The organism is Kitasatospora purpeofusca (genome assembly GCF_034043715.1).
GTDB lineage: Bacteria > Actinomycetota > Actinomycetes > Streptomycetales > Streptomycetaceae > Kitasatospora > Kitasatospora purpeofusca_A.
The window spans coordinates 1-112,449 of sequence record NZ_JAXCLC010000001.1 but is presented as its reverse complement, the minus strand read 5'-3'; the positions used below and the strand labels follow the sequence as shown (position 1 = coordinate 112,449).

At 72.5% G+C, this 112,449-nt stretch carries 104 protein-coding genes and 1 pseudogene (1 of these 105 only partly in view); 39 read left to right on the top strand and 66 right to left on the bottom strand.

Annotated elements, in window-relative coordinates:
• Both SM793_RS00525 and SM793_RS00520 read left to right on the top strand, forming a co-directional pair.
• A protein-coding gene (locus SM793_RS00525) for a helix-turn-helix transcriptional regulator (protein WP_320435936.1) crosses the window boundary here: on the top strand, positions 1–442 show its 3' portion. It extends 422 nt beyond the left edge of the window; the window shows 442 of its 864 coding nt (coding positions 423–864); its start codon lies beyond the left edge, outside the window; its stop codon occupies positions 440–442.
• A complete protein-coding gene (locus tag SM793_RS00520; RefSeq protein ID WP_320435935.1) occupies positions 439–648 on the top strand; it encodes a DUF397 domain-containing protein in 210 nt (69 codons plus the stop codon). Before SM793_RS00525 ends, SM793_RS00520 begins: the two co-directional genes overlap by 4 nt.
• A gap of 165 nt (positions 649–813) precedes the next feature.
• Here the strand turns inward: SM793_RS00520 and SM793_RS00515 are convergent, their stop codons facing one another.
• Together SM793_RS00515 and SM793_RS00510 are read right to left on the bottom strand one after the other, a co-directional pair.
• Entirely contained in the window at positions 814–1,929 is a 1,116-nt protein-coding gene (locus SM793_RS00515; protein WP_320435934.1) for an ADP-ribosylglycohydrolase family protein, read from the bottom strand.
• Positions 1,930–2,215: 286 nt separating this feature from the next.
• Entirely contained in the window at positions 2,216–4,804 is a 2,589-nt protein-coding gene (locus tag SM793_RS00510; protein ID WP_320435933.1) for a bifunctional FO biosynthesis protein CofGH, read from the bottom strand.
• Between the two features lie 188 nt (positions 4,805–4,992).
• Here SM793_RS00510 and SM793_RS00505 point away from each other — a divergent pair, with 188 nt between their 5' ends.
• Genes SM793_RS00505 through SM793_RS00495 form a run of 3 tightly spaced genes read left to right on the top strand, consistent with a single transcriptional unit; the run spans position 4,993 to position 8,217 of the window.
• Positions 4,993–6,264, top strand: a complete 1,272-nt coding sequence (locus tag SM793_RS00505; RefSeq protein ID WP_320435932.1) for a DUF2092 domain-containing protein — start codon at positions 4,993–4,995, stop codon at positions 6,262–6,264.
• Between the two features lie 59 nt (positions 6,265–6,323).
• A complete protein-coding gene (locus SM793_RS00500; RefSeq protein ID WP_413815843.1) occupies positions 6,324–7,304 on the top strand; it encodes an ABC transporter ATP-binding protein in 981 nt (326 codons plus the stop codon).
• Positions 7,291–8,217: an ABC transporter permease gene (locus tag SM793_RS00495; RefSeq protein ID WP_320435930.1), complete on the top strand. Its 927-nt coding sequence runs from the start codon at positions 7,291–7,293 to the stop codon at positions 8,215–8,217. The genes SM793_RS00500 and SM793_RS00495 overlap by 14 nt, the downstream gene beginning before the upstream one ends.
• On the opposite strand, the gene rarD is transcribed toward SM793_RS00495, so the two are convergent.
• Positions 8,207–9,241: an EamA family transporter RarD gene (rarD, locus tag SM793_RS00490; RefSeq protein ID WP_320435929.1), complete on the bottom strand. Its 1,035-nt coding sequence runs from the start codon at positions 9,239–9,241 to the stop codon at positions 8,207–8,209. The two genes, SM793_RS00495 and rarD, sit on opposite strands and share 11 nt — an antisense overlap.
• Positions 9,242–9,397: 156 nt before the next feature.
• A complete protein-coding gene (locus SM793_RS00485) occupies positions 9,398–10,246 on the bottom strand; it encodes an SDR family oxidoreductase (RefSeq protein ID WP_320435928.1) in 849 nt (282 codons plus the stop codon).
• A 179-nt stretch (positions 10,247–10,425) separates the two neighbouring features.
• Here SM793_RS00485 and SM793_RS00480 point away from each other — a divergent pair, with 179 nt between their 5' ends.
• Positions 10,426–10,827 carry a winged helix-turn-helix transcriptional regulator gene (locus SM793_RS00480; protein ID WP_413815837.1) on the top strand — a complete coding sequence of 134 codons (402 nt, stop codon included), beginning with the start codon at positions 10,426–10,428 and terminating at the stop codon, positions 10,825–10,827.
• On the opposite strand, the gene SM793_RS00475 is transcribed toward SM793_RS00480, so the two are convergent.
• Positions 10,814–11,581, bottom strand: a complete 768-nt coding sequence (locus tag SM793_RS00475; protein ID WP_320435927.1) for a TetR/AcrR family transcriptional regulator — start codon at positions 11,579–11,581, stop codon at positions 10,814–10,816. The genes SM793_RS00480 and SM793_RS00475 overlap by 14 nt on opposite strands.
• 52 nt (positions 11,582–11,633) lie before the next feature.
• Between SM793_RS00475 and SM793_RS00470 the strand changes: the two genes are divergently transcribed.
• Both SM793_RS00470 and SM793_RS00465 read left to right on the top strand, forming a co-directional pair.
• Entirely contained in the window at positions 11,634–11,834 is a 201-nt protein-coding gene (locus SM793_RS00470) for a DUF6011 domain-containing protein (protein WP_320435926.1), read from the top strand.
• A gap of 100 nt (positions 11,835–11,934) precedes the next feature.
• A complete protein-coding gene (locus tag SM793_RS00465) occupies positions 11,935–12,321 on the top strand; it encodes a VOC family protein (protein ID WP_320435925.1) in 387 nt (128 codons plus the stop codon).
• Positions 12,322–12,387: 66 nt separating this feature from the next.
• Here the strand turns inward: SM793_RS00465 and SM793_RS00460 are convergent, their stop codons facing one another.
• The 20 genes from SM793_RS00460 to SM793_RS00365 form a co-directional block, all read right to left on the bottom strand.
• Complete coding sequence (locus SM793_RS00460) at positions 12,388–13,440, bottom strand: 2-oxoacid:ferredoxin oxidoreductase subunit beta (protein WP_320435924.1); 1,053 nt, start codon at positions 13,438–13,440, stop codon at positions 12,388–12,390.
• The gene (locus SM793_RS00455) at positions 13,437–15,323 is read right to left on the bottom strand and encodes a 2-oxoacid:acceptor oxidoreductase subunit alpha (protein WP_413815842.1); all 1,887 of its coding nucleotides are present in this window, start codon (positions 15,321–15,323) and stop codon (positions 13,437–13,439) included. The genes SM793_RS00460 and SM793_RS00455 overlap by 4 nt, the downstream gene beginning before the upstream one ends.
• A gap of 305 nt (positions 15,324–15,628) precedes the next feature.
• On the bottom strand, positions 15,629–16,291 hold the full coding sequence (locus SM793_RS00450; protein ID WP_320435922.1) for a response regulator transcription factor: 663 nt from the start codon (positions 16,289–16,291) through the stop codon (positions 15,629–15,631).
• 152 nt (positions 16,292–16,443) lie between these two features.
• Positions 16,444–17,454 (bottom strand): polyprenyl synthetase family protein, encoded by a 1,011-nt coding sequence (locus SM793_RS00445; RefSeq protein WP_320435921.1) that lies wholly within the window; start codon positions 17,452–17,454, stop codon positions 16,444–16,446.
• A 257-nt stretch (positions 17,455–17,711) separates the two neighbouring features.
• A complete protein-coding gene (gene nuoN / locus SM793_RS00440) occupies positions 17,712–19,349 on the bottom strand; it encodes an NADH-quinone oxidoreductase subunit NuoN (RefSeq protein ID WP_320435920.1) in 1,638 nt (545 codons plus the stop codon).
• Entirely contained in the window at positions 19,346–21,010 is a 1,665-nt protein-coding gene (locus SM793_RS00435) for an NADH-quinone oxidoreductase subunit M (RefSeq protein ID WP_320435919.1), read from the bottom strand. Before SM793_RS00435 ends, nuoN begins: the two co-directional genes overlap by 4 nt.
• A gap of 37 nt (positions 21,011–21,047) precedes the next feature.
• Positions 21,048–22,943, bottom strand: coding sequence for an NADH-quinone oxidoreductase subunit L (nuoL, locus tag SM793_RS00430; protein WP_320435918.1), 1,896 nt, complete (start codon positions 22,941–22,943; stop codon positions 21,048–21,050).
• Between the two features lie 13 nt (positions 22,944–22,956).
• Complete coding sequence (gene nuoK, locus SM793_RS00425) at positions 22,957–23,256, bottom strand: NADH-quinone oxidoreductase subunit NuoK (RefSeq protein ID WP_030300898.1); 300 nt, start codon at positions 23,254–23,256, stop codon at positions 22,957–22,959.
• Positions 23,253–24,182: an NADH-quinone oxidoreductase subunit J gene (locus SM793_RS00420; RefSeq protein ID WP_413815836.1), complete on the bottom strand. Its 930-nt coding sequence runs from the start codon at positions 24,180–24,182 to the stop codon at positions 23,253–23,255. Before SM793_RS00420 ends, nuoK begins: the two co-directional genes overlap by 4 nt.
• Positions 24,179–24,790 carry an NADH-quinone oxidoreductase subunit NuoI gene (gene nuoI / locus SM793_RS00415; protein WP_063772381.1) on the bottom strand — a complete coding sequence of 204 codons (612 nt, stop codon included), beginning with the start codon at positions 24,788–24,790 and terminating at the stop codon, positions 24,179–24,181. Before nuoI ends, SM793_RS00420 begins: the two co-directional genes overlap by 4 nt.
• A gap of 6 nt (positions 24,791–24,796) precedes the next feature.
• Positions 24,797–26,173, bottom strand: coding sequence for an NADH-quinone oxidoreductase subunit NuoH (gene nuoH / locus SM793_RS00410; RefSeq protein ID WP_320435917.1), 1,377 nt, complete (start codon positions 26,171–26,173; stop codon positions 24,797–24,799).
• Positions 26,170–28,674: an NADH-quinone oxidoreductase subunit G gene (locus SM793_RS00405; protein ID WP_320435916.1), complete on the bottom strand. Its 2,505-nt coding sequence runs from the start codon at positions 28,672–28,674 to the stop codon at positions 26,170–26,172. Before SM793_RS00405 ends, nuoH begins: the two co-directional genes overlap by 4 nt.
• The gene (gene nuoF, locus SM793_RS00400) at positions 28,671–30,032 is read right to left on the bottom strand and encodes an NADH-quinone oxidoreductase subunit NuoF (protein ID WP_320435915.1); all 1,362 of its coding nucleotides are present in this window, start codon (positions 30,030–30,032) and stop codon (positions 28,671–28,673) included. Before nuoF ends, SM793_RS00405 begins: the two co-directional genes overlap by 4 nt.
• Entirely contained in the window at positions 30,032–30,832 is an 801-nt protein-coding gene (gene nuoE / locus SM793_RS00395) for an NADH-quinone oxidoreductase subunit NuoE (protein WP_320435914.1), read from the bottom strand. Before nuoE ends, nuoF begins: the two co-directional genes overlap by 1 nt.
• Positions 30,829–32,184, bottom strand: a complete 1,356-nt coding sequence (locus SM793_RS00390) for an NADH-quinone oxidoreductase subunit D (protein ID WP_320435913.1) — start codon at positions 32,182–32,184, stop codon at positions 30,829–30,831. Before SM793_RS00390 ends, nuoE begins: the two co-directional genes overlap by 4 nt.
• Positions 32,184–32,897, bottom strand: a complete 714-nt coding sequence (locus SM793_RS00385) for an NADH-quinone oxidoreductase subunit C (protein WP_320435912.1) — start codon at positions 32,895–32,897, stop codon at positions 32,184–32,186. Before SM793_RS00385 ends, SM793_RS00390 begins: the two co-directional genes overlap by 1 nt.
• Positions 32,894–33,448 carry an NADH-quinone oxidoreductase subunit B family protein gene (locus SM793_RS00380; protein ID WP_320435911.1) on the bottom strand — a complete coding sequence of 185 codons (555 nt, stop codon included), beginning with the start codon at positions 33,446–33,448 and terminating at the stop codon, positions 32,894–32,896. Before SM793_RS00380 ends, SM793_RS00385 begins: the two co-directional genes overlap by 4 nt.
• 125 nt (positions 33,449–33,573) lie before the next feature.
• Positions 33,574–33,933, bottom strand: coding sequence for an NADH-quinone oxidoreductase subunit A (locus SM793_RS00375; protein WP_014137597.1), 360 nt, complete (start codon positions 33,931–33,933; stop codon positions 33,574–33,576).
• Between the two features lie 553 nt (positions 33,934–34,486).
• Positions 34,487–35,209, bottom strand: a complete 723-nt coding sequence (locus tag SM793_RS00370) for a response regulator transcription factor (RefSeq protein ID WP_320435910.1) — start codon at positions 35,207–35,209, stop codon at positions 34,487–34,489.
• A 137-nt stretch (positions 35,210–35,346) separates the two neighbouring features.
• Entirely contained in the window at positions 35,347–36,417 is a 1,071-nt protein-coding gene (locus SM793_RS00365) for a sensor histidine kinase (protein ID WP_320435909.1), read from the bottom strand.
• A gap of 188 nt (positions 36,418–36,605) precedes the next feature.
• Between SM793_RS00365 and SM793_RS00360 the strand changes: the two genes are divergently transcribed.
• Positions 36,606–37,241, top strand: a complete 636-nt coding sequence (locus SM793_RS00360; RefSeq protein ID WP_320435908.1) for a hypothetical protein — start codon at positions 36,606–36,608, stop codon at positions 37,239–37,241.
• Positions 37,242–37,296: 55 nt separating this feature from the next.
• Here the strand turns inward: SM793_RS00360 and SM793_RS00355 are convergent, their stop codons facing one another.
• Complete coding sequence (locus tag SM793_RS00355; RefSeq protein ID WP_320435907.1) at positions 37,297–38,226, bottom strand: DMT family transporter; 930 nt, start codon at positions 38,224–38,226, stop codon at positions 37,297–37,299.
• Positions 38,227–38,392: 166 nt separating this feature from the next.
• Here SM793_RS00355 and SM793_RS00350 point away from each other — a divergent pair, with 166 nt between their 5' ends.
• A complete protein-coding gene (locus SM793_RS00350) occupies positions 38,393–39,112 on the top strand; it encodes a peptidylprolyl isomerase (RefSeq protein WP_320435906.1) in 720 nt (239 codons plus the stop codon).
• 71 nt (positions 39,113–39,183) lie between these two features.
• Positions 39,184–39,513 carry a MazG-like family protein gene (locus tag SM793_RS00345; protein WP_320435905.1) on the top strand — a complete coding sequence of 110 codons (330 nt, stop codon included), beginning with the start codon at positions 39,184–39,186 and terminating at the stop codon, positions 39,511–39,513.
• Between the two features lie 98 nt (positions 39,514–39,611).
• Here SM793_RS00345 and SM793_RS00340 read toward each other — a convergent pair whose 3' ends face one another.
• The 7 genes from SM793_RS00340 to SM793_RS00310 form a co-directional block, all read right to left on the bottom strand.
• Complete coding sequence (locus tag SM793_RS00340) at positions 39,612–40,895, bottom strand: geranylgeranyl reductase family protein (protein WP_320436066.1); 1,284 nt, start codon at positions 40,893–40,895, stop codon at positions 39,612–39,614.
• Positions 40,896–41,053: 158 nt separating this feature from the next.
• Positions 41,054–41,746 (bottom strand): demethylmenaquinone methyltransferase, encoded by a 693-nt coding sequence (locus SM793_RS00335; RefSeq protein ID WP_320435904.1) that lies wholly within the window; start codon positions 41,744–41,746, stop codon positions 41,054–41,056.
• Between the two features lie 256 nt (positions 41,747–42,002).
• On the bottom strand, positions 42,003–42,590 hold the full coding sequence (locus SM793_RS00330; protein WP_320435903.1) for a hypothetical protein: 588 nt from the start codon (positions 42,588–42,590) through the stop codon (positions 42,003–42,005).
• Between the two features lie 362 nt (positions 42,591–42,952).
• Entirely contained in the window at positions 42,953–43,615 is a 663-nt protein-coding gene (locus tag SM793_RS00325; protein ID WP_320435902.1) for an imidazolonepropionase-like domain-containing protein, read from the bottom strand.
• Positions 43,616–43,663: 48 nt separating this feature from the next.
• A complete protein-coding gene (gene mqnC / locus SM793_RS00320; RefSeq protein WP_320435901.1) occupies positions 43,664–44,887 on the bottom strand; it encodes a cyclic dehypoxanthinyl futalosine synthase in 1,224 nt (407 codons plus the stop codon).
• 212 nt (positions 44,888–45,099) lie between these two features.
• On the bottom strand, positions 45,100–46,902 hold the full coding sequence (locus tag SM793_RS00315) for a serine/threonine-protein kinase (RefSeq protein WP_320435900.1): 1,803 nt from the start codon (positions 46,900–46,902) through the stop codon (positions 45,100–45,102).
• A 187-nt stretch (positions 46,903–47,089) separates the two neighbouring features.
• Positions 47,090–48,019 carry a menaquinone biosynthesis protein gene (locus tag SM793_RS00310; protein WP_320435899.1) on the bottom strand — a complete coding sequence of 310 codons (930 nt, stop codon included), beginning with the start codon at positions 48,017–48,019 and terminating at the stop codon, positions 47,090–47,092.
• Positions 48,020–48,374: 355 nt separating this feature from the next.
• Here SM793_RS00310 and SM793_RS00305 point away from each other — a divergent pair, with 355 nt between their 5' ends.
• On the top strand, positions 48,375–48,578 hold the full coding sequence (locus SM793_RS00305) for a cold-shock protein (RefSeq protein WP_030393541.1): 204 nt from the start codon (positions 48,375–48,377) through the stop codon (positions 48,576–48,578).
• A gap of 313 nt (positions 48,579–48,891) precedes the next feature.
• Here SM793_RS00305 and SM793_RS00300 read toward each other — a convergent pair whose 3' ends face one another.
• Complete coding sequence (locus SM793_RS00300) at positions 48,892–50,247, bottom strand: dicarboxylate/amino acid:cation symporter (RefSeq protein ID WP_320435898.1); 1,356 nt, start codon at positions 50,245–50,247, stop codon at positions 48,892–48,894.
• A gap of 490 nt (positions 50,248–50,737) precedes the next feature.
• Here SM793_RS00300 and SM793_RS00295 point away from each other — a divergent pair, with 490 nt between their 5' ends.
• Complete coding sequence (locus SM793_RS00295; RefSeq protein ID WP_320435897.1) at positions 50,738–51,976, top strand: MFS transporter; 1,239 nt, start codon at positions 50,738–50,740, stop codon at positions 51,974–51,976.
• A gap of 201 nt (positions 51,977–52,177) precedes the next feature.
• On the opposite strand, the gene SM793_RS00290 is transcribed toward SM793_RS00295, so the two are convergent.
• The 5 genes from SM793_RS00290 to SM793_RS00270 form a co-directional block, all read right to left on the bottom strand.
• Positions 52,178–53,296 (bottom strand): LacI family DNA-binding transcriptional regulator, encoded by a 1,119-nt coding sequence (locus SM793_RS00290; protein ID WP_320435896.1) that lies wholly within the window; start codon positions 53,294–53,296, stop codon positions 52,178–52,180.
• Between the two features lie 11 nt (positions 53,297–53,307).
• Positions 53,308–53,682 carry a DUF4229 domain-containing protein gene (locus tag SM793_RS00285; protein WP_320435895.1) on the bottom strand — a complete coding sequence of 125 codons (375 nt, stop codon included), beginning with the start codon at positions 53,680–53,682 and terminating at the stop codon, positions 53,308–53,310.
• A 110-nt stretch (positions 53,683–53,792) separates the two neighbouring features.
• Positions 53,793–54,320 carry a GNAT family N-acetyltransferase gene (locus SM793_RS00280; RefSeq protein WP_320435894.1) on the bottom strand — a complete coding sequence of 176 codons (528 nt, stop codon included), beginning with the start codon at positions 54,318–54,320 and terminating at the stop codon, positions 53,793–53,795.
• Positions 54,321–54,392: 72 nt separating this feature from the next.
• Positions 54,393–55,751, bottom strand: coding sequence for an MFS transporter (locus tag SM793_RS00275; protein ID WP_413815835.1), 1,359 nt, complete (start codon positions 55,749–55,751; stop codon positions 54,393–54,395).
• Between the two features lie 548 nt (positions 55,752–56,299).
• A complete protein-coding gene (locus SM793_RS00270) occupies positions 56,300–56,917 on the bottom strand; it encodes an ATP-binding protein (protein WP_320435893.1) in 618 nt (205 codons plus the stop codon).
• 570 nt (positions 56,918–57,487) lie between these two features.
• Between SM793_RS00270 and SM793_RS00265 the strand changes: the two genes are divergently transcribed.
• The gene (locus tag SM793_RS00265; protein WP_320435892.1) at positions 57,488–58,150 is read left to right on the top strand and encodes an RNA polymerase sigma factor; all 663 of its coding nucleotides are present in this window, start codon (positions 57,488–57,490) and stop codon (positions 58,148–58,150) included.
• On the top strand, positions 58,147–59,388 hold the full coding sequence (locus tag SM793_RS00260) for a zf-HC2 domain-containing protein (protein ID WP_320435891.1): 1,242 nt from the start codon (positions 58,147–58,149) through the stop codon (positions 59,386–59,388). Before SM793_RS00265 ends, SM793_RS00260 begins: the two co-directional genes overlap by 4 nt.
• Positions 59,389–59,422: 34 nt before the next feature.
• Here SM793_RS00260 and purU read toward each other — a convergent pair whose 3' ends face one another.
• Together purU and SM793_RS00250 are read right to left on the bottom strand one after the other, a co-directional pair.
• A complete protein-coding gene (gene purU, locus SM793_RS00255; RefSeq protein ID WP_320435890.1) occupies positions 59,423–60,289 on the bottom strand; it encodes a formyltetrahydrofolate deformylase in 867 nt (288 codons plus the stop codon).
• 216 nt (positions 60,290–60,505) lie between these two features.
• Complete coding sequence (locus SM793_RS00250; protein ID WP_413815834.1) at positions 60,506–60,949, bottom strand: SCO4402 family protein; 444 nt, start codon at positions 60,947–60,949, stop codon at positions 60,506–60,508.
• A 248-nt stretch (positions 60,950–61,197) separates the two neighbouring features.
• Between SM793_RS00250 and SM793_RS00245 the strand changes: the two genes are divergently transcribed.
• Positions 61,198–62,493, top strand: a complete 1,296-nt coding sequence (locus SM793_RS00245; protein ID WP_320435888.1) for an ABC transporter substrate-binding protein — start codon at positions 61,198–61,200, stop codon at positions 62,491–62,493.
• Between the two features lie 115 nt (positions 62,494–62,608).
• On the opposite strand, the gene SM793_RS00240 is transcribed toward SM793_RS00245, so the two are convergent.
• Both SM793_RS00240 and SM793_RS00235 read right to left on the bottom strand, forming a co-directional pair.
• Positions 62,609–63,664, bottom strand: a complete 1,056-nt coding sequence (locus SM793_RS00240) for a hypothetical protein (protein ID WP_320435887.1) — start codon at positions 63,662–63,664, stop codon at positions 62,609–62,611.
• A gap of 182 nt (positions 63,665–63,846) precedes the next feature.
• Positions 63,847–65,223: a hypothetical protein gene (locus SM793_RS00235; protein WP_030393555.1), complete on the bottom strand. Its 1,377-nt coding sequence runs from the start codon at positions 65,221–65,223 to the stop codon at positions 63,847–63,849.
• Between the two features lie 326 nt (positions 65,224–65,549).
• On the opposite strand from SM793_RS00235, the gene SM793_RS00230 reads away from it, so the two are divergent.
• A complete protein-coding gene (locus SM793_RS00230) occupies positions 65,550–66,257 on the top strand; it encodes a bifunctional DNA primase/polymerase (protein ID WP_320435886.1) in 708 nt (235 codons plus the stop codon).
• Positions 66,258–66,835: 578 nt separating this feature from the next.
• Here SM793_RS00230 and SM793_RS00225 read toward each other — a convergent pair.
• On the bottom strand, positions 66,836–67,528 hold the full coding sequence (locus SM793_RS00225) for a metal-dependent transcriptional regulator (RefSeq protein WP_320435885.1): 693 nt from the start codon (positions 67,526–67,528) through the stop codon (positions 66,836–66,838).
• Between the two features lie 221 nt (positions 67,529–67,749).
• On the opposite strand from SM793_RS00225, the gene SM793_RS00220 reads away from it, so the two are divergent.
• Complete coding sequence (locus SM793_RS00220) at positions 67,750–68,514, top strand: SIS domain-containing protein (RefSeq protein ID WP_320435884.1); 765 nt, start codon at positions 67,750–67,752, stop codon at positions 68,512–68,514.
• 303 nt (positions 68,515–68,817) lie between these two features.
• A complete protein-coding gene (locus SM793_RS00215) occupies positions 68,818–69,765 on the top strand; it encodes a DUF4231 domain-containing protein (protein WP_320435883.1) in 948 nt (315 codons plus the stop codon).
• Here the strand turns inward: SM793_RS00215 and SM793_RS00210 are convergent.
• Positions 69,737–70,957: an FAD-dependent monooxygenase gene (locus tag SM793_RS00210; protein ID WP_320435882.1), complete on the bottom strand. Its 1,221-nt coding sequence runs from the start codon at positions 70,955–70,957 to the stop codon at positions 69,737–69,739. The two genes, SM793_RS00215 and SM793_RS00210, sit on opposite strands and share 29 nt — an antisense overlap.
• Positions 70,958–71,065: 108 nt before the next feature.
• Here SM793_RS00210 and SM793_RS00205 point away from each other — a divergent pair, with 108 nt between their 5' ends.
• Complete coding sequence (locus SM793_RS00205; protein WP_320435881.1) at positions 71,066–71,758, top strand: TetR/AcrR family transcriptional regulator; 693 nt, start codon at positions 71,066–71,068, stop codon at positions 71,756–71,758.
• Positions 71,759–71,844: 86 nt separating this feature from the next.
• Here SM793_RS00205 and SM793_RS00200 read toward each other — a convergent pair whose 3' ends face one another.
• A complete protein-coding gene (locus tag SM793_RS00200) occupies positions 71,845–72,807 on the bottom strand; it encodes a D-glycerate dehydrogenase (RefSeq protein ID WP_320435880.1) in 963 nt (320 codons plus the stop codon).
• A gap of 196 nt (positions 72,808–73,003) precedes the next feature.
• The gene (locus tag SM793_RS00195) at positions 73,004–73,381 is read right to left on the bottom strand and encodes an ATP-binding protein (protein WP_320435879.1); all 378 of its coding nucleotides are present in this window, start codon (positions 73,379–73,381) and stop codon (positions 73,004–73,006) included.
• A gap of 191 nt (positions 73,382–73,572) precedes the next feature.
• On the opposite strand from SM793_RS00195, the gene SM793_RS00190 reads away from it, so the two are divergent.
• Both SM793_RS00190 and SM793_RS00185 read left to right on the top strand, forming a co-directional pair.
• Positions 73,573–74,478 carry a helix-turn-helix transcriptional regulator gene (locus SM793_RS00190; protein ID WP_320435878.1) on the top strand — a complete coding sequence of 302 codons (906 nt, stop codon included), beginning with the start codon at positions 73,573–73,575 and terminating at the stop codon, positions 74,476–74,478.
• A gap of 12 nt (positions 74,479–74,490) precedes the next feature.
• Complete coding sequence (locus SM793_RS00185; RefSeq protein WP_320435877.1) at positions 74,491–74,688, top strand: DUF397 domain-containing protein; 198 nt, start codon at positions 74,491–74,493, stop codon at positions 74,686–74,688.
• A gap of 63 nt (positions 74,689–74,751) precedes the next feature.
• Here the strand turns inward: SM793_RS00185 and SM793_RS00180 are convergent, their stop codons facing one another.
• Positions 74,752–75,969 (bottom strand): helix-turn-helix domain-containing protein, encoded by a 1,218-nt coding sequence (locus SM793_RS00180; protein ID WP_320435876.1) that lies wholly within the window; start codon positions 75,967–75,969, stop codon positions 74,752–74,754.
• A gap of 112 nt (positions 75,970–76,081) precedes the next feature.
• On the opposite strand from SM793_RS00180, the gene SM793_RS00175 reads away from it, so the two are divergent.
• The 3 genes from SM793_RS00175 to SM793_RS00165 all read left to right on the top strand — a co-directional run bounded on the left by SM793_RS00175 (position 76,082) and on the right by SM793_RS00165 (position 78,330).
• Complete coding sequence (locus SM793_RS00175) at positions 76,082–77,197, top strand: radical SAM protein (protein WP_320435875.1); 1,116 nt, start codon at positions 76,082–76,084, stop codon at positions 77,195–77,197.
• A gap of 5 nt (positions 77,198–77,202) precedes the next feature.
• Positions 77,203–77,400, top strand: a complete 198-nt coding sequence (locus tag SM793_RS00170) for a hypothetical protein (RefSeq protein ID WP_320435874.1) — start codon at positions 77,203–77,205, stop codon at positions 77,398–77,400.
• An 84-nt stretch (positions 77,401–77,484) separates the two neighbouring features.
• Positions 77,485–78,330, top strand: a complete 846-nt coding sequence (locus SM793_RS00165; RefSeq protein WP_320435873.1) for a GNAT family N-acetyltransferase — start codon at positions 77,485–77,487, stop codon at positions 78,328–78,330.
• Between the two features lie 95 nt (positions 78,331–78,425).
• Here SM793_RS00165 and SM793_RS00160 read toward each other — a convergent pair whose 3' ends face one another.
• The 5 genes from SM793_RS00160 to pdxH form a co-directional block, all read right to left on the bottom strand.
• Positions 78,426–80,723 (bottom strand): FxsB family cyclophane-forming radical SAM/SPASM peptide maturase, encoded by a 2,298-nt coding sequence (locus SM793_RS00160; RefSeq protein WP_320435872.1) that lies wholly within the window; start codon positions 80,721–80,723, stop codon positions 78,426–78,428.
• A gap of 41 nt (positions 80,724–80,764) precedes the next feature.
• On the bottom strand, positions 80,765–80,935 hold the full coding sequence (locus tag SM793_RS00155) for a hypothetical protein (RefSeq protein ID WP_320435871.1): 171 nt from the start codon (positions 80,933–80,935) through the stop codon (positions 80,765–80,767).
• A 55-nt stretch (positions 80,936–80,990) separates the two neighbouring features.
• Entirely contained in the window at positions 80,991–85,118 is a 4,128-nt protein-coding gene (gene fxsT / locus SM793_RS00150) for an FxSxx-COOH system tetratricopeptide repeat protein (RefSeq protein ID WP_320435870.1), read from the bottom strand.
• A complete protein-coding gene (locus SM793_RS00145) occupies positions 85,115–86,752 on the bottom strand; it encodes a TIR-like protein FxsC (RefSeq protein ID WP_320435869.1) in 1,638 nt (545 codons plus the stop codon). The genes fxsT and SM793_RS00145 overlap by 4 nt, the downstream gene beginning before the upstream one ends.
• Positions 86,753–87,054: 302 nt before the next feature.
• Positions 87,055–87,687 carry a pyridoxamine 5'-phosphate oxidase gene (gene pdxH / locus SM793_RS00140; RefSeq protein WP_320436064.1) on the bottom strand — a complete coding sequence of 211 codons (633 nt, stop codon included), beginning with the start codon at positions 87,685–87,687 and terminating at the stop codon, positions 87,055–87,057.
• A 416-nt stretch (positions 87,688–88,103) separates the two neighbouring features.
• Between pdxH and SM793_RS00135 the strand changes: the two genes are divergently transcribed.
• Together SM793_RS00135 and serC are read left to right on the top strand one after the other, a co-directional pair.
• Positions 88,104–89,204, top strand: a complete 1,101-nt coding sequence (locus tag SM793_RS00135; protein WP_320435868.1) for a citrate synthase 2 — start codon at positions 88,104–88,106, stop codon at positions 89,202–89,204.
• Between the two features lie 197 nt (positions 89,205–89,401).
• Positions 89,402–90,520, top strand: a complete 1,119-nt coding sequence (gene serC, locus SM793_RS00130; RefSeq protein ID WP_320435867.1) for a phosphoserine transaminase — start codon at positions 89,402–89,404, stop codon at positions 90,518–90,520.
• A gap of 197 nt (positions 90,521–90,717) precedes the next feature.
• Here serC and SM793_RS00125 read toward each other — a convergent pair whose 3' ends face one another.
• Positions 90,718–91,482: a glucose 1-dehydrogenase gene (locus SM793_RS00125; protein WP_320435866.1), complete on the bottom strand. Its 765-nt coding sequence runs from the start codon at positions 91,480–91,482 to the stop codon at positions 90,718–90,720.
• Between the two features lie 111 nt (positions 91,483–91,593).
• Here SM793_RS00125 and SM793_RS00120 point away from each other — a divergent pair, with 111 nt between their 5' ends.
• Entirely contained in the window at positions 91,594–92,190 is a 597-nt protein-coding gene (locus tag SM793_RS00120; protein WP_320435865.1) for a TetR/AcrR family transcriptional regulator, read from the top strand.
• Positions 92,191–92,219: 29 nt separating this feature from the next.
• Here the strand turns inward: SM793_RS00120 and thpR are convergent, their stop codons facing one another.
• Complete coding sequence (gene thpR / locus SM793_RS00115) at positions 92,220–92,810, bottom strand: RNA 2',3'-cyclic phosphodiesterase (RefSeq protein ID WP_320435864.1); 591 nt, start codon at positions 92,808–92,810, stop codon at positions 92,220–92,222.
• Between the two features lie 45 nt (positions 92,811–92,855).
• Here thpR and SM793_RS00110 point away from each other — a divergent pair, with 45 nt between their 5' ends.
• Positions 92,856–93,374 (top strand): GNAT family N-acetyltransferase, encoded by a 519-nt coding sequence (locus tag SM793_RS00110; RefSeq protein ID WP_320435863.1) that lies wholly within the window; start codon positions 92,856–92,858, stop codon positions 93,372–93,374.
• Between the two features lie 135 nt (positions 93,375–93,509).
• Here SM793_RS00110 and SM793_RS00105 read toward each other — a convergent pair whose 3' ends face one another.
• From SM793_RS00105 to SM793_RS00070, 8 genes are all read right to left on the bottom strand, one after another.
• Complete coding sequence (locus SM793_RS00105; protein ID WP_320435862.1) at positions 93,510–95,054, bottom strand: MFS transporter; 1,545 nt, start codon at positions 95,052–95,054, stop codon at positions 93,510–93,512.
• A gap of 120 nt (positions 95,055–95,174) precedes the next feature.
• Positions 95,175–95,609 (bottom strand): MarR family winged helix-turn-helix transcriptional regulator, encoded by a 435-nt coding sequence (locus tag SM793_RS00100; RefSeq protein ID WP_030393578.1) that lies wholly within the window; start codon positions 95,607–95,609, stop codon positions 95,175–95,177.
• Positions 95,610–95,792: 183 nt separating this feature from the next.
• Complete coding sequence (locus SM793_RS00095) at positions 95,793–97,553, bottom strand: hypothetical protein (RefSeq protein WP_320435861.1); 1,761 nt, start codon at positions 97,551–97,553, stop codon at positions 95,793–95,795.
• Between the two features lie 79 nt (positions 97,554–97,632).
• Positions 97,633–98,481, bottom strand: a complete 849-nt coding sequence (locus SM793_RS00090; RefSeq protein ID WP_320435860.1) for a nucleic acid/nucleotide deaminase domain-containing protein — start codon at positions 98,479–98,481, stop codon at positions 97,633–97,635.
• 16 nt (positions 98,482–98,497) lie between these two features.
• The gene (locus SM793_RS00085; RefSeq protein WP_320435859.1) at positions 98,498–99,061 is read right to left on the bottom strand and encodes an SUKH-4 family immunity protein; all 564 of its coding nucleotides are present in this window, start codon (positions 99,059–99,061) and stop codon (positions 98,498–98,500) included.
• Positions 99,062–99,075: 14 nt separating this feature from the next.
• Positions 99,076–99,627 (bottom strand): SUKH-4 family immunity protein, encoded by a 552-nt coding sequence (locus SM793_RS00080; protein WP_320435858.1) that lies wholly within the window; start codon positions 99,625–99,627, stop codon positions 99,076–99,078.
• Between the two features lie 25 nt (positions 99,628–99,652).
• Positions 99,653–100,624: a nucleic acid/nucleotide deaminase domain-containing protein gene (locus SM793_RS00075; RefSeq protein ID WP_320435857.1), complete on the bottom strand. Its 972-nt coding sequence runs from the start codon at positions 100,622–100,624 to the stop codon at positions 99,653–99,655.
• Positions 100,621–101,337 carry a WXG100 family type VII secretion target gene (locus SM793_RS00070; protein WP_320435856.1) on the bottom strand — a complete coding sequence of 239 codons (717 nt, stop codon included), beginning with the start codon at positions 101,335–101,337 and terminating at the stop codon, positions 100,621–100,623. The genes SM793_RS00075 and SM793_RS00070 overlap by 4 nt, the downstream gene beginning before the upstream one ends.
• A gap of 237 nt (positions 101,338–101,574) precedes the next feature.
• On the opposite strand from SM793_RS00070, the gene SM793_RS00065 reads away from it, so the two are divergent.
• Positions 101,575–101,982 (top strand): VOC family protein, encoded by a 408-nt coding sequence (locus SM793_RS00065; RefSeq protein ID WP_320435855.1) that lies wholly within the window; start codon positions 101,575–101,577, stop codon positions 101,980–101,982.
• 65 nt (positions 101,983–102,047) lie between these two features.
• Here SM793_RS00065 and SM793_RS00060 read toward each other — a convergent pair whose 3' ends face one another.
• Positions 102,048–102,971, bottom strand: a complete 924-nt coding sequence (locus tag SM793_RS00060) for a DUF4231 domain-containing protein (RefSeq protein ID WP_320435854.1) — start codon at positions 102,969–102,971, stop codon at positions 102,048–102,050.
• A 124-nt stretch (positions 102,972–103,095) separates the two neighbouring features.
• On the opposite strand from SM793_RS00060, the gene SM793_RS00055 reads away from it, so the two are divergent.
• The 4 genes and pseudogenes from SM793_RS00055 to SM793_RS00040 all read left to right on the top strand — a co-directional run bounded on the left by SM793_RS00055 (position 103,096) and on the right by SM793_RS00040 (position 105,130).
• Complete coding sequence (locus tag SM793_RS00055) at positions 103,096–103,539, top strand: VOC family protein (RefSeq protein ID WP_320436063.1); 444 nt, start codon at positions 103,096–103,098, stop codon at positions 103,537–103,539.
• A 311-nt stretch (positions 103,540–103,850) separates the two neighbouring features.
• Entirely contained in the window at positions 103,851–104,177 is a 327-nt protein-coding gene (locus tag SM793_RS00050) for a hypothetical protein (RefSeq protein WP_320435853.1), read from the top strand.
• Positions 104,178–104,272: 95 nt separating this feature from the next.
• Positions 104,273–104,620, top strand: a pseudogene (locus SM793_RS00045) (putative T7SS-secreted protein); the annotation flags it as partial.
• Between the two features lie 24 nt (positions 104,621–104,644).
• Complete coding sequence (locus SM793_RS00040) at positions 104,645–105,130, top strand: SitI3 family protein (protein WP_320435851.1); 486 nt, start codon at positions 104,645–104,647, stop codon at positions 105,128–105,130.
• A 33-nt stretch (positions 105,131–105,163) separates the two neighbouring features.
• Here the strand turns inward: SM793_RS00040 and SM793_RS00035 are convergent, their stop codons facing one another.
• Entirely contained in the window at positions 105,164–106,150 is a 987-nt protein-coding gene (locus SM793_RS00035) for a LuxR C-terminal-related transcriptional regulator (RefSeq protein ID WP_320435850.1), read from the bottom strand.
• Positions 106,151–106,310: 160 nt separating this feature from the next.
• On the opposite strand from SM793_RS00035, the gene SM793_RS00030 reads away from it, so the two are divergent.
• Both SM793_RS00030 and SM793_RS00025 read left to right on the top strand, forming a co-directional pair.
• On the top strand, positions 106,311–106,688 hold the full coding sequence (locus tag SM793_RS00030) for a hypothetical protein (protein ID WP_320435849.1): 378 nt from the start codon (positions 106,311–106,313) through the stop codon (positions 106,686–106,688).
• 119 nt (positions 106,689–106,807) lie between these two features.
• Entirely contained in the window at positions 106,808–106,966 is a 159-nt protein-coding gene (locus tag SM793_RS00025; protein ID WP_320435848.1) for a hypothetical protein, read from the top strand.
• A 336-nt stretch (positions 106,967–107,302) separates the two neighbouring features.
• On the opposite strand, the gene SM793_RS00020 is transcribed toward SM793_RS00025, so the two are convergent.
• The gene (locus SM793_RS00020; protein WP_320435847.1) at positions 107,303–108,766 is read right to left on the bottom strand and encodes an NCS2 family permease; all 1,464 of its coding nucleotides are present in this window, start codon (positions 108,764–108,766) and stop codon (positions 107,303–107,305) included.
• A 257-nt stretch (positions 108,767–109,023) separates the two neighbouring features.
• Between SM793_RS00020 and SM793_RS00015 the strand changes: the two genes are divergently transcribed.
• From SM793_RS00015 to SM793_RS00005, 3 genes are read left to right on the top strand one after another with little or no spacing between them, the layout of a single operon-like run.
• Positions 109,024–109,362, top strand: a complete 339-nt coding sequence (locus tag SM793_RS00015) for a DUF2530 domain-containing protein (RefSeq protein WP_320435846.1) — start codon at positions 109,024–109,026, stop codon at positions 109,360–109,362.
• A gap of 52 nt (positions 109,363–109,414) precedes the next feature.
• Positions 109,415–112,048: an HAD-IC family P-type ATPase gene (locus tag SM793_RS00010; protein WP_320435845.1), complete on the top strand. Its 2,634-nt coding sequence runs from the start codon at positions 109,415–109,417 to the stop codon at positions 112,046–112,048.
• A gap of 40 nt (positions 112,049–112,088) precedes the next feature.
• Positions 112,089–112,325 (top strand): hypothetical protein, encoded by a 237-nt coding sequence (locus SM793_RS00005; RefSeq protein WP_320435844.1) that lies wholly within the window; start codon positions 112,089–112,091, stop codon positions 112,323–112,325.
• Positions 112,326–112,449 lie beyond the last annotated feature (124 nt).

Sequence of the window (112,449 nt, the reverse complement as noted above, 5' to 3'; positions counted from 1 at the left end):
CGACGCCCTCTCCGTCCAGCGCCGGGTGCAGGTCCGGATGAAGCGCCAGGACCGGGTCAACGGCGAGAACCCGCTGGGCAGTCTGTGGACGGTGATAGACGAGGCCGTGCTGCGCCGGGAGGTCGGCAGCACCGAGGTGATGGCCCACCAGTTGAAGCACATGCTGGAGCTGAGCCAGCGCCCCAACATCACCATCCAGGTCATCCCGTTCTCGCACGGTGCCCACCCCGGAATGACCGGGACATTCTCCCTGCTGGAGTTCCCGGAGTCAGCCGATTCGACGGTTGTCTACTTCGAAGGGGTGACGAGCGATCTCTACCTGGAGAAGGAGGCCGACGTGCGCCGCTATACCAGTCTCTACGACCACCTGAGGGCGGCCGCGCTCGGGGTGGCGGAGACCCGCTCACTGATAGCCGACATTGAAGAGGGATACCACCGATGAGCACCACCTTCGAGAACAGGACGAGCTGGCGCAAGAGCAGTCACAGCGGCGGCAACGGCGCGTGTGTGGAGATCAGGGTGCCGGCCGTCGACCAGGTGGCCGTCCGTGACTCCAAGGACCCGGAGGGACCGCAGTTGAGTTTCTCCCCCGAGGCCTGGAACGCGTTCGCCGCCGCCGCGGGCGCCGGAGCGTTCGGCAGCCTCTGATCGACCTCGTGCCGGTTCCCGGCCCAGGTGCCCGTAGCGGTGGCCGTCGCCCTCCCCCCGGGGCGGCGGCCACCGCTACGGGCACCTTGGCGTCCGGAGGCATGCCCCCGACAAGCACGCCCCGCCCCGCCCCGCCCCGCCCCGCCCCGCCCCGGCGGCGCAGGATCAGCCGAGCACCGGGTAGCGGGCCGCCCAGGCCGCGCCCTCCGCGGTGTCCCGGCTGTGCAGCTCGGGCCCGTGCATCAGCTCCATGACGAAGTCGTCGGCCAGCTCCAGCAGCGCCCCGCGCCCCTCGAGACCTGCCACCAGGCCGGGCGGCAGCGCGGTGTCCCCGTGCAGCACCCCGAGCAGGTTGCCGCAGACCGCGCCGGTGGAGTCGCTGTCCCCCGAGTGGTTCACCGCCAGCAGCAGCCCGGACCGGACGTCGTGCGCGACCAGCGCGCAGTACACCCCGATCGCCAGCGCCTCCTCGGCGACCCAGCCCTCCCCCAGCGCCTCGACCCGCTCGGCGGACGGCTCCCCCGCCCGCACCGCGTCCAGCGCGGCCCGCAGCGCCGCCGTGGTCTCCTCGTGCGCCGGCCGCTCGGAGAGCAGCGCGAGCGCAAGGTGCACGCCCTCCTCCAGGGTGCCGCCCCGGGCCACGGTCTGGACGATCACCGCCAGCGCCCCGGCCGAGAGGTAGCCGGTGGGATGGCCGTGGGTCAGCACCGAGCACTCCACCGCCAGCTGGAACACCAGGCCCGGCTCCCAGGTGGTCAGCAGCCCGAACGGCGCCGCCCGCATCACCGTGCCGCAGCCCTTGGAGTGCGGGTTCTTCGGCGCCTCCAAGGTGCCCAGCCGCTCGGCGTCCGGTCCGGAGAGCCCGGAGAGACAGGCCTGGCCCGGCGCCCGCTGCGCGTACAGCCACTCCTCCCGGCCGAGCCAGCCGAGGTCGTCCCGGCGCTCGTCGGGGCCCCAGTCCCGCTGGGTGACGGCCCAGCGCAGATAGGCGCGGTGGACGTCGGTGGGCGGGTGCCAGCTGCCGGTGTCCCGGCGGATGTGGGCGCGTATCAGCCCGTCGAGGGTGAACAGCACCATCTGGGTGTCGTCGGTGACCGCGCCCAGCCGCCCGTAGGCGGGGACGTACCCCGTGACCCCGAGCGGGCCGTACGCGGCGCGGATCTTCTCCAGGGACTCGAACTCCACGCCCGCACCGAGTGCGTCACCGATCGCTCCGCCGAGCAGGCATCCCCGCACCCGGCTGCGGAAGTCCTGCTGCTGGGCGCGGGACCACAGTGGCATCACGGCAAGCGCCTTTCGTCCGGGAGCGGGAGGGGCGCGCGACGCACCGCCGGTCGCGCGCCCTCGCACTGTATTCGAATGCCCGAACAGCCCGGCAGGGTTCCCGCTCCACCGGATCGCCACCGGATGTTCCACGATCCGCCGGACTCCCCGGGTTTCGCCCGGTCCGGGCCGGGCCACCACCCGTCGGTGCCGACGGGCACGGGCGGGCGGTGGCCGGGCGGGCGGCGGACGGGCGGGCGGTGGCCGGGCGGGCGGCGGACGGGCGGGCGGTGGCCGGGCGGGCTCAGTCGACCAGCGGCAGCAGTTCCGGCAGGTGTCCGTCCGAGGCCAGCGCGGCGGCCAGCCGCTCGGCCGGCACCTCCCCGTAGGTCGTGGTCCGCTGCCGGTGCGGCCGCCCGACCGCCTCGGCGATCGCCTGGAGGTCGCGGACCGACTTGTAGCTGCCGTACGCCGAACCGGCCATCCGCGAGATGGTCTCCTCCATCAGCGTGCCGCCGAGGTCGTTGGCACCCGAGCGGAGCATCTCCGCCGCGCCCTCGGCGCCCAGCTTCACCCAGCTGGTCTGGATGTTGGGGATGTGCGGGTGCAGCAGCAGCCGGGCCATCGCGATCACCGCCCGGTTGTCCCGCGCGGTCGGTCCCGGCCGGGCGATCCCGGCCAGGTAGACCGGGGCGTTGGTGTGGATGAACGGCAGCGTCACGAACTCGGTGAAGCCCCCGGTGCGCTGCTGGATCTCCGCGAGCAGCCGCAGGTGGCCCACCCAGTGCGCGGGGGTGTCCACGTGCCCGTACATCATCGTGGAGGAGGAGCGGATGCCCAGCTCGTGCGCGGTGCTGACGACCTCCACCCAGGTCGCGGCCGGCAGCTTGCCCTTGGTGAGCACCCAGCGGACCTCGTCGTCCAGGATCTCGGCGGCCGTACCCGGGATGGTGTCGAGGCCGGACTCCTTGGCCCGCTGCAGCCAGTCGCGGATCGACAGGCCGGTCCGGGTCGCGCCGTTGACCACCTCCATCGGCGAGAAGGCGTGCACGTGGATCCCCGGGACCCGCTCCTTCACCGCGCGGGCGATGTCGAAGTAGGCGGTGCCGGGCAGGTCCGGGTGGATGCCGCCCTGCATGCAGACCTCGGTGGCGCCGACCTCCCAGGCCTGCGCGGCCCGGTCGGCGACCTGCTCCAGCGAGAGGCTGTAGGCGTCGGCGTCGGTGCGGCGCTGGGCGAAGGCGCAGAACCGGCAGCCGGTGTAGCAGACGTTGGTGAAGTTGATGTTGCGGGTGACGCAGTAGGTGACCTCGTCACCGACCGTGTCCCGGCGGACCGCGTCGGCGATCCGGCACAGCGCGTCCAGGGCCGGGCCGTCCGCCTGGAACAGCGCCAGCGCCTGCTCGTCGGTGAGCCGGGTCGGGTCGTCGGCCGCCACCGCGAGGGCGGCCCTGACCTCGCCGTCCAGCCGCTCGGGGGCCCCGGTCCCGCTGGGAGCGGCCGCGGCGGCCTGCTCCCTGAGCACCTCCCAGTCGCCGTAGACGTCCTCGAAGTCGGCCCGCCGGTCGCCGGTCCGGCCCTCGGTGTCGATGGTGCTGTGCAGATCGGTGCGGCCGTAGGAGTCCGGCAGGTCCTCCGGCTCCTGCCAGGGGTGTCCGGTGACCACCGCGTCCGGACGGGCCAGTCCGGTCTCCGGGTCGGCCAGCGCCCGGACGTGCGGCAGCACCCGGGGGTCCAGCCAGGGCTCGCCGTGCCGGACGTACTCGGGGTAGACGGCGAGCCGCTCGCGCAGCTCGAAGCCGGCCGCCGCCGAGCGCTCGGCCAGCTTGTCGATCTGCGGCCAGGGGCGCTCCGGGTTGACGTGGTCGGGCGTCAGCGGGGAGACGCCGCCCCAGTCGTCGATGCCGGCCCCGATCAGCCGCTCGTACTCGCCGTCCACCAGGTTCGGCGGGGCCTGCAGGCAGGCCGAGGGGCCCATGATGTGCCGGGCCACCGCGACGGTGGCGACCAGCTCGTCCAGCTCCGCGTCCGGCATGCCGCGCATCGCGGTGTCCGGCTTGGCGCGGAAGTTCTGCAGGATCAGTTCCTGGATGCCGTGGTAGGCCCGGGAGACCCGGCGCAGCGCGAACAGCGACTCGGCGCGCTCCTCGTACGTCTCGCCGATGCCGATCAGCAGGCCGCTGGTGAACGGCACCGAGCTGCGGCCGGCGTCCTCCAGCACCCGGAGCCGGACGGCCGGCTCCTTGTCGGGCGAGCCGTGGTGCGGGCCGCCGGGCTCGCTCCACAGCCGGGTGGCGGTGGTCTCCAGCATCATCCCCATCGAGGCGGAGACCGGCTTGAGCCGCTGGAAGTCGGTCCAGCTCAGCACCCCGGGGTTGAGGTGCGGGAGCAGCCCGGTCTCCTCCAGGATGCGGATCGACATGGCGCGGACGTAGGCGATCGTGTCGTCGTAGCCGTGCGCGTCCAGCCACTCGCGGGCCTCGGGCCAGCGGTCCTCGGGCTTGTCGCCGAGGGTGATGAGCGCTTCCTTGCAACCGAGCGCGGCGCCTCTGCGGGCGACCTCCAGCACCTCGTCCGGGGACATGTACATCCCGTGGCCGGCCCGGCGGAGCTTGCCGGGGACGGTCACGAAGGTGCAGTAGTGGCACTTGTCCCGGCAGAGCCGGGTGAGCGGGATGAACACGCTCTTGGAGTAGGTGATGACGCCGGGGCGGCCGGCCGCTTCGAGGCCGGCGTCGCGGACCCGGGCGGCGCCGGCGCAGAGGTCGCGCAGGTCCTCACCCCTGGCCCGGAGCAGTACCGCCGCCTCGGTCGCGTCCAGCGCGACACCGTCCCGGGCGCGGCGCAGGGCGCGGCGCATCGCGTTGGCGGTCGGAGTGTTGGATGCGTCCATGCCGCGACCCTACGCCAGTTCACGTACGTTCCTCGTACGTTCGGAGGAGACGACCCTGAGGGGGCATCAGGGTCGGCTGGGTCGCGAGGTCGAGCCGGATCCAACCCTGCAGGGCGATGACGCGGGCGACGCTGGACCGTCTAATGGATACCCAGGGACAGTCGGTCACTGACGGAGGGGTTGGACGGATGACGGACGACAGGGCGACCGCGGGCAACGGCCCGGCGGACGCGTGGCAGGACGGGGCTCCCTACCGGTCCCGCCGACGCACGCTGGTGCGCGTCGCGGTGCCGCTGGCGGTCACGGCCGCGATCGCCGCCGGGGTGGGTCTGGTACCCGCGCTGGCGGATTCCTCGCCGCCGGAGCTGCCCGCGCTGACGGCGGAGCAGGTGGTGGCGAAGGTGCTCGGCTCCGAGGCGGAGACGCTGACCGGCACGGTGTCGGTCGCGGCCGACCTCGGTGTGCCGAGCCAGTTGCTGGGCGCCGCGGCCGGCGGCCTCGGCGGCGGCGCCCCGGGCGGCGGTTCCGGCGGCAGGTCGTCGGGCGCCGCCCCGGAGGCGAAGCTGACCGGCCTGCTCGGTGGCGAGCACCGGCTGCGGGTCGCGGTGGACGGTCCTGACCGGCAGCGGATCGGTCTGCTGGAGCAGTTGGCCGGGTACGAGGTGATCCGCAACGGCGACCAGGTGTGGACCTGGGACAGCAGCAGCAACGAGGCCGTGCACCTGACCGGTGCCCGGCCGGACGCGAAGGCGGACGGCAACCGGGGCAAGGGCCCGCTGACCGGGGTGCCGACCACCCCGCAGGAAGCGGCCCAGCAGTTCCTGACCGCGAGCGCGGGCACCACCACGGTCACCGTGGACGGCACCGTCAACGTGGCCGGGCAGAAGGCCTACCGGCTGAGCGTGAAGCCCACCGGGTCGGGTTCGACGATCGGCGAGGTCCGGATCGCGGTGGCCGCCGACAACGGCGTACCGCTGTCGGTCGTGGTCAAGGGGGCGGACGGCAGCACGGTGCTGGACGTCCACTTCACCGATGTCTCGTTCGCCGCGCCGTCCGCGAAGACCTTCGAGTTCACCGTGCCCAAGGGCGCCAAGGTGACGGAGCGCAAGGCCGACGCGACGCCGCGCGCCGAGGTCACCCCGGAGCAGGCCAAGGCCGCCGCCGAGGGTCTGAACGTGATCGGCGAGGGCTGGACGGCGGTGCTCTCCGCCAAGCTGCCCGGCGAGGACGTGTTCGTCCCGGCCGAGGGCAGGGGCCCGCGCGGCAAGGGCGGCCACGGCCCGGGCGGCGGCGGCAAGCTGGAGAACCCGCTCTCGCTGGTCAAGTCGCTCGGCAAGCCGGTCGCCGGCGGTTCGCTGATCAGCACCAAGGTGCTGAACGTGCTCGTCACCGACGACGGCCGGGTGTTCGCGGGCGCGGTGACCCTGCCGGTGCTGCAGAGTGCGGCCGGGGTGAAGTAGTGGCCCAGGCTTCCGTAACGGGGGACGTTACGGAGCCGGCCGGGGGGCCGGGCGCGTCACTGCGCCCGGCCCCCCGTGCCGCTTCGACCTCCCACCGGTCCGATGACGTGATCAGCACCCGGGGCCTGACCAAGCGGTTCCGCGGCGGCCAGCTCGCCGTGGACGGGCTGGACCTGAGCGTCCCCCGGGGCTCCGTCTTCGGCTTCCTCGGGCCCAACGGCTCCGGCAAGACCACCACGATCCGGATGCTGATGGGGCTCATCGCCCCGACCTCCGGGGTCGCCTCGGTGCTCGGCGAGCCGATGCCGCAGTCGGTGTCCTCGGTGCTGCCCCGGGTCGGCGCGCTGATCGAGGGGCCCGCGCTGTACGGCTTCCTCTCCGGCCGTGACAACCTGGCCCGGTTCGACGCCGCCGACCCGACCGCCGACCCGCGGACCCGGCAGCGGCGCGTCGCCGAGGCCCTGGACCGGGTGGGCCTGACCGCCGCGGGCGGCAAGAAGGCCCGCGCCTACTCGCTGGGTATGAAGCAGCGGCTCGGCCTGGCCTCGGCGCTGCTCCAGCCGCGCGAGCTGCTCGTCCTGGACGAGCCCACCAACGGCCTGGACCCGCAGGGCATGCGGGAGATCCGGGCCCTGGTCCGCGAGGTCGCGGCGGAGGGCACCACGGTCTTCCTCTCCTCGCACCTGCTGGACGAGATCGAGCAGGTCTGCACCCATGCCGCCGTGATGTCGCGCGGCCGGCTCCTGGTGCAGGGCACCGTCGCCGAGCTGGCCGCCCGGGCCCGGGGCCGGCTGGTGGTGCGGACACCGGACACCCATCTGGCGGGCGAGGTACTGCTCGCGCACGAGGTCACCGAGCTCCGGATCACCGAGAGCCGGGTGGACGGCGAGCTGGGCCCGCTCGCCGAGGACGCGCTGCCCGGGCTCTGCGCGGCGCTGGTCGCGGCGGAGGTCCGGGTCCACGGCTTCGGCGTGGAGCGGGGCACATTGGAGGACGCCTTCGTGGCGCTGACCGGGGAGGGCTTCGATGTCGCGGGCTGAAGCGGTGCCGACCGAGACGGTAGCGGCCGGGACGGCGCCGGCCGGGGCGGTGGCAGCGGTCGCGACGGCGCACGGGCGGCGCCCGCAGACGGCGGCCGGGTTCCTGGCACTGTTCCGCAGCGAGCTGCTGCTGACCTTCCGCCGGCTGCGGACCATCGTGCTGCTGGGGATCCTGGCCCTGCTGCCGGTCCTGATCGGCGTGGTGGTCCGGATCGAGACGGACGGGCCGCGCGGCGGCGAGGGCCCGGCGTTCATCGCCCAGGTCACCCAGAACGGCCTGTTCCTGGTGTTCACGGCCCTCGCGGTGGCGCTGCCGGTGTTCCTGCCGATGACGGTCGGGGTGGTCGCCGGGGACTCGGTGGCCGGCGAGGCGGCCACCGGCACCCTGCGCTACCTGCTGGTGGCACCGGCCGGGCGGACCAGGCTGCTGGCCGCCAAGTTCACCGCCGGGCTGGTGTTCTGCCTGGCGGCCACGGTCACCGTCGCCACGGCGGCGGTGATCACCGGGGCGGCGCTGTTCCCGGTCGGCGACGTCACGTTGATCTCCGGCGAGACCATCGGCCTGGGGTCGGCGCTGCTTCGGGCGGTCCTGGTGGCCGCGGTGGTGGCCGCCTCACTGGCCGGGCTGGTCGCGATCGGGCTGTTCATCTCGACCCTCACCGGCAGCGGCATCGCGGCGATGGCGGCGACGGTCGGCCTGGTGATCACCGTGCAGATCCTGGACAGCTTCCCGCAGCTGCACGCGATCCAGCCGTTCCTCTTCACCCACCACTGGCTCACCTTCGGCGACCTGCTGCGGGCGCCGATGGAGTGGGACGGGGTGCTGAAGAACCTCGGGCTGCAGGCCGCCTATGTGGCGGTGTTCGGCTCGGCGTCCTGGTCCCGGTTCACCGCGCGGGACATCACGGCCTGACCGGCACGGCGTCGGCCGTACCGGCCACCTCGGCGGCACCGGTCGCCGCGGTGGCCGGGACAGCAGCGGCTGCGGCAGCGGCACCGGTGGCGGCGGCAGTGGCGGCGGTCCGGGCCCGGTCGGCCCGGACCCGCCGCAGCGCGTCCCAGGTGAGCACCACGAGCGCGACCCACACCAGGGCGAAGCCGGCCCAGCGCGCGGTCGGCATCGACTCGTGGAAGACCGCGATGCCGATCAGGAACTGGAACACCGGTGCCAGGTACTGGAGCAGCCCGAGCACGCTCAACGGCACCCGGACGGCCGCCGTGCCGAAGAGGAGCAGCGGGACGGCGGTGATCACCCCGCTGAGCATCAGCAGCCCGGTGTGGCCCCAGCCGTACTCGCCCGCCGCGGTGTGGCCGAAGGTGCCGCGGCCGGCGACCTCCAGGTAGACCAGGTAGCCGAGGGCGAGGGGGAACATGAAGGCGCTCTCGGCGGCCAGGCTCTCCAGCCCGCTCAGCCCGACCTTCTTCTTCAGCAGCCCGTAGGTGGCGAAGGAGAGCGCCAGGGTCAGCGCGATCCACGGCAGCCGCCCGTAGCCGACGGTCAGCACCACCACCGCGAGCGCGCCGACGCCGACCGCCATCCACTGGGCCCGGCGCAGCCGCTCCTTGAGCACCAGCACGCCGAAGGCGATGGTGACCAGCGGGTTGATGAAGTAGCCGAGGCTGGTCTCCACCACATGACCGGTGTTGACGCCCCAGATGTAGACGCCCCAGTTGATCGAGATCACCGTGGCGGCGGCGCCCAGCATGGCGAGCCGTCGGGGCTGGCGGAGCAGCGGGCGGATCCAGCCCCAGTGCCGCTGGGCGACCAGCAGCAGGACCACCGCGACCAGGGACCAGACCATCCGGTTGGCCAGGATGTCGTCGGCGGCGCCGGGCTCCAGCAGCGGCCAGAACAGCGGGAAGAGCCCCCATATGCCGTAGGCGGCGAATCCGCACCAGAGGCCGCGTCCGGCCTCCTGCTGGGTTGTGTCTGGCATGGACCGGCTGCCCTCCGCGCGCACGAGTGTCGAGCCGACGGTAGCGGGCGCGGCCGCGCCTGTCATCTCCGTATGCGGTTTTTGGTCATGACATGCCCCGGCCCCGCCTGCGACGAACCGTCACGGGCGGGGCCGGGAGTGGCGGGGAAGTCTGGTTCAGGCGCCCAGGACGGTCCGGACGGTAGTGGCCAGCGGCACGGTCGGGCGGCCGATCAGCCGGGCCAGGTCGCCGGGAGCGGTGGCCAGCTCGCCGCGCGCGATACCGGCGTCGACGTCCACGAACACGTCGGCGTAGCCCTCCGGCATGCCCGCGCCGATCAGCACCTCCCGGTGCTCGGCCGGGGTGACGCTCCGGTGCTCGACCGGACGGCCCGAGACCTGGGCCAGCTCGGCGGCCAGCTCGGACAGGCTCCAGGCGGCGTCGCCGCTCAGCTCGTAGACCTTGTTCTCGTGACCCTCGCCGACCAGGACGGCGACCGCGGCGTCGGCGTAGTCGCGGCGGGGGGCGGTGGCCACCCGGCCGTCGCCCGCGCTGCCGACCACCGCACCGCGCTCGACCGTGCCGGCGGCGTCGCCGAGGTAGTTCTCGGTGTACCAGCCGTTGCGCAGCAGGGCGTGGGGCAGGCCGGAGCCGACCAACACCTCCTCGGTCGCCCGGTGCTCGTCGGCCAGCCCGAAGGTGGCCGTGCCCAGAATGCTGGTGTAGGCGAGCAGCGCGACCCCGGCGGCCTTCGCCGCGTCGATCACCGCGCCGTGCTGGGCCGCCCGGCGGCCGAACTCGTTCCCGGAGATGAGCAGCACCCGGTCGCCGGCGGCGAAGACCCCGGCGAGCGTCTCGGGGCGGTTGTAGTCCGCCTCGTGGACGCGCACACCCTGCTTCGCCCAGTCCTCGGCCTTGGCTGCGGATCGCACCACCACCGCGATCTCGTTCGCCGGAACGGCTGCCAGCAGCCCCTCCACGACCAGGCGGCCGAGCTGTCCGGTGGCTCCGGTGACGACGTACATGTCCGTGCTCCTTCTGGGTGCTGCGGCGTTGGCTTCGATGCCGTGCTTCGTGCCGCGTCGGCTTCGGTACCACGTCGGCTTCGATGCCGCGTCGGGTTCGATGCCGCGTTGGCTTCGAGACTCACCCTAGGGATGGCACTAACTTCTGGATAGTACGCACTTTGAAGTAGGGTACTGACATGGAGGTAATGACAGAGGGCTCGTCCCTCCTCGACCGCGCGCCCGACATCTACGACCGCATGTGTCCGTCCCGGGGCGTGCTGGAGCACGTCACCAGCCGCTGGGGGGTGCTGGTGCTGGTCGCCCTGCGGGAGCGCGGGTACCGCTTCAGCGAGCTGCGCCGCCGGGTGTCGGGCGTCAGCGAGAAGATGCTCGCGCAGACCCTGCAGACCCTGGAGCGGGACGGCTTCGTGCTCCGCGAGGCGCACCCGGTGATCCCGCCCCGGGTCGACTACAGCCTCACCCCGCTGGGCCTGGAGGCGTCCGAGTACGTGTCGGCGCTCGCCCACTGGGTGGAGGCCCGGATGTGCGCCGTCAGTGACGCGCGCGAGGAGTACGACGGACGGACTACCCGCCCCTGACCAGCTCCGCCAGTCCGTCCAGCACTCGGGCCAGGCCGAAGGTGTAGGCGTGGTCGGGGTCGTACGCGGCGCCGTGCGCCTCGCCGGCGGCGGCGCCGACCCTGGCCGCGACCGGGTAGCGGTCGGGGTCGAGGACCCGGGCGAGCAGCTCGGCATTGGCCTCCCACCACTGGGAGTCGGTCATCGCGCCGTCCTGCTGCGCGGCGCGCTGGTCGGCGGCCATCCGGGCGCAGGTCTGGACGAAGCCGAGCACATGGGTGAGCGCGGCGTCCAGGTCGAGGTCGGACAGGCCGGTGTCCTCGAAGGCACGCAGCTCGTACTCGTACTTGGCCATCAGGCCCGGGCCCAGCGGCGGGCGGGCGGTGGCGACGACGGCGGTCCACGGGTGGGCGCGATGGAGCGCGCGGTTGTCCTCGGCGACGGCGGCGACCCGGGCCCGCCAGCCGCCCCCGGCCGGCGCGGTGCGGGACATGCCGGCGTAGGCGGTGTCCAGCATCAGGTCGACGAGTTCGGCCTTGCCGGGCACGTAGGTGTACAGCGCCATCGGCGAGACGCCGAGTGCCTGGGCGACCCGCCGCATGGTCACGGCGTCCATCCCCTCGGCGTCGGCGATCCCGATCGCGGCGGCGGCGATCTCCGCCGGGGACTTCGCCTGCCGGGGCCCCCGCCGGCCGGGCTTCTCCTCCGCCGACACACCCCAGAGCAGCGCGAGCGTGCGCGCCGGGTCCCCGGCACTGCTGCGGTCACTGGCCATGGGCCGATCCTTTCACGCCGGACCCGCGGGGCCCGCCGGTACGGTCGGAGCCATGACCGCCGCCGACCCCGACCCGTTGCCGGGCACCGACACCCGCGAGCTCGTCCGCCCCCGGGTCACCTGCCGCCGCTGCCACCGCCCGCTGCACGACCCGGAGTCCCGCATCCTGCGCCTCGGCCCCGAGTGCCGCGACCCGGCCGAGCGGGTCGCCCGGCGCGAGGTCGAGCAGGACGCCCTGCCCGGGCTGGACTAGGGCGCGCCTCCGACGTGACCGGGATCACTGTGGCATCATTCTCCGTACTATGTATAGTGTACTTAGTACGGAATAACAGTCGACGAGAGGGCCACCGGACATGCAGATCACTTCCTCCGCCGTTTCACTCACCGTCGAGGACATCGAGGCGTCCGCTTCGTTCCTGCGGGAGCACTTCGGGTTCGCCGAGCAGATGGCGGCGGACGGGTTCACGTCGCTCGGGCACGCCAGTGCCGGAGTGAACGTGGTCTTCCTGCGGCGCGGGACCGAGGTCCTGCCCGAGGGGTTCCGCGACCAGGTCGCCGCGGGCCTGATCCTCGCCTTCGTGGTCGGCGACGTGGCCGCCGAGGAGGCCCGGCTGCGGGCCGCCGGGGTGGAGATCACCATGCCGCTGCGCGAGGAGCCGTGGGGGGAGCGGCTGTTCCAGGTCACCGACCCGAACGGGGTCGTGGTCCAGCTCGTGGAGTGGGCGGAGCAGCAGCACTGACAGCACCGTGAACAGCGGCGCCCCCGGCCGGGAACGGCCGGGGGCGCCGCCCTTCGTGCGGCCGGGTCAGTCGACCGCCCAGGTGTCACCGCCCGCGAGCAGTGCGGCCAGGTCGCCCTCGCCCCGGTCGGCGACGGCGGTGTCCAGCTGCTCGGCCATCAGTTCGTCGTACACCGGCCGCCGGACCTCGCGCAGCACCCCGATCGGGGTGTGGTGCAGGGTGTCCGCGTCGGCGATCCGGGAGAGCGCGAACGCCGTCGCCGGGCCGGCCGCGCGGGCGTCGTGGACCAGGACCGCCGACTCGTTGTCTGCCGTGACCTCGCCGACGGCCAGTTCGCCGTCGGCGCCGCGGAAGACGCCCTGGGCCAGGTCCGTCCCGAACCGGATCGGCCGACCGTGCTCCAGCCGGATCAGCGCCTCGTCCCGGGTGCCGGGCTCCTTGAGCACCTCGAAGGCGCCGTCGTTGAAGATGTTGCAGTTCTGGTAGATCTCGACCAGCGCCGTGCCCTCGTGCTCGGCCGCCGCCCGCAGCACCGACTGGAGGTGCTGGCGGTCGGAGTCGATGGTCCGGGCGACGAAGGTGGCCTCCGCGCCGATGGCCAGCGAGAGCGGGTTGAACGGCGCGTCCAGCGAACCCATCGGGGTGGACTTGGTGATCTTGCCGATCTCGCTCGTCGGCGAGTACTGCCCCTTGGTCAGGCCGTAGATACGGTTGTTGAACAGCAGGATCTTCAGATTCACATTCCGGCGCAGCGCGTGGATCAGATGGTTGCCGCCGATCGACAGCGCGTCGCCGTCGCCGGTCACCACCCAGACGCTGAGGTCCCGCCGGGACGACGCCAGCCCGGTGGCGATCGCCGGGGCCCGGCCGTGGATCGAGTGCACTCCATAAGTGTTCATGTAGTACGGGAAACGGGAGGAGCAGCCGATACCGGAGACGAAGACGGTGTTCTCCCGTCTGATCCCCAGCTCCGGCATGAAGGCCTGTACCGCGGCCAGGATCGCGTAGTCACCGCAGCCGGGGCACCAGCGGACCTCCTGGTCGGTCTTGAACTCCTTGGCGCTCTGCGGCGCCTCGGCCTTCGGGACCAGCTTCAACGAGGGGAACTTCTCGCTCACCGGTTGTCCTCCTCGTCCAGGTTGCCGATCGCCGCCCACAGCACATCCGCCAACTGCGCCGCCTTGAAGGGAAGTCCGCGCACCTGGTTGTAGGACTGGGCGTCCACCAGGTACTTGGCGCGCAGCAGCAGCGCCAGCTGGCCGAGGTTCATCTCGGGGACGATGACCTTGTCGTAACCCCGCAGCAGCGCGCCGAGGTTGGCCGGGAAGGGGTTGAGGTTGCGCAGGTGCGTCTGGGCGACCTCGCCGCCGTCCGCCCGGACCCGGCGGACCGCGGCGGTGATCGGACCGTAGGTCGAGCCCCAGCCGAGCACCAGCACCCGGGCCTCGCCGGAGGGGTCGTCGATCTCCAGGTCCGGCACCTCGATGCCGTCCACCTTGGCCTGCCGGGTGCGGACCATGAAGTCGTGGTTGGCCGGGTCGTAGGAGATGTTGCCGGTGCCGTCCTGCTTCTCGATCCCGCCGATCCGGTGCTCCAGGCCGGGCGTGCCGGGTACCGCCCACGGGCGGGCGAGCGTCTGCGGATCGCGCAGGTACGGCCAGAAGGCGCCGTCCTCGCGATTCGGCCCGGTGGCGAAGTCCGGTGCGATGGACGGCAGATCGTCCACCTCCGGGATCCGCCAGGGCTCCGATCCGTTGGCCAGGTAGCCGTCCGAGAGCAGGAAGACCGGGGTGCGGTAGGTGACCGCGATCCTGGCCGCCTCCAGCGCCGCGTCGAAGCACTCGGCCGGGGTGGCCGGGGCCACGATCGGCACCGGGGCCTCGCCGTTGCGCCCGAACATCGCCTGCAGCAGGTCGGCCTGCTCGGTCTTGGTCGGCAGACCGGTGGACGGGCCGCCGCGCTGGATGTCCACCACCAGCAGCGGGAGTTCGAGCGAGACGGCGAGCCCGATCGTCTCGCTCTTCAAAGCCACGCCCGGGCCGGAGGTGGTGGTCACGCCGAGCGCGCCGCCGAAGGCCGCGCCCAGGGCCGCGCCGATGCCGGCGATCTCGTCCTCGGCCTGGAAGGTGCGCACGCCGAAGTTCTTGTGCCGGCTCAGCTCGTGCAGGATGTCCGAGGCCGGGGTGATCGGATAGGAGCCCAGGTAGAGCGGCAGTCCCGAACGGCGGGAGGCGGCGATCAGGCCGTAGGACAGCGCCAGGTTGCCGGAGATGTTGCGGTAGCGGCCCGGCGGCAGCTTGGCCGGCGGTACCTCGTAGGAGACCGCGAAGGTCTCGGTGGTCTCGCCGAAGTTCCAGCCCGCCCGGAAGGCGCTGACGTTGGCCTCGGCGATCTGCGGCTTCTTGGCGAACTTGGTGCGCAGGAACGCCTCGGTGCCGTGGGTCGGGCGGTGGTACATCCAGGAGAGCAGGCCCAGCGCGAACATGTTCTTCGCCCGCTCGGCGTCCTTGCGGGCGAGGCCGCTCTCCTTGAGGGCCTCCAGGGTCAGCGTGGTGAGCGGCACCTTGTGCAGGTGGTAGCCCTCCAGTGAGCCGTCCTCCAGCGGGTCCGCGGCGTAGCCGACCTTGGACAGCGCGCGCTTGGTGAACTCGTCGGTGTTGACGATGATCGACGCGCCGCGCGGCAGGTCGGGAAGGTTGGCCTTGAGTGCCGCGGGGTTCATCGCCACCAGGACGTTGGGCGCGTCCCCCGGGGTCAGGATGTCGTGGTCGGCGAAGTGGAGTTGGAAGGACGAGACACCCGGCAGCGTTCCGGCGGGAGCGCGGATCTCGGCCGGGAAGTTGGGCAGGGTGGAGAGGTCGTTGCCGAAGGACGCCGTCTCCGAGGTGAAGCGGTCACCGGTGAGCTGCATGCCGTCGCCGGAGTCGCCGGCGAATCTGATGATCACCCGGTCCAGCCTGCGGATCGGCTTGGCGCCCCGGTGCTGCGGACCGACCGGCACGGCAGGCCCGGATCCGCCCTCGTCGCCGTCCGAGCCGTCCACTGCTTCTGACTGATCGACCTGACTGGTCACTGCCGCGGACCTCCTCGTGGGCACCAGCCGCGGGCGTGAGCCGTGTGCCCCGTCCGCCTGGTGCACCTCTCGCATCCTATGCGGGTAAGGATTGCCTTGGACGGAACTCCCCGATGCGGCGAAAAATCACCGCCGCACCCACAAACAACACCGTGGGCGACCGGAACCGTACCCGGACGGGGAAGGTTGGTTCGAATACGAATACAGGCTGCGGGCGGCCGTCGGCGAGCCGGTCAGGAATTCAGATAAGTGAGCACGGCGAGGACCCGGCGGTGGTCCCCGGGGCTCTGCGCCAGTCCCAGCTTGAGGAAGATGTTGCTGACGTGCTTCTCCACCGCGCCCTCCGAGACCACCAGCTGCTTGGCCACCGCGGTGTTGGTCCGGCCCTCCGCCATCAGCCCCAGCACCTCGCGCTCGCGCGGGGTCAGCCCGGCCAGCACGTCGCCCTTGCGGCTGCGGCTGAGCAGCTGCTGGACGACCTCCGGGTCCAGCGCGGTGCCGCCCTCGGCGACCCGGACCACCGCGTCCACGAACTCGCGCACCTCGGCCACCCGGTCCTTCAACAGGTAACCGACGCCCCGGGTGGATCCGGCCAGTAGTTCGGAGGCGTAGCGCTCCTCGACGAACTGCGAAAGCACCAGAACGCCCACCTGTGGATAGCGGCCACGGAGCGTGATACAGGCCCGCAGGCCCTCGTCGGTGTGGGTGGGGGGCATCCGCACGTCCGAGACCACCACGTCGGGCAGCGCGTCGGCGGCGGCCAGGTCGTGGATGGTCTTGATCAGCGCGTCACCGTCCGCGACACCGGCCACGACCTCCAGGCCCCGGTCGGTGAGCAGCCGGGTCAGGCCCTCCCGCAGCAGTACGGAGTCCTCGGCGATGACGACGCGAAGCATGGCGGCCTTCCGGATGGGCGAAGCTGCGGACACGGTGCTGACGGGTGTCAGTCTCCCCCATCCGGGTGTCCGCCGGGACGCCGGACCGCAACCGGGATGCCGGACGGCGACCGGGACGCCGGACGGCAATTCGCACCGCCCGCCCGGAAGCGTCACATGGTGCGGATGGCCACCGAGTCGCAGAGCGCCTGGAGCGCGTCCTTGGCCGGCCCGTCCGGGAGCGGGTCCAGCATCGCGCGGGCCTCCTCGGCCTGGCGCAGGGTCTCCCGGCGGGCGTGCTCCAGCGCCGGGTGGCGGCGCAGCAGCCGCAGGGTCTCCGCGTGCAGCTCGTCGTCGGCGAGGTCCTGGCGGAGCAGCTCGCGCAGCCGGGTGTCGGCGGGGTCGGACGGGTCGGCCGGCATCTGCCGCAGCAGCAGGGTCGGCAGGGTCTCGACGCCCTCACGCAGGTCGGTGCCGGGGGTCTTGCCGGACTCGTGCCCGTCGCTGGCGATGTCGAGCACGTCGTCGGCCAGCTGGAACGCGATGCCGATCCGCTCGCCGAAGGAGCTGAGGATGTCGATCACCCACGGCTCGGCGCCGGCGGCCAGTGCTCCTATCCGGCAGGAGACGGCGATCAGGGATCCGGTCTTGCCTGCCAGCACGCCCAGGTAGTGGTCGAGCGGGTCGTCGTCCGGGCCGGGGCCGGCGGTCTCCAGGATCTGGCCGGTGACCAGTCGCTCGAACGCGTCGGCCTGCAGCCGGACGGCCTCCGGACCGAGGTCGGCCAGCACCTGGGAGGCACGGGAGAAGAGGAAGTCGCCGGTCAGGATGGCGACCGAGTTGTCCCAGCGCGAGTTGGCGCTGGGAGCGCCGCGTCTCACCGGGGCCTCGTCCATGACGTCGTCGTGGTACAGCGTGGCGAGGTGGGTGAGCTCGACCACGACGGCGGCCGGGATCACGCCTTTCGCGCCGGCGTCGCCGAACTGGGCGGACAGCAGCACCAGCAGCGGACGGAAGCGCTTCCCGCCCGCGGACATCAGATGGCTGGCGGTGACGGTGATGAAGGGGACGTCGCTCTTGACGGCCTCGGCGAGCGCGATCTCCACCGCGTCCATCCCGGCCTGGACGTCACGGGTCAGATCGCGGTCCTGCACGCTGAGCCCAAAGGGTCCCACGACGGTCACGAAGACCACTCCTCTGTCCCTGGTCGATCTAGCGGCCCGGTCCCTGAGTGCCGCCGCTGGCCATACAGGCAGGGTATCCGGTCACGAGTGGATCACTGCACGGGCGTGCGGCTCTGTCATGCGCGGGGCGTCCCCGCTGGCCAGCGGGGATGCCCGAACGAAGCGTCCGGGCCGCGCGCGGGGCGCGACCCGGACGGTCGTCGGAGCGGTCGGAACGGGCCGCCGCCGAGGCGTTCGGCCGGGCCGTCGGCGGACGGTCAGCCGACGAAGAACACTGCCTTCGAGGCGAGATCGAGGAAGTACTGCGGCAGCAGTCCGAGCCCGATCGTGACCAGCACACCGATCCCGATCGCGGTCGCCGTGAAGGCACTCGGGACGGCGACGGTCGGGCCGCCCGGCTGCGGGTCGGAGAAGAACATCAGCACGATGACCCTGATGTAGAAGAACGCCGCCACCGCCGAGCTGAGCACACCCACGATCACCAGCGGAGTGGCGCCACCCGCCGCCGCGGCCTGGAAGACCGCGAACTTGCCGGTGAAACCCGAGGTCAGCGGGATGCCCGCGAAGGCCAGCAGGAAGAGCGCGAACACCGCCGCGACCATCGGCGAGCGCCGGCCGAGACCGGCCCAGCTGGACAGGTGGGTGGCCTCGCCCTTGGAGTCGCGCACCAGGGTGACCACGGCGAAGGCGCCGAGGGTCACGAAGGAGTAGGCCAGCAGGTAGAACAGCACCGAACCGACGCCCTGCCGGTTGCTGGCGATCACACCGGTGAGGATGAACCCGGCGTGCGCGATCGAGGAGTAGGCGAGCAGCCGCTTCACGTCCTGCTGGGTGACGGCCAGGACCGCGCCGACCACCATGGTGAGGATCGCCACGCCCCAGAGCACCGGCCGCCAGTCCAGCCGCAGCGCCGGGAAGGCCACGTAGAACAACCGCAGCACCGCGCCGAACGCCGCCACCTTGGTCGCCGCCGCCATGAAGCCGGTGACCGGGGTCGGCGCGCCCTGGTAGACGTCCGGGGTCCAGGAGTGGAACGGCACCGCGCCGACCTTGAAGAGCAGACCGACCGTCAGCATCGCCAGGCCCACCAGCAGCAGGGCGTCGTTCTGGGTCGAGGACACCAGGGCCGGGGTGAGCAGTGCGTTCCCGGAGATGACGTCCGCGATCTCGCCGAGCCGCACGGTGCCCGCGTAGCCGTACAGCAGCGCGGTGCCGAACAGGAAGAACGCCGAGGCGAAGGCGCCGAGCAGGAAGTACTTGACCGCCGCCTCCTGGGAGAGCAGCCGGCGGCGCCGGGCCAGCGCGCAGAGCAGGTAGAGCGGGAGGGAGAAGACCTCCAGCGCCACGAACATGGTCAGCAGGTCGTTGGCGGCGGGGAACAGCAGCATGCCGCCGACCGCGAACATGGTGAGCGGGAAGACCTCACTGGTGGTGAAGCCGGCCCGGATCGCGCTGCGCTCGTGCTCGCCGCCGGGGGTGGCGGCCGCCTGGGCGGTGAAGGCGTCGGCCGGCTCGCCGCCGGCCTTGGGCTCCAGCCGGCGCTCGGCGTAGGTCAGCACCGCGACCACCGCGACCAGCAGGATCACACCCTGCAGGAACAGCGTCGGGCCGTCCAGGGCGACCGCGCCCATCGCGACCGCCTCGACCTTGGTGGTGCCGTAGCCCTGCGCGGCGAGCACCAGGACGGCGACGAAGGCGCCGGCCAGGCCGACCAGGGCGGTCACCACCTGGGCCCAGTGCCGCAGCCGCCGGGGCAGGAACGCCTCCAGCAGGATGCCGGCCACCGCGGCGCCGAACACCACCAGCATCGGCGACAGCTGGCCGTACTCGATGTGCGGCGCGGGGATGCTCTGGGTGCTGCCGCCGGCGGCGGCGAGCCATCCGGTGCTGCTCACTTGTGCTCACCTCCTGAGCGGGCGGTCCCGTCCTGGGCGGTCCCGTGGTCGGCGGACACCGGGTGCGCCGGCGCCGGGTCGGTCTGGTGCACCTGCGAGAGGGTGGCGTTCACCGACGGGTTGACGAGGTCGGTGAGCGGCTTCGGGTAGACACCGAGCAGCACGGTCAGTGCCACCAGCGGTGCGACCACGGCGAGTTCGCGGACCTTGAGGTCCGGCATGCCGCGCACCTCCTCCTTGACCGGGCCGGTCATGGTGCGCTGGTACAGCAGCAGGGCGTACAGCGCGGCGAGCACGATGCCGAAGGTGGCGACGATGCCGACCGCGGGGTACCGGCTGAACGTGCCGACCAGGACCAGGAACTCGCTGACGAACGGTGCCAGGCCGGGCAGCGAGAGCGTCGCCAGCCCGCCGATCAGGAAGGTCCCGGCGAGCACCGGGGCGACCTTCTGCACGCCGCCGTAGTCGGCGATCAGCCGGGAGCCGCGGCGGGAGATCAGGAAGCCTGCCACCAGCATCCACGCGGCGGTGGAGATGCCGTGGTTGACCATGTAGAGGGTTGCGCCGCTCTGGCCCTGGCTGGTCATCGCGAAGATGCCCATGATGATGAAGCCGAAGTGCGAGATCGAGGCGTAGGCGACCAGCCGCTTGATGTCCTTCTGGCCGATGGCCAGCAGCGCGCCGTAGACGATCCCGACCAGCGAGAGGACCAGGATCGCCGGGGCGAAGGTCTTCGAGGCGTCCGGGAACAGCCCGAGGCAGAAGCGGAGCATCGCGAAGGTGCCCACCTTGTCCACCACGGCGGTGATCAGCACGGCGGTGCCCGCGGTGGCCTCGCCCATCGCGTTCGGCAGCCAGGTGTGCAGCGGCCAGAGCGGGGCCTTGACCGCGAAGGCGAAGAAGAAGCCGAGGAACAGCGCCTTCTCCGCGGTGCCGCCGAGCTGCAGCCGGCCGTCGGCGACCGCCGCGGTGAGCGTCTGCAGGTCGAAGGTGCCGAGGCCCTGCTCCTGGGCGATCACGTACAGGCCGATCACGGCGGCCAGCATGACCAGGCCGCCGAGCAGGTTGTAGAGCAGGAACTTGACCGCCGCGTAGGAGCGCTGACGGGCGGACTCGGGGCCGCCCGCCCGGTCGCCGAAGCCGCCGATGAGGAAGTACATCGGGATCAGCATGGCTTCGAAGAAGACGTAGAAGAGGAAGACGTCGGTGGCGTAGAAGGAGACGATCACCATCGCCTCCACCGCCAGCACCAGGGCGAAGAACGCCTGGGTGCGCCGCCTGTTCTCGAACGACCCGTCCGGGGCCGCGGCGGCCGGGGTCGTGGCGGCCGGGTCCGCGTCGTGCCAGGAGGCGAGCAGCACGATCGGGACCAGGACGGCGGTGAGCAGGGCGAGGACGGCGCCGATGCCGTCCACCCCGACCGCGAAGGTGATGCCGAAGGACCGGATCCAGCTGTAGGACTCGGTCAGCTGGTAGCGGGCGCCGTCCGGGTCGAAGCGCGCGGCCACCGCGCCGGCCAGGGCCAGGGTGGCGGTGGAGAAGACCATCGCCACGATCTTGGTGGTCCGCCGCCGCGCCTCGGTGGACCCGGCGGGCAGGGCGGCGGTGAGCACCGCACCGGCCGCCGGGACAGCGCAGGTGGCGGTGAGGAGGACGCTCATGCCCCGGCCTCCCCGCGATGTGTGTAATCCGGGTGCATCAGACGGACCTCATCAGGAGAGTCGTGGCGACCAGCACCAGCGTGCCGCCGAACATGGAGAGCGCGTACGTGCGGACGTAGCCGTTCTGGATCCGCCGCAGCCGGCTGGAGACGCCGCCGATGGTGGCCGCCAGGCCGTTGACGAAACCGTCCAGGCCGCGGCTGTCGAAGTAGACCAGCGCCGCGGCCAGCGCCGAACCGGGGCGGACCAGGACGGCGTGGTTGAAGTCGTCCTGGAGGAGGTCCCGGCGGGCGGCCCGGGTGAGCGGGGAGCCGTACGGCGGCAACACCGGGACGGCGGAGCGGCCGTACATGAGGTACGAGAGCGCGACGCCGGCCAGCATGCAGGCGCTGGTGAGCAGGGTGACCACCAGTGGGGTGAGCGGGGAGTTGCCCTCCTCGTGCCCGGTGACCGGCTCCAGCCAGGTGAGGAAGGAGTCGTGGAAGGCGAACAGCCCGCCGGCGAAGACCGAGCCGAAGGCCAGCACGATCATCGGAATGGTCATGGTCTTCGGCGACTCGTGCGGGTGCGGGTCGTGGCCCTCGGCGTCCGGCTGCCAGCGCTTCTCGCCGAAGAAGGTCAGGATCATCACCCGGGTCATGTAGAACGCGGTGACCGCGGCGCCGATCAGGGTGCACAGGCCGAGGATCCAGCCCTCGGTGCCGCCCTTGGCGAAGGCCGCCTCGATGATCCTGTCCTTGGAGAAGAAGCCGGACAGGCCGGGGAAGCCGATGATGGCCAGGTAGCCGAGGCCGAAGGTGACGAAGGTGACCGGCATGTACTTCCGCAGGCCGCCGTAGTGACGCATGTTCACCTCGTCGTTCATGCCGTGCATGACCGACCCGGCGCCGAGGAAGAGCCCGGCCTTGAAGAAGCCGTGGGTCACCAGGTGCATGATGGCGAAGGCGTAGCCGATCGGGCCGAGCCCGGCCGCGAGGATCATGTAGCCGATCTGCGACATGGTCGAGCCGGCCAGCGCCTTCTTGATGTCGTCCTTGGCGCAACCGACGATCGCACCGAAGAGCAGGGTGACCGCGCCGACCACCACCACGGCGGTCTGGGCGTCCGGCGCCAGGTTGAAGATCGCCCCGGAGCGGGTGATCAGGTAGACGCCGGCGGTGACCATGGTGGCCGCGTGGATCAGCGCGGAGACCGGGGTCGGGCCCTCCATCGCGTCCCCGAGCCAGGACTGCAGTGGCACCTGCGCGGACTTGCCGCAGGCGGCGAGCAGCAGCATCAGGCCGATCGCGGTCAGCTTGCCCTCGCTCGCGCTGCCCGCGGCGCCGAACACCGGCCCGAAGGCGAAGGAACCGAACTCGACGAACATCAGCATGATCGCGATGGACAGGCCCATGTCGCCGACGCGGTTGACGATGAACGCCTTCTTGGCGGCGGTGGCGGCGCTCGGCTTGTGCTGCCAGAAGCCGATCAGCAGGTAGGAGGCGAGGCCCACGCCCTCCCAGCCGAAGTACAGCAGCAGGTAGTTGTCGGCCACCACCAGCAGCAGCATGGCCGCCAGGAAGAGGTTGAGATACGCGAAGAAGCGGCGCCGGCGCTCGTCGTGCGCCATGTAGCCCACCGAGTAGAGGTGGATCAGGGTGCCGACGCCGGTGATCAGCAGGACGAAGGTCATCGAGAGCTGGTCGAGCTGGAAGGAGATGTCGGCCTGGAAGCCGTTCACCGGGATCCAGCTGAACAGATGCTTGGTCAGGGTACGGTCCTCCGCGTCCCGGCCCAGCATGTCCGAGAACAGCGCGAGGCCGAAGCCGAAGGAGAGCGCGGCGAGCGCGGTGGCCAGCCAGTGGCCGAGGCGGTCGAAGGCCCGGCCGCCGAGCAGCAGCAGGACGGCGCCGGCCAGCGGGGCCGCGACCAGCAGGGGAATGAGAGTGTTCACCGAGGTCCTCCGCCTACAGCTTCATCAGGTTGCTGTCGTCGACCGAAGCGGAATGCCTGGTCCGGAAGATCGAGACGATGATCGCGAGGCCGACCACGACCTCGGCCGCCGCCACCACCATGGTGAAGAACGCGATGATCTGGCCGTCCAGGTTCCCGTGCATCCGGGAGAAGGTGACCAGCGCCAGGTTGGAGGCGTTCAGCATCAGCTCGACACACATGAACAGCACGATCGCGTTCCGCCGGATCAGCACACCGGAGGCGCCGATGGTGAACAACAGGGCGGAGAGATAGAGGTAGTTGACCGGATTCACTCCGCCCCCTCCTCGTCGTGGTCGGACGCCGGGCGGTTCGCCGGCGCCGGGTGGTTCGCGGCCACCGGCTCCAGGGCCTTGCGCGGGCCGGTCACCGGCGGGCGCTCGGACGGCGGGCGGCCCAGCCAGTCGGCGGTGGTGGACTCCAGCTCGGCCATCCGGGCCAGCATCTCCTGGCTGACGTCCCGGATCTGGCCGCGCTCGCGCAGGGTCGCCATCACCGAGTCCTCGGCGATCGAGCCGTCCGGCAGCAGCGCCGGGATGTCCACCGCGTTGTGCCGGGCGTAGATGCCGGGCGCGGGCAGCGGCGGGACCTGGAGGTTGTCGGCGACCCGCTGGGCGGCCAGCTCGCGCTGGGTCTTCGGGGCCTTCACATGCTCGCGGTGGGTCAGCACCATGGCCCCGATCGCGGCGGTGATCAGCAGCGCCCCGGTGACCTCGAAGGCCCACACGTACTTGGTGAAGATCAGTCGGGCCAGGCCCTGGACGTTGCCCTCGGCATTGGCCTCACCGAGACCGGCGAAGGTGTCCAGCTTGGCGTTGGCGATCCCGGCGACCATCAGCACGCCGAAGCCGAGGCCGCAGAGCGCGGCGGCGAACCGCTGGCCCTTCAACTGCTCCTTCAACGAGTCCGCGCTGGTCACACCGACCAGCATCACCACGAACAGGAAGAGCATCATGATCGCGCCGGTGTACACCACGATCTGCACCACGCCCAGGAACACCGCGCCCTGGGCCATGTAGCAGACCGCCAGGGCGAGCATCGTGGCGGCCAGGCAGAGCGCGCTGTGCACCGCCCTGCGCATCAGCAGCGTCCCGAGCGCACCGCCGACGGCGATCACCGCGAGCACCCAGAACTGGACGGCCTCACCGGTGGAGGTCGCGCCCGTCACGGCCGCGAGGTTCAGCGAGGTGGCGGCGCTCACGACTGGGCCTCCTTCTCCCGGTCGGTCGGCTCCTGACGGACCGTGCCCGGCGCCGCCGCCGTGATCTCGCCCCGGTAGTAGGCGCCCTCGTCGGCGCCGGGGAAGATCGAGTGCGGACTGTCGACCATGCCCTCGGAGAGGCCGACCAGCAGCTGCTCCTTGGTGAAGATGAGGTCCTGGCGGGAGGAGTCCGCGAGCTCGTACTCGTTGGTCATGGTGAGCGCGCGGGTCGGGCAGGCCTCGATGCAGAGCCCGCACAGAATGCAGCGGGCGTAGTTGATCTGGTAGACCGCCCCGTACCGCTCACCGGGCGAGTAGCGCTCGTCCTCGCGGTTGTCCGCGCCCTCGACGTAGATCGCGTCGGCCGGGCAGGCCCAGGCGCACAGCTCGCAGCCGATGCACTTCTCCAGCCCGTCCGGGTGCCGGTTCAGCTGGTGGCGGCCGTGGAAGCGCGGGGCGGTGGGCTTCTTCTGCTCCGGGTACTGCTCGGTGAGCCGCTTCTTGAACATGGCCTTGAAGGTCACGCCGAAGCCGGCGGCCGGCCCGAGGATGGACGGCTTGTCGGCCCGCTCGGGCCGGTCGTTCCGGGCGTTCTGGTCGGACGACATCTCGGTTCAGCTCCCTTCGGAATGGTCGGCCCCGTTGAGGGCGTCCTGCAGTTGCTTCGGGGCGCGGCTGCGCCGGCGCGGGACCGGTGGGAGCTGCTGGCCGGGCAGCGGGGGCACCGGGTAGCCGCCGGCCATCGGGTCGAACTCCCCCTGCGGCGCCTCGGGTCCGGGCTCCTGCCTGCGAATCAGGACGTCCCGTAGCAGGCCGACCAGCAGCAGCGCGCCGACCGGGGCGCCGACGTACAGCACCACCTCGCCGAAGCCGTAGCCCTCGTTGCGCAGGGCCCGGACACTGGCCACCATCACCAGCCAGACCAGCGAGACCGGGATCAGCACCTTCCAGCCGAGCTTCATGAACTGGTCGTAGCGGAACCGGGGCAGGGTGCCGCGCAGCCAGATGAAGAAGAACAGCAGCAGCTGGATCTTGAGGACGATCCAGAGCAGCGGCCACCAGCCGTGGTTGGCGCCCTCCCAGAAGGTGGAGACCGGCCACGGGGCCCGCCATCCGCCCAGGAACAGGGTGGAGGCGACCGCCGAGACGGTGACCATGTTGACGTACTCGGCCAGCATGAACATCGCGAACTTCAGCGAGGAGTACTCGGTGTTGAAGCCGCCGACCAGCTCGCCCTCGGCCTCCGGGAGGTCGAACGGCGCGCGATTGGTCTCACCGACCATCGCGACGATGTAGACGATGAACGACACCGGCAGCAGTACCGCGAACCAGGTCGGCTGCTGCGAGGAGACGATCTCCGAGGTCGACATCGAGCCGGAGTAGATGAAGACCGCCGCGAAGGACAGGCCCATCGCGATCTCGTAGCTGATCATCTGGGCCGAGGAGCGGATCCCGCCGAGCAGCGGGTAGGTCGAGCCGGAGGACCAGCCCGCCAGCACGATGCCGTAGATGCCGACCGAGGCGGTGGCCAGGATGTAGAGCAGCGCCACCGGGAAGTCGGTCAGCTGCATCGGCGTCCGGGTGCCGAAGATCGAGATCTCGTTGCCGGCCGGGCCGAAGGGGATCACCGCGAAGGCCATGAACGCCGGGATGGCGCAGACGATCGGGGCCAGGATGTAGACCACCTTGTCGGCGCCCTTGACCACCAGGTCTTCCTTGAGCGCCAGCTTCACGCCGTCGGCGAGCGACTGCAGCAGGCCCCACGGGCCGTGCCGGTTGGGCCCGATGCGCAGCTGCATCCAGGCCACCACCTTGCGCTCCCAGACGATCGCCACGAGGACCGTGCCGACCAGGAAGCCGAAGCAGAACACCGCCTTCAACAGGACCAGCCACCACGGATCCCGGCCGAAGAAGCCGAGCGTCTCGTTCGCGGCGAGCTCGGCCAGCGCGGCCGGGCCGTGTCCGGCGAGCGGGTACGGGTTCGGAGTCACTTCTCCTCCTCCTCCTCGGGCCCGGCCGTCCCGTCCAGCGCGGTGGCCTCGGCGGCGGCGATGGTGACCAGGTGGCCGATGGTGGTGCCGAGCGTCCGGTAGGCGCCGCCCGGGGTGGAGTTGAGCGGGATCCAGACCGTGCGGTCCGGCATCTCCTTGGCGATCTCCAGCGGCAGGGTGAGCGAGCCGGCCGGGCCGGTCAGCCGCAGCGCGGGCGCGGTCGCGGCGCCGATCTCCGCAGCGGTGGTCGGCGATACCCGGGCTACCGCGGGGTGCCGGGTGCCGGCCAGGTGCGGGTCGCCCTCCTGGAGCGAGCCCCGGTCGAGCAGCAGCCGCCAGCCGGCCAGGACCGCCTGGCCGGTGGCCGGGCGGGGCAGCAGGCCGGGGTGGGCGGCCGGCGCGGCCGGACGGTCACCCGTCCAGGGCAGGAACCGGTCCAGCTCCTGGCGGGCGGCACGGACGTCGGGCAGCCCGAGCCGGTGGCCCAGGGCGTCCGCGAGCATGTTCAGCACCCGCAGGTCCGGGTGCAGGTGGCGGCCCATCTGCTGGTCCGGCTTGAGCGCGGCCTCGAACATCCGCACCCGGCCCTCCCAGTCCAGGAAGGTGCCGGCCTTCTCCGCGACCGCGGCCACCGGCAGCACCACGTCGGCGTGGGCCGTGACGGCGGACGGACGCAGCTCCAGCGAGAGCACGAACGGCACCGCGGCCAGCGCCTCCTCGGCCAGCGCCGGATCGGGCAGGTCCTCCGGGTCGACGCCGCCGACCACCAGCGCGTCCAGGTCGCCGCTGACGGCGGCGGCGAGGATCTGCTCGGTGTCCCGGCCCAGTCGGGCGGGGAGTTCGGCCACGCCCCAGGCGGCGGCGGCCTCGGCCCGGGCGGCCGGCGCGGTGACCGGACGGCCGCCGGGCAGCAGGCCGGGCAGCGCGCCGGCCTCGACCGCGCCGCGTTCGCCGGCCCGGCGGGGGATCCAGGCCAGCCGGGCGCCGGTGGCGTGCGACAGCCGCAGTGCGGCGGTGAGCGCGCCGGGGGCGGCGGCCGCCCGCTCGCCGACCAGGATCACCGCACCGGGGGTGCGGAGCAGTTCGGCGGCGCGGCCGGCGTCGTCGTTGAGCGGCTCGTCGGCGCCGAGCGCGGCCAGCCACTCGGCCTCGGTGCCGGGGGCGGCCGGCAGCAGCGACCCGCGCAGCTTGGCCAGGCCCCGGGAGGCGTGCGGGGCGATCGAGAAGACCGCGAGGCCGTGGCCCCGGTTGGCCTTGCGCAGCCGCAGGAAGACGATCGGCGACTCCTCCTCGGGCTCCAGGGCCAGCAGCAGGACCGCCGGGGCGGCCTCCAGCTCCTCGTAGCCGAAGGGGCTTCCGCCGATGTCGACGCCCTGGCCGGCGACGGCGGCGGCCAGGAAGTCCGCCTCCTCGCCGCTGTGCGGGCGGGACCTGAAGTCCACGTCGTTGGTGCCGAGCACCACCCGGGCGAACTTGGCGTAGGCGTAGGCGTCCTCGACCGTGACCCGGCCGCCGGTGAGCACTCCGGCGCGGGTCCCGCGCAGCCCCTCGGCGGCCCGGGCCAGCGCCTCCGGCCAGGAGGCGGCGACGAGTTCGCCGTCCCGGCGGACCAGCGGGGTGGTGATCCGGTCCCGCTGCTGGGCGTAGCGGAAGGCGAACCGGCCCTTGTCGCAGTTCCACTCCTCGTTGACCGCCGGGTCCTCGCCGGCAAGCCGGCGCAGTACCTTGCCGCGGCGGTGGTCGGTGCGCTGGGCGCAGCCGGAGGAGCAGTGCTCGCAGACGCTCGGCGAGGAGGTCAGGTCGAACGGGCGGGAGCGGAAACGGTAAGCCGCCGAGGTGAGGGCGCCGACCGGGCAGATCTGGATGGTGTTGCCGGAGAAGTACGACTCGAAGTCGTCGCCCTCGCCGGTGCCGACCTGCTGGAGGGCTCCGCGCTCGATCAGGTCGATGAACGGGTCCCCGGCGATCTGCTGGGAGAACCGGGTGCAGCGGGCGCAGAGCACGCAGCGCTCGCGGTCCAGCAGCACCTGGCTGCTGATCGGTACCGGCTTCTCGTAGGTGCGCTTCATCCCCTCGAAGCGGGAGTCCGTGTCACCGGTGGACATCGCCTGGTTCTGCAGCGGGCACTCGCCGCCCTTGTCGCAGACCGGGCAGTCCAGCGGGTGGTTGATCAGCAGCAGCTCCATCACGCCGCGCTGGGCCTTCTCGGCGACCGGCGAGGTGAGGTGGGTGCGCACCACCATGCCCTCGGCGACCGGGATGGTGCAGGAGGCGACCGGCTTGCGCTGGCCCTCGACCTCGACGATGCACTGCCGGCAGGCGCCGGCCGGGTCGAGCAGCGGGTGGTCGCAGAAGCGCGGGATCTGGGTGCCGATCTGCTCGGCGGCCCTGATCACTAGGGTCCCCTTCGGGACCTGCACTTCTACGCCGTCGATGGTGAGCGTGACCAGCTCGACCGCGGCCTTGTCGCCCGTGGAGGTGGATGGCTCTGTGATCGTCACGCGTGCACCTCCCTTTCGGTGGCGGACTGGTGGCCGGGGCGGGGGCCGTCGGCCCAGACGGTGGAGGCGGCCGGGTCGAACGGGCAGCGTCGCTCGGCGAGGTGCTGCTCGTACTCGGCCCGGAAGTACTGGAGCGAGGAGACGATCGGGCTGGCCGCGCCGTCGCCCAGGGCGCAGAAGGACTTGCCGTTGATGTTGTCGGCGATGTCGAGGAGCTTCTCCAGGTCGCCCTCGACGCCCTGGCCGGCTTCGATCCGCTTGAGCAGCTGGACCAGCCAGTAGGTGCCCTCGCGGCAGGGGGTGCACTTGCCGCAGGACTCGTGGGCGTAGAACTCGGTCCAGCGGGTGACCGCGCGGACCACGCAGGTCGTCTCGTCGAAGATCTGCAGGGCCTTGGTGCCGAGCATCGAGCCGGCCGCGCCGACGCCCTCGTAGTCCAGCGGGACGTCGAGGTGCTCGGCGGTGAACATCGGGGTGGAGGAGCCGCCCGGGGTCCAGAACTTGAGCTGGTGGCCGGCCCGGATGCCGCCGCTGATGTCGAGCAGCTGGCGCAGGGTGATGCCGAGCGGGGCCTCGTACTGGCCGGGGTTGGTGACGTGGCCGGAGAGCGAGTAGAGCGTGAAGCCGGGGGACTTCTCGGTGCCCAGGCCCTTGAACCACTCCTTGCCGCGGGCCAGGATCGGCGGCACCGAGGCGATCGACTCGACGTTGTTCACCACGGTCGGGCAGGCGTAGAGGCCGGCGATGGCCGGGAAGGGCGGGCGCAGCCTGGGCTGGCCCCGGCGCCCCTCCAGCGAGTCCAGCAGCGCCGTCTCCTCGCCGCAGATGTAGGCGCCGGCGCCGGCGTGGACGGTGATGTCCAGGTCGAGTCCGGAGCCGAGGATGTTCCGGCCGAGCAGCCCGGCCTCGTACGCCTCGGCGACGGCGGCCTGGAGCCGGCGCAGCACCGGGACGACCTCGCCGCGCAGATAGATGAAGGCGTGGTCGCAGCGGATCGCGTAGGACGCGATGATCATGCCCTCGATCAGCGAGTGCGGGTTGGCGAACAGCAGCGGGATGTCCTTGCAGGTGCCCGGCTCGGACTCGTCCGCGTTGACCACCAGGTAGTGCGGCTTGCCGTCGTTCTGCGGGATGAACTGCCACTTCAGGCCGGTGGGGAAGCCGGCGCCGCCGCGACCGCGCAGACCGGAGTCCTTGACCAGGGCGATCACGTCGTCCGGGGGCATCGCGAGGGCGGCCTTGAGTCCCTCGTAGCCGGCGTGGCGGCGGTAGGTGGCGAGCGTCCAGGGGCGGTTGTCGTCCCAGAACGCCGACAGCACGGGGGTGAGCAGCTTCTCGGCCGGCTCGGCGGAGGTCATCACGCTTCGGTCCCTTCCTGGCCGGTGCCCTCGGCGGACCCGCCCTCGCGGCCCGGCTCCTCGTGGCGGGTGCCCTCGTGGCGGGGGGAGACGACGCGGGTGCCGCCGGTGCCGGGCAGGGCCTCGCCGCGGGCCAGCCGCAGGCCGGCCATCGAGGGCGCGCCGCCCGCGCCCGACTCGTCGACGGCGCCGGGGCGCTCGTCGGGGAAGCCGGCCAGGATCCGGGCGGACTCCTTGAAGGAGCAGAGCCGGGCGCCACGGGTGGGGACGGCCGCACGGCCCGCGCGCAGGTCGTCGACCAGCAGCTTGGCGCTCTCCGGCGTCTGGTCGTCGAAGAACTCCCAGTTGACCATCACCACGGGCGCGTAGTCGCAGGCGGCGTTGCACTCGATGTGCTCGATCGAGATCCGGCCGTCCTCGGTGGTCTCGTTGTTCGCGATCCCGAGGTGCTCCTGGAGCTCGGCGAAGATCTGGTCGCCGCCGAGTACCGCGCACAGGGTGTTGGTGCAGACCCCGACGTGGTACTCGCCCGCGGGCCGACGCCGGTACATGGTGTAGAAGGTGGCGACGGCGGTGACCTCGGCGGTGGTGAGCTCCAGTTGCTCGGCGCAGAACCGGATGCCGGTCGGGCTGACGAAGCCCTCCTCGGCCTGCACCAGGTGCAGCAGCGGCAGCAGCGCGGACCGGGCCACCGGGTAGCGGCCGATCAGCTCGGCGGCGTCGGCGGCCAGCCGGGCGTGCACCTCCTCGGGGTACGGCCTGGCCGGCAGCGCCGGCATTCCCAGTTGGACGTCTGTCACCGGTCCACGCCTCCCATCACCGGGTCGATCCCGGCCACCGAGACGATGACGTCGGCCACCTGGCCGCCCTCGCACATCGCCGCCATCGTCTGCAGATTGGTGAACGACGGGTCCCGGAAGTGGACCCGGTACGGGCGGGTACCGCCGTCGCTGACCACGTGCACGCCCAGCTCGCCCTTGGGCGACTCGACCGCCACGTAGGCCTGGCCGACCGGGACCCGGAAGCCCTCGGTGACCAGCTTGAAGTGGTGGATCAGGGCTTCCATCGAGGTGCCCATGATCTTCCGGATGTGGTCGAGGGAGTTGCCCATGCCGTCCGGGCCGACCGCGAGTTGGGCCGGCCAGGCGATCTTCTTGTCCGCCACCATGACCGGACCGGGGCGCAGCCGGTCCAAGCACTGCTCGACGATCCGCAGGGACTGCTTCATCTCCTCCAGCCGGATCAGGAAGCGGCCGTAGGAGTCGGCGCCGTCCGCGACCGCGACCTCGAAGTCGTAGTTCTCGTAGCCGCAGTACGGGTCGGTCTTGCGCAGGTCGTGCGGCAGGCCGGTGGCGCGCAGGATGGGACCGGTGGCGCCGAGGGCGAGGCAGCCGGGCAGGTCGAGGAAGCCGACGTCGACCAGGCGGGCCTTGAACACCGGGTTGCCGGTGGCGAGTTTGTCGTACTCGTGCATCCGGGAGCGGATGGTCTTCACGGCCTCGCGGATCTGGTCGACCGCGCCGGGCGGGAGGTCCTGGGCGAGACCGCCCGGGCGGACGTAGGCGTGGTTCATCCGTAGGCCGGTGACCAGCTCGAAGACGTCCAGGATCAGCTCGCGGTCGCGGAAGCCGTAGATCATCAGGGTGGTGGAGCCGATCTCCATGCCACCGGTGGCCAGGCAGACCAGGTGGGAGGCGATCCGGTTGAGCTCCATCATCAGCACCCGGATGACGTCGGCCCGCTCCGGGATGTCGTCGGTGATGCCGAGCAGCTTCTCGACCGCCAGGCAGTAGGCGGTCTCGTTGAACAGCGGGGTCAGGTAGTCCATGCGGGTCACGAAGGTGGTGCCCTGGACCCAGTTGCGGAACTCCATGTTCTTCTCGATGCCGGTGTGGAGGTAGCCGATGCCGCAGCGGGCCTCCGTGACCGTCTCGCCGTCGATCTCCAGGATCAGCCGCAGCACCCCGTGGGTGGAGGGGTGCTGGGGGCCCATGTTGACGATGATGCGCTCGTCGTCGGCCCGGGCCACGGCGTCGACCACCTCGCCCCAGTCGCCGCCGGTGACCGTGAAGACCCGGCCCTCGGTGGTTTCCCGGGCGCCTGCCTCGGCCGCGCCGCCCTGGATCGTCTCCTCGTTGTGCTGGGTGCTCATCAGCTGTACGACCTCCGCTGGTCGGGCGCCGGGATCTGGGCGCCCTTGTACTCGACGGGGATGCCGCCGAGCGGGTAGTCCTTGCGCTGCGGGTGTCCCAGCCAGTCGTCCGGCATCATGATCCGGGTGAGGGCCGGGTGCCCCTCGAAGACCAGGCCGAAGAAGTCGTAGGCCTCGCGCTCGTGCCAGTCGTTGGTGGGGTAGACGCTCACCACGGACGGGATGCGCGGATCCGCGTCCGGTGCGGTGACCTCCAGCCGGATCAGCCGGCCGTGGGTGATCGAGCGCAGGTGGTAGACCGCGTGCAGTTCGCGTCCCGTGTCGCCCGGGTAGTGCACGCCACTCACCCCTAGGCAGAGCTCGAACCGCAGCGCCGGGTCGTCGCGCAGGGTCCGCGCGGTGCGGAGGAGGTGCTCGCGGGCGATCCGGAAGGTGAGCTCGGCGCGGTCGACGACGGTCTTCTCGATCACCTCGGCCGGGTCGAGGCCCTGCTCCTCCAGGGCGCCCTCCAACTCGTCGGCGACCTCGTCGAACCAGCCGCCGTAAGGGCGCTCGGTGGCTCCCGGCAGGACGACCGGGGCGACCAGGCCGCCGAAGCCGGAGGTGTCGCCGCTGCCCTGGGCGCCGAACATGCCCTGCCGGCGGCCGACCACCTCGACCGGGATCTCGCGGCGCGGCTCCTCGCGGCGGGTCTCGGGTACCTGGTCGTTCATCGCAGCAGCCCCCGCATCTCGCTCACCGGGGTGGCCTGCAGCGCCAGCGCCTCGCCCAGCTCCTCGGCACGGCGCTTGTTCGCACCGAGCGGCTCGTGCTGGATCTTGTCGTGCAGCTTCAGGATCGCGTCCATCAGCATCTCCGGACGCGGCGGACAACCGGGCAGGTAGATGTCCACCGGGACGATGTGGTCGACGCCCTGGACGATCGCGTAGTTGTTGAACATCCCGCCCGAGGACGCGCAGACGCCCATCGAGATGACCCACTTGGGGTTGGCCATCTGGTCGTAGACCTGGCGCAGCACCGGAGCCATCTTCTGGCTCACCCGGCCCGCCACGATCATCAGATCGGCCTGCCGGGGCGAACCCCGGAACACCTCCATACCGAAGCGCGCCAGGTCGTAGCGGCCCGCGCCGGTGGTCATCATCTCGATCGCGCAGCAGGCCAGCCCGAAGGTGGCCGGAAAGAGCGACGACTTGCGTACCCAGCCGGCCGCTGTCTCCACGGTCGTGAGCAGAAAGCCGCTCGGCAGCTTCTCCTCGATTCCCATCAGATCCCTCTCAATGCCCTCAAGTCCTGTGGTTCGCCCACCCGTTCGGGCTTGTCCGCTCGTTCGGGCTTGTCCGCCCGTTCACAAGGTCCGACGGACGCCCGGTACCCGGCCCCTCCCCCGGCTCAGTCCCACTCCAGGCCGCCGCGACGCCAGACGTAGGCGTACGCGACGAAGACAGTGGCGATGAACAGGAGCATCTCGACCAGCCCGAAGATCCCCAGGGCGTCGAAACTCACCGCCCACGGATAGAGAAAGACGATCTCGATGTCGAAGACGATGAAGAGCATCGCCGTCAGGTAGTACTTGATCGGGAACCGACCGCCGCCCACGGGCTGCGGGGTCGGCTCGATGCCGCACTCGTACGCCTCCAACTTGGCCCGGTTGTAACGCTTGGGCCCGGTCAGTGAGGCCATCACGACGGAGCCGACCGCGAACGCCGCCGCGATGGCACCGAGTACGAGGATCGGCGCGTAGGCATTCATAGCCCCCGCTCCCTCCGTCCAGTCGTCCTTGACTGCAGATCGGAACCGTCGGGTCACACTGTGGTGAACCCGGCGTTCCAGTTCCCGGGATCCACCCCATGTGAGGCAGTTCACAAAGCCTGGAACGAGCGCATCCTATGCCCGTCGGCTTGTGATCTGCGACACGCAGTTCAAGACGATCTTTGTGATCTCCGCCACCTTGTGAATCATGATGAAGGTGAGCATGACGATATTTGTCAACGCAAAGAAGTCAAATGGTCACAAGCAGTCGCATTTATCTGCGAAGCGGCTGGTCAGGGCCGTAGTCCTATATCAACTTCGTCGAGCGGAACGCAAATTTCCGGGCGCCATGTTGACGTGTTATTACGGCTCACCCTCAGGGGTGGCGGCCCCCCGAACGCCCGCTTGACCCTTCGTTCACAAGCACGCCGCGCGCAGGCCGGAGCGCGTTCCGGCGGCGGCCGGAGGGCCCCATGGCGGTGGGGCGGGGGGCAGGGGGCCCATGGCGGTGGGGCGGGGGGCAACTGCGAGTACCCCGACGGGTCGGAGCGGCTCAGGCGCCGCTCTCCCAGGCCCAGGCGGCGATACCGACCCGATTGCGCGCACCGAGCTTCCGCTGGACCGAGGCCAGGTGGTTCTTCACCGTGCCGGCACTGATGAACAGTTGCTCCGCGATCTCGCCGTTGGTGGCGCCGTCGGCGACGAGCCTCGCGATCTCCTTCTCGCGTGCGGTGAGTTCCTCGACCGGGCCGATCCGGTCGCTCTCCGCGATCCGTCCGCCCAGGGGGCGCCGTCCGCCATGGTCTGCGGTACTGCCGGTGCTGCTGCTTCCGATCCCTCCGCCGATGCCGCTCCCACCCCTGCCTCCGGAGAGTTGGCGGAGCAGGCGGACGGTGATCTGCGGGCTGATCAACGCGTCCCCCGCCACGGCGGACCGGACCGCCTCCGCGAGCAGCGCGGGCCCCGAGCGCTTGAGCAGAAAGCCCGCCGCCCCTGCGCGAAGTGCCTCGTGCACGTACTCGTCCAGATCGAAGGTGGTCACCACGACCACCCGGAACTCCCCGCCCAGCCGCCGGGTCAGCTCGAGACCGTCCAACCTGGGCATCCGGATATCGGCGAGGATCACGTCCGGACGCAACCGCTCGGCGAGGGCGACCGCCACCTCGCCGTCCTCGGCTTCGTCGACCACCTCGATATCGGGCTGTGCGTCGAGGATGATCCGGTACGCGCTGCGGATCACCTCGTCGTCGTCGGCAAGGAGCACCCGGATGCTCATCGGCCGACCCTCCTTCCGCTCCCCGGCAGGGCGTCTTCCCCGCGCCTGCCGTTCCTGTCCCACCTGTCCGTTCCGCTCCCTCGCGGCGGTACCGCTTCCACCCCGAGGCGGTGCGGCCCTCCCCCGGCTCCGGGCCGCTACCCGATCTTCAAGGGCATGGTGACCACCACCTGCCAGCCATTGCCCTCGCGGCCGGCGCTCAGCGTGCCGCCCAACGCCTCCACCCGGGCGGCCAGCCCCGCCAGTCCACTGCCGCCCCCGCCCCGCCTCGACCCGGACGGCGACGAAGCCCCACCGCCGTCGTCCCGGACCCGTACCGTCAACCGCCGTCCCTCGCTCCGCACCCGGACATCGACCACACGGGCAGCAGGAGCATGCCGCCGCACATTGGTCAGGGCCTCGACCACGATCCGGTACGCGGTGGCCGCCACCTCCCGCGGAACCGCCGGCTCCTGGGCCGGAGCCTCCAGTCGCACCACCACATCGCCGGAGTCCGTGAACCGCTCGGTGAGCTCGGCCAGTTCGGCCAGGCCGGGCTGCGGGGCACGCTCCGGGCCGTCCCCGTCCTCGCTGCGCAGCAGGTGGACCGTCCGGTCGAGCGAGGCCAGGGCCTGCAACCCGGCCTGCTCTATCCGCTCGAACAGGGCCGCGGCCCGCACCGGGTCGAAGGCCGCCAGCACTGTGCCCGCCTGCGCCTGGGCAACCATGCCACTGACGTCATGGGCGACGAAGTCGTGCAGGTCATGGGCGAGCTCGAGTCGCTGGGCGCGCCTGGCCGCTGCCACCGAGCGACGCCGGCCGTCGTCCAGCCCTCGCAGATAGAGCCCGATCAGCACGGCCGGCAGCGTGAAGACCGAACCGAAGCCGAAGAGGGTCAGCGCGCCCACCGCGCCGGACGCGTCCTCGAATCGGGACGGCCAGAGCGCGACCGCGCCACCGATCGTCCAGACCGCCATTGCTCCGCGCCGACCGCCCTCGGCCCGCAGCGTCAGGACCACCAGCATCAGCAGGGAGGCGAGTTCGAGGATGCCGACCAGGCCGGTCCAGCGCTCCGACTCGGCCCAGCGGCCGGCGGCCCAAGCACCGACCGTGGCCCCGATCGACACCATGGCGGCCGTCCAGGACACCGCCGCGATCCCGAACCGGGACCGCAGGAACCACCCGCAGAGCACCGCCGCCGGGGCGGCCAACGCCAGCATCTGACTCATCATCGCCTCCTTTCTGCGAGCAGCCTACGGATCATCGGAGCGCTCCGCCTGTGCCGATCGGCACATATCCGCACCTGATTCGAGCAGCCAGAACAGCCCGATCGGCACTGATGGCGGCCCCGGTCCGACGGCCAGTCTTGATCCCGTCGGACCGGCCGCGAGGGCCGGCCGGGAAGGAGTCCGCCACCATGTCCACCACCGCACCCATCGCAGGCGTCGAAGGCGTCGCAGGCGTCGGAGTCGGTCCCGGAGCGAGCGCCCCGGGCACGACCGCCTCCGGTCCCCGGGCCACCCGCAAGCGCGCCGTCCGTCCGGACGGCACCCCCCGCTGGGCCGAGCTGGCCGCCAGGGCCACCGTCTGGACCACCGTGCCGTCCGGACTCTGGCGGCTCGCCCTCGGCGTCGGCATCCCGGTCGGCTTCAGCGGGGAGCTGGCCGCGGTGTTCGAGGACAACACCCCCGGCTGGGGCACCGCGTATCTCGTCGCGTTGAGCGGACTGGCCGAGTTCGTGGCCTTCCTCACCCTCGGACTGGTCCGGCCCTGGGGCGAGGTGGTTCCGTCCTGGATCCCGTTGATCGGCGGCCGCACCGTCCGGCCGTTGGCCGCGATCGTCCCCGCCACGATCGGCTCGGCCGTGCTGACCTACGTCGGGCTGAGCTCACTGTTCGGCGGCTGGGCCGACCAGTTGAGCGATCCCGAGGCCCCTCAGGGCCTCGCCGCAGTGGTCATGACCCTCTGCTACCTGCCACTGGTCGCCTGGGGTCCGCTGGTCGCCGCGGTCACCTTCGCCTACGCCCGCCGAACCCTGGGGCGGAGCCGGTGACCCGACCGACGACGACCGGGAGCGGGATGCTCCGCACAGACGGACCGGCCCACGCTCACGCCGGGACGGACACCCGCTCCGCCGGCTCGGCCTCCCGGCTCGGTCTCGAGGCCGTCCGTCGGCCCCACTCCGCGCCGACCAGGACGAGGGCACCGCCCAGCAGGGCGAGCGGTCCGAGGTGGTTGCCGGCCAGGGTGATGCCGAACACCGCCGCCCACAGCGGTTCGGTGCCCAGCAGCAGGCTGACCCGGGAGGGCGAGGTGGTGCGGACGGCCCACATCTGCACGAAGAACGCGAACAGCGTGCAGAACAGCGTCAGGTGGAGCAGCCAGCCCCACTGGGCCGGCCCGTAGGTGGCCGCGACCGTCCACGGCAGCGGGCCGACGAACGGCGCGACAGCGGCGAACACCAGCGTCGCGGTGGCCAGTTGGACCCAGGTGACGGCCAGCGTGTCGGACTCCCGGATCGCCCGGACGCGGGCGGTGGCCAGCACGTTGACCGTCCGCACCACGGCGGCCCCGAGCACCAGCAGGTCCCCGGCCGAAGGGGCCCGCAGCCCACCCTCGCCGGTCAGCAGCGCGATGCCCACCACCGCCAGACCGGCTGCCGCGAGGAAGGGTCGCGGCAGTGGCGTCCGGGCGAGCGCACTCTCCGCGAGCGGAGTGAACACGATCGTGAGACTGATGATCAGGCCCGCGTTGGTCGCCGAGGTGTGCACCGCGCCGAAGGTCTCCAGGAGGAAGATCGCACCGAGTACCAGCCCGAGGGCGGCCCCGCCCAGCCACTCGGCACGCCGCAGCCGCCGCAGCGCCCGCCAGGCGAACAGCCCCAGCACGGGCAGGACCAGGCCGAACCGCAGGACCAGCATCGCCACCACCGTGTCCGGCTCGGCCACCCGCTGCACGGCCAGGAAGCTCGACCCCCACGCCACCGCCACCAGCAGTACCGGCAGATCACGTAGAGGGACGGAGGACGATGCGCGCATGGGCGGGACCTCTCGAGACGAACGGAAGCGGCACACGAGAGTCGCGCACGTCGTCGGACGGATCCCGGAATTGAGCAGGCGCCCGTCATCCTCGCGCACCGCACCGTTCCCGATCAACGGTTTTCGACCCCTACCGGATCTCCACTCCGGCATGGATGATGTCGCCATGACAATGCAGTTGCCCCCCATGGACCGGAAGGCCGGCCAAGTGACCCGGAAGCACTGGGCGTTGATCGCCGCAGCCACCGTTCTGCCGATCATGGTGAGCACCGGCACCGCCGTCGCGGACACCCCGTCGACCGGGGCCGGGACCGGCGCGGCCGGTACCACCTGCACCTACAGCCCGGCGGTCCCCGCCGACAACTTCAAGGGCATCCCGGTCTTCGACGCCCGGAAGGCCGCCAAGCCCTACAGCGCGACCTTGAAGACCTCCCAGGGGTCGATCACCTTCCAGGCCCTCACCGACAAGGCGCCCTGCACGACCTTCTCGTTCCGGTTCCTCGCCGAGCGTGACTACTTCGACCGCAGCCACTGCCACCGGCTGACCACCCAGCGGATCTTCGTCCTCCAGTGCGGCGACCCGACCGGTACCGGCAGCGGCGGCCCCGGCTACTCCTTCCCGGACGAGAACCTGGAGGGCGCGACCTACCCCGCCGGCACGGTCGCGATGGCCAACGCGGGCCCCAACACCAATGGCAGCCAGTTCTTCTTCGTCTGGAAGGACACCAAACTCTCCCCCGCCTACACGCCCTTCGGCCGGATCACCGCGGGCCTGGACGTCCTGCAGAAGATCGCCGCCGGTGGCGAGGACGACCAGAACAACCCCGGCGACGGTTTCCCCACCCTGCCCGTGAACATCCGCAATGTGAAGATCTCCACCCGCTGAGCCGCCTTCGGGGCCTGCCGGGCTCCCGTACGGTGGTCAGCACGACCGCGAGCCGTACGGGAGCCGTGCCGATGGACAGCAGGATCTGGGAGAGCGTCGACCACGTGGTCGCCTGGCTCGACGAGGAGAGCCCGCTTCCCCCGCAGGAGGAGCGGCTGGCCCGCATCCTGAAACTCTCCGAGGAGGTGGGCGAGGTCAGCGCGGCCGTGATCGGTGCGACCGGTCAGAATCCGCGCAAGGGCGTGACCCACACCTGGGAGGACGTCCAGCACGAGCTCTGCGACGTGGTCTTCTCCGCGCTGGTCGCCCTCCGCACGCTCACCCCCGACGCCGCCCAGGTCTTCGCCGACCGCCTCGCATACGTCGAGAACCGCTCCGCGGCCAGCCGCAGCGCGCCGTAGCGGTACCCGACGAGCCGGGCTACCCAGGCCGGCCGCGCTGCCCGGAGGCCGCCGGAAGGGCCCGGAGGCGCACCGGAACCGCACCCGGGCCTCGCCGGTCAGGCGTTGGGCGCGACCTTGGCCAGACCGTTGATGACGCGGTCCATCGCGTCGCCGCCCTGCGGGTCGGTGAGGTTGGCGAGGAGCTTGAGGACGAACTTCATCAGGACCGGGTGGGTCAGTCCCCGCTGGGTCGCGAGCTGCATGACCTTCGGGTTGCCGATGAGCTTCACGAAGGCGCGGCCCAGCGTGTAGTAGCCGCCGTAGACATCCTTGAGGACGCGCGGGTATGCCTGGAGTGCGCGCTCCCGGCCGGACTCGGTCACCCGGGCGTGGGCCTGGACGATCACCCCTGCGGCGATCTGGCCGGACTCCATCGCGTAGGCGATGCCCTCGCCGTTGAACGGGTTGACCATGCCGCCCGCGTCGCCGACCAGCAGCAGGCCGCGGGTGTAGTGCGGCTGCCGGTTGAAGGCCATCGGCAGCGCGGCGCCCCGGATCGGGTCGGTCATGTTCTCGGGGGTGTAGCCCCACTCCTCAGGCATGCTCGCGCACCAGGCCTTGAGGACCTCGCGCCAGTCGAGCTCACCGAAAGCGGGCGAGGAGTTGAGGATGCCGAGACCGACGTTGGAGGTGCCGTCGCCCATACCGAAGACCCAGCCGTAACCGGGCAGCAGCTTGCGCTCGCCGCCCCGGGTGTCCCACAGCTCCAGCCAGGACTCCAGGTAGTCGTCGTCGTGGCGCGGCGAGGTGAAGTAGGTGCGGTAGGCGACGCCCATCGGGCGGTCCTCGCGGCGGTGCAGGCCCATGGCGAGCGAGAGCCGGGTCGAGTTGCCGTCGGCCGCCACGACCAGCGGGGCGCGGAAGGTCACCGGCCGCTTCTCGTCGCCCAGCTTGGCGGTGACGCCGACGATCCGGCCGGTCCGCTCGTCCAGCACCGGACCGCTGACGTTGCAACGCTCGTAGAGCCGGGCTCCGGCCTTCTCCGCCTGACGGACGAGCACCTCGTCGAAGTCGGCCCGCTTGCGGACCAGACCGTAGTCCGGGAAGGCCGACAGCTCGGGCCAGTCCAGCTCGAGCCGGATCCCGCCGCCGATGATCCGCAGTCCCTTGTTGTGCAGCCAGCCGTTGTCGGTGGACACATCGATGCCCATGTCCACCAGTTGCTTGGTGGCCCGCGGGGTCAGGCCGTCGCCGCAGACCTTCTCCCGGGGGAAGCTGGTCTTCTCCAGCAGCAGCACGTCCAGACCGGCCTGCGCGAGGTAGTACGCGGTGGTGGACCCGGCCGGGCCCGCGCCGACCACGATGACGTCCGCGGTGCTCTCCACAACGCCTGCGCTCAGGTCAACGACGGTCTCGGACACGGTGGGCACACTCCTGCTGGGGGTCGACCGGCCGGCGGGGGCCGGCGCGGCTGGGCTTGGACGAGTCTATGAGCTGCGGGCGGCGCTTCGGCCGGTCCCGGCGGCGGCGCGGACGGGTCCGACCGGCCGACGACCGGTCAGACCTTGTGGGCCCGGTGCAGGGCGACGATCCCACCGGTCAGGTTGCGCCAGGCCACCTTGGACCAGCCGGCCTCCTGGAGCCGAGCGGCCAGCGCGGGCTGGTCCGGCCACTCCCGGATGGACTCGGCGAGGTAGACGTAGGCGTCCGGGTTGCTGCTCACCGCAGTGGCGACCGGGGGAAGCGCGCGCATCAGGTACTCGGTGTAGACGGTCCGGAACGGCGTCCAGGTCGGCGTGGAGAACTCGCAGATGACCAGCTTGCCGCCGGGCTTGGTGACCCGGTGCATCTCGCTCAGCGCGGCATCGGTGTCATGGACGTTGCGCAGCGCGAAGGAGATCGTCACCGAGTCGAAGGTGTCGTCGGCGAACGGCAGCCGGGTGGCGTCCCCGGCGGTCAGCGCCAGCTCGGGGTGGCGGCGCTTGCCCTCGGCGAGCATGCCGACCGAGAAGTCGCACGGGACGACCTTGGCCCCGGCCTCCGCGAAGGGGAGCGAGGAGGTGCCGGTGCCGGCCCCGAGGTCGAGCACGACGTCACCCGGCCCGGCGTCCACCGCCTCGGCCACCGCGCGGCGCCAGGCGCGGGCCTGGCCGAGCGAGAGCACGTCGTTGGTGCGGTCGTACTTGGCCGCGACGTCGTCGAACATGGCGGCGACTTCGTGCGGCTGCTTGTCCAGGGAGGCTCGGGTCACGCCCCCCATTGTTCACCCTGGCTCCGACGATCCGGGCAAGGGGGCGCCTTCCGGACAGTCCGGGACCACCACCGGCCCGCCAACGCCCAGTTCTCGAAGCACTCCGAGGGCGCGCAGGACCCCCCTCACGCCCCCAGGCACCGACCACACTCCGGCCACTCCGGCCAATCCGACCGCCAGCCGCTCCAGCCATCAGACACTCCGGGTCGTCTCCCCCGGGTCCCGACTCCCCCAGGACCGGACCGCCCACGCGCCCTCAGTGCAGGGCGCGTCGTCCGCCCGAGCGGCGCCGACGGCGCGAGCGCTTGCCCTGGGTTATCGCGGGCATCCCGTCGGCCAGCGCACCGGTGGCCAGGGCGACCGTGGTGGCGAACCGGTTCTGCCCGCTCCACACGGCCTCCGCCCGCCGGTGCCGCCGGATCCGCAGCATGCAGACCGCGAACAGCAGCACCGCCACCGGCACGCTGAACCGGGCCAGGCCGACCCCGACCGGCTGCGGGTAGGTGTCGCCACAGATCCGTACCGCGCCCGGGTCGTCAGCGGCATGCTCCAGGCAGACCCCGTCGCCGACCTTGGCACCGTCGGCCAGCGGCAGCGCCGTGGCGGTGTGGTGCTGGCCCCCGGCCTGGTAGCTGACGGTGCTGTAGGACCCGCCGCCGCCCGGCAACTGGGTCACCAGGCCCTCGACCCGCACCGGGTGGGCGCCGATCCGGTCGGCCTGCTCGGCCTGACGCCACCCCAGCAGGCACATCCCGACGGCCAGCACGGCGCTGAGCACGGCGGTGATGTACCAGCCACGGCCCAACCGCGGGGATCGCTGCGGGGGGACGGTCGCGGATCGCATGGTTCCTGTCCTGGCGTGCGTTCGGGGCCTGGGGACGGGGCCCCGCCGCCCGTGGGAACGGGCGAGGTGTGGTGAGGGTACGGACTGAGCTGAGCCGGATGCTATCCGCTGGCGGGCCCTCAGGTCACGACGAAGGGGGAATCAGGCCAGCGACACGGGGGCAAAGTTCGGCGGCATGCGAAGCAAGTCCCTTGCCTCGCACGGGAGTACGGCACGCCCTGGGAAAATCGCACACCTACCGACGAGTAGACGCAACGCGCCGCGAGAACGCCCGGCAGCAGACCGCGGCCCGAACGAGGACGTGGACGTGGGCGTCGGCGTCGGCGTGGACGGACATGGACCGACGTCGCCCTGGGCAGCGCTCAGCGCCGCCGGAACACCAGCCGACCGCCGAGCACCGCCGCCCGGCACCCACCGGCCCGCGGACCGTCCGCGCCGGGGGCGAACACCGCGAACACCGCGAAGTCCGCCCGGCCGCCCACCGCCAGCCGACCGTGCACAGCCTCGGCGAACGGCAGCCCCACCAGCGGATCCAGCGGATCCAGCGACCACACCGGCCCCGGAAGGCCCACCGGCCCGGGAGAGCCCGCCCCCCGCAGCACGACCAGCCCCGAACGGGCCACCGCCGTCCGCACCGAGCCGCGTTCGAACGGCCCGGCCACCGCCGTCACCCCGAAGCCGAGCATGCGCTGCAGCCCGCGCCGCGCGCTCGCCCCGCACCGCGCCTCGTCCGCCTCCCCCACCAGGCCGTCCGGCACCGGCGCGTCCCCGAGTTCCTCACGCGGATCCGGGTGGTACGCCCGTTCCAGCAACCGGTGCCCGTCCGGGTGGCGCAGTCCGGGGGTGAGCAGCGCGTCGCCCCAGTCCCGGACCCGGGCCGTCGGCTGCGCCGCAGCCAGCTCCGCGTACGGGCCGACCGCCTCGACCAGCCCGTCGCGCACCAGCACCGCCCCGTCGGCGTGGGACGGGGCGGTGGAATCGGCGGGGTCGGGAAGCACGAGAGCAGCCCGGTGCAGGGTCAGCACGGCGGCGCGGGAACCTCAGTAGAAGTCAACGGTCGGCAGCCGGCGCGATCAGCGGTTGTCGAGGATCTTCAGCTCGGGGTGCGCCGTGCCGCCCTCGATCGCGGTGGAGGCGATGTGCGAGGCGACCCGCGGGTCGACCGGGTCGTTGGCCGGGTCGTCCAGCACGCGCAGGTGCTCGTAGGTGGTCGAGCGCTGCGCGGGGACGCGGTCGGCGGCCCGGATCAGGTGGATCAGCTCGGTGAGGTTGGAGCGGTGCTTGGCGCCGGCCGCCGACACCACGTTCTCCTCCAGCATGACCGAGCCGAGGTCGTCCGCGCCGTAGTGCAGCGACAGCTGGCCGGCCTCCTTGCCGGTGGTCAGCCAGGAGCCCTGGATGTGGGCGATGTTGTCGAGGAACAGGCGGGCGATGGCGATCATCCGCAGGTACTCGAAGACGGTCGCCTGGGTGGACCCCTTCAGGTGGTTGTTCTGCGGCTGGTAGGTGTACGGGATGAAGGCGCGGAAGCCGCCGGTGCGGTCCTGCACGTCGCGGATCATCCGCAGGTGCTCGATCCGCTCGGCGTTGGTCTCGCCGGTGCCCATCAGCATGGTGGAGGTGGACTCGACACCAAGCTTGTGGGCGGTCTCCATGATCTCCAGCCAGCGCTCGCCCGACTCCTTGAGCGGCGCGATCGCCTTGCGCGGGCGCTCGGGCAGGAGTTCGGCGCCGGCGCCGGCGAAGGAGTCCAGGCCCGCCTTGTGGATCCGGGTGATGGCCTCCTCGACCGAGACGCCCGAGATCCGCGCCATGTGGTCGACCTCGGAGGCGCCCAGCGAGTGGATCACCAGCTGCGGGAAGTCCGCCTTGATCGCCGAGAAGGCGCGCTCGTAGTACTCGACGCCGTAGTCCGGGTGGTGGCCGCCCTGGAACATGATCTGGGTGCCGCCCAGCTCGACGGTCTCCGCGCAGCGGCGCAGGATCTCCTCGAGGTCGCGGGACCAGCCCTTGTCGCTCTTCGGCGGCACGTAGAAGGCGCAGAACTTGCACGCCGTCACGCAGACGTTGGTGTAGTTGATGTTGCGCTCGATGATGTACGTCGCGATGTGCTCGGTACCGGCGTAGCGGCGGCGGCGCGCGGCGTCGGCCGCCGAGCCGAGCGCGTGCAGGGGGGCCGAGCGGTAGAGCGCCAGCGCCTCCTCCGGGCTGATCCGGCCACCGCCGGCGGCCCGGTCGAGGACGGCCTGCAGGTCGGTGCTGGGCGCATCGAGGGTGGTCGCTGCGAGCTCGGACACCTGGCGGCCTTCTCTCTCTCGGGTACATCCGGTACTTCCGGTACTACTGGCACGACGGGCACTACTGGTACGACGGGCACTACCGGTACTTCGCCTGCTCCGGGCCGTTCGACCGGGCCGACCGTTCCGGGTACTACGACGTGCGGCGACTCCGTGCCGCGGCACCGGGTCGCATCCGGATCAGCCTACGCCAGGGCCTTCGGAGCGCTGCGTCAGCCCGCCCGCCGCAGCGTCCCGGCCGGGTTTCCGGCGCTGGGGTCGGCGGAGCCGAAGCGGACGGTGCCGTCGTTCTGCAGGGTGAGCGTCTCGGCGTAGGAACCGCCGGTGCACGCCCCGGGCAGCGACGAGCGGACGAGGCGGGAGGTGAAGACCAGTTTCTCCGGCTCGGCCGAGGTGAGCGTCCAGGCGCCCTCGCAGGTGAGCGAGAGCAGGCCGGTCAGCTCGTTGCGGCTGGTGGTGGCCTCCTGACCGATCGCGGCCCGGCCGATGACCAGGGTGGTGGTGCCGGCCGGAACCCCCTTCTGGGTGACCATGTCCCCGCGCCAGGTACCGAGGAAGGCCGCAGGCACGACGTTCGGCCCCGACGGCGCGGCCGTCGCCGACGAACCGGTCGAGCCGGTCGGCGAGGGCGACGAAGGCGACGAGGGCGACGAAGGCGACGAGGGCGACGAAGGCGACGAGACCGGCGAGGGCGGCGCCTGAGTGGCCCCGCCCGTGGCCGACGTGGCGCCCGGCGTCACGGTCTGCGCCCCCGTCGCGCTCCCGCCGGACGCCGCCGCCGTCGGTACCGTCGGCCCCGGCCCCGGCTCCTTCGGCCCCCACATCCGGTACCCGCCGTACCCGCCGCCCGCGAGCACCAGCACCACCGCGGCGGCGGCCACCAGCGCCGCCACGCCCCGCCGCCGCGGCGTAGCGTCCGCGACCCCGGGCCGGGGCGGCACCGACGGCATCGACGGCATCGACCGCGACCCGGTCCCCGAAGCCCCTTCGACCCCGACCGCCATCCCGTCGACCCCCGGTACAAAGGTCGGCGTCCACTCCGCCGCCACCTCGCCCGCCGCCGCCGCAGCAGCAGCCCCGGCCCCGCCGACGGACGAGTCCTCCTCCCCCTCCAGGTCCAGCAGCTGCACCGCACTGCGCCCGACCGCGGCCGCGAGCGCCGGCGGAAGCCAGCCGCCGCCCTGACCCAGCCGGCCGGCCGCCGAGCCGTCGGGGTCCAGCAGTTCCCGCAGCCCCCGCGGCGTCGGCCGGGCCGCCGGGTCCTTGGCCAGGCAGTCGAGCACGATCGAACGCAGCGGCCCGGGGGCCAGCCCGGTCAGGTCCGGTTCCTCGTGCACCACGCGGTAGAGCAGGACGGCCGCGCTCACCCCCTCGCCGAACGGGTGCACCCCGGTGGCCGCGTACGCGAGCACCGCGCCGAGCGAGAAGACGTCGCCGGGCGGTCCGACCGGGCGGCCGTTCGCCTGCTCCGGCGACATGAAGCCGGGTGACCCGACCACGAACCCGGACTGGGTGAGCCCGGTGGCCGCGTCGAGGGCCCGGGCGATGCCGAAGTCGATCAGCCTCGGGCCGTCCAGGGTGAGCAGCACATTGGACGGCTTGACGTCCCGGTGCACCAGGCCGAGCCCGTGCACGTGCTCCAGCGCCTGGGCCAGGACGGCGCCCAGCGTGCGGACGGCGGGGTCGGTCAGCGGCCCGTACTCGCGGACGGCGCCGGCCAGCGCGGGGCCCGCGACGTAGCCGGTGGCCACCCAGGGGTGGGTTCCCTCGGTGTCGGCGTCCAGGACGGGGGCCGTCCACGTGCCGCCGACCCGGCGGGCGGCGGCCACCTCCTGCCGGAACCGGGCCCGGAACTCGGCGTCCTCGGCGAGTTCGCCGCGGACCACCTTGACCGCCACCGTGCGGCCGCCCGCCGTCCGGCCGAGGTAGACCCGGCCCATGCCGCCCGCGCCGAGCCTCCGCAGCAGCCGGTACGCGCCCACCTGCCGCGGGTCGTCCGATCCCAGTGCCTGCATCCCCCGCACGCTCCCGTCACCCGCCCGGCCCACCGCCGGGCCCGCTCGCGTGCAGACGCTATCGGGCGGCGGACGGACGCCGCGCCACAACCCGCTTCCTCCCGGCGGCGGCACACCGCCCCGGGAAGGCGCCGAGGGGTGTGCTCGGACCAACCGGGGAACGTGCTCGGACCAGCCGGGGACGTGCTCAGACCACCACCGGCGCGGGCTCCAGCACCACAGGCTCCGCCGGCGCGGACTCCAGCAACCGGACGGCCACATCGGGTGCGAACCCGCTGTCGTGCGCGACCCGCCGGGCGAACTCGGCCACCCCGGCCAACTGCCGCTCGCCGAGCGAGAAGTCCAGGGCCTCGCTGAAGTACCGTTCCAGCACGTCCGCGTCGAAGGCTTCCCAGCGGGCCGCGTGCGTCGCCACCTCGCGGGCCTCGACCAGCGAGAGGTCCCGGGACTCCAGGAAGGCGCGGTGCACGGCCGCGGTCAGTTCGGGCCGGCGCTCGGCGAAGTCGCGGCGGGCGGCCCAGACGGCGAAGACGAACGGCAGCCCGGTCCACTCCTTCCACATCTCGCCCAGGTCGTGCACGGCCAGCCCGCGTTCGGCCGCCTGCCCCAGGTAGGCGCGCAGCGCCGGGTCGCCGATCAGCACGGCCGCGTCGGCCTCGGCGAGCATGGCCTCCAGGTCGGGCGGGCAGCTGTAGTACTCCGGCCGCACCCCCTCCCGCTCCTCCAGCAGCAGCCGGGCGAGCCGGACGGAGGTCCGGCTGGTGGAGCCGAGGGCGACCTTCCGGCCGTCCAGCTCGGCGAGCGGCACCTTGCTGACGATCACGCAGGACATCACCGGGCCGTCGCTGCCCACGGCGATGTCGGGGAGCACGAGCAGTTCGTCCGCGTGGCGCAGGTACTCCACACAGGTGATCGGGCCGATGTCCAGCGAACCTCCGACCAACTGGTCGCTGAGCTTCTCCGGGGTGTCCTTGGTGAGATCCAGGTCGAGCAGGTTGCCGGTCCTGGCCAGCCCCCAGTAGAGGGGTACGCAGTTCAGGAACTGAATATGCCCCACTCGGGGCCGGACCGGGGTGCTCTCCCGGGTCTCCCGCGTTTCCTCGTCCGGTACTGCCACCGCGCCGCTCCCTTACTGTTCGTGCGCCTCCCCGCAGGGTATGCCTGCTGGTCGGGAGGCCCCGCACCACCCTTCCGTGACGCACCGTGCCGATCGCCACAACCGCCTTACGACACGCGGTGTCCAGGACGCAAGTCACCCCTGGTCGTCACAGCAGCCGCATGCTAGCGTTGCCCTCAGTTGCAGTTTGATTCCCCTTGCAGTACTTGAAGCCTGCGGAGCATGTAACCGCAGGCTTTTTGTAGTTTTTCAGCAATATCGAAAACTCCGGACCCGTCCGGAGGCAGGGCGATCAGCGCAGCGGACCGGGTGCCACACGGTGTGGTCCCGATACGTCCCTCGCAAGGAGAACGGCATGGCTCAGGGAACCGTCAAGTGGTTCAACGCTGAGAAGGGCTTCGGCTTCATCGCCCAGGATGGCGGCGGGCCCGACGTCTTCGTCCACTACTCCGCCATCAACGCGAGCGGTTTCCGCTCGCTGGAGGAGAACCAGGCGGTCAGCTTCGACGTCACTCAGGGTCCGAAGGGCCCGCAGGCGGAGAACGTCACCCTTGTCTGAATCATCCTCGATGAGGATCTGATCGCTCGGGACCCGTCGGGTCCGCCGGCGGCCGCGAGGCCGTCACGGTGAGCACAAGAGCTGCAGTACCCAAGGGGGCCCGCCTTCCGGCGGGCCCCCTGCCTTTTCCGGCCCGCCCGGCCCCCTTCCCCGCCCGGCCCCCTGCCCGCCCGGACCTCTCCCCGCCCGGGCCCGGCGCGGCCCTCGGCCCGGTGCACAGCACCCGGAGCCCCGCGGTGCCCGGGTGCGCGCACGAGGACGGCCCCCTCTCCCGTTCACCGGGAGAGGGGGCCGCGTCCGTACGGGGCGGGCGTCAGGCCGTCGCGGGGGCCTTGGCACCGGCCTGGGCCGGGACGGTGACCGGGGCCGAGGCCGGGGCGTCGTCGTAGAGGTCACCGGCCGGGTTGTTGTACGCGACCAGGTCGAGCGTCTTCTCCCGGGCCGCGACCACGACCGGCACCAGGGCCTGACCGGCGACGTTGGTCGCGGTGCGGACCATGTCGAGGATCGGGTCGATGGCCAGCAGCAGACCGACGCCTTCCAGCGGCAGGCCCAGGGTGGAGAGGGTCAGCGTCAGCATCACGATCGCACCGGTCAGACCGGCGGTGGCGGCCGAGCCGATCACCGAGACGAAGGCGATCAGCAGGTAGTCCTTGATGCCGAGGTCGATGCCGTACACCTGGGCGACGAAGATCGCGGCCAGCGAGGGGTAGATCGCGGCGCAGCCGTCCATCTTGGTGGTGGCGCCGAACGGGACGGCGAAGGAGGCGTACTCGCCCGGGACGCCGAGCCGCTCGGTGACCCGGCGGGTGACCGGCAGGGTGCCGACCGAGGAGCGGGAGACGAAGGCCAGCTGGATGGCGGGCCAGGCGCCCTTGAAGAAGTTGACCGGGTTGAGGCCGGCGGCGAACTTCAGCAGCAGCGAGTAGACGCCGAACAGCACCAGCGCGCAACCGACGTAGACGTCGACGGTCAGCGTCGCGAACGGCTCCAGCAGGTCCCAGCCGTACTTGGCGACGGACTTGCCGATCAGGCCCAGGGTGCCGAGCGGCGAGAGCCGGATGACCCACCAGAGGGCGGTCTGGATCAGCTCGAGCACCGACTCGCTGAGCTTGAGCACCGGCTCGGCCTTGGCGCCGAGCTTGATGATCGCGGCGCCGGCCACGATCGCCAGGAAGACGATCTGCAGGACCTCGACCTCGGTGAAGGCGGTGACGATGTTGGTCGGGAAGATCCCGGTGAGGAAGTCGATCCAGCTGCCGGTGGACTTCGGCGCCTTGAGGCCCTCGGTCTTGAGGTTGGTGCCCTCGCCCGGGTTGGTCAGCAGGCCGAGGCCGAGGCCGATGGCCACCGCGATCAGCGAGGTGATCGCGAACCAGAGCAGGGTGCGGACGGCCAGCCGGGCGGCGTTGGTGACGTTCCGCAGGTTGGCGACGCTGACCAGGATCGCGGTGAAGACCAGCGGCGGGACGGCGAGCTTCAGCAGCTGGACGAAGATCCGGCCGATGGTCTCCAGGGTGGTGGCCAGCCAGGAGATGTCGGCCGCGCGGGCCAGGTAACCGAGGGCGACGCCGAGCACCAGGCCGGCGACGATCTGGGCCCAGAAGGGCGTCTTGCGGATTCTGGCGAGCACGGACGGCGACGAGGTCGCCTCGGGCGCTGTGGACATGACGGTGCGGCTCCGGGGGAGGCGTGACTGACGGTGTGGCGGGGGGCGGGAAAGGCGGCACGGCGCGGGAGCCGGACGGGAAGGGAACCGGCCCCGATCAGGGGCGTGCCGCCTGAATACAGCTCATGGCGCGACAACGGCGCGGGCTGTCCACAGCACCGGACAGACGCCCGCGGGCGGCACCGGGCTGCGAGCCCAGGCCGTGCGCCGAACGTGCGTCTGAGGTGGTCATGGGCGATACGTTAGCAGTAAAGGTTTGAGATGTTCAAAGTAGTTGTTTGAGTTCCGGGCGCGAGGGATCCGGCCCCGGCGTGACGGCGCGACGCCCGGCAGGCCCCGAGGGGAGCCCCGAGAGCGCCCCGAGATAGCCGGGGCAAGCCCGAAGGGGCCAGCGGCGCTACGGGCCGGTCCGATTGACCACTCAGCGGTTATACGTATAACTTGGGAGGCATCCCCGCCCGCTCCCTGCCCAGACCGGAGAATCCCGCCCATGGGCTACCTCGCCCTGCTCCGCGCCCCGCACGTCGGCCGCCTGCTCTTCGGCACCCTGCTCGGCCGCCTCCCGGCCGGTATGACCGCCCTGGTGATCGCCCTCGCGCTGCGCGACGCCGGCGCGCCGTACAGCCGGATCGGGCTGGCCACCGCCGCGTACGCGATCGCGGCGGCCATCGGCGGGCCGGTGCTCGGCCGGATCGTGGACCGCACCGGCCAGCCGCGCGTCCTGCTCGTCTCCGCGGTGATCGCCGGCGGCGGGTACGCCCTGCTGGCGCTGGCACCGGCGTCCGCGGTCAGCGCCACCGTCGGCGCCGCGATCGCCGGACTGGCCATGCCCCCGCTCGAACCCTGCCTGCGCTCGCTCTGGCCGGACGTCGTCGAGGAGGAGCAGCTCGACACCGCGTACGCCTTCGACTCCGCCTCCCAGCAGATCCTCTACGTCGCCGGCCCGCTCGCGGTGGCCGGCATCGCGGGGACCGCCGGCCCGGTCACGGCGCTCTGGGTGGCGGCCGGACTCGGCCTGGCCGGGGCGCTGGTGGTCGCCACCACCGCTCCGGCCCGCACCTGGCAGGCGCCGCCGCGCGCACACTCGGCGGGCCTGCTCGGACCGCTCCGCTCCCCCGGCCTGGTCCTGCTGCTGATCGGCCTGGCCGGCGCCGGCTGGGCGGTCGGCGCGCAGAACGTGCTGTTCATCGCCTACGCCGAGGCCCACCACGGGGACGGCCTGCCCGGCGGCGCCGGGAGCCTGCTGGCCCTCGCGGCGCTCGGCGGCCTGCTCGGCGCGCTCGCCTACGGCGCGGTGCGGTGGCGCAGTTCGACGGCCACCCGGACCTGGCTGATGGCACTCGGCATGGCCGTCAGCTACCTGCCGCTGGTGCTGGTCCCGGGGCCGGCCGTGACGGCCGTCCTCGCCTTCGTCTCCGGGATCGCACTGGCCCCGCTGCTGGCGGCGGCCTTCGTACTGGTCGCCGAGCTGGCCCCGCAGGGCACCGTGACGGAGGCTTTCGCCTGGCTGGTCACGCTCTTCGCGACCGGGAACTCGCTGGGCTACGCGGTCTCCGGCCACCTCGCGGAAGGGTCGCTGCGTTCGGTGGCGGTCTGCGCGGCGGGCGGGATCGGCCTGGGCGCGCTGCTGCTGTTCGGCGCCCGCCGCTGGTTCCGCCCGGTCGGCGGGACCTCGGCCGCGGCGCACCCGCTGCCCTCCGCCGAGCCGGTGCCGGTGCCGGTGGGCTGAGCCGCCCGCCGCATCCCCATGGACGTGGCTGCGCCTGTCGGGCCGGTGGTCTGGCTGACGGGCGCAGCCACTTCGTCGTACCCGCTCGGGTCCGCGCCGGCCCCGCGCGCCCGTCCGCCCCGCCCGCGCGCCCGTGCGCCCGGGCGACGGCGGCCGGCAACCCGGCAACCCGGCAACCCGGCAGCCCGGCACCCGTCGGAGTCAGTGCTCCCGGGAGCCCGGGGCGGTGGAGGACCGCAGCACCAGCGAGGTGGCGAGCGGCGGCACGGGTGCGACCGCCTCGCCCCGGAGCAGTCCGGCGAGCGCCGCCACCCCGGCCCGGCCCAGCTCCTCGCCGGGCAGGTCGACCGTGGTGAGCGGCGGGGTGAGCAGCGCGGCCACCGGGACGTTGTCGATCCCGACCACCGAGAGGTCGGCGGGCACCCGCAGGCCCCGCTCGGCCGCGGCCTGGTAGACGCCGGCGGCGACCACGTCGTCGTCGCAGATCACCGCGTGCGGCCGGTCCGGCAGCTCCAGCAGCCGGTGGGCGACCTCGCGCGCGGCGGCCTGGCCCTCGTTCAGGCTGACGCCGAGTTCGACCGCGTCCAGGCCCAGCGCCAGAACCGTCTCCTCGAAGGCGGCCTGGCGGACCCGGAAGGTGTAAGCGGCGTGGGTGGAGCGGAGCCTGGCGATCCGGCGGTGGCCGAGGGCGGCGAGGTGCGCGACGGCGGCGCGCATCCCGCCGCCCACGTCCAGTTCGACGGTCGGACGGGTCCGGTCGGTGCCGGGGTCGGCGTCCAGGAAGACGACGGGGGTGTCGGCGGGCAGTTCGCCGAGCTGGCTGTCGTCCGGGGAGCAGATCAGCAGGCCGTCGAAGCGGCTGGTGGTGGCGGCCTCGGCGAGGGTGGCGCTCCCCCAGCCCGAGCTGACCACGACGGCCAGGCCGTGTTTGCCGGCCTCCTCGTGGACGCCCTCCAGCACCCGGCCGAAGAACGGGCCGAGGATGTTCGGCACGGCCAGCAGGATCATGCCGCTGCGGCCCAGCCGGAGTTGACGGCCGGCGGCCTGCGGCCGGTAGCCGAGGCCCCGGGCGGCCTCACGGACCCGCTCGCGGGTGGCGTCGGAGACCCGGCGACCCGCCTCGGAGCCGGAGAACACCAGCGAGACGGTGGCCTGCGAGACCCCGGCCAGGCGGGCGACGTCCCGGCCGGTCGGGCGGCGGACCGGGGCCGGCCAGGTCCCGGCGGCCGGTTCGGGGTGCCCCGGCGGCACGGACGGCACGGCGCCCCCCGGCTCAGCGCCCTCGGGTGCGGCGCCCTCCGGCACGGCGTTCTCCGGCACGGTGGCGCGGGTCAGTTCTGCGGGGCCGAGGCGGCGGGGCCGGCGGGCGTCTTGGTGGCCCCGGCGCGCAGCGCGTCGTCCACCGCGTCCTCCTCGGCGTTCTGCGCGGCGATCCGGGAGGCCGTCCGGGTGCGGATGCCGTCCACCCGGCCGGAGATCTCGACCGACATCTCGTCACGCTGCCGACTGAGCAGCACATAGCTGAGCGGCGCCGAGACGACGGCGGCCAGCAGGAAGAGGAAGATCACCCCGGCCTCGCCGGAGACCGGGATCACCTGGAAGTGGCCGAGGATCAGCACGACCAGCAGGCAGCCCAGGAAGACGGAGACCCGCATCGAGGTGTAGCGGAGTGTGGCGTGCGACTTCTTGCTCACATTGCTGCTCACCGGGGACACATCCTTCACTGCGCTGGGACCGGCCGGTCTCCCAGTGAAGCATGCCCGGCGGGCCCGGCGGGGAACGGGTCCCGCCCCGGACCGCCCCGGCGCGGGCCTGATCAGCGCAGGTCGCGCCACATGATGACATCGTCCCGGTCGTCACCGGGAGCGACCCGGATGGCGCAGGGCACCCGGCCGACCTCGACATAGCCGCAACGGAGGTAGAAGGACTCCAGGCCGAGCCCGCCCCGCACCTGGAGCTTCAACCCGTCCAGCCCCCATTCCCGGGCGATCCGCTCGGCCTCGGCCAGCAGCACCGCGCCGTACCCGCGCCCCTGCAGCTCGGGGTGGACCATGACCTTGGAGACCACCCGCCAGTGGTCCATCGGCCCGAACCGCATCGACTCCAGGATCAGCAGCCCGGCCAGCCGCCCGGTCCCGGTCTCCCGCGCGATCAGCAGCCGGTCGGGTCCGGCCGGGGCGAGCCCGGCGAACTGCGCCGCCCCGGCGGCCCCGACCTCCTCCTCGGTCACCCGGCGGACGAAACCGACGGCCCCGCCGGCGTTGCTGGCGGCCGCCCACAGGCTGATGACCTCGGCGCGCAGCTCGGGGCCGAATCCGGGGTCCAGGGTGAAACTCAGCGTCATGATCCAGAAGCCTAGCCACCCCTTACGACACTCCGGCTTCCACTCGGGCCGGGCCGGTCGAAGCCAGTCCGCTCAGGCCAGGGCCGGGACCGCGCGGTCCGTCCGCCCCGGCGTCCGCAGGGCCAAGCAGAGCAGCACCGCGACGGCGCAGAGCCCGCCCGCGACGTACCAGGCGAGGTCGTAGTCCCCGAGCGCGTCCCTGGCGACCCCGGCCAGACCGGCCACCACCGCGGCGCCGATCTGGTGGCAGGCCAGCACCCAGCCGAAGACGATCGGCGCGTCCTCCCCGAAGTACTGCCGGCAGAGCGCGACGGTCGGCGGGACGGTGGCCACCCAGTCGAGCCCGTAGAAGATCACGAACGCCAGGATCGGCGGCTCCAACGAGCCGGCGAACAGCTGCGGCAGCAGCAGCAACGAGAGCCCGCGCAGCGCGTAGTAGACGACCAGCAGCCGTCCGGCGTCGAAGCGGTCGGTGAACCAGCCGCTGGCGACGGTGCCGATCACGTCGAACACGCCGATCAGCGCGAGCAGGCTCGCCGCGGTGGTGACCGGCAGGCCGTGGTCGTGGGCGGCCGGAATGAAGTGGGTGCCGACCAGCCCGGCGGTGGTCGCGCCGCAGATCGCGAAGGACGCGGCCAGCAGCCAGAACGCCCGGACGCGGGCGGCGTCCCTGAGCACCCGCAGCGAACGGGCCAGCGCCCGCCCCCCGGCGGCCGGGGCGGGCGGGGGCTCGGTCGCCCCGTACGGGAGCAGGCCGAGGTCGGCGGGCCGCTCGCGCATCAGCAGCAGCACCGGGACGGCCACCGCGCTGGCCGCCAGCGAGACCACCACGACCGCCGAGCGCCAGCCGTGCTGCTCGACCAGCCAGGCGCCGAGCGGGAGGAAGACCAGGTTCCCCGCCGCCCCGGCGGCAGTCAGCACCCCGGTCACCAGACCCTGCCGGGCCCGGAACCAGCGGCCGGTGATGGTGGTGGCGAACGCCCCGGCCATCGAGCCGCTGCCGAGGCCGACCAACACGCCCCAGCACAGCACCAGTTGCCAGGGCTCGCGCATCAGCATGGTGAGTCCGGAGCCGACCGAGATGGTCAGCAGCGCGCAGACCACGATCAGCCGGACGCCGAACCGGTCCATCAGCGCGGCGGCGAACGGCGCCGTGAGGCCGTAGAGGGTGAGGTTCACCGCGGTGGCGCTGGATATCGTGCCCATCGACCAGCCGAACTCGGTGTGCAGCGCGTCCATCATCAGACTGGGGGTGGAGCGGAATCCGGCCGAGCCGAGCAGTACCAGCAGCGCGACGCCGGCCACCACCCAGGCGTAGTGCACCCGGGGGGCGCGGGCCGGGCCGGCCGGGCCGGCACGGTCAGCAGATCCGGCGGGGTCGACAGGTCCGGCCGGAGCCGCCGTGCCGGTGGAGGCGTTCGCTTCGTTCACGCGGCCGAGTCTCCCGAAGGGGCCGGGTCGCGACGAGGGGCGGGGCTGCCAGCTTTCGTCGGAATCGGGCCACCCGGGGAGCGGGAACCGGCCGCCCGGAGTCCGCGCTTCGGCGAACGAGCCCGGCAAACGGGGCCAGTGTCCGGTGACCGGGGGCCGGTGACCGGTGGCCGAAAAGGATCGCCCAGAGCGGGCGGATCGGATGGCGGCGGGCCGCGCGCACCCCGAGCACGGCACGGCCGACCGCCATCCAACCTCGGCGCACGGGGCCCTGGACCCGTGCGACGCCCTCCGCACTCGCCGAGGAACGGTCACACGACCGGCCCTGCCTACGGCCCCCCTGCTGACGTGATCCCCCTGGACAGCAGCACCGCGGCGGCGTTCGGGTGTCCCTCGGCGTCCCCTCGCGACGGAGAGCTGCACCCAAGCGTGATCAGTCGGATACGTCACGTCAATGGCTTGTCCGAAATTCGGAATGGTTGCGTCAGCTTTCGGCCCTGCGATCATCGCGCCCCGACGGGCCGCCAGAGACCGGCCACGGCCCGGCCCTACTGCGCCAGGGCCGCCCAGTCGACGGTGGCCAACGGGTCCGCAGGGCGGGCGTCCGGGCTGATCTCGCACCAGACCCGCTTGCCCGAGCCGTCCGGGTACCAGCCCCAGCGGTCGCAGAGCAGTTCGACCAGCTCCAGCCCGCGCCCGTTGGTGGCGTCGACGTCGGCGCCCGCGTGCCGGGGTGCCGGGGCGACCTGGCTGGCGTCGGCGACCTCGACCCGCAACGGGCCGACCGTCACCGCCTCGCGCACCCCACCGCCTCCGGCCGGGGCGGAACCCGAGAACGCCGAACCGTCCGCACAGACGCCCGGCGAGCCGGCGGCCGACCCGCCAGGGGAGCCGCCAGGGGAGCCGCCAGGGGAGCCGTCCGGGGAGCCGTCCGGTGGCACGCCGGGGAAGTCGCCCAACGGGAAGCAGAGCCGCAGCACGGCCGGACACCCGGTGTGCACCACGGCATTGGTGACCAGCTCGGAGACCACCAGCACCACCGTCTCGGCGATCGGCGCGTCCGGGTCCACCCCGTGGTTGAGCAGCCGGGAGCGGACCCACCGGCGGGCCCGGCCGACCTCGGCAGGGTCCGCCTGCACCGCCAGCTGTACCTGAAGAACCTGCACCGCTCCACCACCCGCACTCGCAGTTCGGCACCGTATCGACCGGGCCCTGGTCGCCCGGCAGGCCCGGGCACGCTCCGGGCCGCCGTCCTCCGGGCCGCCGTCCGCCGGGTCACCGCACGTCACGCCCGGTGCGGGGCGCCCGCACCGGCTCGTCCGCCGCTCGTCGACCACGACGCGAATACGCCTCAGGATGAGTCGGCCGGCGGACCGCAGCAAGCGCTTCGGGCATATTCCAGCGATCGGGGGACAGGGCAGGGCATACTGTCCCGCTCACTCTGACGAGCCTCGGACCGGCGATCGCCCGGCCGTTCCGACCGGCCCCGGACGCAGTGGCGAACCTACCGCCGTCCGCCCCTCCCGCCGCGCCCGCCACTCGCGAACCACCCGTGCGACATATGTCCGACCACCTTCGAACAGCGCAACGGCGAAACAGCGGGTCCGACGACAGATCCCACGATCCGACCATCCGAAGCACCGGGCTCCGTTCTTCCCCGAATCGCTCCGCCGCCCGAAGACCCCGGGATACCGTGGACGCGTCAGCGGTCGGTCCGGCAGGAGGGGTGGTGACCGGTGGCCACCACCGACGACGCCCCGCACCGGGACGAGCAGCTGCAACGGCGCCTGGCCCGCGGCGAGGAGACCGCCCTCGGCGAGCTGTACGACCAACTCGCCCCGATGGTGCACGGATTGGCGGGCCGAATACTGGCCGACCAGACCGCCGCGGCCCAACTCACCCGGGAGGTCTTCGCCCACGTCTGGGAGCATCCCGAGGCTTTCGACCCGTCCCGCGGCTCGCTCCGCTCCTGGCTCGGCGCGCTGACCCACCGTCGTGCGGTGGACCGGTTGCGCGCCCGCCGCGCCGAGGCGGCGGGCTACGCCGGGCCGGCCGAGGAGGACGAGATCCGCACGGTGGCCACCGCCGCCCGGGTCCAGTACGTCGTCTCCGCCCTGCCGCAACCGCTGCGTGAGACGATCGCGGAGTCCTACTACGACGGCCGCACCTACCAGGAGACGGCCCGTCGGCTCGGGATCAGCGAACAGTCCGCCAAACAGCGGATGCGGCTGGGGCTGGGACTGCTGGCCACCGAACTGGAGCAGGAGCGCGAGCGGCACCGGCCCTCCGCCCCGGCGGCCGGCGGTCCGCGCGGCGGGCTCCCGACCCCGGGCGCCGGAAGCCCGGACGGACCGGGCGCCGGGCAGGACGGGCAACGGACGGAGGGCGGAGGGACGTGACGACCACCGACGAGCGGCACGAGGCGCTGCGCTCGCTGCTCGGCGCCTGGGCCCTCGGCGCCGTCCCCTCCCCCGAGGCCGCCGAGCTCGAACTCCACCTGGCCGGCTGCCCGCAGTGCGCCGAGGAGGCCGGACGGCTCCGCGAGGCGGCCGGCTGGCTCTCCGTCGAGGAGCCGCTGGACCAGCCCCGCGCACTGCGCCAACAGGTGCTCGACTGGTGTCTGACCCGCCGCCCGGCGGACCTGCCGGTGCCCGTCTGGGGCATGCCGTACACGGCCGAGACCGCCAAGCTCGACGCCCTGCTGCGCGACCTCGGCCCCGAGGAGTGGCAGGAGGTGGCCGAACTCCCCTGGCACGGTGGCACCGACTACCTGCGCCCGGCCGAGGTCCTGTGCCATCTCGCTGCCGTGGACGGCTATCTGGCCGTCGCGCTCGGCCTGCCCGACCCGGTGCCGGGCGGCCCGGTCCCCGGCGGCGGGCCGACCGCCGCGCGCCGGGTCCCGCCGCAGGAGGCCGGCGCCGCCCCGGTGCCCCGGGTACCGCCGCAGGCGGGCCCGCGGTGGGCCCGGATCGCCGAACGCACCGCCCGGCTCACCGCCGAGCAGGCCGGCCAGCCGCCCCAGCGGATCCGCGCCCGGTGGCGCCGGCACTGCCACGAACTGGTCCGCTCGGCCGCGCTCGCCCCGCAGGGCAACACCCCGGTGGACTTCGGCTTCGCGACCGTCCCGCTGCGGGACGCCTTCGTCGACCGGGCCTTCGAGTGCTACGTGCACGGCGAGGACATCGCCCGGGCGGTCGCCTACCCGTACGACCCGCCGGCCCCGCAGCACCTGCGGCAGATGGTCGACCTGGCGGTGCGGATGCTGCCGCTGGCCCTGGCCGGGCAGCGGGCGGCGCGCCCCGAACCGGCCGGCGCGGCACTCGGTGGCGCCGACGGGTGGCCGGACCGCTCCAGGGCTGCGGCCGGGTCCGAGGCCGGGGCCGGGCGCAGGACCGGCCGTCGGATCCGGCTGGTGATCGACGGTCCGGCGGCCGGCGAGTGGCTGATTCCGCTGGACGGCCCGGACGCCGGTCCGCCCGGCGGCGAGCCGGTGGCCGCGATGGTGCTGGACGGGCTGGAGTTCTGCCAGCTGGCCGCCGCGCACCGCGACCCGGACCGGGTGCCGGTCGGCGAGCACGGCGACCGGGCCGCGATCCGCGAGGTGCTGCGCGCGACGCCCCTGCTGTCCCGGCCCTGACTGCCGCAGAAGCCGCGACCACGGCTCGGCCGGCTCAGGCGAAGACGACCGTCCGGCTGCCGTTCAGCAGCACCCGGTGCTCGCTGTGCCACTTCACCGCGCGCGCCAGCGCCTGGCACTCGACGTCCCGCCCGAGCGCGACCAGCTGGTCCGGGGTGACGTCGTGGGTCACCCGGGCCACCTCCTGCTCGATGATCGGGCCCTCGTCGAGGTCGGCGGTGACGTAGTGAGCGGTGGCGCCGATCAGCTTCACGCCCCGGGTGTGCGCCTGGTGGTACGGCTTGGCGCCCTTGAAGCTCGGCAGGAAGGAGTGGTGGATGTTGATCACCTTGCCGGACAGCGCGGTGCAGAGGTGGTCCGACAGCACCTGCATGTAGCGGGCCAGCACGACCAGCTCGACGTCCTCCTTGGCGACCAGGTCCAGCAGCTGCTGCTCGGCCTCGGCCTTGTTCTCCCTGGTCACCGGGATGTGGTGGAACGGGATGCCGTAGCCCTCGGTGAGGTCGCGGAAGTCGGTGTGGTTGGACACCACCGCGGCGATCTCCACCGGCAGCGCGCCGATCCGGGTACGGAACAGCAGGTCGTTCAGGCAGTGGCCGAACTTGCTGACCATCAGGACGATCCGCAGCTTCTGCTCGCTCGGGTGGATCTGCCAGTCCATCCCGAACGAGGCGCCGATCGCGGCGAAGCTGGCCCGCAGCTTGTCGGCGGTCACCGGCTCGGCCGCCGAGAAGTGCACCCGCATGAAGAACAGCCCGCTGTCGCCGTCACCGAACTGCTGGCTGTCGATGATGTTGCACCCGGTCATGAAGAGGTAGCTGGAGACCGCGTGGACGATGCCCTGCTTGTCGGGGCAGGACAGCGTGAGGACGTACTGGGCGCTGGCCGGCTGCTGTTCCACGTGGGGGTGTCCCGTCCTGAGCTCGTGCTGGTGTGAATGCTCCAGCCTGTCACACTCCGGGACGCCCCCAGCCTGGCTGCCCGCACTCCGGGACGGACCGGCCCGCACCGGGCGCCGACCCCCGGGCCGAGCGGGCGAGGAGGCTCCGACGGACCCCCGCCGGGGCCCGCGTCGGGGCCTGCAACGGGGCCCGCGACGGGCCGGCGCCGGGGCCGGTCAGACCTGGGTCAGGATCCGCAGGATGTCCAGCGAGCGCGGCGGCGCGTCCGGGTCGTCGCCGTCGTTGGCCGCCAGCAGGACGTGCGCCTCCCTGGCCGCCCGGACCGCCTCCGGCCAGTCGTGGTGCCCCAGGTAGGCGGCGGCCGGCGCGTCCGCACCGACCTCGTGCAGGATCTGCACGACCCGCAGCACCGCGAGGTCCACCAGCGTGGCCTCGGCGGAGTCCCGGAAGATCGTGCCGATGTACTTCTCGGCGGACCAGCGGTCCAGCCAGGTGTCCTCGACCAGGCGGTAGACGGCGTCGGTCACATCGCCGTACCCCTCACGGCCGGGCAGCCAGGCCTCCCGCTGGAACCCGGGGTCGGAGAGCATGTGCAGGGCCGAGCGGAGTCGGGCCCGCCAGCGCCACCAGGGCAGGTCGTTGAGCGGCATGCCGCCCATCGTGCTGGAGCGGTGGCCCGGACGAGAAGGGTTTCGGGCAGACCGATACGAAGATTCTGTGCTGGCGGACATGGAGAGCGATCGTACGTTCCCCGACCGTTCGTACTCCACTCCCGATCTACACGCGTTCCCGCCCGGAGTTCCTTCTCCGTTGGTCGCCTGTTGGCTTTGCGGCCCTCTCGGCTTGCGGCATCAGGGATTGGCTGGAACAGGTGCGCAGCAGAGAGCGCCCCGGGAGGGAAAGACCCATGACCAGCCGAAGGGGCTCGTCCCAGGCCATGAACCCGATCGCAGGACGGCGCGACCGGCGCCCGATTGCTGCCGTCGCGACCGCCGCGGCGCTGCTTCCCACCCTCTTCTCGGCCTCCGCGTGCGGCGGACCGGCCGACGCCGCCAGCAATGGTGGCGACCTCACCGTCATGACCTGGGCACCGTCCGGCACCGGCTCGGCCGACCGTCCCGGTATGACGGCCCTGGCCGAGGCCATCGGCAAGGACCTCAACGTCAAGGGCGGCCTCGGTGGCCGCCGACTCAATGTGATCACCTGCAACGAGCACAACACCGCCGACGGCGCCCGGGCCTGTGCCCAGCAGGCGGTGGACGCCAAGGCGGTCGCGGTGCTGGGCTCCTACAGCCAGTTCGGCGACGACTTCATGCCCGTCCTGGAGCGCGCCGGCATCCCGCTGATCGGCGGCTACGGGCTGTCCCAGCCGGAGTTCAGCAGCCCGCTGTCCTACCCGGTGGGCGGCGGCATGCCCGCCCTGATCGGCGGCAGCGGGCGCCAGCTGGTGGAGGCCGGCTGCAAGGCCGTCTCGCTGATCCGCCCGGACACCCCGGCCGGCGACAACCTGCTCGGCTACCTCGGCAACGCGCTCAAGCCGGCCGGGATCAAGCTCCTGGACGTCAAGGCGCCGGAGAAGTCCAACGACTACAGCCCGGTGGTCAAGAAGGCGATCGGGACCGACCAGGCCGGCAACTGCGTCACCAGCGCGCTGGGCGCCGAGCCGACCGGCAACCTGCTGGACGCGTTCCGCCGGACCGGCGCGAAGAACACCAGGATCGCCTCGGTGATCGGCAGCGTGCAGCAGTCGGTGGTCGACTCCACCGGCGGCGACAGCGGCCCGCTCTCCGGTGCCTTCGTGACCGGCTGGTACCCGCCGGAGTCGGCCAAGATCTGGGACGGCCTGCGGGCGGTCATCCGCGCCGACTCCGATCGGCACATCGACGCGGCCGACCCGGGGGTGCAGACCACCTGGGTCGCCTACGAGGTGTTCAAGCAGGTGTCCGAGCGCCTGACCGCGGCCGGGCAGCCGGTCACCAGCAAGGCCGTGACCACCCTGCTGGACGGCGGTGAGCCGATCGACGTCGGGCTCACCCCGCCGTTGAACTGGGCCACCACCAACATGCTGCCGAGCACCGAGTCGCCCCGGCTGGTGAACACCTGGGTCACCTTCCAGGTGGTCAGGAGCGGCCAGATGACCCTGCAGCGGCCCGGCTTCGTCGATGTGCGCTGGGTGCTCACCGGCGGCAAGCCGCCCGCCTGAGCCGACCCGCTCCCGGGGGCACGCACCCCGGGAACGGCGAGGGCCCGACCGCAGTGGTCGGGCCCTTTGCCGTGTCCGCCACAGCCCCGGGTCCGGATCCCGGCCGGGTGTGGGTTCAGAGGTCGCCGTCGGTGCGGGTGGGCAGCGCGGTCTGGCCCGCGACGGTGTTCCAGAGCCCGGACGCCTGCTTCTTCGCGGTGGTCGCGGTGCCGCTCGCGGCGACGGCGTTCTTGTAGTGCTGGTTGTCGTTCTTCTTGGGGTCGCAGCCGCTCTGCGCGTCCCCCGCCCAGGCCGCGTACTCGTCGTCGGCGGTCGCCGAGGCCGCCCACGCCGCGTTCAGCTGCTCGACCAGCTGCGGACCGCCGGCCAGCTTGTCCGTCTTCAGCCCGGAGAGCTTGCTCTGCAACTCCCGCCGCTGGCCGGCCGCGGCGGTCAGCGCCTGCTGCGACTCCGGGAGCTTCTCGCACTTCTGCACCGAGGCGACCGCGCCGATCACCGCCTGCCGGCTGTCGTTGGCGGTGCCGAGCAGGTCGGAGAGCGCCTGGGCCTGGGCCTTGACCTCCGGATTGACGGAGGCGGTCGTCGGACCCGGGGCCTGCTGCGCGGTGGTGGCGGCGGTGGTGCCGCCGGTGGTCGCCGGGGCGGCCTGCGGCTTCGACCCGGGCTTGTCGTCGCCGCTGCTCATCAGCACCGCGACCAGGGCGGCCGCGGCGATTCCGCCGACCACCACGCCGCCGATCACCAGCTTGTTGGAGGAACGGCCGCCGCCGCGCCGGGCCGGGGGGTAGCCGCCGGCGCCCTGCGGGTCGGCCGCCGGGTAGGGCGGCAGGTACTGGGTGGCCTGGCCGGGGTCGGCCGGGTGGCCGGGGTGCGCCGCGCCTGCCCAGCCGGGGGCCGGCATCCCCTGCTGCTGGGCCGGCATGGCCTGGGTGGGCAGCGCGCTGTCGCCGAAGTACTCGGGCTGCCCGGGCGCCTGGCCCGGGTAGGGCCCGGCCTGCCCGCCCGGGTACGGCGCGGCCGGCGGCCGGCCGTGCGGCGGCCCGGGCTGCTGGACCGGTTGCTGCCCTGGCTGCTGACCCGGCTGCTGGACCGGTTGCTGCCCCGGCTCCGGACGGAACAGGTCGTCCAGATTGAAGTCACCGGAGTTGGGGTACGAGCGGCGCTGACTCAACGCGATTCCTCACCTGTGCACGACCGCGCGCTGACGGCGGACCACATCTCGTCGGTTCTTGGGAGCATCACAGTTCCTTGGACGTCGCGCCCACGCTACCGGTTCACCGAACCGGCCGACCACGTGGGCGCTCCGCCCCTCACCGCCACCGCACGCTCCGTGCCGCCGCGCCATCGCGCCGCTCAGGCAGCCTCCGCCTCCGCCCTGGCCTGGAACTCGCGGACCACCCGCTGCTCCCGGTACGGCTCCAGCCGGCGGCGGAACTCGTCCAGGTACTCCACGCCCCGGTTGGAACGCAGACCGCTCAGCAGCCGGACCGCCTGCGCGCCCGTCTCGCAGGCCCGTTCCACGTCCCGCTGCTGGAGCTGGGCCGTCGCCAGCAGCACCAGGTCCACCGCGCGGCGCCGCACCCGGGTCGGCGGGTGCAGGTCGAGCGCCCGGCGGGCGTAGTGCTCGGCCTGGCCCGCCTGTTCGAGGTCCCGGTGGCAGTGCGCCAGTTCGTCGGCGAGGTAGGCGTCGTCGAAGTGGACGATCCAGTCCGGGTCGTCCTCCGGGCGGCGCTTCTCCATCATCTCCAGTGCCTTGGCGGCCACCGCCTCGCACGCCCGGGCGTCGCCGAGCAGGGCGTGACCGCGTGCCTCGGCCGCGTAGAACATCGCCATCGCGGTCGGGGTGGCCACCGTCCTGGCGCCCTCCTGTGCGGCCCGGGCGAGTTGGGCGATCTCCCTCGGGTTGCCCAGGGTCGCCGCCAGGTGACTCATCGAGGCCGCCAGCACGTACCCGCCGTAGCCCCGGTCGTCGGCGGCCTGGGCCAGGCGCAGCGCCTGGATGTAGTACCGCTGGGCGAGGCCGGGCTGTCCGGTGTCCACCGCCATGTAGCCCGCCAGCTCGGTCAACCGCGCGACGGCCGCGAAGAGCTGGCGGCCCGTCTCCTCCCGGTAGGAGCCGCCGAGCAGGCCGGAGACCACGCTGTTGAGGTAGTGCACCACGACCGGGCGGACGTGCCCGCTGCCGAACCGGTGGTCCAGGTCGACCAGCATCGCGGTGGTCGCCTTGATCGCCGCGACGTCGGTCGGGCCGACCCGGGTGCCGCCACTGCGGGCCACCACCGGGTCCGGCGGGGTGATCAGCCAGTCCCGGCTGGGCTCGACCAGGGCGGAGGCCGCCACCGTCGCCCCGGTCAGGAAGTCCCGGCGGCCGACGTCGCTGCGCCAGAGCTCACAGACCTGCTCGAGTGCGGCGCCCAGCGTCGGCGCGAACTGCAGCCCGATGCCGGAGCTGAGGTTCTTGCCGTCCGCCATGCCGATCTCCTCGACCGACACGCTGCGCCCGAGCTTGCGTCCGAGCGCCTCGGCGATCACCGCCGGCGCCTGCCCCCGCGGTTGCTGGCCGCGGAGCCATCGTGCGACGGAGGTCTTGTCGTAGCGCAGGTCAAGACCGTGCTCGGCACCGCAGAGGTTGACTCTCCGTGCCAGACCGGCGTTGGAGCAGCTGGCCTCCTGGATCAACTGTTGCAGGCGTTCGTTGGGCTGTCGTGCGACAAGTGGTCTCGCGGCCATGGGCTTCGCCTCCCCACACCCTCCGGACCCGGCCGGCGGGCGACGCTTTCTGCTGATCTCTGTTGCCGAGTTGCCGACTGTCCGACCGTTCAAGGAAACTGACACCAGGTTAGCGATCAGCAACGCCAGCGGGATACCCACGGTGACGATCCCCACCCCCCACGCGCCCGGCAGAATGCTCCCATGCGCCCCCATTGCGCCCACCCCGCCTCCCCCCGGCACGCTCCCGCACGGTCCGCCTCACCGGTTCGGGTGAATTGCCACCGCGTGGCGGAACGGCCCGCACCCGACCGTAACCCGCCTCACGCACGGTAGTTGAGCAGCCCGTGGAAGACACCCCCGACTCCCCCGACCAGGGCTCCGACGCAGGACTGCCCCCGCTGCTCGTCGAAGCCGTCAGCTACGCCGAGACCCGTCACTGGGAGGTCGCCCCGGGCGCCTGGCTGATCGACGGCGACGGCCCCGCCCGCTGCTCGTGTGGTGAGCCGCGCTGCGCGCTGCCCGGTGCCCACCCGATCGACTCGGACTGGGCCCGCAAGGCGAGCGCGGGGCCGGGCGCGGTGCGGCGCTGGTGGACGGAGCGCCCGCAGGCGTCGATCCTGCTGCCGACCGGGAGGTCCTTCGACGTCCTGGACGTGCCGGAGGTGGCGGGCTGCCTGGCGCTGGCCAGGATGGAGCGGATGGGCCTGCAGCTCGGCCCGGTGGCGGTGGTACCGACCGCGCAGGGCCGGGCGGGGCGGCGGCTGCACTTCCTGGTGCTGCCCGGGGTGGCGGCCAAGCTGCCGGAGATGCTGCGCAAGCTGGGCTGGCCGCCCGCCCGGCTGGACCTGGTGGCCCGGGGCGAGGGCGACTGGACGGTGGCCCCGCCGTCCCGGGTCGGCCCGACCGGATTCGCCCAGTGGGCCCGCTCGCCCTCCGCGCTCAACCGCTGGCTGCCGGACGCCGCCGAGCTGATCAATCCGCTGGCCTACGCCTGCGGGCGCGAGGCGCCGGCGGCCGCGGCGCAGCCGGCCCAGCCCGCGGCGGTGCGCTGACCGCACCCCGGCCGCCGGACGGCCGAGCCGCTGGACGGCCGGCCCGCTGAACGGCCGAACGGCCGCACCGGCGAACGGCCGACCCTTCCGAGGACTGCCGCCCTACGCCGATCGGGTGAGGGGTGTGCACCGCGCGAGACCCCGCGCACGAGTGACGGGCCTTGTCTCCCACCGGAGGCCGGGCCCGTCATACGCATGTGCGGATAAGGGTTCGGTGTACCCGCTGGTCAACGGCGAAAGCCCCTCGTACGAGTGACAACGCTCAAGGATTGCCATGATCGGCCGAGTGGCAGGAATCCCCATGTGAGGAGCCGCCGGAAGGGGCGCTCGGTCGGGGAAGCCGGGCGAGGCGGACGGGAGGGACGGAGGGGAACCGGAGGGGACAGGAGGGGACGGGAGGGAAGGCGGGGGCCGCGGTACCGGCCGGGTTCGGGGAGGCCGGTGGCGCGGGAGCGGGAGGGAAACGGGGAGGGCGGAAGGGCCCGGTGCACGGGGAGCACCGGGCCCTTCCGGCCGTTCGCGCGCGGGGCGCGAGCCTTCGTCGGGCTCGCGCGCGCCTTTCTCAGGCCTGGGCGCCCTCAGGTCTGGGCGACGAAGACGTGCGCGGCGATGTCCTTGCCCAGCTCGGCCGCGCTGTCGCCGGAGCCCACCATGACCCCGCCGACCCCGGCGGTCACCCGCACCGTGGAACCAGGACGGATCCCGGCCCGGCGCAGCGTGCGCATCAGCTCGCCGTCGGTCTGGATCGGCTCGCCGATCCGGCGGACCACCACGTCGGCGCCCTGCTCACCCGGCAGCACGGTGTCCAGCGGGACGAGCCCGGCGTCGAAGCCCTCGCCCTCGGCCTTGGCGTCGCCCAGCTCGTCCAGCCCCGGGATCGGGTTGCCGTACGGGGACTGGGTCGGATGGCCGAGCATCGCGAGCACCTTGCGCTCGACGGTCTCGCTCATCACGTGCTCCCAGCGGCAGGCCTCCTCGTGCACCTGCTCCCACTCCAGCCCGATCACGTCGACCAGCAGGCACTCCGCGATGCGGTGCTTGCGCATCACCCGCACCGCGAGTCGCCGGCCCTCCTCGGTCAGCTCCAGGTGGCGGTCGCCCGCGACCCGGAGCAGCCCGTCGCGTTCCATCCGGCCGACCGTCTGGCTGACCGTGGGACCGCTCTGCTCCAGGCGCTCGGCGATCCGGGCGCGCATCGGGGTGATGCCCTCCTCCTCCAGCTCCAGGATGGTGCGAAGGTACATCTCAGTGGTGTCGATCAGCCCAGACATCGCCGCTGGCTCCGTTCCTCGGGGTCCTCACGGCCAATTCTGACGTACCGCGACGACAACCGGGCCCGCCCCGGGCCCCGGGGGGCGGCATTTCGTGCCTGTTGACAGCGGCACCGGTGAGGCAGCACGGTGCTCGCCGTAGCTTTCTCCACCAGCGGTCCGGACCATCACGGCCGCCCCACCCGGCCGGGGCCACCACCGGCAGAGAGCGAAGGCAGCAGATGAGCGAGCTGGTCGGCCGGTACTTCGAGGCCGCGATCGCCCACCTCCAGCGGGTGCGGACCGAGGAGGCGGAGAACATCGAGGCCGCCGCCGCCCTGCTGGCCGAGGCGGTCGCCGGGAACCGCCGGGTCTTCGCCTTCGGCGCCGGCCACTCCTCGCTGGCGGCCCAGGACGTGGTCTACCGGGCCGGCGGGCTGGTGCCGATCAACCTGCTGGAGGTTCCCGGCATGTCCGGGGTCACGGTGATGCCGGCGCCGCTGTCGAGCGCCCTGGAGCGGGTCTCCGGACTGGCCACCACCACCCTGGACCTCACCCCCGCCACCAGCGGTGACCTGCTGTTCCTGATCTCGCTCTCCGGTCGCCAGACCATGCCGGTGGAGCTGGCCCAGCACGCCCGGGGCCGGGGCCTGAAGGTGATCGGACTGACCTCGCTGGCCTATCCCGGCGCGGTCCCCTCGGCGCATTCCTCCGGCACCTACCTCAAGGACCACTGCGACGTCGTCCTGGACAACAAGATCGCGGTCGGCGACGGCGAGCTGACCCACCCCGGTGCCGAGACCACCTTCGGCCCGGTCTCGACCATCGTCACCAGCGCGCTGATGCAGGCCGTGGTCGCCTCGGCGGTGGAGCGGCTGGCCGACGCGGCCCTCGCCGGTGAGGGCGCCGCCCCGCCGCTGTTCCGCTCGGGCAACGTGCCCGGCGGCACCGAGTGGAACGCCAAGCAGATGACCGACAACGCCGACCGGATCTTCTACACGTTCTGAGACCTTCTGAGACCTTCCGGGGCCTTCCGCCGCCTTCCGGGACTTCTCCGCGCCGCCCCGCCCGTTCGACGTACGGCGGGAGCGGCGCCGGTACCGGGCCCGCTACGCCGCCCGGCCGACCCTCCCGCCGGCCGGCCTGGACAGCCACGCCGACGGGGCGTCCACCCTGCCTGCCGCCTGCCCCGGCCCGCCCGTCCGAGCTTGTCCCCCCGGGCGCACCGGCCTGCCCGCACAGGCGTACCGGGCCGTCCGCCGGGGCAGAACCGCCGGGGCGGGTGGTGGAGCTGCGAGCGGGGGGACGGCATGACGTCGGGCACGGGCGGGGCGGACCGGGTGGTACGGGAGCGCGAGCTGCTGCCGGAGCTGTTCTGGGCGGCCGACTCGGCCTCCCAGCAGGGGCAGCACCGGGCCGTCCGGCTGTCCGCCGCCGAACTGCTGCTGCTGGTCGCGGCCGCCACGGCGGGCTCCGCCGACGGCCGGCCGTGGGCCTGGCTCGCCGCCGTCGCCTACCTCGGCGCGATCGGCCTCTCCGCCGTCACCAGCCGGCAGAACCCGCAGGGCCTCTGGTACGAGGGCCGGGCCGCCGCCGAGTCGGTGAAGACCCTGGCCTGGAAGTTCGCCGTCCGGGCCGACGCCGTCCAGCCGCCGCCCCGGCCGCTGCCGGACGCCGAGGGCCTCTACGGCCTCCAGCTCGGCCGGGTGCTGCACGCCTTCCGGGACAGCCGCGCGGTCGGCCCCGGCCTGGCCGGCCGGCCCGCCGAGAGTCAGATCACCCCCGCGATGCGCACCCTGCGCGAACAGCCGCTGGCCCTGCGCCGGGACGTCTACCTGCGCGAACGGATCCAGGTCCAGCAGGACTGGTACCGCTCCAAGTCCCGCCGCTGCGCCCGGGCCGGCTTCTGGACCGGGGTGGCGGGTGTGGTGCTGCCCCTGCTCGGCCTGGTGCTCGCGGTGCTGCGGGCGCTGGGGCTGTTCTCCTTCGACGCCCTCGGCGCCGTCTCCGCCGTGGCCGCCTCCGTCACCGCCTGGGCCCAGCTGCGCCAGTACCGGCCCCTCGCCGCCGCGTACGGCCTGGCCGCCGACGAACTGGCCCAGATCCGCGCCCAGCTCGCCCACCTCGACCTCGGCTCGCCCGACGCCGAGGAACTCTGGGCCCGCTTCTCCCGGGACGCCGAGGACGCCGTCTCCCGCGAGCACACCACCTGGCAGGCCCGCCGCGAGGTCAACGGCGCGGGCGACCGGGAGTACTGATCGGGCCCGGCGCGGTCTCGAAGCGGCGGTAGTCGGGCAGGTCGAGGTGGGTCGCCTTCCGGCCCTCCTCGATCATCCAGTCGAGGATGCGGGGGCGGTTCAGCGACCAGTTGCGCAGCCGCAGTCCGACGGCGCCGGGGGCCAGGAATTTGCCCGCGCGGTCGCCGCCCTTCTGGCAGCCCTGGGCGTACGCGCGCAGCAGACCCTCGTAGCGGGCGAAGGCGGCGGTGTGGTCCCCGGCGGCCGCGGCCAGCTCACCGGCGAGGACGTACGCGGCGACGATCCCGGTGCCGGTGCCCATGCCGCCGATGGTGGCCCCGCAGGCGGCGTCGCCGACGAGGGCGACGCGTCCGGTGGACCAGTTCGGGACGTCGGCCCGGCTGATGGAGTCGAAGTACAGGTCGTCGGCCTCGGCCAGGGACGCCAGGAGCCGCGGCACCTCCCAGCCCGTCCCGGCGAAGGCCCCGGCGATGATCGCCTTCTGCTGCTCCTGGTCGTGGCGGTCGTACGTCAGCTCCGGCGAGGAGAAGACGAAGAAGGCCGCGGCCGTTTCCGGGTCCCGGTGGCTCGTGCCGACGGCGGCGAGCCGCCCGGGCACGTTGAGGCCGACGGATCCCTCCCCCGGGCCGATGCCCAGGTAGTTGGGCAGCGACCAGCCGGCGGCGTAGTGGCCGAGGTGGGTGACGTAGCGCTCCTCGGGGCCGTGGGCGAGCCGGCGGACGTTGGAGTGCAGCCCGTCGGCCCCGACGACGAGGTCGAAGGTGCGGGCCTCGCCGCTGCGGAAGCGGACGTGGACGCCGTCGGCATCCTGGCGGAGTTCGGTGACGGACTCGCCGAAGCGGTAGTCGGTGAACGGCCGGCTGTGCTCGTACAGGACGTGGACGAGGTCGCCGCGCAGGACTTCGATGTCGCCGCCGGCGAACTCGGCGGGCAGGTGCAGCCTGGTCCGCCCGCTCCCGTCGACGAAGCGCATGGGGCTGCCGCCGGTGCGGATCCGGCGGAGGTCGTCGAGCACGCCCATGCGTTCCAGCACGGTCAGGTGGGTGGTGCCGCGGAAGTCGACGGCCTGGCCGCCGCCGCGCAGTCGCGGGGCCGCCTCGGCCACCGTGACCTCGAAGCCGTACCGGCCGAGCCAGAGTGCCAGCGCCGGCCCCGCGATGCCGGCTCCGGAGATGAGGACCTTCGTGCCCATGGAGTTCCACCCCTCGATCGAAACTGTGTCCGTCGGACGCTGTTTGTTGTTGTGTACGGTAGACACAGTTTCGGGATGTGGCAAGCCCGACGGCGGACGGGAGAATCGATGGCGGACGAACTGGCACGGCTGCTCTGGGGCCCGCAGGCCCAGCCCAGGCGGGGCCCCAAGCCCGCGCTGAGCCTGGACGGCATCGCCCGGGCCGGCATCGAGGTCGCGGACGCGGAGGGCCTCGCCGCCCTGTCCATGCAGCGCGTCGCGGAACTGCTCGGCAAGACGAAGATGTCGCTCTACCGGTACGTGCCGGGCAAGGCGGAGCTGATCGCCCTGATGACGGACCGGGCGGTCGAGGACCCGCCGGACCTCGCGTCCGGCGACTGGCGCACGGACCTCACCGACTGGTCCACGGCCCTGTTCCGGGCCTTCGCGCAACACCCCTGGCTCCTGGAGACGACCGTGGGCGCGCGCCTGATGGGTCCGCGGGAGCTGTCCTGGGTGGAACGGGCCCTGGCCGCGATGGACGGCAAGGGCCTCACCGGCGGCGAGCGGCTCGACGCCGTCGTCCTGCTGACCAGCCACGTCCGCGGCATCGCCCAGCAGTCGCGGGCGAGCGGGACGGAGGCCGAGGCCCAGCTCGTCGCGGCCCTCGCCGGAGTGCTGCGGGAGCACGGCGACGACTACCCGGCCACCCTGACCGCGATGACCGCGCCGACCGAAGGGCGGGACCAGGCCCTGACGTTCGGGATCGAGCGCATCCTGGACGGCCTGGGGGCGCTGATCGCCCGGCGCGCGGGCTCATGAGGGGGCGCGGGCGCACGAGGCGGGGCGCGGGCGCATGAGGCGGCGCCTCGGCTCACGAGCCGAGGCGACCCTGCTACCGGCTGCCGCTACCGCGCCACCGGGGTGAGCGGGTCCTTCCCGGCGAGGACGGCGAGGACGTTGTCGACGGCGAGGTTGCCCATCGCCTGGCGGGTGCGGACGGTGGCGCTGCCCAGGTGCGGGGCGAGGACGGCGCGGTCCTGGGCGAGGAGGGCGGACGGGACGGCCGGCTCGCGCTCGAAGTTGTCGACGGCGGCGGCGAACAGCGCGCCGGACTCCAGGGCTGCGGCGAGCGCCTCCTCGTCGACGACCCCGGCGGTCATCGCGACCACCACCGCGCCGGGCGGCAGCAGGGCGAGGCGACGGGCGTCCAGCAGGTGCCGGGTGGCCTCGCTCAGCGGACAGGTGACCACCAGGACGGTGGAGGTGGAGAGCAGTTGCTCCAGTGGCAGCCACTCGGCGCCGTCGGCCTGCTCGGGAGGCAGCGGGTTGCGGTTGTGGTAGCGGACGGACATGTCGAAGCCCTTGGCCCGGCGGGCCACCGCCTGCCCGATCCGGCCCATGCCGAGCACGCCCAGCTGGGTGCCGGTCAGCTCCAGGCCGAGCATGAAGGTCGGCGCCCAGGCCCACGGCTCGCCGGAGCGCAGCAGCCGCTCGCCCTCGCCGAGCCGGCGGGTGGCGGCCAGCAGCAGCGCCCACGCCATGTCGGCGGTGGCGGCGGTCAGCACGCCGGGGGTGTTGGTGACGGTGATGCCGCGCTCGGCACAGGCCGCCACGTCGACGTTGTGGTAGCCCACGGCGTGGTTGGCGACGACCTTGAGGTCGGGACCGGCCGCGTCGAGGAGTTCGGCGTCCACCCGCTCGTCGAGGGTGGTGATCAGGGCCTGTCGGCCACGCACGGCGGCGAGCAACTCCTCGCGGCCCATCGGAAGTTCGGAGTCGTGCAGGCTCGCCGGGAGCTGCGCGGAGAGGCGCTCGACCACACCGGGCGCGAGACGGCGGGTGACCAGGACCGGAGGCTGCTCGTTCACAGGGCCGGAGTTTACGCGGTGGGGTCTACGCGGTGGCCCTCGCCCGGCCGGGGCGAGGGCTCTAGTGCCATAGATGGCACCTACCGGTCGACCGTGCTGCCCGCCCGGTCGACCCGGTCCCGGAGCGATCGCGTCATCACCTCGCCGATCGCCCCGACCAGCGCCGAGGCCAGGAGGAGGAGAGCGACGACGACGGTCACGCGGCGGAGTCCAGCTCGAACCAGACGAGCTTGCCTCTCTTCTGGGGGTCCGCACCCCAGCGCTGGGTGAGCCCCTCGACGAGCTGGAGCCCCCGCCCGCACTCGGCGAGTCCGCCGAGTGCGGGCGATCGTCGCTGTTCGGGGAGGGTGTGGCTCTCGTCGCCGACCGAGACCCGGAGCGTTCGGTCGAGGATGGCGATCAGGACGACGGGCGCGGCGGTACGGCCGTGCCGCCAGGCGTTGACGATCAGTTCGGCGAGCGCGAGTTCGGCGTCGAAGATGCGCGAGTCGTCCCACCCGGCGCGCAACATCGTGTCGCGCAACGACTGCCGGGCGAGAGTGAGGGAGGGGGAGTTGAGGTTGGGGTTACACACGGGGAAACTCCCTGCGGGTGTGAAGGTGCACGCCGTGGGCCGGTCACCTCCAGCCAACAGGGCAGCCGATACCAACTACCCTGGGGCCAGGTACTACTGATAACCCATCGGTGAGCGTTGCGATACTGAGAGTAGGGCAGCAATACTCAAATCTGCAACATGCTTCGCCAAGGTCTCTAAACTTCTGCTGGATGGGCAGCGCTGCCCAGAGGGGAGCATCGAGCGTGGGGCTGCGAGTAGAGATCAGCGAGCGGCAGCGGCGATTCGGCGAGGAGCTGCGCAGGATGCGCCTGGCCACAGGCCTGTCCGCCCCGGAAGCCGGGGCAGCAGTCGGTATCAAGGGACCGGCGGTCAGCCATACCGAAGCCGGTCGGCTGAGCCTGAACACCGAACGGCTCGAGCGATGGATGGACGCATGTGGCTGTGACGACCCTGGCTACCGCGCCGCCCTCATCTCGATGGGTCGGGCCACTGGACGAGGCTGGTGGACCGGATTCAAGGCACACGCCCACCCAAGCGCCCTTGACCTCGCCGAATTCGAGGCCACGGCCGCCGCACTCGACACGTACGAGACCCTGTTGATCCCTGGGCTACTGCAAATCGAGCCATACGCGAGAGTCATCCTGAAAACGGCCAGCGAGACCGAGAGCCGCCTCCGATTCCGTATGGAACGACAGAAGGTGCTTCACGGCGAGAACCCGCCCACTCTTCACGCCGTGATCCACGAGGCTGCTCTTCACACCCGCTACGGCGGCGCCGCCGTCATGCGAAAGCAGCTGCATCACTTGATCGAGATGAGCAGACTTCCGCACATCACCATCCAGATTCTTCCGTCGGACTGCACCCAGTACACGATGACCGAAGCCACCTTCATCATCGTCGGCGCAGCCCATCCGCTGCTCGACACGGTCCTGATGGAACATCCGGCTGGCTCGGTATATTGGGGAGAGCCCGAGGCAGTGGCCAAGTATCGAGAAAACTTCGCGGAACTCGCAGGCCTGGCCCTGCCGCCACTGGAAGTCGACGAGAGCGGTCGGCTGCCCGCACGGCGTGACTCATGGGGGCTCATCCAGCACATCCTGTACAAGCTCTACTAAAGAAGGCGCCCCATGCCCCAGATACTCAACTGGCAGAAGTCATCCTTCAGCGGCAATCAAGCCAACTGCGTCGAGATCGCGTCCGACGGTGAACTCATCCACATTCGCGAGTCCGACGACCCCGCCGCCATCATCAGCACCACCAAGGCCAAGCTCGCCGCCTGGCTCCAAGGTGCCAAGGCCGGCGAGTTCGACCATTTCACCCACTGAGCGTGGCCCCCGGGGCTGCTCCCGCGCCCGCGCGGGAGCAGCCCCGAACACGCCGCCAAGCTTTCAGTCCAGCACCGCCAGCGCATCGACCAGGGCTCGCCCCTCGCGGGCGCCTTGCCGAAGCAGGACGGAGGCCACGGTGTGCAGTTCGCCCCAGGAATGCGGTCGGCCGACCTCACTGGCGTCGGTGAGTACACCGAGCGCGCAGGCCAGGGCCTGCTCGGCTTCACCGGCTCCCGCGTAGGCGTGCGCCAGACACGCCCCGTACCACGCTCGGTCGCGACGGTACCCAGGGCCGAACCCGTCGAGCCCTTCCCGAAGACTGTCCGCCGCGCCGGACCACCGCCGCAGGTGCAGCTCGGCCATGCCACGCTGGGCGGCGAACCAGGATTCGCCGTAGAAGTACAGCCAGGGCGGGGCGTCGGTGATGCCGGTGATGATCCGCTGGGCCTCGTCCAAACGCCGGTAGGCGTTCTCGGCGTCACCGTCCAAGGCGTGTCCGCGGCCGGCCATCTGCAGCGCCATGGCCCTGGTTGCCGCACTCGCACCCTGTGTGGCCGCCGCGGCCTCCCCGAGCCGGGTGCAGCGACGGCCGTTGCCCTGTGACCAGGCCAGGTGGGCCTTCATGCTCATGGTGGTCGCCGCCATGTCACCGTAGCCGGACTCCAGCGCCCAGTCGTAGGAGCGGTCGAACCAGCCGAGCGCCACCGGGGCGTTGTCCTGGTCCTGCGCCAGCCACGCCAGGAACTGCGCGTACTCGGCGAGAATCTTCACCAGGCGGTCGGCCAGCGGTCCGCGCGCCTGGTCGTAGAACGTGGCCACCTGAGTGAACTGCGCGGTGACCACGCCGTTCATGACTCGTGCCCCGAGGGTGTCCTCGGCCCGCCGGTGTTCGGCGAGCAACCGTTCCACCGCGTCCAGCGACGTGGCGTCCAGCCGCATCCCGCCGCGTACCCTGACCAGCCGGTCCGACTCGGGGTCGCTCACGACCCCGGGCAACACCAGCGAGGGAAGTGGCAACTCCTCGACCCGTCCGGTCAGCAGCTCCGCCGGGACGCCCAACCCGGTGACGATCCGCTGGCGCACCTCGATCGATGTCACCTCCCGGCGCCGGTTCTCGATCGCCGACACATCCGGCTGGGCGAGCCCGACCAGAGCGCCGAGCTTGCTCTGACTGCTGCGGGTCAGCGCCCGCCACCTCTTGAGGACCGCCGACCAGTCCCCGGCCACCACCGCGGCTCGCAGATCCGGGTGGGTCCACACATCCAACTCCTCGGCCACCCTTCGAAATATAGGGCCGACCTATAGGACGCGAAGCTGGTTCGGCGACACACCACCAGCCAAGGTGGTTCCACCGCCGCAAATCCTTCGCCCGTGGAAAAGGGGATCATCGATGCACAGCCTGATCGCCAGCCCGTTCCTGGAGGACCACCTGCTCGTACGGCCCGGCGCCCGAGGTGGCTTCATGCTCCCGGCCCATCGCTACGAGGAACTACGCGCCCACGACGGCGCCGGTTCCGGCCCGGCCTGGCTCGTGGACGCCGTCCGCGGACAGTGGCCCGACCTGGACCCCACCGGACCGCTCGGCGGTTACCTCCTGGTCCGTCGGCCCTCCGCGTGGGGATACTCGCGGGCCAGCTGGGAGATCAACCTGGGCTGCAACTACAAGTGCAAGCACTGCTACCTCGGGCTCAAGGTCAACTCCGGTATGCCACTCGCGGACAAGCTCCAGTGCCTGCAGATCATGGCGGAGGCCGGAGTGCTGTGGCTGCAGATCACCGGCGGTGAACCCACCGTGGACAAGGACTTCATCGCCTCCTACCGAGCCGCGTACAGCCTCGGCATGATGATCACCGTCTCCACCAACGCCTCACTGCTGTGGCGCCAGAACCTGCTGGACCTCTTCCGCGAGTGCCCGCCCTACCGGGTCACGGTGTCGATGTACGGCGCCACCAAGGCCAGCTACGACGAGCTGACCCAGCGCCAGGGAGCTTGGGACGTGTTCGTGCAGGGCATGAACGCCGCCCGCCGCGCCCGGCTGCCGCTGCGGATGAGCGTCATCGTCACCGAGGACAACGCCGCCGAGGAGCAGTCCATGATCGACCTGTGCCAGGGCTGGGGGTTGGAGTACAACGTCTTCACCAACATGACGCCCACGATCTACGGCGGCGCGGAGTCGCTGACCGCCCAGTCCAAGGAGCACCTGCGACTACGCAAGCCCTTCGGCGGCTGCAACGCGGGCCACACCTTCTTCCACACCGACCCGCACGGGCTGGTGTCCATCTGCAAGATCGGCCGTGACGACCAGATCAGCCTCCCCTCCGAAGGGATCGACGGCCTCGCCCGGCTCGGCGCCATCGCCGACCGCCTCATGCTTCGCACCGGTGGCTGCACAGGCTGCCAGCTGTCCGGCACGTGCACCGTGTGCCGACCGCTGGCCAAGCACTACCAGGAGGCGAAGGCACCACTCGGTTCCTACTGCCAGCACGGAATCAAGAAAGCAGGGTGAAGCAAATGACCGCTGTCGCTGTCGAACTCAGCCCCCGCCGCCCCTTTCCGGACGACGGCCCGGCCCCGCGCCTGCCCTACCTGACCCGGCCGGTCCTGGCCGGCGGCGTGCCCGTCACCGAGATCGTCCCGGTCACCGACCTGGATGACGTGATGGACAGCGTGAAGTGCTCGTGCAACGCGGGCGACGACAACCCCCACTGACCGGACCCGGTCCCTTCCGCTCAGGCCCCGGCGCTCTCCGCGCCGGGGCCTGAGCCCTGTCTGCCGGGCGAGTAGGGTGCGGGCATGGAGCTGTCCTGGGACCTGCTGCACCCCGTGATGTCCGTGCCGTACCTACCGACACTCGGTCCTCTGCACCCCGACGCCATCAGCGCCGGCCTGCTCGACGCCATCGTCTCGGTCTCCGGGAGCGGCGAGTTCCTGACCCACGACAAGGACCGCCGCTGGTCCGAGCGCAAGGACGAACACCTCCTGGTCGACGACATGCACCAGGACCGGGTTCGCACCCTGATCCCCACTCTCACAGGCCGAGGAGGGCTGCGAGTCCACCTCTACGGCGCCCCCGAGCACCGACCCGAAGCCGTGGAGGCAGCCGCCAGGCTCGCCATTGCCCACCGCGCCACCACAGCCCGCGTGGTCTGGTTCCAGAGCGACCCCGACCCCGTGGCCGCATCCACCCGCGTCCAGCTCCGTACCTTCGACGGCCCTGCACCGGCCGTCGAAGGGATCGAGCACCTGGACGCTCTTCCCGAGCCCGTGCGTACCACCTTCGGTGCCTTCGCCGACAAGCTGGCCGACGAAGGCTTCGCCTTCCTCCATTCCCGCATCGAGAGCGTCGGCCCCGTCATGACCGCCGTCCGCGACAACCGAGTGGTCGGCGCCATCGGCCCGTTGGAGACCATGCCCGACCCGATCGGCAAGGCCCGGCTGCTGCCGCAGTACTTCGGCGTGCTGCCCGAGTACCGAGGACTCGGCCTCGGCCGACGGCTGTGGCGCGCTGCCATGCACTGGGGCAGCACCAATGGCGCTGACTACCAGCTGCTGCAGACCACCGCCGGCGGCGCCTCCGACCGGCTGTGTCAGGCCGAGGGGCTGACCGACCTCGGCTTCGTCTGTGTGATGACGGTATGAACTGACTGATCCCATCCGGCGCTGCACGTCCGCTGCAGGAGCACCACTCCTCGGGCTGCTCCCGCGTCGGCGCGGGAGCAGCCCCGGGCCTCGTGTCACCCCCCGGCGGTCCGCAACCAGGCATCCACCGATGCCCTTGCCCCGTCAGCAAATCGCTTCCCCAACGGGGTCAACGCTCCACTGTCGGCCAGCAGATCCACGGCTTCGTCCGTCAGCGCGCGCCAATGCGCGAAGCGTGACCGGGCCGACTCCGTCCCCCTCCCGGCGCGGGTGCCCCAGAATGCCGTCACCGCGAGATGCGCGTACACCGCCTGGAACAGCGAACCGATCGGTCTCGGCGTCAGGCCGAACGCCTCGAACAGCCTCGTATCCTCCCGGTCGTACAGCTCCTCCCGGTCCAACACCGCCCCCAGCTTCACGTGCTGGAACTCGTGCACCAACAGCAACGCCAGCGTCTCCGCACTGCCCGGGCGCGCGATCGCGACCGCGCCGAAAGCCTGGCGGGCGGCGGAGCTTACGTCGCGCCCGTCCGATCTCCGCCGCAACGGCGTGACCGTGCTCAATCCGGCCCACAGGCCGGCCGCGTACTCGGGCACGTCCGCGTCGAGCAGGTCCGCCGCCTCCTCAAGCTCCCCGGCCCAGCGCCGGAACTCGGCCTCGGCCAACCGCTCCTCCACCGGCCACCGGTGCACCCCCCGCTGCGGGTCCACGTCTTCCAGCGCGATCCCCCTCCCGGCCCTCCGGAGCGCTTGCCAGCGCGGGTCACCCGAACCGGCGACCGCACCGTCATCCATGCGCGCCGTCCAGCCGGCCCGCCCGCCGGTGACCCGCGCCTCCCGCACGCCCCCGCCCAGCACCAACCGCCCCAGCGTCGGCAGGTGCAGCACCCCGTCCCGGACCGGCACCGCCACGCTGTCCCCCCGCCCCGCCCGCACCGCCGCAGCCGCCGCCAGTTCGGCCAGCGTGCCCAGGCCCGCCCCCGGATCGCCGCTCAGCCGATGCGCGGCCCACGCCCGGACGTACGGGTGGGCGAACACCGCGTCCACGGCGGCCGGTTCGGTGGCGTCCAGCTCCGCCAGCAGCTCCCACGCCTCCGAACGCGCCAACCCGGAGGATCCGTGCACGGCGGCCAGCATCGTGCGGGTGAGCGCAAGTTGGGACCTGGCCAGCGCACGGACGGTCTCCGGCCCACCCAATCCGATCGCCAGTTCCTCCAGTTGCTCGTCCGTAAGGTCCGGCCCGGCAAGATCGACCGTCGGCGCGGCCGGACGCCGGACGGTCCCCGCGCGAGCGGCCAGGCCGTCGATCAGCGCCCTCAGGTCGGCGCAGTACACCGAGGGGTGGTCGAACGTCCCCTCCCGGTACCGGTGCGCGTACAGCCCGCCCCCGCAGGACCGCACCACCGGACAGGCCCGGCACTCCGCGCTCAGCCCGTCCAGGCCCGACTGCCTCGCCGCCATGCCCGGGTGCCCGGCCACCTCGTCGAGGCTGTGCCGGAAGACGTCCATCCCGGTCCCGGGCGCGCCGTCGTACGCGGTTTTCAGGCTGTCCGCCTGCTCGTACGTCCCGTCCGTCTCCAGCACCACCAGGTCCACCGGCTCCAGCCCGAGCGCCTCGCCCAGGCCCGGCAGCCCCGACAGCGTCCGGTGCACCGAGTCGAAGGTCCGGACGGCGAACGGGCGGCCGTCCGCCTCCCACCGCTCGTGCACGGTCAGCAGCCAGTCGGCGTACGGCGTCGCGCCAGCACCGGGCGGGCGTTCCGGCGGCCGTTCCCAGGTGGCGTGCGGGAGCAGGAAGTCGACGGCCGGGGGCTCCAGTTCGGCGAGCGCCCGGTACACGGCCACCGGGTCGTTCGCCACGTCGACGGTGCAGAGCAGCCCCGCGTACAGGTGCCGGAACCTCGGTTCGCGCAGCAGCCCGACGGCCCGCAGCACCTGCGGATGGCTCGACCTGCCGTCCGCGAACCGGCGGTGCCGGTCGTTGGCGGCCCGGTCCCCGTCCAGCGAGATGCCGACCCGGACGCCCAACTCGTCGAACAGCTCGCAGTACGCCTCGTCCAGCCGGACGCCGTTGGTGTGCACCCGCAGGTCCAGCTCGCACACCTCGGGCAGCGCCGCCCGCAGCAGCCCGGCCGCCCGCCGGAACACCTCCGGCCCGGCCAGCAGCGGCTCACCCCCGTGCAGGACGACCCGGACGGCGGTCAGCCCGTGCGCGGCCGCGTGCTCCCCGATCCGCTCCGCGACCCGTGCCAGCACGGCCTCCCCGGCGACACGCGGTCTGGACCGCCAGCCGGTGTCGGCGTGCTCGTACACGTAGCAGTGGTCGCAGGCGAGGTCGCACCGGCTGTGGACCTTCAGGACGAACTGCGTGATCGGCGGCGGATGAGGGCTCATGACCGGACATTTCCAGCATCCGACGCCTACTAATCACTTCGTCAGACAGCCGAATTGAACGAGGCCACCGATCGGGCGCCCGCCCCTGGTAGGGCCAACTCCAGCTGTCGGGCCAGTTCACCCGGGTCGAGCCTCGCCAACTCGGCCAGAGCGGGCCGCTCGGCAACCCGGCCCTGCCCGTCCGCCGGTTCCTTCACGATCTGCGATTCCATTGATCCGCTCCCTGTTCGCTTCCCATGGCCGGAAGGGCGAAGCGACCACCACCCGTCACACCAGCGGCATCTCGGTCTCCACCTCCAGCCACTCGCCCACCCGGATCGCCTCGGCAAGCGGATGGCCTCCGACCAGGTACGGCAACGCCCTCGCGCGGAAGAGCGTCCGCACCCGCAGTTCGGCCGCCCGCGCCGTCTCACCGACGGCGGTCAGCGCCAGGACGACGTTGGCGGAGGCCGCCAGGGCGTCCGGATGATCCGGGCCGAACCGCTCGGTGAGCAGCGTCGCGGCCGCCTCGGCCTGGGACAACGCCTCGGCGTACCTGCCGGTGCGGGCCAGGTCGTTGGCCCGGTTGAGCCGGGCCACCCCGACGTACGGGTGGCGCTCCCCGAGCGCCACCCACAGGTCGTCCAGCACCTTGCCGGAGAGCGCCTCGGCCTCCGCGATCTGCCCGGCCCGGCGGAGCGCCACGGCGAGGTTGCCCGCCGCCACACGCTCCGCGGGGTGCCCTGCCCCGAGATGGTCGCGGTGGTAGAGGTACGCCTCCTCGGCGAGCTCGACGGCCCGTCCGGTGTCCCCGAGCACTCCCAGCACCGAGGCCAGGCTCGCCGCGGCGGAGGCGGCGCCCGGGTGGTCCGGGCCGTACCGTTCCACCAGCCGCTGGTAGACGTCCTCGGCATCGGCCAGCGCGGTCGGTAAACGGCCCAGCCGGCGCAGGACGACACTTCGGTACCTACGGGCGCGCATGGTCTCGTCGTGCTCCTCGCCGAGCACCTGGCGGCTCCGCCGCACGGCCTTGTCCAGGCGGTCCAGGGCCTCGTCCAGCCGCCCCACCTCACCCAGCACGTGCCCGTAGACCACGCCGCCGAGGATCGTGTACGGGCTGCGCTTGCCGAAGACCTCCAGCTTCCGCAGGTAGAGCCCCTCGTGGATGGCCAGTGCCTCGGCGAAGTCCCCCGTCAGCATGATGGAGACGGCCAGGTTGTTCTCCGCCATCAGGGTGCGCGGATGGTCCGCTCCGAGCACCCGCCGCGCGGCGGCCATGGTCCCTTCGTCCAGTTCGCGCGCCTCCCGGTAGCGGCCCAGGTGCCGGAGGTCCCCGCCCAGGCTGGTGGCGGCCGGGAAGGTGTCCCGGTGCTCCCGCCCCCGCAGGTCCGTCAGCCGCTCGAACGCGTCCCGGTCCGTCTCGTACGCCTCCCGGACCAGCCCCTGGGTGCGCTGGATGTTGCCGAGCTGGACCCGCAGCAGCTGGACCTTGACATCGGCCTCGACGCCTTGCGGCCCCGCCTCGCGCCACCGTGCCAGCACCCGTTCGGCCAGCTCCCGACCGGCGTCGTGCAGGCTGCGCTGCCACAGGTAGCGGACCGAGTTGACGATCCACTGCCGGATCGCCGGGTCGGTGGAGTCGACCGCCCCCGACGGCCACAGGTGGGGCAGCAGTTCGGCGTAGCGCAACCAGTTGTGCGGCGCGTCCGGGTCGCCGGGGTCGGCGAGTGCCAGCGCGCGGTGCGCCGCGCCGCGGACCCGGACCCGGTCGGCCTCGCCGACCTGCTCGCGCAGCAGGGCCTGGACGATCCGGTGCACGACCAGCGTTCCGGCCGTGTGGTCGTAGCGGGCGAGATTGAACTGGTTGACGGTCCGCAGGATCTCGCCGACCGCGAGCCGCTGGTCGGAGGTGTCCGGGGCGAGCCCGATCGCCTCGATCACCGGCGGGCTGTACAGCAGCGAGATCGGAATGGCCTCCGGGCCGAGGAAGCCGCAGACCTCCAGCAGCCGGGCGGCCGGGGCGTTGATCCGGCGCAGGTCGGAACCGGCGATCCGCCAAGTGGCGGCGGTGGCGGTGACGGTGGCGCCCTCCGCGGTGACGTCCTGCCCGCCGGTCTCCTCCTCCGCCGCCACCGCCACCGGCGCCCCCCGCACGGAGCGGTCCAGGATGTCGGTGAGCGTCTCGTCGAGCAGGTCCGCGTACGTGGCGGCCGGCATCGGCGTCTCCTGGAGCCAGGCGGCGGCCTGGCCCACGGCGAGCGGCAGGTCGCCGAGGAGTTCGGCGATCCGCTCGGCGTCGGCCCGCTCGACCCCGGTGTTGAAGTGCCGGACGAGTTCGACGCTCTCCGCCCGGTCGAACACCTCGACCTCGGTGCGGCCCGGGCGGCGGGCCCAGCGCCGGTCGCGGGAGGTGACCAGGACGTGGCCGCCCGGTCCGGCGGCGGGCAGCCAGGGGTCCAGCAGCTCGGGATCCTCGGCGTTGTCGAAGAGCAGCAGCCAGCGGTGGTACGGCCGGCCGCTGGCGAGCGCGTCGAGGACGGCGCGGGCCGTCCGGGTGACGTCGCCGTCGGTCTCCAGGCCGAGGCCGGGGGCGAGTTCGGCGAGCTTCTGCGGGATCACCGCCGGCTGCTGGGCCGGGACCCACCACAGCACGTCGTAGCCGGCCGCGAAGCGGTGCGCGTACTCGATCGCGGCCTGGGACTTGCCGACCCCGCCGATGCCGTAGAGCACCTGGACGGGCGCGGCGGCGCTGTCGGCCGTGAAGCCGTCGCGGACGGCCTCCAGCAGGCGCATCCGGCCGGTGAAGGTGGGTAGCCGGGGCGGCAGTTCCTGGAGCGAGGGCCGGCCGTCCGGGAACCGGGCCGGGTGCGGCACGGCGGTCTCGCCGGTCCCGCCAGTACCTCCAACCCCGCCGGTCTCCATCCAGCGCCCGGCGCCGGGCGCCGGGCCGATCAGCTCGAACAGCTGGGCCTCGGCCTGCTCCGCGGAGCCGAGCGCGAGGTCCAGCGCCCGGTGTCCGGCGAACTGCGGCGGCTCCATGCCCTCCGCCCCGCCGAGCCGAACGGCGAGCAGGCCGCCGGAGTCGCCCACCGGACCCTGGCCGGTGAGTCTGCGCCAGATCTCGCGGGCGCGCGGCAGGGCGGTGTACTCGGGAGTGAGCAGGGCGAGCAGCCGGCCGTCGCCGTCCAGCGGTCCGGCGGCCTCGGGCAGCGCGGCGCCGTGGGCCGGCCCGGGTTCGAGCGGGACGGCGGCGCTGTGCAGGCTGACCAGGTAGCCGAAGCCGCGCAGGGTCTCGGAGATCCACTCCGCCCACACCCGGTCCTTGGGGGCGTAGCTTACGTGCACCTGGCGGGAGCGGGTGCGGCCGGTGCGCAGATAGGCGGCGTACAGACGGCGGCGGGCCAGGTCGGGCAGCGGGCGCAGGGCGCTGACCCGGCCGTCGGTGAGCCAGGCGGCCAGCCGTTCGAAGGCGGCGAGCAGGCTTCGGCCCTGCTGCGGCCGGTCGACGATGGTGGCCGGCACCTCCTCGTAGGCGTAGAACGGCTTGTACGGCACCTCGACGTCGCGCCAGTAGTCGGCTCTCCGCTCGGGGCTCAGCCAGCGCTCCAGGTAGGGGTCGAAGGCGTCGTGGGCGAGGTCGCGCCCGGCCGCCAGTCCGGCGCGTTCGGCGTCCTCGACCCGCATCGGGACGGGCAGCACGCGGATCTCGCGCTCGTCGGCGTCGACGATGGCACGGGCCGCGTCGACGCCGCCGCGAATGCTCTGGGCGCCGAGCGTGAAGCAGTCGACGACCGTGTCGGGCATCAGCACGGTGCAGATGCCCGAGGTGTCGCTGACCCCGGTCCTGCTGTCGATCAGCACGTAGTCGTAGCTGCGGGTCCACTGCTCGCGCAGCGCGTACAGGAACTCCGCGCCGCGGATGTCGGCGCGGGTGTAGAAGCTGCGCCAGTTGAAGCTGGTGACGGCGGCCGAGTAGGCGGCGTTCTGCCGGCCGGCGGGCATGAGGTCGAGCTTGCCGCCGTCCGGGAGGTCGAGGGCCAGGCCGCACAGGTACTGCTCCAGCCGGCCGGGCACGGACAGCCACTCCCGGGGGTCCGGGCCCGGGCCGCGGCGGTCCGGACCGGGCAGCGCCTCGTCGACGTAGGCCCGGAGCATGTCGATCAGCCCGTCGGTGCCGTGGAGTTCGGGGTCGACCAGCAGCGGGTGGTAGTAGCGGTGCAGGCCCGGGGCCTCCAGGTCCCAGTCCACCACCAGCACGCGCAGTCCCTGGCTGGCCAGGATCCAGCCCAGGTTGGCGAGCGCCATGGTGCGGCCGGTGCCGCCCTTGAAGGAGTAGAAGGTCACGACCGTGCCGGTGCCGGGGGTCGCGAGGGCCGCGGACCCGTGGTCCGCGAGGGCGGCGTGCTCAAGGCTCATCGGTCCGCTTCTCCTTCACTGGGCGCCCGGTTGGTCAGGGGCACGGTCTCCTCGCGCAGGGCACCCCTCGGCCCCGGTCCGGCCCCGGCGCCGGTGCCCGCTCCGGCCCCCGCTCCGGTACCGGCCCCCGTCCCGGGGGCGTTCCCCGGGCGCGGGACGGGCGGGCCCGGCGAAACGGGCGGCGCCGGCGGAACGGGCGGCCAGGCCGGGATGGTGAGGCCGGGCATCGGTCGCGGGTCCGGACCGAGCCCGAACTGGGCCCGGGCGGCGACCGGGTCGTCGTCCAGCTGGTCGAGCAGGCGGTTCTGGGCGACGGTCACGGTCGAGAGCAGCTCACGCTCGAATCGTTCCCGCCGGATGTGGATGCGAAAGAGCGGCTCGGGCCCGGACCGGTGCAACCAGGTGCGCGCGAACACCTCGCGCACCCCCTCCCAGAGCCGGGCGCGCGCCGGACCGGCCGGCGGGTCGTCGGTGCTGTCGGGCAGCAGGACGGCGGTGACCGGGTGGTTCTGCCGGTCGAAGTCGCGCAGCGCCTGCCGGAAGGGCTCGGCGCCGGCCGCCCAGGGGTCCACCAGCAGGACGCTGACCTCGTTGTTCTCCCGGGCCCGGTCGAGCGCGTCGGCGAGGTCCGGGCCGACGGTCTCCAGGCTGGTGCTGTGCCCGGCCCGGGTGATCACCTGCTGGGCCTGGACCGCCAACGAGGGCAGCCGGGGCGGGTGGTAGGGCGCCCAGTCGCGCGGGTGCGCCCCGTACCAGCCGCCTTGGTAGGGCCCGTCCGGGCCGGCCGGACCGCCGTTCGCGAGACCCCCGCCCGCCGCGCCCCGGCCGCTCGCGCCGTCCGTCCGAACGCCGTCCGCCCAAACACCGTCCGTCCGAGCACCGTCCGCCCGTACGCCGTCCGCCTCGGAGCGCTGCGCCGGGAACCACTCGCCGTTGACCGCGCCGCCCGTCCCGACCGCCCACACCACGGCGGGCGGGTCGCCGGCCCGCCCGGCGGCGACGAAGAGCCGGACCAGGCTGCTGCGGGTGGCGACCGGGGCGACCTCCTCCACCGGGAAGCAGCCCTCCACCTGCCCGAGGTCGAGGTCCCGCAGCTCGGCGACCCGCCAGGAGGCGGCCTCCCGGATCCGCTCGGCGATCACCCGCACCACCTTGCGGTACGCCATGCCCTGCGGGTCGGTCCGCAGCAGGTGGCGCAGCCCGCCGGTGGCGTACTCGGCGCCGAAGTCGTGCTGCATGTACTGGATCCGCAGGACCTCGGCGGGCAGCTCCTCCGGCGGCGGCTCCCACAGGACGGGGATGAGGGCCGGGACGCTCTCCCCGGTCTGCTCCTCGTGGCTCCGCGTCCGGTAGTCGAAGGCGGTCCACTCCTTGCCGCAGTAGGGGCTGGCGAAGTAGGCGGGCGAGTAGAGGGCGACCATGGTGCGGCTGGCGCCGAGCATCCGGGAGAGCTGCCGCTCCCAGTCGTCGCCGATCCGCAGCCGTTCGGTGTCCCGGTAGGCCAGTTCGCCCGGACCGGCCTCCGGCTCGATCCGCGCCAGTTCGTCCCGCAGGTCGGTGAAGAACTGGTCGACGAAGGCACCTCCGGCCAGGTGGTCCCGCCGCGCGTAGCTGAAGAAGAAGTACGGCCGCACCCAACTACCCCCCACCGAGCCGGTGAACGTCCCCACCTTACTGGCGGGCTGACGCAAGGTCAGCCGGTGCGCGGAGGAAGGTGTCGTGGTGTCGTCACAAGTGCGACCCCGTGGGGTTACGGGCCTGGTCGGGGACGTACGGGCACCGCCCGGACCGGCGCGCGCACGGGCACGCCCGGACCCGCCACCGCGGGCACGGCCGACCCGGTGCACGGCCAGGACCCGACCCGCCCCCGCGGGCACGGTCCGACCCGGCGCACGGGCAGGCCCCGATCCCGTGCACGGGCAGAGACCGGCCGGACTCACGGGCAGAGCCGCTCCACCCGCCAGCCCGCCGGGGCAGCCGGGTCGACGAGGTAGCGCAGCCGGTCGTGCAGCCGGTTCTCCCGCCCCTGCCAGAACTCCACGCTCTCCGGCACCACCCGGTACCCGCCCCAGAACGGCGGCACCGGCACCCCCTCGCCCTCCGGGTAGCGCCGCTCCAGCTCCGCGTAGCGCTGCTCCAGCACCTCTCGGGAGGCGACCGGGCTGGACTGCTCGCTGGCCCAGGCGCCGAGTTGGGAGCCGTGCGGGCGGGTGCGGAAGTAGGCGGCGGTCTCGTCCCGGCCGACCTTCTCCACCCGGCCCTGGACGATCACCTGGCGGGCCAGCGCGACCCACGGGAAGAGCAGTGCCCCGTACGGGTTGGCGGCGAGTTCGGTGCCCTTGCGGGAGCCGTAGTTGGTGAAGAAGACAAAGCCGCGGGCGTCGAACCCCTTGAGCAGCACCGTCCGCGAGCTGGGCCGTCCCTCGGCGTCGGCGGTGGAGAGCACCATCGCGTTGGGCTCCGCCACCCCGGCCTCGTCCGCGTCGTGGAACCACCGGGTGAACTGGCCCATCGGCTCGGCGGCGAGGTCCTCCTCGACCAGGCCCTCGTGCGTGTAGTGCTTGCGCATCACGGCGAGGTCCGGCCCGGGTCGGGCCTCGTCGGCCAGGATCCGGGTGGCGGGGGGCAGGGGCGTCGACTGGGCGCGGTCCGGGGTCTGCACGCCAACATCATCCCGTACGACAAGCAACCGGCACCGCTACCTCCGGACAAACCCCGGTGGGAGATAAGGTGACTCGCCACCGCTTGGCTGCCCGTCGTACGGTGATTTGTCCCGAACCGCACCCTTGGTTCCGGAGATTTCCCGGGCACGACCGGCCCTCGGGCGAAAAGTCAAGCGGGCCCTAGGGAAACATCACCATGGTGGTGTATGGCGCAATGCACCCCGTGCCTGTCACCCTGGCACCGAGTGCCAACCACCATTCGGTCACTGGTGTGCCTCCCCACCACGGAGGTCCGCCGATCGCAGAACTGAAGGAGCCGTGCATGTCCGACTTCGTACCCGGGCTCGAAGGCGTCGTCGCTTTCGAGAGTGAGATCGCCGAACCCGACCGCGAAGGCGGCGCCCTGCGGTACCGAGGCGTCGACATCGACGACCTGGTTGGCAATGTCTCCTTCGGTCATGTCTGGGGCCTGCTGGTCGACGGCAAGTTCAACCCCGGCCTGCCGGCCGCCGAGCCGTTCCCGATCCCCGTGCACTCCGGCGACATCCGGGTCGACGTGCAGTCCGCCCTCGCCATGCTCGCCCCGGTCTGGGGCCTCAAGCCGCTCCTCGACATCGACGCCGAGCAGGCCCGCGACGACCTCGCCCGCGCCGCCGTCATGGCGCTCTCGTACGTCGCCCAGTCCGCCCGCGGCCAGGGCCTGCCGATGGTCCCGCAGAGCGAGATCGACAAGGCCGAGACCGTGGTCGAGCGGTTCATGATCCGCTGGCGCGGCGAGCCGGACCCCAAGCACGTCAAGGCCATCGACGCCTACTGGACCTCCGCCGCCGAGCACGGCATGAACGCCTCCACGTTCACCGCCCGGGTCATCGCCTCCACCGGCGCCGATGTCGCGGCCGCCCTCTCCGGCGCCGTCGGCGCGATGTCCGGCCCGCTGCACGGCGGCGCGCCGTCCCGCGTGCTCGGCATGATCGAGGAGATCGAGCGCACCGGCGACGCGACCGCCTGGGTCAAGAACGCCCTGGACAAGGGCGAGCGCCTGATGGGCTTCGGCCACCGCGTCTACCGCGCCGAGGACCCGCGCGCCCGCGTGCTGCGCCGCACGGCCAAGGAGCTCGGCGCGCCGCGCTTCGAGGTCGCCGAGGCGCTGGAGAAGGCCGCGCTGGAGGAGCTGCACAACCGCCGCCCCGACCGCGTGCTGGCCACCAACGTCGAGTTCTGGGCCGCCATCATGCTGGACTTCGCCGAGGTCCCGGCGCACATGTTCACCTCGATGTTCACCTGCGCCCGGACGGCCGGCTGGTCGGCGCACATCCTGGAGCAGAAGCGCACCGGCCGCCTCGTGCGCCCCGCCGCGCGCTACATCGGCCCCGGCCCGCGCAGCCCCCGCGACATCGAGGGCTTCGAGGCCATCGCCGACTGACACCCACCTCGCGGCTCACCCGACGCGGCTCACCCGACGCGGCTCACCCGTCGCAGCTCGCCCGTCGTAGCTCGCCCGACAGCGGGTCCGGATACCGACCGGACCCGCTGTTTCCGCAGCTCGCGGGCGGGTCGGGGACATCTCAGCGGGCGGACGGGCGTCGAACCGCGGGTGCCCCGGCCGGTAGGCTGCGGCGCGTGGCTCAGATCCAGATCCCCGCTGACATCAAGCCCGCCGACGGCCGTTTCGGCTGTGGCCCCTCCAAGGTGCGCCCCGAGGCCCTGAGTGCCCTCGCCGCCACCGAGACCTCCCTGCTCGGCACCTCCCACCGCCAGGCCCCGGTGAAGAACCTGGTCAAGCGTGTGCGCGAGGGCGTGAGCAGCCTGTTCTCCCTGCCCGAGGGATACCAGGTGGTACTCGGCAACGGCGGGTCCACCGCCTTCTGGGACATCGCGGCCTTCGGCCTGGTGCGCGAGAAGTCCCAGCACCTCGACTTCGGCGAGTTCTCCTCCAAGTTCGCCTCCTCCGTGAAGGCCGCGCCCTGGCTGGCCGAGCCGAGCGTGATCAAGACCGCCCCCGGCACCCACCCGCTCCCGGTCGCCGAGGCCGGGGTGGACGTCTACGGCCTCACCCACAACGAGACTTCCACCGGCGTCGCGATGCCGATCGCCCGCCCGGCCGGCGCCGACCAGGGCTCGCTGGTGCTGGTCGACGCCACCTCGGGCGCCGGCGGCCTGCCGGTGGACATCACCGAGACCGACGTCTACTACTTCGCCCCGCAGAAGTCCTTCGCCTCCGAGGGCGGCCTGTGGCTGGCGTCGTTCTCCCCGGCCGCCCTGGAGCGCGCCGCCGAGATCGCCGGCTCCGGCCGGTACATCCCGCCGTTCTTCGACCTGCCGACGGCCATCGACAACTCGTCGAAGGACCAGACCTACAACACCCCGTCCATCGCCACCCTCTTCCTGCTGGCCGACCAGCTGGAGTGGATGAACGGCAACGGCGGGCTCGACTGGGCCGTCGCCCGTACGGCTGATTCCGCGTCCCGGCTGTACGGCTGGGCCGAGAAGTCCTCGTTCGCCAACCCGTTCGTGGCGAACCCGGCCGAGCGCTCCCAGGTCGTCGGCACGATCGACCTCGACGGCTCGGTGGACGCCGCCGCCGTCGCCAAGGCGCTGCGCGCCAACGGCATCGTCGACACCGAGCCGTACCGCAAGCTCGGCCGCAACCAGCTGCGGGTCGCGATGTTCCCGGCGATCGAGCCGGCCGACGTCGAGGCGCTCACGGTCTGCATCGACTACGTGGTCGAGCGGCTCTGACCCGACCGCACGCCCACGAGTGAAGGGCCACCGCCTCCGGGCGGTGGCCCTTTCCGTCTTCGCCGGCCCCGGCGGCTACCGGTTGACCAACGAGCTGGCCAGCACGATCACCAGCAGCAGGACGAGCGCGCCGGTCACGATTCGCATGCGAGTCTTGGGATCCACGGTCAACGAGCGTACCCCCGGCCCGCCCGGGCTCAGACGCCGAGGTTGGATCCGCCGCTGGCGTCCAGGTTCTGGCCGGTGACCCAGCGGGCGTCGTCCGAGGCCAGGAAGGCCACCACGTCCGCCACGTCGGCCGGCTCGGCGACCCGGTCGAAGACCGAGTACGAGGACGCCCGGGCCCGCGCCGACGGGTCCGCCAGCCAGGGATTGATGTCGGTGGCCACGATGCCCGGCAGCACCGCGTTGACGGTGATCCCGCGCGGCCCCAGCTCCTGGGCGAGGGTCAGCGTCAGGGTGTTCAGCGCCCCCTTGGTCATCGCGTAGGCGACGGCCTCCGGGAACGCCACCCGGGTGACACCCGAGGAGACGTTGACGATCCGCCCGCCGTCGCGCAGCCGGTCCAGGCCGTGCCGGACGACGAAGAACGGCGCCCGCGTGTTGACGGCGAAGACCCGGTCGTAGGCGGCCTCGTCCACCTCGTGGATCCGCCCTGGCTGCCCGATCCCGGCGTTGTTCACCAGGATGTCCAGCCCGTGGCCGCCGTCGTACCCGGCCAGCCCGGCGTCGAAGGCGGCCCAGAGCGCCTCGGCGTCCCCGGGCACGCCGAGTTCGGCGGCGACCGCAAAGGCCCGGCCGCCGTCCCGCTCGATCTCCTTGGCGGTCCGTCCGGCCGCCTCCGGGTCCCGCCCGTGCACCGCGACCAGCGCTCCCTCGTGTGCCAGCCGCTCGGCGATCCCCCGCCCGATCCCCCGGCTGCCGCCCGTCACCAGCGCCGTCCGCCCGGTCAACCTCGACATGACCGCCCCCTTCTTCCGGGTACCGCCGGTCCGGCGGCACCCATTTCTGTAGTGATCGCTAATGAAAGGACCGTAGCACGGTTTCTGTAGTGGGCGATATAGAATCGGCGCATGGCCACCACCACCGCGAAGCGCGGCCGCCCGCGCTCCTTCGACCGTGAGGCCGCCCTGGAGCAGGCCCTGCGGCTGTTCTGGGAACGCGGCTACGAGGCGACCTCGGTCGCCGACCTCACCACCGCGATGGGCATCAGCCCGCCGAGCCTCTACGCGGCCTTCGGCGACAAGAGCGCCCTCTTCGGCGAGGCGGTCGACCGCTACCGGGAGAGCCACGGCGCCTATGCGACCCGCGCGCTCGCCGAGGAGCCCACCGCCCGGGCCGGCGTGGCCCGGATGCTGCGCGAGGCCGCCGCCATGGCGACCGACCCCGACCATCCGTGGGGCTGTCTGCTGATCAGCTCGACCGTCAACTGCACCTCGCCCGAGGTGACCGGGACCGTCCGGGAGCTGCGCAACGCCAACGTCCGCGCCCTGGAGTCACTGATCCGCGCCGACGTCGCGGCCGGTCACGAGCCCGCCGGGACGGACCCGGCGGCCCTGGCGCAGTTCACCGCCGCCGTGGTCCAGGGCATGTCGCAGCGCGCCCGCGACGGCGCGACCCGCGCCGAACTGGAGCGGGTCGCGGCGGACGCCATGCGAATCTGGCCCTGACCTGGCCGTCTCTTACCGGCCCGTCCCGCTCAGCCCTCCCAGCGGGCCAACGGCCAGGAGGCCACGGAGCCGTAGTGGGCGGAGCCGACACCCTGCTCGCTCCGCATCAGATGCAGCTCGGCGGCCTCCCACTCCGGCCCGCGGTACCCCTCCAGGGCCCTCGCCAGCCCGTCCAGCTCCGCCGCGGCCGCCCGCTGCGCCGCGCGCCGCCGCCCCCGTGAGGACCCGGCCCTGGCCAGCGTCAGATGGGGGTGGAAGCTGAACGCGTCCGCCTCGCCGGCCACCTCCGCGGTGGCCCCGGCCACCGCCTCGGCCAGCCCGCGCAGTGCCCACAACCGGCCCTCCACCCCGGCCCAGAGCACCTTGTCGCCGAACCGGCCGGCCCCGGCCAGCCGCAACGGGTGGGCCGGATGCACCGCCGCCACCGCCGCCAGCCCGGCCGACAGCTCCGGCACCCGCTCGGCCGGCACCTCGCCGAGGAACGCCAGGGTCAGGTGCCAGCCCTCGACCGCCGTCCAGCGCAGCCGGTCCGCCCCGGGCAGCCCGCGCACCGGGGCCACCGCGTCGACCAGGTCCTGCAACGCCTCCGCCGGAGGCAGTACCGCCACGAAGAGCCTCATGGGGACATCTTCCACCGGGCGACGGTTTGGACTAGAACGGTTTTCATGAAGATCCGCAACGGGGGCCCCGAGGACATCCCCGACATCCTGTCCCTGCTCGACGGCGCCGTGGCGTGGCTCACCGCCCAGGGCCGCACCCGCCAGTGGGGCGACCACTCCTTCAGCGGCACCCCGGCCCGGGTCGAGCACATCGGCAGGTACGGCCGTGAGCCGTTCCTGATCCGGCTCGCGGTCGACGACGAGGGCCGCACCGTCGGCTCCTGCGTGCTGTCCGAGGAGCGGCCCGAGTACGCCACCCCGGTGGACGGACCCGAGCTGTACATCCGCAACCTGGTGACCGACCGGACCCGCAAGGGCTCCGGCATCGGCGCCGCGCTGATCGCCGACGCCCGCGACGAGGCGCGCCGACGCGGCATCGGCCTGCTGCGGGTGGACTGCTTCGCCGGCGGCGACCGCAAGCTGGTCGGCCAGTACCGGGCGCTCGGCTTCACCGAGACCGAGTCCTTCGAGGTCGAGCAGCCGGCCGGGCTCTGGCAGGGGCAGATCCTGGCGATCCGGCTCTGACCGATCCGGACCCGATCCGGCCGGCTGTGCCCGATCCGGCTCCGACCGGCCGTCGGCCCCGGAGCGCAGTCCTGCGCTCCGGGGCCGACCCGCTGTCAACGGGGCCGACCTACTGTCGGCAGACCTGTTCCACTGTCAGCAGGCAGTGGCCAGTTCCGGCTTGGCGCCGACCGTCGGCCGCGGCACCAGGGCGACGATGCGGCCGCCGCGCCCCGGGTGCAGGTCCAGCCGCAGCCGCAGCTCCGCGCTGCGGGCCAGCACCAGACCGACCACGGTGGCCGCCAGCGCCGACACCAGGCCGCAGGCCAGCAGCCCGAGCCGGGGCCCGTACGAGGCGGTGACCCAGCCCACGATCGGCGCCCCGATCGGCGTGCCGCCGGTGAAGACCAGCACCAGCAGGCCCATCACCCGGCCGCGCATCGCGGGCTCGGTGCCCAGCTGCAGGGCGGCGTTGACCGAGGTGTTGAAGCTCAGCCCGAACACCCCGATCAGGATGAGCAGCAGCGCGAAGGTCCAGTAGTCGGGCGCGAACGCCGCCAGCACCTCCAGCGCGCCGAAGCCGAGGGCGGCGCCGACGAGTCTGCGCAGCCTGGGCGCGCCCCGGCGGGCCGCGATCAGGGCCCCGGCCAGCGAACCGACCGCCATCGCGGTGTTCAGCAGGCCGTACTGCCCGGCGCCGACGTGGAAGTCCGTGGCGAAACCGGACAGCAGGGTCGGGAAGTTGAAGCCGAAGGTGCCGATGAAGCCGGCCAGCACCATCGGCCAGAACAGCTCCGGCCGCTCCTTGACGTAGCGCAGCCCCTCCCGCAACTGCCCCTTCTCCCGGGCGATCGGCTCGGTCGGGCGCAGTTCGCTCTCGCGCATGGCGAGCAGTCCGCCGATGACGGCGGCGAAGGACAGCGCGTTCACCGCGAACGCCCAGCCGCTGCCGACCGCGGCGATCAGCAGGCCCGCGACGGCGGGGCCGACCAGCCGGGCGGTCTGGAAGTTGGCGGCGTTCAGGCTGACCGCGTTGGCGAGGTGCTTCGGGCCGACCATCTCGGAGACGAAGGCCTGCCGGGCCGGGTTGTCGACCACGGTGACCAGGCCGAGCAGCAGGGCGAAGGCGTAGACGTAGTACGGGGTCGCGACACCGGCCACGGTCAGCACGGCGAGTCCGGCGGCCAGCAGGCCCATCGCGCCCTGGGTGCCGATCAACAGCTTGCGCTTGGGCAGCCGGTCGGCGAGCACTCCGCCGTAGAGGCCGAGCAGCAGCATCGGCAGGAACTGCATCGCGGTGGTGATGCCGACCGCGAGCGGGCTGCCGGTGAGGCTCAGGACCAGCCAGTCCTGGGCGATGCGCTGCATCCAGGTCCCGGTGTTGGACACCACCTGGCCGGCGAAGTAGTAGCGGTAGTTGCGAACGCTCAGTGAGCTGAACATCCCCCCGGGCCGGGTGAACCGGGCTCCGGCCGGCGATTCCGCCGTCCTCGGGGACGTGGCCGCGCGGCTGCGGCCGGGAGCGGCGGGGTCGTCCGCCGCGGTGCGTTCGTCGGGGTCGTCGTCGCCGTTGCCCGGCAGCCCCGTCGGGGCGGGTGCCTGGGCGTCGGCAGCCGCGGCGCTCGCCGCGGCGGGGTCGGTGGTCTGCTCGTCGGTCCGGATACGGGTGGCGGCTGCGGTGGCGGCGGCCGGCGGTGTCACAGTGGTCTCCCCTCGCGGCGCGGCAGCCGGTGCTCCGGCCGTCGCGCTCCTGGTGTCTGTCCTCGGTCCTGCGGTAATGCGTTCCTCCTTCGTCCCCGGCGGCTACCGGAATGGGTCTGCCTAGAGATGTGCCAGCTTGTAGAGCACGGGCGCGGCCTCGCGGAGCTTCGCCCACTCCTCCTCGTCGAGACCCTCGGCGAGTTCGGCGAGCCAGGCGTTCCGGCGACTGCGGGACTCCGCCAGGATCGCCTCGGCCTCCTCGGTACTGCTGACGACCACCTGGCGGCGGTCCTCCGGGTGCGGCTCCCGCCGCACCAGGCCCTTCTCCTCCAGCATCGCGACGATCCTGGTCATCGAGGGCGGCTGCACGTGCTCCTTCCGGGCGAGCTCGCCCGGTGTGGCCTTCCCGCAGCGGGCGAGGGTGCCCAGCACCCCGATCTCGGTGGGGCTGAGCGACTCCTCGACCCGCTGGTGACGCAGTCGACGGGAGAGGCGCATGGCGGACGACCGCAGCTGACTGATGGCTGCGAGGTCCTGCTCGGACATCTCGGGCATGGTGTTTAGCCTACGTCATTACTCTCGCTAAAGAAAATTGGATTCCGTTCGTCCGCATCAAAGCCTCCCGGACGGGGTACGCGCGCGGGTCCGGCGTACCGGTTCCGCGCGAGGTCGGGCCGGGTCAGCGCCGGCTCAGGGCCTGGTCAGCGCCGGCTCAGGGCCTGGTCAGCGCCTGCCGGGTCAGCGCCGGGTGTCCACCGCCGCGAGACCGTCCGGCATGCCCAGCAGCAGCAGCGTGCCGGCCAGCGCCAGTGACCACACCTCCGAGCCGGTCCGCAGGTCGACCACCCCGCCCGTCCCCAGGTCCCGCACCCGGACGAACCCGTCCGACCAGGCCGCCGCCACCACCGGGCCGGCCGCCGTCGCCCCGGCCGCCACCGCCGTCACCGGACAGCCCCGGCGGTCGGACGCCTCGGGCATGGGCGCCGAACGCGGCCCCCAGAGCCGCACCGCGCCGTCGAAGCCGCCGCTCACCAGCAGCGGGATCTCCGGATCGGCCAGCGGCCCGCCGCCCAGCGCGGTACCGGCCAGCGCCGTCACCGGCCCGTGGTGCAGCCGCTCGCTCACCACCTTGCCGTCCTCGAACCAGTGCACCGCGCCGGCCGCGTCGCCGAGGGCCGGCGCGGAGTCCGCCAACCCGCCGACCGCCGCCACCGCGCTCAGGTCCCCGGAGGCCGCGCCCACCGCGTCCAGCGCCGCCATCAGCCCGTACGGCTCCAGGCCGGGCCGGGGCTCGGCCGGCACCACCAGCTCCGGCCGCCCCCAGGCGTCGAGCAGCACCGCGGAACCGCCCGCCGTCACCGCCAGCCCCCGCAACGGGCGCGGCGCGGGCACCACCACCGCGCCCAGGCGACGGCCGGTGGCGGCGTCGAAGGTCCGCACCGAACCCGTCGGGTCGGCCACCAGCACCTGCCCCGCGTAGGGCCCCGCCCCGGCCGTGAGCGCCACCGCCGGTCCCGGCCAGTCCCGGTCGACGCCCTCCCAGCGGGCCCAGCGCCCGGCCCAGGGCCCTGGCAGCTGCGCCAGCACGGCCGCGGCCGCCGCGGCGACGGTGTCCCCGCCCAGCAGCCGGGTACGCAGCACCGCCGCCCGCACCGCCGGGTCCGGCTCCTCGATCACCGCCGGTCCGGCGGCCCGCCAGGCCCTGGCCAGCGCGTCGTCCCGCCGCTCGACCGCCGCCGTCACCGGGACCGGGCGGGCGAGCGCGTAGAGCAGCGGATCGGCGGCCAGCGGGCCGGGGTCCGCCGCCACCGTCGTCCAGAGCGCCGACAGGGCCTCCTCGCCGAGCGAGCGGAGCTCCGTCCCGGGCGGCGGCACCGGGGCGGGCGGGGCGGCGGGCGCCCCGAGGACCGGCCCGGGCAGCGGATAGGCGGCCGGGTCGCCGCCCTGCTCCACCGCCCAGGAGGCGAACCGCGCGGCGTCCGTCCACTGCGGCTCGCCGAGGTCCAGCACGGCCGGCGCGGGCACGGCGGTGAACGCCCGGGCGGCCGGGCCGTCCGTCGCCGCCCCGATCACCAGCCGCACCCCGGGCAGCCGGAGCAACGGGTCGAGCAGCTCGGTCACCAGGGCGGCCGGATCCTCGGCCAGGTCCAGCTCGGGCACACAGACCACGGTCGGCCGTCCGTCCGCCGCGATCGCCCCGAGCAGCGGGCCAGGGGCGTGCGCGACCAGGTCGAGCTGGTGCCCCAGCGACCAGACGGCGGTCCGCACGGTGGCACCGGCGGCGGGCAGCACGGCATGGATCCGCCGCCCGCCCGGAGCGTCGGCCCCGGTGCAGCCGCGCACCAGCCAGGCCAGCAGGTGCGACTTGCCGGACCCGGGCGGACCCGCCACCCGGCACAGCCGCGGCGCCCGCGGATCGTCCAGCCAGCCCAGCAACGCCAGCCCGGCCGGCCTGCGGCCCGCCTCCAGCCGCGGCATCCGCCGCCCGCTCCCCGCCATCGCCCGCTTCCCTCTCCCTGCGCCCCGTGCCCCGTGCCCTGCGTCCCGCCCAGCCGTGCCCCGGCCTGCCGTACTCGACTCAGGCGCGCCGCTCGGCCACGCTGATCATCAGTGCCTTGATCCCGCTCTCCCGGGACTCGGCCGTGTCGCCGTAGTCGAAGCTGTGCGTGAACTCGGCCTGCGGGAACTCCCGCGCCAGCCAGCGCGCGCAGTAGTGGCCGGGCATCATGCACGGCTCCAACTCGCAGTACACCCGGACGACCTGCTCGGCCTCCACGCCCTCGGCCCGCAACCGGTGCCAGAGCGCCTCCTCGGGGTGCAGCAGGCCGGAGCCGCCCACCTCCGTCTCGATCCGCTTCACGCCGTGCTGGTCGACCACCTCGAAGGCCGCCGAGGAGTCGATGTTCAACGGCCGCCGAAGATCGTCCAGCACCCGCGGCCACCAGCCCTCACGGTCGTCGAGGGAGGTCGGGTCCGCGGCCAGCAGCCCCTGCCGCAGCTCCCGGTAGGCGGCCAGCGCCAGGTCCGGCCGCTCCACCTCGGCGACCGCCGGCAGCAGCCGGTCGAGCAGCAGCAGGCCCGCCGCGAACGCCGCCACGCTGCTGCTCACCGGCAGGTCCAGCGGCTCGGCCCCCAGCAGCACCGCCCGGACCGACCGGTCCGGCGCGAAGTACAGCTCGGCCCCACCGTCCGTCCCGATCCGCAACTGCGCCGCCACCGGCCCGGCGTCCGCCCCGACCGCCGCGGCGCACTCCCCCACCGACATCGGATCGTCCTCCTCCGCCGCCCGGAAGTACGGCCCGACCTGCAGCGGAAGCCCCGGATGCCGCAACGGCCCGGCGGGCGCGATCGGCAGGGCCCGCAACCCGCGCGGCCCGAAGTGCGCCGACAGCGCCGCCGCCAGCTCGTCGTCCCTGTCCGCGTTCACGTTCGAACCGGCCCTCTCATGTCATGTGGTAGGAGTCCATGAAAGCCTCCCAGAACCGCGTGTCGTCCCCGAACGGCACCTCGTCCCAGCGCTCCATGCCCTCCCGGACGCACTCCTCGGCGTTGGCCCAGTCGTAGGGCGTCGGCCGCTCGTCGGGCGACGGCTTCTCCACCTCGATCTTGTACACCAGGTAGGACAGCGACGAGATGTCCCGGTGGATCAGCTCGTACTCCTCGTCGGCGTCCGGGTCGCAGACCCAGATCGTCCCGTCGTCGAGGTTGAGGAAGACGAACCCCCCGTACAGCTCGCCCAGCTGCCGCAGCCGCCCGTGCTCCGTCTCCACCAGCGCGTCGGTCAACGGCCGGGCGAACGCCCAGTCCGGATTCTCCGGCCGTCGCTCGGCGAGTTCCTCCAGGATCCGGAACAGCCCGTTGGAGAACGGCACCCCGACCTCGGTCACGAACCGCACGGCATCCGCGTCCCCGGCCCAGAGCTCGGCCGCCACCTCCGACCGGAAACGCAGCATCGACCCCGGCGGCAGGCCCGGCTCTGCCGCGTGCCAGTCGATCGACACCAGCACCTACCGGCCCCCGCTCACAGGGTGGCCCAGGTGTCGAGGAACATCGCCCAGAACTGGCTCTTGAACGGCAGCGGGTCCCAGCGCTCCATGCCCTCCTGGACGATCTCCTCCACCGCTGCCCAGTCGTTGGGGTCCGGGCGCTCGTCGGGGCCCGGACGCTCGACCTCGAACTTGTAGACGAGGTAGCTCAGGGAGGAGACGTCCCCGTGGATCAGCTCGTACTCGATCTCGGAGTCCGGGTCCGAGACCCAGATCGTGCCGTCGCCGAGGTGCACGTACACGGTCGCCTGGAAGAGGCTGCCCAGCGGCTGCAGTCGACCGTGCGGCGTGTCGACCGGCGAGGAGTCCCAGGTCTCGAAGGCGTGTGCCGGGGTGGCCGGGTCCCGGTCCGCGAACTCCTCCAGGATCCGGAAGAGCCCGTTGGAGAACGGGATCCCGATCCCGGTCACGAAGCGCGCGCCGTCACCCTCGGGCCAGATCCGCGCCGCCACGTCGGGGCGGAACCGCAGCAGGTCGCCGGGTGCGGCCCGTTCCACGACCACCGGCCACTCAATCCCTACCAGCACCTCGTCCATCCTTCGTTCTCGACCGTCACAGACCCTTGGCCTTCTTCTTCGCGGCGGAGGCCGCCTTGTCCTGCTGCCCCTGCGCGTCGAAGTCCTTGGTGCCCATCGTGCCACCGTGCTGACCCGCGGCGTGGTCCTGCTCGATCTGCTTCAGATAGGCCTTGTGCGCCCAGTCGCGGTCCTTGGTGGGCACCTTGTTGTCGTAATCGACACCGTGGGTGACCTTCAGATCCGGGTTCTGGGACTCGAAGTGCCTGGCCAGCCAGCGTTCGCAGTTCGGGCCCGCCTGGCAGGGAGCCCGTTCGGTGTAGAGGTCGGTGACATTGCCCTCCCTGCCGCCGAGCAGGGGTTTTCCGATCGAGCGTTCCGAGTGGCTCCGGTTGTAGTCGCTCCGGCCGACCAGGATGAACTCGCCCTTCTCGTCGCGGTACCGGAGCGAGGCGTAGTTCTTGCCGCCGTAGTCCCCCTGTGCGCGCCGGGCCTCCTCCACCGCCCGGGACAGCTCGGTCGGATCGTCGATCTTCTGACTGACGACCTTCTCGTCCTGCTTCTGGTTGCCGTCGTCGTCCTTGTCGGACTTCTTGTACTTCTTCGCGTTGTGCTTATCGATCTCCTCCTTGGACGGGTCCTTGACCTTGGTCCCGTCCAGCATGGTCTTGAGCGACTCGTCCGGGTCCTTCACGTCGACGAGCTGGCCGTTCTTGATCTCCTGGACCCGGCCGTCGTCGTGGATGAAGTACTTCCGCGGCGCAGGCTTCGCCCCGTCACCGCCGGCGCCGTTGCCCGTCTTGGGCGGTTCGGCGGCCTTGTCCTTGGCCTTGCCGTCGAAGTCGTCGGCGGTGTGGTGGTCGTTCTCCTTGTGGTGCTTGGCGGTCTTGTTGAGGTTGTCGCCCGCCTGCTTGTACATCTTCTTGGCGGCCTTGCCCATGTCGTCCGCCAGGGTCTTGCCGACCTTCTGGGCAGCCTTCTGGAGCGCCTTGACGGTGGCGTCGCTCACTCGAAGCTCACCGCCGACACCCGGGTGCCGAAGACCTGGGCGTGCTGGGCGACCTTCTCCGCCTGCTCGTGCAGGGCCCGGGCGTGGGCCTCCACGGCGGCCGGGTCGATCTTGAACGCGGCGCCGACCGAGCCGCCGCTGACCGCGGCCTCGGCCGCCTCGAAGACCAGCCCGGCCACCGCCTCGGAGACGATCTCGACCAGCGGGTCGATCGCCGCTTCGACCACCTGGGCGACGATGTACTCCTCCAGCTGGTGCGCCAGGTAGGACATCAGCTTGCGCGCGGCCTGCTGGGCCGCGACCGCGCCGACCTCCGCCAGCCCCAGCGTCGCCACCGCGGCGGCCTGGGCGGCGACGAACGTGGCGGCCAGGACGACGAGTTCGCCGAGCGCCTCCAGCTTCATCGCGACGATCGCGTCCGCGGCGACGTCCATCGCCTGCGCCACCACGTGCGCGGCCTGGACGACCTCGTTGAAGTGCTTGTCGGACATCAGGGCCCACTTGGCGGCCAGCGCCTGGTAGGACGCGCCCTCGTAGGCGCCGCCCAGCTGATGGATCGTCGCGGACGAGTCGCCGTGGACCTCTTCGAGGCCCTTCGCGAACTCCTTGACGTGGTCGCCGAATTCGCGGACCTTGTCCTCGTTGACCGCGGGCCAGCGGATGCCGAGGAAGTTCAGCAGTGTCGCGACATCGTCGGGCAGTTCGATCGCCATCGAGAAACCCCCCGTAACAAACAATCCCTCGATTCGATCAAAAGTTTATACAACTAACCATTGGCTGCCGATGCCCGAAAGGTGGCGATTCTGTAGCGATCCGGAACGTTCCGGACCGATGCGCCCCACATCTCTGGCCGCGCCCCCGATGACTCCCGGTGCGATGCTGGATCGTGGGGCCCGGTCCACGCGGACCCCCGGCGCCGCACCACCCCTCAGCAGAAGGGCCGAGCAGACATGACCGACGTCGCCGCCGAGCAGGCCAAGCAGGCCGACACCGGCTTCGCCCGCCTCGCCATGGTCACCATCGACTGTGCCGACCCGGTCGCACTGGCCGCCTTCTACGGCGAGCTGCTCGGGTGGGAGACCCGGCACGTGGACGAGCAGTTCGCCATCCTGGACAACCCGGAGGGCGGCAGCCCGCTCGGCTTCGGACGGGTCAACGGCTACCGGCCGGAACCATGGGTCGAGCCGGACGGCGGCAAGCACTTCCACCTGGACTTCTACGTCGACGACCTGGAGCAGGCCACCGCCCGCGCGCTGGCCCTGGGCGCGACCGAGCCCACATACCAGCACGGGCGCACGCTCAGGGTGCTGATCGACCCGGCCGGCCACCCGTTCGGTCTAGCGCCCCTGGACGCCTGAGCCCGCCGCCGGAAGGCCCGCGCCGGAAGGCCCGCGCCGGAAGGCCTGCCGCACGGGCGGGCCGCTCAGCGCGGGAAGGCCCGCTTGGCCCGCCAGGTGGTGTGCTCCCGCGACACCGCGTCCTCCGCCTCGGCGGCCAGCCGGGCCCAGCGCCGTTCGGCCTCCGGCCCCCGCAGGTCGAGGTCGGACAGCTGGTTGCCGACGTTCTCCAGTTCCCGCGCCGCCAGCTGGTAGGCGGCCGCCAGCGGGCGGAGCTGCTTCAGCTGGGTCCAGGCGATCACCGACGCGGCCGCCGCCGAGGTGGCCCCGAAGACGTGCACCTGCAGCGCCCCGGTCGCCTGCGCGACGGCCGCCGCCGCACCGATGATGATCAGCGCCGCGACGGAAAGCCCCCAGGTGACCGCCTGCGACTCGCAGGACTCCGCCCGCGAGCGGTACCACGTCCGCTGCCCCTCCACCCGGGTGCGCAGGTAGAGCGTGCGGCGCGAGGTCAGCGACTCCGCCCGGACCCGCCGCATCTCCGGGGTGATCTCGGCGACCGCGTCCGGCGGCACGATCGCCGGGTCCTCGAAGGCCCGCAGCACGTCCTCCAGCTGGAGCAGATAGCCCCGGTCGACCTCCGCCGACTCCGCGTCACCCTCGAACGGCCGGGCCCGCACCGAGTACTTCCAGGCCAGCGTCTTCACCGACTCGGCCGCCGCCCGCGCCTCGTACCACCGCGCCTGCGGGTTGCCCCGGCGCAGCCGGGACCAGAAGTACCCCGCCACCAGGAACGCCACCACCGAGAACAGCGGCGTGATGTCGGCGGCGCCCTTGTCGTCCGGCCCGGGCAGCGAACCGACGACCGCCGCGACCACCAGCATCGAGATCAGTCCCCGGTACCAGCGCAGCGTCTCCTGCTGTCCCGCGATCGACGCCCGGTCGGCCGTCCGGAACAGCTCCGGCAGCAGCTGGTCCTCGACCCCCGTCGGCGGATCCTGTCGCACCATCGAACCGCTCCCCTCCCCCGTCTCGCCCGGAGTATGCCCCCGGTCAACTCCGCTACACCGCGAGCTTCTTGACGGCCCCTCTTGCCCCGGCGATTCCGCAACCCCTATAACCGGTTACATGCCCATGCACTGGAAGCTCGTCATCGACGCCGCCGACCCGCACCGCCAGGCCGCCTTCTGGGGCGCCGCCCTCGACTACACCGTCGAGGACCACAGCGCCCTGATCGGCAACCTGCTCTCCGCCGGTGCGATCACCCCGGACCTGGTCACCGAGGTCGACGGCCGGCACGCCTGGCTCACCCTCGCCGCCGTCCGCCACCCCGAGGACCCGCACGACCCCGCCTCCGGCACCGGGCTCGGCCGCCGCATCCTCTTCCAGCGCGTCCCCGAGCCGAAGCAGGGCAAGAACCGCCTCCACCTGGACCTCCACCCCGGCCCGGACGCCCGCGCCGCCACCGTCGCCCACCTCGAGGCCCTCGGCGCCACCACCCAGCGCGAGGTCGCCGAACCGGGCGGCTCCTGGGTCGTCATGCAGGACCCGGAGGGCAACGAGTACTGCGTCCACTGACACCCGCCACCCCGGCGCCAGCAGCACGATCGGCCCTCCCGCAGTGGCGGGAGGGCCGATCGGCAAGGCCCGACGGGCGGCGTCAGAGCGGGCCAAGGGCGGACGTCACCATCCTCTTGAGCAAGAGGCCGCAGTGTCCCAATTCACGCCACGCTGACCTCGACAGCCTCAGAAGTCACTTCGGAGAATCCTGCCGAAACCGATCTCCGCCACCTCGCCCGTCTTCGCACCCGAAGGCCGAATCATCCGTGCTGGCGTCAATCGGTCCGATAGTCGGTCGACAGGGACAGCGACTGGCACGGGGAGGAATCATGGCCGATGAATTCAAGGTGGACCTCGCCGCCCTGGAGAAAGCAGCGTCAGGGATCACCGGCACCCTGGTGAAGCTCCGATTCAGAAAGGTCAGCGATCTCGACCCCCGGAAGGAAGAAATTGGGCACAGCCACCTGGCCGATGTCCTCGAAAGCTTCTGCACACGCTGGGAGATCGGCGTCGAGAACCTGGCGAAGGACGTCGCCCAGGTCTCCCAGCGGCTGAACGCGAGCGCGAAGGCCTACCGCGAGATCGACGGGCACATCACCGGTCAGCTGGGCGGAACGGTGACTTCCGCCGACGGCAAGGACCCGGGGGTGCGGTAGTGACGAAGGACCTCGGACAGGCCACCGACCCGAGGGAACTCATACCGGGGAATATCGATTCGATCTCCTCGACCGCCGCATAGCTCAAGAGCTATGGCGACACCTTGCACTCGACCGGCGAGGGCCTGCTGCGCATCGACACCGTCGACGGCTGGTCGGGGAAAGCCGGTGACGCCTTCCGCGCGGCCTTCCACGGTGAGCCGAAGAAATGGCTGGAGGCCGGCGATTCCTTCCACGAAGCCGCCACAGCTCTGGCCGCTTATCAATCAGCGCTCGCGTGGGCCCAGGGCGAGGGCCAGACCGGACGAATCGTCGTAAACCTCTCCGACTCACCCGTGGACGTTCCGGCTCTCAAGTCCCAGCTCCATGACTGGCCGATCGAAGGGCTGGAGGAGGCCGTGGTGATCGACAGGCAGGGCAACATTGTGCACATCTACCCCTAGTACATGCCGAATGGATTTCCAGCTATGTCAATCTCCCACAGCTTCAATCTGGCCACGCCGATGCCCGTCACCGAGGTGGCCCGTGCGCTGACCGACATCGCGCAGGGGCTCAGGTTGTTCGACTCCGCCGCGCAGCCGGAGCAGTTGCTCACCGAAGGTGTCGACACCAGGTTCGGCACCTGGGTCCGGGTCCGGGCCGCCGACCCGAAGCCGTGGAATCCGCTGATCACCGACCTCAAGGTCACACCGACCGTCTCGGTGGCGTTCAGGCTGGACAAGACCGACGACCTGTCCGGGCAGGAGGACGACATCGTCCGGCTGGTGTCGGGCCTGCTGGACCGTCTTCCGGGTGACGCAGTACTGCAGTACCACTACGAGGTCATCTGGCTGCTGCGGCGCGGTGGCGAACTCAGCCTCAACGAACGGGACGACCTCTGGACGCCCGCACGGCTGGCCGCGGTCCCGCAGCCGTACCGCCGTGAGACGCACGAGTTCTCCGAGGAGGGCTGAGCGAGCGCCGCTGCCTCCGACCGTGCGGCTCCGCTACGACAGCCAGCCGACCTGGGCGGCGCGGGCCCCGGCCTGGAAGCGGCTGCGGGCCTCCAGCCGCTCCATCAGGTCGGTGGCGATCCGGCGGGCGGTGCGCGGAGAGACACCCAGCCGCTTGGCGATGGCGTCGTCGGTGTGCCCGTCGGCGAGCAGGGCGACGGCGGTGCGCTCCTGGGCCGTGAGGCCGTTCCGGTCGAGCTGGACGGTGGCCCCCAGTGACTGCGCACCGGCCCAGACGGTCTCGAACAGCGCGCACAGCGCGGTCAGCATCCCCTGACCGGTCAGCACGACGGCGCCGGCTGCGGTGTCGTCGCTGCGCACCGGGATGACGGCGGTCGCCCGGTCGACGACGATCATGCGGGTCGGCAGCTCGGGCACGGTCCGGACCTGACCGCCGAGGGACGCCAGCCAGTTCACGTAATCGACGGTGTGCGGGCTGTTGCGGACGCTGTCCAGGTAGACGGTGCGCATTCGCACGCCTCGGTCGGCCAGGGCGCGGTTGAGCGGCTTGGCCGCCTCGATGTTCTCGGGCTTCTGGCCGCCCTCCGGTGCGAAGGTCATGATCTCCTCGCGCGCCTCGTTCGAGAAGCGGCTCAGCCGGTCCCGAATCCGGTCCAGGCCGACCAACTGCTCGACATCCGGCGTGTTCGCCTCCGGCCGCAGGTCGGCGTAGTCGGCGATGAGCTGCGCCGCCGCCGCACGGGAGGCCTCGATCCTGGCCTGCGCGGCGGCCAGCTCGGCCTGCTGCCGCGCCATCAGGATCTCCATCCCGACGTCCGGCGAGACCGCGCGCAGGAAACCGGGCCGGTCCGCGGAGGGCCGCAGCAGAGCCAGCTCACTCAGATGGTCCAGGGCGGTCCTGACCTGCGGCTCGACCAGGGACAGGCGATCGGCCAGCGTCGTCACGCCGTCCCCGGGATGGGCCAGCATCGCCCGGTATACGGACTCCGCGACAGCGTCCAGCCCCAATGCGGTTAGCATGCCCGTTCCCCCATGACGAAATTGTGTTCGCTGCGCACGCGATCCTTCCATACGCTCCGAGCCCCCGACCAGGGCGCCCGGTGGACGGTTCCGGCCGAGGCCTGAAGTGTCCGTGTTGAACCACTCCACACCGATCGCCCGCTTGAGCACGCTTGACTCCATGTATCTCGTGCACACCGTCCTGCGTCACCCCGCACCGCAGGCCGCCCTCCCACCGGACACTCGCGAGCTCCTGTCGGCCCTGGTGCGCCCGGAGGACCGGGTCGAACACCTGGTACTCCACCGCGACGCCGTGCCGGACCCGGTGCTCGGCCTGTTCCTCCTCACCGACTCGCTCGCCGAGGCCGAGAGCCGCGCGACGGCGTTCTGCCGGACCGCGCTGGGATCGCTCCCGGAGTTCCTGGGCTGGTGGGCCGACCGGGCCGCCGTCCCGCTCGTCACCCCGTTCTACGACCGGCTGCTGGCCGCTTCCGGCTCCCCTGACCGGAACGGTCCAGGGCCGTTTCCGTCCACCGGCCGGGCCTTCCACCCGGGCTGAGCTGCGACGAAGCTGGTGTCTGCCGGAAGGGGCCAGGCCCCGGACGGCAACCGGAGGAGGCGCCACCGCGGGACGCGGCCTCCGGAGACCAGCCGATTCGTACCCGAGAGGACACACTCATGTTCCGCACCGCCATCGCCAAGACCGCCGCGGTCGCCACCCTTGCTCTCGTTGCGCTGGCCGGACTGGCAGCCACCACCGCACAGAACGCCACCGGTGTCGAGGCTCGGCCGATCACCGCCATCGCCCACCCGGCCGAGGACCTCATCTGGGGCTGACCCGCCCGCCACCCACGCCTGCCGCCCGGACCCGGTCGAACGGACCGAGGGCGGCCGGGAGCACACCGGGCACATCCTCGGCTCCATCCTCGCTCCATCGACGCGGGCCACGACCCGCTGCGGACCGGCCCCGCGCAGGCGATGCGCGTGAACACCCCGCCGGCCCGGATCGTCGAACACGCCGACCACACCCACCGCGCCGACCACACCGACCGCGCCGACCGGCTCCCCAGCAGCCGCGCCCTCACCCCTCACCACCGCGCGGACCCGGAGGACGGAAAGCCGAGGGCCCTCCCCGCAGTACGGAGAGGGCCCGGGACCGACCGGCGTCCGGCCTCAGAGCAGGCCGAGGGCGGGCATCAGGTAGTAGAAGGCGAAGACCGCCGAGACCGCGTACATCGGGACCGGCACCTCGCGGCCACGGCCGGCGGCGAGGCGCAGGACGCAGAAGGCGATGAAGCCGAAGCCGATGCCGTTGGTGATGCTGTAGGTGAACGGCATCATCACGATGGTCAGGAACGCCGGGATCGCGATCGTGTAGTCCGCCCAGTCGATCTCCTTGATCGAGTTGGCCAGGATCAGGAAGCCGACGGCGACCAGGGCAGGGGTCGCGGCCTGGGCGGGGACCATCTTGGCGAGCGGGGAGAAGAAGAGCGCCACCATGAAGAGGGCGCCGGTGACGATCGAGGCGAAGCCGGTGCGGGCCCCCTCGCCGACACCCGCGGTGGACTCGACGAAGCAGGTGTTCGCGGAGGAGGAGGTCGCGCCGCCCGCCGCGGTGGCGATGCCGTCGATCATCAGCACCTTGTTGATGCCCGGCAGGTCGCCCTTCCCGTCCAGCAGGTGGGCCTCGTCGGCCACGCCGAGGATGGTGCCCATCGCGTCGAAGAAGCAGGACATCAGGACGGTGAAGACGAAGAGCACGCCGGTCAGGACACCGACCTTCTCGAAGCCGCCGAACAGGCTGGCCTCGCCGACCAGGCCGAAGTCGGGCTGGGCGACCGGGCTGCCGGGCCAGGCCGGGACGGTCAGGCCCCAGACGCTGTCGGGCAGGTCGGCGAGCTTGTCGATGACGACGGCGGCGACGGTCATCACCGCGATGGAGACCAGGATCGCGCCGGGCACCTTGCGCACGATCAGGACCAGCGTCAGCAGCAGGCCGAGCACGAAGACCAGGACCGGCCAGCCGAGCAGGTGGCCGCCGGTGCCGAGCTGGAGCGGCACGGTGGTGTGGGCGGCGTCGGGCATCCGGGTGACGAAACCGGAGTCGACCAGGCCGACCAGGCTGATGAACAGGCCGATGCCGATCGCGATGGCCTTGCGCAGGCCGAGCGGGACGGCGTTCATGACCCGCTCGCGCAGGCCGGTGGCGACCAGGATCATGATCGCGAAGCCGGCCAGCACCACCATGCCCATCGCGTCGGCCCAGGTCATCTTCGGCGCGAGCTGGAGGGCGACGATGGTGTTGACGCCGAGCCCGGCGGCCAGGCCGATCGGGACGTTGCCGATGACGCCCATCAGCAGGGTGGTCAGACCGGCGGTGAGCGCGGTGGCGGTGACCAACTGGGTGTTGTCCAGGTGGGCGCCGGTCATGTCCGTGGCGCTGCCGAGGATGATCGGGTTCAGCACCAGGATGTAGGCCATGGTGAAGAAGGTGGCGATGCCGCCGCGGATCTCGCGCGGCAGGGTGGAGCCGCGCTCGCCGATCCGGAAGTAGCGGTCCAGGGCGCCGGCGGGGGGCTTCGGCGCGTGGGGCTGGGCGGGCTCGGGCGACTCGGTGGTCGGCTGGGCCACGGGCATGCTGCGTCCTCTGTGGGGGCGGAGGAGAGGGGAAGCCGCCCGAGCGACGGTGGCCGGGCGATCCGATCGGACGGGCACGAAGCACGAGGTCCTGGGCGTGCCCCGGCCAACCGGAACGACAAGTATGAGTTCCGCGATCGCCCGTTCGCTATCTTCGCGCGTAGACCTCCGCGCGTGGGCGGGAGGAGACCGGACCGACCCCGGACAGTCCGCACAGGAAATCGATCGAACGCCCGCCGCACCGTACCCTAGGGCCCATGCCCAAGACGCCGCCGCACCCCTCTCCACCACCGCTGGAGGCCAATGACGTCGCGATCGTCGGCGGCGGGACGGCGCTCTGGTTCGTGGCGTTCGTCGTACTGCTCCCCTTCTGGGGGACCCTCTCCGACCACGGCCACGGCAACTGGCCGTGGATCTGCCTGGCCGGCGGCTGCCTCGGCCTGATCGGCCTCTGGTACTGCCGGGCCCGCCGCGACGCCATCGCCCGCGACCGGGCGGCCGAGGCGGGGCCGACGGGCACCGCGGGGACGGCGGACCGGGCGCCGCGGACGGCTCCGGAGGAGAACGGCGGGGACCCGGCCACCCGGTCGGACTGAATAGTCCTTTAGTAGCACGCATCGGACATAAGGCACCCGTAGAGTCGGTGCCATGACGCAGCCTGCGCAGCCCGCCGGGGACCGGCCGACCGCGGCCCCGGCCGACGGGGACAAGCCCGCCGGGGAGAACCCCGACGGCGCCCATCCGCTCGGGCTGCTGCCCGGCCGGCACGGCGGTCTCACCGCGGCCGAGGTGGCCGAACGGGTCGCCCGGGGTGACGTCAACGACGTCCCGGTCCGCTCCAGCCGCTCCGCCAAGGAGATCGTCCGGGCCAACGTCTTCACCCGCTTCAACGCGATCATCGGCGTGATGTTCGCGATCATCCTGGTCGTCGGCCCGATCCAGGACGGTCTCTTCGGCCTGGTCATCGTCGCCAACACGGCGATCGGCATCATCCAGGAGCTGCGCGCCAAGAAGACCCTGGACAGCCTGGCGCTGATCGGCGAGGCCCGACCGCAGGTCCGCCGGGACGGCACGGTCCAGCAGATCGCCGTCGGCGGGATCGTGCTGGACGACACCGTGCTGCTGGGCATCGGCGACAAGGTGATCGTCGACGGCGAGGTCACCGAGGCGGACGGTCTGGAGATCGACGAGTCCCTGCTCACCGGCGAACCCGACGCGGTCCTCAAGCAGCCCGGCGACCAGGTGATGTCCGGCAGTTTCGTGGTGGCCGGCGCGGGCACCTTCACCGCCACCAAGGTCGGCCGCGAGGCGTACGCGGCGCAGCTCGCCGAGGAGGCCAGCCGGTTCACGCTGGTGAAGTCGGAGCTGCGCAGCGGCATCGACAGCATCCTGCGGTTCATCACCTGGCTGCTGATCCCGACCGCGGTCGGACTGGTCATCAGCCAGCTGGCGGTGGAGGGCCGCGACTGGCGCGAGGCGGTCCGCCGGATGATCGCCGGGATCGTGCCGATGGTGCCCGAGGGCCTGGTGCTGCTGACCTCGGTGGCTTTCGCGATCGGGGTGGTCCGGCTGGGCCGCAAGCAGTGCCTGGTCCAGGAGCTGCCCGCGATCGAGGGGCTGGCCCGGGTGAACACCGTCTGCCTGGACAAGACCGGCACCCTCACCGAGGGCGGCATGGACCTGGTGGACCTGCGGATCCTCGGCGCCGACGCGGACGGCACGGACGGCGGGGACGGCAGGGGCGCCGGGGGCACCGACGAGCGCGGCGCGCTGGACGACCGGGGCACCCTCAAGGAGACCGTCGAGCAGGCGCTGGCGGTGATGGCCGGGGCCGACGCCCGCCCCAACGCGTCCATGCAGGCCGTCATCGACGCCTACGGCGACGGCCGGGACGCCACCGGTCAGGGCGCCGCCGGCCGGGACCCCCGGTACCCGGACGGCGACGGCGCCGACGGCGACAGCCCCGAGGCCGGCCGCGGAGCCCCGGGGGCCCGGGGCGGCTGGCGGGTGATCGAGGCGATGCCGTTCTCCTCGGCCCGCAAGTGGAGCGGCGTCCAGTTGCTGGAGCCGCGCGGCGGCGAGGCCAGCTGGCTGCTCGGCGCGCCCGACGTCCTGCTGCCGGCCGGCCACCCGGCGCTGGCCGAGGTCGACGAGCTGGGCGCCCAGGGGCTGCGGGTCCTGCTGCTCGGTCGCACGCCCGTCCCGCTGGACGCCCCGGACCCGGCCGCCGGACTGCGCCCGCTCGCCCTGGTGGTGCTCCAGCAGCGGCTGCGCGAGGACGCCGCCGACACCCTGCGCTACTTCGAGAGCCAGCAGGTCGCGGCGAAGGTGATCTCCGGCGACGCGGCCGTCTCGGTCGGCGCGGTCGCCGCCCACCTCGGACTGCCCGGCGCCGACCACCCGGTGGACGCCCGCACCCTGCCCGCCGAACCGGAGGCGCTGGCCGACCTCGCCGAGCGCACCACCGTCTTCGGCCGGGTCACCCCGCAGCAGAAGCGCGAACTGGTCGGCGCGCTGCAGTCCCGCGGGCACACCGTGGCGATGACCGGCGACGGCGTCAACGACGTGCTGGCGCTCAAGGACGCGGACATCGGCGTGGCGATGGGCAGCGGCAGCGACGCGACCAAGGCGGTCGCCCAGATCGTGCTGCTGAACAACTCCTTCGCGGTGATGCCCTCGGTGGTCGCCGAGGGCCGCCGGGTGATCGGCAACATCGAGCGGGTGGCCGGGCTGTTCCTGGTCAAGACGGTCTACTCGGTGCTGCTGGCGCTGCTGGTGATCTTCACCCACTCGCCGTACCCGTTCCTGCCCCGGCACTCCACCGTGCTGTCCACCCTGACCATCGGTGTGCCGGCCTTCTTCCTCGCGCTCGCGCCCAACAACGAGCGCGCCCGCACCGGCTTCGTGCGCCGGGTGCTGCGACTGGCGATCCCGGGCGGCGTCATCGCCGGCACGGCGACCTTCACCGCGTACGCGCTGGCCCGGGCCAACCACGCCACCGACCTCGAGTCGGACACCAGCGTGGCCACCCTGACGCTGTTCCTGGTCGCCATCTGGGTGCTGGCGATCGTGGCGCGCCCGTACAACTGGTGGCGGGTGCTGCTGATCGCCACCATGTGCGGCGGCTTCGCGCTGGTGATGACCGTGCCGTGGCTGTCCGACTTCTTCCAGCTCTCGCTGTCCGGCACCCGGGACCCGTGGCTCGGGGTGGGCATCGCGGTGACCGCCGGGTTGGTGCTGGAAGTGGTCTGGCGGGTCATGCGGCGCCGGCTCGATGATTGAGCCACGGACCGGAGCGGTTCGGGCGACAGGGGGTACCGCGATGGGGCGCAGGGGCGGGGAACTGGAGGCCTTCGCGGCCTTCCTGGGCGGACTGCTGGTGACCGGGCTGCTGGCCGGGGTGATGGTGGCGGCCGGTGCGCTCGCGGACATCGAGGCGGGCCCGCTGCTGACCAAGGTGGTGGCGGCGGTGCTCACCGCCACCTGGGTGCTGAGCACGCTCGCGCTCTACCTGCGGATGATCGCCCGCGGCCGGACCCGTTCCGGCTCCCGTTCCTGACCGGCGGGATCCGGACGCGCGGACGCGGACACCTGGCGGGCGAGGGCCGGACACGCTGGAACCGAACGGGCCGGAGCCGGACGCGCCCCCGCCGGCGCGTCCGGCCCCGGCGCCCCCGCCACCC

What these genes read in the sequence shown, in the direction of transcription:
- SM793_RS00520 (WP_320435935.1), top strand. Translation starts at nt 439, where the DNA reads ATGAGCACCACCTTCGAGAACAGGACGAGCTGGCGCAAGAGCAGTCAC.
- SM793_RS00515 (WP_320435934.1), bottom strand. Translation starts at nt 1,929, where the DNA reads ATGCCACTGTGGTCCCGCGCCCAGCAGCAGGACTTCCGCAGCCGGGTG.
- SM793_RS00510 (WP_320435933.1), bottom strand. Translation starts at nt 4,804, where the DNA reads ATGGACGCATCCAACACTCCGACCGCCAACGCGATGCGCCGCGCCCTG.
- SM793_RS00505 (WP_320435932.1), top strand. Translation starts at nt 4,993, where the DNA reads ATGACGGACGACAGGGCGACCGCGGGCAACGGCCCGGCGGACGCGTGG.
- SM793_RS00495 (WP_320435930.1), top strand. Translation starts at nt 7,291, where the DNA reads ATGTCGCGGGCTGAAGCGGTGCCGACCGAGACGGTAGCGGCCGGGACG.
- rarD (WP_320435929.1), bottom strand. Translation starts at nt 9,241, where the DNA reads ATGCCAGACACAACCCAGCAGGAGGCCGGACGCGGCCTCTGGTGCGGA.
- SM793_RS00485 (WP_320435928.1), bottom strand. Translation starts at nt 10,246, where the DNA reads ATGTACGTCGTCACCGGAGCCACCGGACAGCTCGGCCGCCTGGTCGTG.
- SM793_RS00480 (WP_413815837.1), top strand. Translation starts at nt 10,426, where the DNA reads ATGGAGGTAATGACAGAGGGCTCGTCCCTCCTCGACCGCGCGCCCGAC.
- SM793_RS00475 (WP_320435927.1), bottom strand. Translation starts at nt 11,581, where the DNA reads ATGGCCAGTGACCGCAGCAGTGCCGGGGACCCGGCGCGCACGCTCGCG.
- SM793_RS00470 (WP_320435926.1), top strand. Translation starts at nt 11,634, where the DNA reads ATGACCGCCGCCGACCCCGACCCGTTGCCGGGCACCGACACCCGCGAG.
- SM793_RS00465 (WP_320435925.1), top strand. Translation starts at nt 11,935, where the DNA reads ATGCAGATCACTTCCTCCGCCGTTTCACTCACCGTCGAGGACATCGAG.
- SM793_RS00450 (WP_320435922.1), bottom strand. Translation starts at nt 16,291, where the DNA reads ATGCTTCGCGTCGTCATCGCCGAGGACTCCGTACTGCTGCGGGAGGGC.
- SM793_RS00435 (WP_320435919.1), bottom strand. Translation starts at nt 21,010, where the DNA reads ATGAGCGTCCTCCTCACCGCCACCTGCGCTGTCCCGGCGGCCGGTGCG.
- nuoI (WP_063772381.1), bottom strand. Translation starts at nt 24,790, where the DNA reads ATGTCGTCCGACCAGAACGCCCGGAACGACCGGCCCGAGCGGGCCGAC.
- nuoF (WP_320435915.1), bottom strand. Translation starts at nt 30,032, where the DNA reads ATGACCTCCGCCGAGCCGGCCGAGAAGCTGCTCACCCCCGTGCTGTCG.
- SM793_RS00390 (WP_320435913.1), bottom strand. Translation starts at nt 32,184, where the DNA reads ATGAGCACCCAGCACAACGAGGAGACGATCCAGGGCGGCGCGGCCGAG.
- SM793_RS00385 (WP_320435912.1), bottom strand. Translation starts at nt 32,897, where the DNA reads ATGAACGACCAGGTACCCGAGACCCGCCGCGAGGAGCCGCGCCGCGAG.
- SM793_RS00380 (WP_320435911.1), bottom strand. Translation starts at nt 33,448, where the DNA reads ATGGGAATCGAGGAGAAGCTGCCGAGCGGCTTTCTGCTCACGACCGTG.
- SM793_RS00375 (WP_014137597.1), bottom strand. Translation starts at nt 33,933, where the DNA reads ATGAATGCCTACGCGCCGATCCTCGTACTCGGTGCCATCGCGGCGGCG.
- SM793_RS00370 (WP_320435910.1), bottom strand. Translation starts at nt 35,209, where the DNA reads ATGAGCATCCGGGTGCTCCTTGCCGACGACGACGAGGTGATCCGCAGC.
- SM793_RS00365 (WP_320435909.1), bottom strand. Translation starts at nt 36,417, where the DNA reads ATGAGTCAGATGCTGGCGTTGGCCGCCCCGGCGGCGGTGCTCTGCGGG.
- SM793_RS00360 (WP_320435908.1), top strand. Translation starts at nt 36,606, where the DNA reads ATGTCCACCACCGCACCCATCGCAGGCGTCGAAGGCGTCGCAGGCGTC.
- SM793_RS00355 (WP_320435907.1), bottom strand. Translation starts at nt 38,226, where the DNA reads ATGCGCGCATCGTCCTCCGTCCCTCTACGTGATCTGCCGGTACTGCTG.
- SM793_RS00350 (WP_320435906.1), top strand. Translation starts at nt 38,393, where the DNA reads ATGACAATGCAGTTGCCCCCCATGGACCGGAAGGCCGGCCAAGTGACC.
- SM793_RS00345 (WP_320435905.1), top strand. Translation starts at nt 39,184, where the DNA reads ATGGACAGCAGGATCTGGGAGAGCGTCGACCACGTGGTCGCCTGGCTC.
- SM793_RS00330 (WP_320435903.1), bottom strand. Translation starts at nt 42,590, where the DNA reads ATGCGATCCGCGACCGTCCCCCCGCAGCGATCCCCGCGGTTGGGCCGT.
- SM793_RS00315 (WP_320435900.1), bottom strand. Translation starts at nt 46,902, where the DNA reads ATGCAGGCACTGGGATCGGACGACCCGCGGCAGGTGGGCGCGTACCGG.
- SM793_RS00305 (WP_030393541.1), top strand. Translation starts at nt 48,375, where the DNA reads ATGGCTCAGGGAACCGTCAAGTGGTTCAACGCTGAGAAGGGCTTCGGC.
- SM793_RS00300 (WP_320435898.1), bottom strand. Translation starts at nt 50,247, where the DNA reads ATGTCCACAGCGCCCGAGGCGACCTCGTCGCCGTCCGTGCTCGCCAGA.
- SM793_RS00295 (WP_320435897.1), top strand. Translation starts at nt 50,738, where the DNA reads ATGGGCTACCTCGCCCTGCTCCGCGCCCCGCACGTCGGCCGCCTGCTC.
- SM793_RS00280 (WP_320435894.1), bottom strand. Translation starts at nt 54,320, where the DNA reads ATGACGCTGAGTTTCACCCTGGACCCCGGATTCGGCCCCGAGCTGCGC.
- SM793_RS00250 (WP_413815834.1), bottom strand. Translation starts at nt 60,949, where the DNA reads ATGGGCGGCATGCCGCTCAACGACCTGCCCTGGTGGCGCTGGCGGGCC.
- SM793_RS00245 (WP_320435888.1), top strand. Translation starts at nt 61,198, where the DNA reads ATGACCAGCCGAAGGGGCTCGTCCCAGGCCATGAACCCGATCGCAGGA.
- SM793_RS00235 (WP_030393555.1), bottom strand. Translation starts at nt 65,223, where the DNA reads ATGGCCGCGAGACCACTTGTCGCACGACAGCCCAACGAACGCCTGCAA.
- SM793_RS00225 (WP_320435885.1), bottom strand. Translation starts at nt 67,528, where the DNA reads ATGTCTGGGCTGATCGACACCACTGAGATGTACCTTCGCACCATCCTG.
- SM793_RS00220 (WP_320435884.1), top strand. Translation starts at nt 67,750, where the DNA reads ATGAGCGAGCTGGTCGGCCGGTACTTCGAGGCCGCGATCGCCCACCTC.
- SM793_RS00215 (WP_320435883.1), top strand. Translation starts at nt 68,818, where the DNA reads ATGACGTCGGGCACGGGCGGGGCGGACCGGGTGGTACGGGAGCGCGAG.
- SM793_RS00210 (WP_320435882.1), bottom strand. Translation starts at nt 70,957, where the DNA reads ATGGGCACGAAGGTCCTCATCTCCGGAGCCGGCATCGCGGGGCCGGCG.
- SM793_RS00205 (WP_320435881.1), top strand. Translation starts at nt 71,066, where the DNA reads ATGGCGGACGAACTGGCACGGCTGCTCTGGGGCCCGCAGGCCCAGCCC.
- SM793_RS00190 (WP_320435878.1), top strand. Translation starts at nt 73,573, where the DNA reads ATGGGCAGCGCTGCCCAGAGGGGAGCATCGAGCGTGGGGCTGCGAGTA.
- SM793_RS00185 (WP_320435877.1), top strand. Translation starts at nt 74,491, where the DNA reads ATGCCCCAGATACTCAACTGGCAGAAGTCATCCTTCAGCGGCAATCAA.
- SM793_RS00175 (WP_320435875.1), top strand. Translation starts at nt 76,082, where the DNA reads ATGCACAGCCTGATCGCCAGCCCGTTCCTGGAGGACCACCTGCTCGTA.
- SM793_RS00170 (WP_320435874.1), top strand. Translation starts at nt 77,203, where the DNA reads ATGACCGCTGTCGCTGTCGAACTCAGCCCCCGCCGCCCCTTTCCGGAC.
- SM793_RS00165 (WP_320435873.1), top strand. Translation starts at nt 77,485, where the DNA reads ATGGAGCTGTCCTGGGACCTGCTGCACCCCGTGATGTCCGTGCCGTAC.
- SM793_RS00160 (WP_320435872.1), bottom strand. Translation starts at nt 80,723, where the DNA reads ATGAGCCCTCATCCGCCGCCGATCACGCAGTTCGTCCTGAAGGTCCAC.
- SM793_RS00155 (WP_320435871.1), bottom strand. Translation starts at nt 80,935, where the DNA reads ATGGAATCGCAGATCGTGAAGGAACCGGCGGACGGGCAGGGCCGGGTT.
- fxsT (WP_320435870.1), bottom strand. Translation starts at nt 85,118, where the DNA reads ATGAGCCTTGAGCACGCCGCCCTCGCGGACCACGGGTCCGCGGCCCTC.
- pdxH (WP_320436064.1), bottom strand. Translation starts at nt 87,687, where the DNA reads ATGCGCAAGCACTACACGCACGAGGGCCTGGTCGAGGAGGACCTCGCC.
- SM793_RS00135 (WP_320435868.1), top strand. Translation starts at nt 88,104, where the DNA reads ATGTCCGACTTCGTACCCGGGCTCGAAGGCGTCGTCGCTTTCGAGAGT.
- SM793_RS00125 (WP_320435866.1), bottom strand. Translation starts at nt 91,482, where the DNA reads ATGTCGAGGTTGACCGGGCGGACGGCGCTGGTGACGGGCGGCAGCCGG.
- SM793_RS00120 (WP_320435865.1), top strand. Translation starts at nt 91,594, where the DNA reads ATGGCCACCACCACCGCGAAGCGCGGCCGCCCGCGCTCCTTCGACCGT.
- thpR (WP_320435864.1), bottom strand. Translation starts at nt 92,810, where the DNA reads ATGAGGCTCTTCGTGGCGGTACTGCCTCCGGCGGAGGCGTTGCAGGAC.
- SM793_RS00110 (WP_320435863.1), top strand. Translation starts at nt 92,856, where the DNA reads ATGAAGATCCGCAACGGGGGCCCCGAGGACATCCCCGACATCCTGTCC.
- SM793_RS00100 (WP_030393578.1), bottom strand. Translation starts at nt 95,609, where the DNA reads ATGCCCGAGATGTCCGAGCAGGACCTCGCAGCCATCAGTCAGCTGCGG.
- SM793_RS00095 (WP_320435861.1), bottom strand. Translation starts at nt 97,553, where the DNA reads ATGGCGGGGAGCGGGCGGCGGATGCCGCGGCTGGAGGCGGGCCGCAGG.
- SM793_RS00070 (WP_320435856.1), bottom strand. Translation starts at nt 101,337, where the DNA reads ATGGCGATCGAACTGCCCGACGATGTCGCGACACTGCTGAACTTCCTC.
- SM793_RS00065 (WP_320435855.1), top strand. Translation starts at nt 101,575, where the DNA reads ATGACCGACGTCGCCGCCGAGCAGGCCAAGCAGGCCGACACCGGCTTC.
- SM793_RS00060 (WP_320435854.1), bottom strand. Translation starts at nt 102,971, where the DNA reads ATGGTGCGACAGGATCCGCCGACGGGGGTCGAGGACCAGCTGCTGCCG.
- SM793_RS00055 (WP_320436063.1), top strand. Translation starts at nt 103,096, where the DNA reads ATGCACTGGAAGCTCGTCATCGACGCCGCCGACCCGCACCGCCAGGCC.
- SM793_RS00050 (WP_320435853.1), top strand. Translation starts at nt 103,851, where the DNA reads ATGGCCGATGAATTCAAGGTGGACCTCGCCGCCCTGGAGAAAGCAGCG.
- SM793_RS00040 (WP_320435851.1), top strand. Translation starts at nt 104,645, where the DNA reads ATGTCAATCTCCCACAGCTTCAATCTGGCCACGCCGATGCCCGTCACC.
- SM793_RS00035 (WP_320435850.1), bottom strand. Translation starts at nt 106,150, where the DNA reads ATGCTAACCGCATTGGGGCTGGACGCTGTCGCGGAGTCCGTATACCGG.
- SM793_RS00030 (WP_320435849.1), top strand. Translation starts at nt 106,311, where the DNA reads ATGTATCTCGTGCACACCGTCCTGCGTCACCCCGCACCGCAGGCCGCC.
- SM793_RS00025 (WP_320435848.1), top strand. Translation starts at nt 106,808, where the DNA reads ATGTTCCGCACCGCCATCGCCAAGACCGCCGCGGTCGCCACCCTTGCT.
- SM793_RS00020 (WP_320435847.1), bottom strand. Translation starts at nt 108,766, where the DNA reads ATGCCCGTGGCCCAGCCGACCACCGAGTCGCCCGAGCCCGCCCAGCCC.
- SM793_RS00015 (WP_320435846.1), top strand. Translation starts at nt 109,024, where the DNA reads ATGCCCAAGACGCCGCCGCACCCCTCTCCACCACCGCTGGAGGCCAAT.
- SM793_RS00010 (WP_320435845.1), top strand. Translation starts at nt 109,415, where the DNA reads ATGACGCAGCCTGCGCAGCCCGCCGGGGACCGGCCGACCGCGGCCCCG.
- SM793_RS00005 (WP_320435844.1), top strand. Translation starts at nt 112,089, where the DNA reads ATGGGGCGCAGGGGCGGGGAACTGGAGGCCTTCGCGGCCTTCCTGGGC.